The following is a 115,343-nucleotide window of genomic DNA, read 5'->3' on the forward strand; positions in this document are numbered from 1 at the left end:
TGGGCTGGGACTTCCGGGCGGTGATCCTCGTGGTGCTGCTGGCCTGCGTATCGGCCATTATCTACTTCCCGTTCTTCAAGGTGTATGAGAAGCAACTGCTGGCGCAGGAGGCGGAAGAGGCGCAGCGCGCGGCGCAGGAGGGGGAGCAGGTGGCGTAACGGACCCGGGCCCGGCTACTTCAGCGTGCAGTCGCCGCACGGCTGGACATCCGGCAGGCGGTAGCGCTGGCAGCAGGTGCGGCGCACCAGCGCGCCGTCGCGCATGACGACCGTGCGCCACAGCGGATTATCGCGGCCGTCGGAAAAACGCGGAGAGAATAAGAGGTGCTGGCGCAGTGCGTTGACCAGCGCATCGCCGAGCAGCGGCCGGAGGTCGCCGAGATACCAGTTGATCAGATAGCCGGTGTTGCTCCAGATAAGCTTACCGTTGATGTCGCCGGTTGCTTCCAGGGCTTCTACCACCGGCAGCAGCGTGCGGGTCACCAGCTGTTCTGCCCGCGCCTCCGGCGGCATGGCCGCAAGGGCCGCGTCCGGCTCGGCGTCTATCCAGAAGCAGGCCGCCCGGCCGGTTTCGTGGAATCCGGCATAAAAGTGCTGCGGATCGAGGCTGAATCCCTCCGGCAGGGTCAGCAGCGCCAGCAGCAGCGGCGGCACCTGCAGGCCGAAGTACCACTGCGCCCAGAGGGAGAGCAGCGGCTTGTTTTCCCGCGCGCGGGCCGGATCGTTGCGGTAGAGATGGTCGGAATAGGCCGCCAGCAGGGCGCTAAGCTGGCTGCCGCGCTGCCATTCGCCCAGCGGCATTGCCCGCAGCGGCGGCGGTTCAAAGTGGGTAAAGTCGAGCATTCCTGGCCGCTGGCGGGCGATGCCGTCGCGCAGCGATGCCGAAAGCGTCGGCGCCGCCGCGAGCGGCGTGCGCCAGATGATGCCGTCAGCGGTCGGTGCGGTGCGCAAAGCCATAGCGGGAACAACCATAAATCTAAATGATAATGATTTCTAATCCTAGCGCCAGCCAGGGCGATTCGCAATGTTTTAAAGCGTGACCCGGCGCTAATCCTGCCACTTTTTACGCAGCGACATCAGCGGCGTCACCGAAATACCGTGGATCAGCACGCTGGCAACCACCAGCGTCAGGGCGCAGTCGAGCATAAAAGAGACCTCATCCCCGCGCATGCCGTGCGTCCAGGCCCAGGCAATATAGTTGAGGCTGCCGATGCCGCGTATTCCCAGCCAGCCGATCATCAGCCGCTGGGAGGTGGAAGCGCCGCATCTGCCGGTAAACAGCCATACCGCCGCCGGACGAATGAGTATAAACAGCAGGGCGGCAATCAGCAGGCCGGCCGGCTGCCAGTGCTGCGCAAGCGTGATCCCCAGCACGATGACGATGGCGGCGGCAAACAGGCGCTCGACAATATCGCCGAAGGTCAGAGCATCCCCGACGACCAGGCCGACCGACTGTACGCGGTTAACTTCCTGAAAACCGTGGCGCTGGTGGGGATTGACCATCAGTTCAGCCGGCAGGGCGACCCCGTCTTCTTCATGGCGCTCGTCAGGAAAGCGGCGCTGGATCTTAAGCTCCGCGCCGCGCAGCCCGATCCCTGCGGCAAACGCCGCCAGAAAGCCGGACGCGCCCAGCATCATCGTAATCGAAAAGCTCAGGGCGATGAGCGCCAGGGCCAGGAAGTCGTTGGGAGAAAACTCGCTCTGGGAGTAGCGGAAGTGGGTGGCAATCAGGCCGACGCCGCGCCCCAGCAGGAAGCCGATGATCGTCCCGGCGATCAGCGACCACAGCACCTCGACGCTGAACCAGTGCGCGATTTCCGCCATCGCGGGAACATCATCTGCCTTGAAGAACAGCAGCGCGAGGGCCAGCAGCGGCAGGGCGGTGCCGTCATTGAGTCCGGCCTCGGTAGAGAGGGAGAGGCGCAGGCTGTCGCTGTCCCGTGAGTCGCTGATGGATATGAGGCTCGCCAGCACCGGATCGGTCGGGGCAACGATCGCGCCCAGCGCCAGGGCTACGGGCCAGCTCAGGTCGAGCAGATAGTGCCCGGCGACCATAACGCCTAGCACAGTCACAATCATCGCCGGCCCGGCCAGCATTACGCCCATTTTCCAGCCGTAGGCGCTGAAGGGCAGGCGGATTTTCAGGCCGGTCATAAACAGCGAGGCCGCCATGGCGATTTCGGTGCAGTGGGCGATGATCGTGCTGTATTTGATAATATCGATATTAATCAGGTTGAGCACCCAGGGGCCAAAGGCGATACCGACCAGCAGATAGAGTCCGAAGATGGTCACCGGCGTGCGGTTAATCCAGCCAAGGCTTAACGAAAAAAGCAGCAGCAGCATGCCCGCGACTGCCGTCCAGCTCATAAAGTCCATTTGTATCCTCAGATAGCGAAAAGCACAGCGCGAAGCGCTGTGCCTGATGCTCAAATATCAATTCCAACTCTTGTTATTCATCATAGCGTGCCGGTCCCGCCGTCCGAGCACCAGATCTGCCCGGAGCAGTAGCTTGCCTCATCGGAGGCCAGCAGCACGTACAGCGGCGCTATCTCCACCGGCTGGCCGGGGCGGCCCAGCGGCGAGCTTTCGGCAAAGGCCTTGACCTTGCTTTGCGGCTGTCCACCGGAGGGCTGCAGCGGCGTCCAGTAGGGACCCGGCGCCACGCCGTTGACGCGGATGCCTTTCGGCCCCAGCTGCTTGGCCAGCGATTTGGTGAATGCCACGATGCAGGCTTTGGTCTGCGCGTAGTCGAGCAGGATATCGCTCGGATCGTAGGCCTGTACCGACGTCGTATTAATGATAGACGCTCCGGCCTGCAGGTGCGGCAGGGCGGCTTTGGTGATCCAGAACATCGCGTAAACGTTAGTCTTAAAGGTGGCATCAAAATCGGCGGTGGTCAGATCGAGGATCGACTCGCAGTACTGCTGGCGGCCGGCGTTATTGACCACGATATCCAGGCCGCCCAGCTGGGAGACGGCATCTGCCACCATGCTTGAGCAAAACGCTTCGTGGGTAATGTCGCCCGGCAGGGCGATCGCGCGGCCGCCCTCCTGCTGGATAAGCGCGATAACCGAGGCGGCATCATCCTCTTCGGCGGGCAGGTAGCTGATGGCGACATCGGCACCCTCGCGGGCAAAAGCGATGGCCGCCGCGCGGCCAATACCGGAGTCACCGCCGGTGATGAGCGCGCGCTTGCCCGCAAGCCGCCCGTGCCCGACGTAGCTGGTTTCACCGTGATCGGGTTCCGGGCGCATATCGCTGGCGAGTCCCGGCGCCGGCTGAGGCTGCTCGGGGAACGGCGGCTGGGGATATTTTTTGCGCGGATCTTGTGATGCGGAATGGGTCATGGTGGCTCCTTAATTATTAACATAAAAAAGCCTCAGATATATCTGAGGCCATTTATTACCTGATAATATCTATCAGGAGGCCTGCCACTGCGAAAATACTTCTTCGCTATTTTTATTAAGGATGACTTTATTATCATCAACCTTATCAACCCACGCCAGTGGAATATAGTGATGAGTCCCGCCTGATTCCGGATCGCTTTTCGCAAGCTTGATGCGATCGCCGTCGAGATGGTCAACGACGCCTACGTGAGTCCCGCAGCTGGCAACGACTTGCGTGTGGTCTTTAATTTCGTGTTTATTAATCATAATTATTCTCCATATTATTTCACGGGGTGTTGTTGAAGCAACCTTTTAACCTTAGTCGCTCATATATGCATTGCCAGAAAATAGAGGGTTAATTATCAATTAATCATTTTTATTCGGAGTATTCTGTCAAGGAAATGGGGGATTATTTTTTTATTAAAACAACCTCAGCGGTTTACTTTGGGTAATGCGGTGGGCTGTTCAGCGGCGCGTCCGGGCAGAATATCCCTGATATTACTCAGTATTCAAATGATAAAAATTATCATATGATATTGATTCTCATTATGGCGATTGAGGGCGGATGTCATGTTGCAGCGAACGTTAGGCAGCGGGTGGGGCGTGCTGATCCCCGGGGCGTTACTCGGGCTGTTGGGATTTCTCGGGCTGTCGGTGGAGATCTGGCGCGGAATTATCCTCTGCGGCCTGCTGCTGACCTGTACGATGATCTGGCATCGTCAGCTGCGACATTTTGTCCTGCTGCCGTCAGCGCTGGCGCTGATGGGGGGCGTTGAGCTGATAGTGATGAATTTAAGATTGCTGTAACAGGGAAGAGGTCATACCGGGGAGCGTAAGAAAGCTGGTGCGAGGGGGGGGACTTGAACCCCCACGTCCGTAAGGACACTAACACCTGAAGCTAGCGCGTCTACCAATTCCGCCACCTTCGCACAGATTTTCTTACTGATATTGCCTCACGCTGGTGCGAGGGGGGGGACTTGAACCCCCACGTCCGTAAGGACACTAACACCTGAAGCTAGCGCGTCTACCAATTCCGCCACCTTCGCCCGATGCGAGCAATATCGTTGCAGTAGTTTATGGTGCGAGGGGGGGGACTTGAACCCCCACGTCCGTAAGGACACTAACACCTGAAGCTAGCGCGTCTACCAATTCCGCCACCTTCGCATACCATCGACGCTTCGAAAAGAATCGCTACCACGGAGGCGCATTCTAGTGGTTTTCGGATTTTCGTCAACAGTTAATTACGCAGAAAAACGCGATCGCTGGAAAAAGCGGCAAAAGAAAACGCCCGGCTGGCGGGCGCTTGCGCTGTGGGTTTACTTTTTGGCCTGGTGGGTCATCACCGTTTTATACACCTTAAAGCGGCCGGTCTGGGCAATCACTTCGTGGAAGCCGAAGGTGTCGTCCAGCACCTGCGGATAGGGCAGGAAGGCGTTGGCGACGATGCGCAGTTCGCCGCCGCTGTTCAGGTGCTTCACCGCGCCGCGAATCAGCTGCTGGGCAGCCTCAAGGCTGGTCTGCATCCCGTCGTGGAACGGCGGGTTGGAGATGATCATATCGAAGCGGCCGGTGACGTCGGAGAAGACGTTGCTGGCAAATACCTCGCCTTCAAAACCGTTCGCCGCCAGGGTCGCGCGGCTGGCTTCCACGGCGGAGGCGCCGACGTCGCACAGGCTGAGACGCACCTTCGGCGAATGGCTGGCCAGCACCGCCGACAGCACGCCCGCGCCGCAGCCGACGTCCAGCACCTTGCCTTTGGTATGCGGCGTCAGGGTGGAGAGCAGCAGCTGGCTGCCGACGTCGAGGCCGTCGCGGCTGAAGACGCCGGGCAGCGTTTTGATGGTCAGCCCATCAAGCTGATATTCGCTCCAGTAGCCGTCGGCGTTAAAGGTCGGCTGTTTTTCCAGCCGGCCGTGATACAGGCCGCAGCGGCGCGCGCTGTCCACTTTGCTCAGCGGCGCGTACTCCGCCAGCATCTGCTCGGCGCTGCGCACGCCGCTGCGGTTCTCGCCTACCACGAACACGTCGGTGCCAATCGGCATCAGGGAGAGAATATTGCTCAGCTGGTACTGGGCTTCCGGTTTGTTTTTCGGCCAGTAGTAGATGAGCGTATCGCAGTCGGCGACGTCAGCGGCGTCGGCAATCAGGCTAAAGCGGACGCGGTCGCCCATCTGGCGGCTCAGCGCCTGCCAGTGGTGGTACTGCTGGGTGTGGGCGCGGCTGGCGGCCGTGTCCATGCGCGCGGGCAGGTCATCCTGCAGATCGCCGGCAAACAGAATACGGGCGGGCTCGAAATCATCACTGTGGCGCAGCAAGACTTCACTTGCCGGGGTCAATGCAGACATAGAATAAATCCTCAATAAACGTCGGCGGCGATTATAGTGGTTTGTTGGCGCAAGTTCGACGAATTTGCTATATTTCCGCGCCTGACAGACAGGAGAATGCCCCATGACATCCCGACGAGACTGGCAGCTACAGCAGCTGGGGATCGCCCAGTGGACGCTGCGTCGCCCGGCGGCGCTGCAGGGCGAGGTAGCCATTACGCTGCCGGAACACGTTCGTCTGGTGATGGTGGCGCAGACGCTGCCGCCGCTGACCGAGCCGCTGATAAGCGATGTGCTGCGTGCCCTGGCGCTGTCGCCGGACCAGGTTCTGCAGCTGACCCCCGACCGCGTGGCGATGCTGCCCGCAGGCGGGCGCTGCAATAGCTGGCGGCTGGGCGACGGTGAACCGGTGGCGCTGGAAGGCGCGCAGGTTGCCTCCCCGGACTATCAACAACTTCGCACCAGCGCGGCGGCACGCGCCGCCCTCTGGCAGCAGATTTGCGCACATGAACACGATTTCTACCCTCAGCACGACTGATTTACCGCGCGCCTTTCAGATTGAAACCCGCGCCCACGCCTTCCCCTGGAGCGAAAAGACCTTCGCCAGCAACCAGGGCGAACGCTATCTCAATTTACAGCTGGCGGTAGACGGCGAGATGGCGGCCTTTGCCATCACTCAAATCGTGCTCGACGAAGCCACGCTGTTTAATATCGCCGTCGATCCGGCGCATCAGCGCCGGGGGCTGGGCCGCGCACTGCTGGAGGCGGTGATCGATGAGGTCGAAAAGCGCGGCGTCGCGACGCTGTGGCTGGAGGTGCGGGCCTCAAACGCGGCGGCCATTGCCCTGTATGAGAGCCTGGGCTTTAACGAGGCGGACGTGCGCCGCAACTACTATCCGACCGCTAACGGCCATGAAGACGCTATCGTGATGGCGCTGCCGCTTAGCATGTAGGCGCTGCCGCTTCACTTGTGAAAAAAGGGTTTACGATGACCAATTGGGACTGGATTTTCTTTGACGCCGACGAAACGCTGTTTACCTTTGATTCGTTCAGCGGCCTGCAGCGGATGTTTCTCGACTATAGCGTCACCTTTACCGCCGACGACTTCCAGGACTATCAGGCGGTCAATAAGCCGCTGTGGGTGGACTATCAGAATGGCGCCATAACCTCGCTGCAGCTTCAGCACATGCGTTTTGAAAGCTGGGCCTCGCGCCTTCGCGTTAATCCCGGCGACCTCAACGAGGCGTTTATGACGGCGATGGCCGAAATTTGTGCCCCGCTGCCGGGCGCCGTGTCGCTGCTCAATGCCCTTAAGGGCAAGGTGAAGATGGGGATTATCACCAACGGCTTTACTTCGCTGCAGCAGCGCCGCCTTGAACGCACCGGCCTCAGCGATTATTTTGATTTAATGATTATCTCGGAAGAGGTCGGCGTGGCGAAGCCGGACCGCCGCATCTTCGATTATGCGCTGGAGCAGGCGGGCAACCCCGACCGTTCGCGCGTCATGATGGTGGGCGACAACGCCTCTTCCGACGTGCTTGGCGGTATCAATGCCGGGCTTGCGACCTGCTGGCTTAACGCCCACCAGCAGGAGTTACCGGCGGGCATCAGCCCGACCTGGACCGTGACGACGCTTGCCGAACTGGAGCAACGCCTGTGTAAGTAAACATTGATTGCCTGTCCCCGCCCGGCGGGTAAAATAGCCGCATTTTCGTATTTCACATGCGCGGTCCTGCGCCGCGCCGACTAAAGAAGAATGACTATGACGTTGTCTCCCTATCTGCAGGAGGTGGCCAAGCGCCGCACTTTTGCCATTATCTCTCACCCGGATGCCGGTAAAACGACCATCACCGAAAAGGTGCTGCTGTTCGGACAGGCTATCCAGACTGCCGGCACCGTCAAGGGCCGCGGCTCCAGCCAGCACGCCAAGTCCGACTGGATGGAGATGGAAAAACAGCGCGGGATCTCCATTACCACCTCGGTGATGCAGTTTCCCTACCACGACAGCCTGGTAAACCTGCTGGACACCCCGGGCCACGAAGACTTCTCGGAAGATACCTACCGCACCCTGACGGCGGTGGACTGCTGCCTGATGGTCATCGACGCCGCGAAGGGCGTTGAGGATCGGACCCGCAAGCTGATGGAAGTCACCCGCCTGCGCGATACGCCGATCCTGACCTTTATGAACAAGCTCGACCGCGATATCCGCGATCCGATGGAGCTGCTGGACGAAGTTGAAAACGAGCTGAAGATCGGCTGCGCGCCGATCACCTGGCCTATCGGCTGCGGCAAGCTGTTTAAGGGCGTTTACCATCTCTATAAAGATGAAACCTACCTCTATCAGACCGGCCAGGGCCACACCATTCAGGAAGTGCGCATCGTGAAGGGGCTGAACAACCCGGATCTCGATGCCGCAGTCGGCGAGGAGCTGGCGCAACAGCTGCGCGACGAGCTGGAGCTGGTGCAGGGCGCGTCGAACGAGTTCGACAAAGAGCTGTTCCTCGCCGGTGAGATCACGCCGGTGTTCTTCGGCACCGCGCTCGGCAACTTCGGCGTTGACCATATGCTCGACGGCCTCGTGGAGTGGGCGCCTGCGCCGATGCCGCGTAAAACCGATACCCGCGAAGTCGAAGCGGCGGAAGAGAAGTTTTCCGGCTTCGTGTTTAAGATTCAGGCCAACATGGACCCGAAACACCGCGACCGCGTGGCATTCCTGCGCGTGGTGTCCGGTAAGTATGAAAAGGGCATGAAGCTGCGCCAGGTGCGCATCAATAAAGATGTGGTGATCTCCGACGCGCTGACCTTTATGGCCGGCGATCGCTCCCACGTTGAAGAGGCGTATCCGGGCGATATCATCGGCCTGCACAACCACGGCACCATTCAGATAGGCGATACCTTTACCCAGGGCGAGATGATGAAGTTCACCGGCATTCCGAACTTCGCGCCGGAGCTGTTCCGCCGCATCCGCCTGCGCGATCCGCTCAAGCAGAAGCAGCTGCTTAAGGGACTGGTACAGCTTTCGGAAGAGGGCGCAGTGCAAGTGTTCCGCCCGATTGCCAACAACGATCTGATCGTTGGCGCCGTCGGCGTGCTGCAGTTTGACGTGGTGGTTGCCCGCCTGAAGAGCGAATACAACGTTGAGGCCATCTACGAATCCGTCAACGTTGCCACCGCCCGCTGGGTGGAGTGCGCTGACGCGAAGAAATTCGAAGAGTTCAAGCGCAAGAACGAGATCCAGCTGGCGCTGGACGGTGGCGATAACCTGACCTACATCGCGCCGACGATGGTTAACCTGAACCTGACCCAGGAGCGCTATCCGGACGTGCAGTTCCGCAAAACCCGCGAACACTAATCCTGCCCTACAGAGCGCGGCGCCCGCCGCGCTCTGCGTCTTCCCGTCAGTTGATTTCCTTGCAGAAAGTTCTTAAAACCCTGTTATTTAGCGGTAAATGGCTACTTTTTGCGCGCCGCGTCAGGCGCGATGAAAATTGTTGTCTATATTTAACAAAGTAATGACGTTCATGCAGGCCGAATTCCCTGTTCAATGCGCATTGTATGGAGTAATGGCCTGCATTGTTCGTCGTTATCAATATTAATAACTGAGAATCAGCGGTGAAGTTATTCACCAGCCCTACAGCAATGCGATCACGAAGATCGCCTGAGCTCAGATTAAGAGCAAACATACAGGAGTCAATAATGATGACAACGACCAAACTTTCAAAAACGCTGCTGGCCGTGATGCTGGGTTCCGCTCTGGTAAGCGGATCTGCGCTGGCTGAGACCTCTGCCGTCGATAAAGCCGGCGATAAAATTGACAGCTCAATGAATAAAGTCGGCAACTTTATGGATGACAGCAGCATCACTGCGAAAGTGAAGGCGGCGCTGGTCGATCACGACTCCATTAAGAGCACCGATATCTCCGTGAAAACCGAGAAAAAAGTCGTCACCCTGAGCGGTTTTGTCACCAGCCAGGCGCAGGCCGAAGAGGCTGTGAAGGTGGCGAAGGGCGTGGAAGGCGTTGCTTCCGTCAGTGATAAGCTGCACGTTCGCGACAGCAAGTCCCAGTCCATGAAGAGCTACGCCGGCGATACGGCCACCACCAGCGAGGTGAAAGCCAAGCTGCTGGCCGATGACGTCGTGCCGTCACGCCATATTAAAGTTGAAACCACCGATGGCGTGGTGCAGCTTTCCGGTACCGTGAAGTCTGCGGCGCAGAGCGAACGTGCCGAGAGCATTGCTAAAGCCGTCGACGGTGTTAAAAGCGTCAAGAACGACATTAAAGTGAAATAAATAAGTGAAGACCCGCTCCCCGGCAAAAAAATGTCGGGGACACCGTCTGACGTTTTGATTGCGATAACGGGTATCAAAGCGGCCGACATTAATTATGGTAAAGGAGAATCGTATGTTTCGTTGGGGCATTATTTTTCTGGTTATCGCATTAATTGCCGCCGCGCTGGGTTTTGGCGGGCTGGCAGGTACTGCGGCCTGGGCGGCAAAGATCGTCTTTATCGTCGGTATTGTTCTGTTCCTGGTGAGCCTGTTCACCGGACGCCGCCGTCCTTAGAGATGTTAATCGCTTGTAACATAAAGCCAGCCTTCGGGCTGGCTTTAGTCGTTTAAGCCCGCCGTAAATTGCGCTATGGTTGAACGATACAATAAAACCAATACCCAGGAAGGCAGTGTGGGACAGCGAATTCCGGTCACCCTTGGCAATATTGCGCCACTTTCAGTCGCGCCTTTCAATCCGGGTAAGCTCGCGTTAGTCTGCGAGGGAGGCGGTCAGCGCGGTATTTTTACCGCCGGGGTGCTGGATGAATTCATGCGCGCCCGCTTCGATCCTTTCGATCTCTATCTGGGGACGTCCGCCGGGGCGCAGAACCTTTCGGCCTACGTCTGCAATCAGCCGGGCTATGCCCGGAAAGTGATCACCCGCTACACCACTTCCCGGGACTTTTTCGATCCGATGCGCTTCGTGCGCGGCGGCAATCTTATCGATCTCGACTGGCTGATTGAGGCCACCAGCAGCAAGATGCCGCTGGCGATGGACGTGGCCGCCCGCCACTTCGACAGCGGTAAACACTTCTATATGTGCGCCTCGCGGGCGGACGACTATACGCCCGGCTACTTCTCGCCCACTAAAGAGACCTGGCTCGATCAGATCCGCGCCTCCAGCGCGATACCGGGCTTTTACCGCAGCGGCGTGATGATGGACGGTGCGAACTGGCTCGACGGCGGCGTCAGCGACGCCATTCCGGTGCAGGAAGCGGCGCGGCTTGAGGCGAAAACGATCGTCGTGATCCGCACCGTGCCGTCCCAGGTGTTCTACACGCCGCAGTGGTTTAAGCGCATGGAGCGCTGGCTGGGGGAGAGCAGTCTGCAGCCCTTCGTCAATCTAGTGCAGCATCATGAGAAGACCTATCGCGCCATTCAGCAGTTTATTGAGAAGCCGCCGGGCGATATCCGCATCCTTGAGATTTATCCGCCGAAGCCGCTGCAGAGCATGGCGCTGGGCAGCCGCCTGCCGGCGCTTCTGGACGACTACAACGTTGGCCGCCAGTGCGGGCGCTACTTTCTGGCGACCGTCGGCAAGATGCTGGCGACGACTCCGCCGCTGCGGCGCTTCAGGGCGCGCGTCGCCACCGTGCCGTCGATTGTGGTGCCGCCGGCCGCGGTTGCTAACGATGCGCACGGCGCGGCCATCGTGGCATCGCCGCAGGCCAACGACGCCAGCTTCGATAGCGAGGATCTGGCGTGAGTCCGCGCTTTGTTGATACCCACTGCCACTTTGATTTTCCGCCGTTTATCGACGATGTCGATTCCAGCCTCGCCCGCGCCGCCGATGCGGGAGTCACCGCGATTATTGTGCCCGCCACCGAAGCGGCCCGCTTTGCGGGCGTGCTGGCGCTGGCGCAGGCCCATCCGCCGCTGTATGCCGCTCTGGGACTGCACCCGATAGTGATTGAACAGCACCGCGATGCCGATCTCGACCAGCTTGAGGGGCTGCTGGCGCAGCGGCCCGAAAAGCTGGCGGCCATCGGCGAAATCGGCCTCGATCTTTACCGGGACGATCCGCAGTTCGCGCGCCAGGAGCAGATCCTTGATGCCCAGCTGGATCTTGCGAAGCGCTACGATCTGCCGGTGATCCTCCACTCGCGTCGCACCCACGACAAGCTGGCGCTGCACCTGCGGCGTTACGACCTGCCGCGTACCGGCGTGGTGCACGGCTTTGCCGGCAGCCTGCAGCAGGCGGAGCGCTTCGTGGCGCTCGGCTACGCTATCGGCGTCGGCGGCACGATCACCTATCCCCGGGCGAGCAAAACCCGCGACGTTATGGCGCGACTCCCGCTCTCCGCCCTGCTGCTGGAGACCGATGCGCCGGATATGCCGCTCAACGGTTTTCAGGGCCAGCCCAATCGCCCGGAGCAGGCGGCGCGCGTCTTCAGCGTCCTCTGTGAACTGCGGCCGGAATCACCCGACGTCCTCGCTGCGGCCCTGATGGACAACAGCAGGCGGATCTTCCCGGCGCTCGCCGGACGCTAGCGATGTTAAAATTCTCTCATCATCTGTGCCGTTTCTGACGCCTCCTCGGGCATAAGTGCGCCCATTTCAGCAATTTTGCGAAATCTTTGTACGAATTCAATTGTCTGTGGTGTTATTATTCTCACATTCCCGCTGGCGGAAAATGCCGCCATCGTTCTGCTGACTCACACTGAAAAAGGTGACGTGTATCGCACTATTTTGCCTATGCTTTGCACATGTATTTCATCAATTGTGACGAGGATCGAGGTGCATTCACCGCTGGGTGTTAAAATATTCACATGGCCGTAAGGCAACACATTTAACGATATCCGGAGATAACATGACCGACTTAACGACCAGCAGCCTGCGGGCGCTGAAGCTGATGGACCTGACCACCCTGAACGAAGATGACACCAACGAGAAAGTGATCGCCCTCTGCAAGCAGGCGAAAACCCCGGTGGGCCACACTGCCGCCGTGTGCATCTACCCGCGTTTCGTGCCGATTGCCCGTAAAACCCTGAAGGCCCAGGGCACGCCGGACGTGCGGATTGCCACCGTCACTAACTTCCCGCACGGCAATGACGATATTGATATCGCGCTGGCGGAAACCAAAGCCGCGATTGCCTACGGCGCCGATGAAGTGGACGTGGTATTCCCTTACCGCGCGCTGATTGCCGGTAACGAGCAGGTGGGTTTCGATCTGGTGAAGGCCTGTAAAGAGGCCTGCGCGGCGGCGAACGTGCTGCTGAAGGTGATTATCGAAACCGGCGAGCTGAAAGAAGCGCGGCTTATCCGCAAAGCCTCTGAAATCGCCATTAAAGCCGGCGCCGACTTTATTAAGACCTCTACCGGTAAAGTTCCGGTCAACGCCACGCCGGAAAGCGCCCGCATCATGATGGAAGTGATCCGCGATATGGGCGTGCAGAAAACCGTGGGCTTCAAGCCCGCCGGCGGCGTACGCAGCGCGGAAGACGCGCAGCTGTACCTCGGCATTGCCGATGAGCTGTTCGGCGCCGACTGGGCAGATGCGCGCCACTACCGCTTCGGCGCTTCCAGCCTGCTGGCGAGCCTGCTCAAAGCGCTGGGCCACGGCGACGGTAAGAGCGCCAGCAGCTACTGATCCTCTCCGCTTGCGGCGGTACTCACCGCCGCCTTTAACCTGATTTTCCGGGGGTACCGTGTTTCTCGCACAAGAAATTATCCGTAAAAAACGCGACGGTCACGCGCTGAGCGACGACGAGATCCGCTTCTTTATTAACGGCATTCGGGACAATACCGTGTCGGAAGGGCAGATTGCCGCCCTGGCAATGACCATTTTCTTCCATGATATGGCCCTTGAGGAGCGCGTCTCGCTGACCATGGCGATGCGGGATTCCGGCTCGGTGCTCGACTGGAAAAGCCTTAACCTCAACGGCCCGATTGTGGATAAGCATTCCACCGGCGGCGTCGGCGACGTGACCTCGCTGATGCTGGGGCCGATGGTCGCCGCCTGCGGCGGCTACGTGCCGATGATCTCCGGCCGCGGCCTCGGGCATACCGGCGGCACGCTGGATAAGCTGGAGTCCATCCCCGGCTTCGACATTTTTCCCGACGATGCCCGCTTTCGCGACATCATTAAAGACGTCGGCGTGGCGATCATCGGCCAGACCAACTCGCTGGCCCCGGCGGACAAGCGCTTTTACGCCACCCGCGACATCACCGCCACCGTTGACTCCATTCCGCTGATTACCGCTTCGATCCTGGCTAAAAAGCTGGCCGAGGGGCTGGACGCGCTGGTGATGGACGTCAAAGTCGGCAGCGGGGCGTTTATGCCGACCTTTGAACTGTCGGCGTCGCTGGCGGAAGCCATCGTTGGCGTAGCGAATGGGGCAGGGGTACGCACCACCGCGCTGCTCACCGATATGAACCAGGTGCTGGCCTCCAGCGCCGGTAATGCGGTCGAGGTGCGCGAGGCGGTGCAGTTCCTCACCGGTGAATACCGCAATCCGCGCCTGCTTGAGGTCACGATGGCTCTGTGCGTGGAGATGCTGATCTCCGGCGACCTGGCGAAAGACGACGCAGAGGCCCGCGCGAAACTGCAGGCGGTGCTGGACAACGGCAGGGCGGCCGAGGTCTTCGGCCGGATGGTCGCGGCGCAGAAGGGGCCGGCCGACTTTGTCGAACACTACGCGAAATATCTGCCGGCGGCGATGCTCAGCAAAGCGGTTTACGCCGATACCGAAGGTTTTGTTTCTGAGATGGACACCCGCGCGCTGGGCATGGCGGTGGTCGGCATGGGCGGCGGCCGCCGCCAGGCGTCCGACGCTATCGATTACAGCGTCGGCTTTAGCGAGATGGCCCGGCTGGGCGACAGCATTGACGGCACCCGCCCGCTGGCGGTGATCCACGCCAGAGACGAAGCCAGCTGGCAGGAGGCCGCCCGGGCGGTAAAAGCGGCGATAACGCTCGATGACCAGGCGCCAAAAGAGACGCCGGAGGTCTATCGCCGCATCACCAAATAGCGATATACTGATCTGATCGCTTTTTTGCAGCGCAAAAAGTACGGAGAACCTATGAAACGTGCATTTATTATGGTGCTGGACTCGTTTGGGATCGGCGCCACCGAAGACGCGGATCGCTTTGGCGACGTCGGGGCCGACACGCTGGGCCACATTGCAGAAGCCTGCGCCAGGGGCGAGGCCGATAACGGCCGCAAAGGGCCGCTGAACCTGCCTAACCTGACCCACCTGGGTCTGGCGAAAGCCCACGAAGGCTCTACCGGCGAGATCCCGGCGGGCATGGACGGCAGCGCCGATATCGTCGGCGCCTACGCCTGGGCGCACGAACTCTCCTCCGGGAAAGATACCCCGTCTGGCCACTGGGAAATTGCCGGCGTGCCGGTGCTGTTCGACTGGGGCTACTTCCCGGAGCACGAAAACAGCTTTCCGCAGGCGCTGCTCGACAAACTGGTTGAACGCGCCAACCTGCCGGGCTACCTCGGCAACTGCCACTCCTCCGGCACCGTCATTCTCGACGCGCTGGGCGAGGAGCACATGAAGACCGGCAAGCCGATTTTCTACACCTCGGCGGACTCGGTGTTCCAGATTGCCTGCCACGAAGAGACCTTCGGCCTCGATAAGCTGTACGAGCTGTGCGAAATCGCCCGCGAAGAGCTGACCGAAGGCGGGTACAATATCGGCCGCGTGATTGCCCGGCCGTTTGTTGGCGATAAAGCGGGCAACTTCCAGCGCACCGGCAACCGCCACGACCTGGCGGTGGAGCCGCCGGCGCCGACGGTGCTGCAGAAGCTGGTGGACGAGAAAAACGGCCAGGTGGTGTCGGTGGGTAAAATCGCCGATATCTACGCCAACTGCGGCATTACCAAAAAAGTGAAGGCCACCGGTCTGGACGCGCTGTTTGATGCGACGGTTAAGGAGATGAAAGAGGCCGGAGACGACACCATCGTCTTTACCAACTTCGTCGACTTCGACTCCTCGTGGGGCCACCGCCGGGACGTGGCGGGCTACGCCGCAGGCCTGGAGCTGTTTGACCGCCGCCTGCCGGAGCTGATGGCGCTGGTGGGCGAGGATGATATTCTCATTCTGACCGCGGACCACGGCTGCGATCCGACGTGGAGCGGCACTGACCATACCCGGGAGCACATTCCGGTGCTGGTATACGGGCCGAAGGTGAAGCCGGGTTCGCTGGGCCACCGGGAAACGTTTGCCGATATCGGCCAGACGCTGGCGAAATATTTCGGCACCTCGCCGATGGAATACGGTAAGCCGATGTTCTGATCCAGCGGCGGGAGATCTCCCGCCCTGCGTTGTTTGAATCTATAAGGATAAAAGAATGGCAACTCCCCACATTAACGCCGAGATGGGCGATTTCGCAGACGTTGTGCTGATGCCGGGCGACCCGCTGCGCGCGAAGCATATCGCTGAAACCTTCCTCGAAGACGTGCGCGAAGTGAACAACGTGCGCGGGATGCTGGGCTTCACCGGCACCTATAAGGGCCGCAAAATTTCGGTGATGGGACACGGCATGGGCATTCCGTCCTGCTCTATCTACACCAAGGAGCTCATCACCGACTTCGGCGTGAAGAAGATCATCCGCGTTGGCTCCTGCGGCGCGGTGCGCCCGGACGTTAAGCTGCGCGACGTGGTGATCGGCATGGGCGCCTGCACCGACTCTAAAGTCAACCGCATGCGCTTTAAGGATCACGACTATGCCGCTATCGCCGACTTCGGCATGGTGCGCGACGCGGTGGATGCGGCGAAGGCGCTGGGCGTCGAGGCCCGCGTCGGTAATATCTTCTCCGCCGACCTGTTCTACACGCCGGACCCGCAGATGTTCGACGTGATGGAAAAGTACGGCATTCTCGGCGTTGAGATGGAAGCGGCGGGCATCTACGGCGTGGCCGCCGAGTTCGGTGCCAAAGCGCTGACCATCTGCACCGTGTCGGACCATATCCGCACCCACGAGCAGGTCTCCTCGGCCGACCGTCAGACCACTTTCAACGATATGATCAAAATCGCGCTGGAGTCCGTCCTGCTGGGCGACAAGGCGTAAGTTTATCAGGCCGGACGCGGGCGTCCGGCCTGAAGTATCTATTCATTAATCTATTCTCAATAGCTATTGTTTCCTTTACTTTCATGATCTTTTTCCTGTATACAGGTTTGAATATCTATTCATGAAAGTATTCATCCATGTCTGAGATCGCCGATTTTCTGCTCCACGGACCCCGCTCTGCTCCCGAACTGCGCCGCAGCCTGAACATCAGCCAGGCCACGTTTTCACGTCTGGCCGCCGGGCAGCCTCAGGTCATCCAGTTCGGCAAGGCGCGGGCGACCCGCTATGCCCTGTCCCGGCCCGTGCGCGGAACGGCGTGCTTTCCTCTGTGGAGAGTGAACGACGAGGGGCGGGTAGGCAAAGTGGCCGATTTATATCCCTGCTGGCCGCAGGGCAGCGTTCTGGCACGCTACGAGGACGGTGATGCGCAGTGGTTTGACGGCCTGCCCTGGTATCTGACGGATCTACGCCCGCAGGGTTTCTTAGGCCGCTCCTGGGGGCGCCGCGTTGCCGCGCTGCTTAATCTGCCCGAGGATATTCGCCGCTGGCAGGAAGAAGAGGTGCTGTTCGCCCTGAGCGCGTTTGACGGCGAGAGCAGCGGGGGCTGGATAGTCGGCGAGGCAAACTATCAGCGCTGGCTGCTTGCGCCGCCGCCGCTGGCCATCGCCCAGGCCGAGAAGGCGCTGCGCTACCCTGAGATTGCGCAGGAGGCGCTGGCGGGCGAGGTTATTGGCTCTTCGGCGGGCGGAGAGCAGCCGAAGTTTACCTGTTTTGCGCAGACGGCGCGGGGGGATGCCCATCTGCTGGTAAAATTCAGCGCCGTGCCTGAGACCACCGTCGCCCGTCGCTGGGCCGATCTGCTGATTGCCGAGTCCCTGGCGCTAGGGGTGCTTGCCGGAAGCGGTATCAGCACTTCCGAGGCGCAAATTGTGCAGAGCGCAAGCGGGCAGGTTTTTCTGGAATCCACCCGCTTTGACTGCGTGGGGCAGGCCGGACGCCGGGCGATAGTGTCGCTGGAGGCGGTGCAGAGTGAATACGCCGCGTCGCCGGGAGGCTGGCCGCAGGTCACCCGCGCGCTGGTGGCGCAGAATATTGTTACCCCCGATGCGCTGCACGACGTTGAAAAGATGTGGGCCTTTGGCCGCCTGATTGCCAACAGCGATATGCACGCGGGCAACCTCTCTTTCTTCTACGGGCCGCCGCCGCTGGCGCTTGCCCCGGTTTACGATATGCTGCCGATGGCCTTTTCTCCGCATACGTCAGGCGAAATGCGGCGGGAGCCGGTTGACATTAAATTCGATCCGACGCCGGGCCGCGACGCCTGGAGCTTCGCCCTGCCGCTGGCAGAGGCGTTCTGGCGAAAGGTGGCCGACGACGTGCGCATTAGCGATGAGTTTCGCGGCATTGCGCAGGGAATGGCGGCGCCGCTCGACGCCGTCAGGCAGATTATTCAGCGCCTGGCCTAGCGCACCGCCTGCGCTATCCACGCTGCCAGCTCCCGCAGTTCAGCTTCCTGCTGCGGGTATTCCGCAATCAGCGCTTCGCAGGTCTGCTGCAGCACATCGGCCCGGTACTGGCAGCCCTGCAGACGCTGCGCCAGCGCCTCCAGCGGCGCCGGGTTGAGGCTGTCGGTAAAGGCCTGCGCGCGGGTAATGACGCCCTTTTCGACGTCGAAGTGCAGCTCGACCCCGCCCCAGGTAAAGCGCTCATCCAGCAGATGGCTGAAGGCCGGGGCCTGGCCGAAGTTCCACGCCCAGCTGCTCTGGCGGGCGAAGGTTTCCGCAAAGCCAGGCAGATCCGGCGCCCTGTCCGGCGAGATCACCTCTGCCGCGACCCGCTCGCCGTAGTGGGCGAAGAAGGCATCGGTCACCGCGTCGCAGATCTGCTGATGGGTAATGTCCGGCAGCAGCTCCACCAGGTTGGCGACCCGGCCGCGCACCGAGGTGATGCCTTTGGCCTGCAGCTTCTTCGGGTCCGGATTGAGGTAGTTCGCCAGCCGGCTGAGGTCGGCGTTCAGCAGCAGGGTGCCGTGGTGAAAGCCGCGGTCTTTGGTTTCCCGGTAGGCGGAGCCGGAAACCTTGCGGTCGCCCTCCGGCGTCTTCACCACCAGATCGTTGCGCCCGGAGGCCTCGGCCCGCACGCCCAGGGCATTAAGGGCGTTAAGCACAATGGCGGTGGAGACGGTTTTGTCGTACTCGGGCTTACCGGCCATAAAGGTGAAGCAGGTGTTGCCGAGGTCGTGAAACACCGCGCCGCCGCCGCTGCTGCGCCGGGCCAGGCGGACGTTGTCCTCCTCCATGCGCCGGGTGTTGCACTCCTTCCACGGGTTCTGCGCCCGGCCAATAACGACCGTATCGGCATTGCGCCAGAGAAAAAGCACCCGCTGGGTGGCGGGCATCTGGCGAAAGATGCACTCCTCCACCGCCAGGTTAAACCAGGGATCGTAAGAGTCGGAGATAAGCAGGCGCAGGGTAGTCATGGCAGAGTTCCTTTCCTTAAGTTGTCAGTCTGGCGTTTTTTTCCCGCCGTCGTCCTCTTCCGGGACCGTCTTATTGGCGGTCAGCAGGAAGGGCGACTGCTGCCAGCGGGTGCGTTTCCCCTGCAGCAGCGTGCGCGTCAGCACCACGCCGATGGCCAGCGACAGCAGCAGCATCAGGCGCAGGATGTTGGTGGTGTTATCCACCTGGCGGGATTCGGTGGCCAGCGTATGGGTGTCGAGGGTGATGCGCAGATAGCCCAGCGGCTCGTTCTTGCCCTGAATGGGCTCCACAATCTGCTCGCTGAAGTAGCCGCCGGCTTTTTTGCCGTCGAGGGCGAGACGGTCGCGGACCTTAACCCCCTCGCCGGCGTGGCTGACCAGATAGCCCTGCTCGTCGTAGACGCTGGCATCCAGCACGCGGGTATTGGCGGTGAGCGCGGCAAGCTGCTGGCCGATACGCTTCTCGTCCGGCGACTCGGCGCGCATCAGCGGCGCGAGGGTGAGGGTAACCTGATGGGCCAGCATCCGCCCCAGCTCTTCAAGCTGCGGATTGCGCTGGCGCTGGGAGTTCTGGCTGAACCACGACGCGCCCTGCATCAGGGCCACCAGCAGGGCAAGGCAGATCAGCACGATCGCCGCCCGGTGCAGCCGAAATTTCAGTTTTGCGCGAACCATTCTTCACCTCTCGTTGATTGCCGCAGCGGGCGCTGCAAGAGTACCACCTCTGATCGGGTGGCACAAAACGCCGCTTCGCTGATGCGCTGTCGGGCGGTGGAAGAGTCTCGTCAGGAATTCAGCAGGCTGTTCACGTCCACCAGCGTGATTTCGTTACGCCGGGTCCGGATGCTGCCGGTGCGTTCGAACGTTTTCAGCTCACGGCTGACGGTTTCCGGCGTGAGATCCAGATAGTTTGCCATCTCGTTTCGCGACATTGGCAGGTGAAAGGAGCGGGCGGAGTAGCCCTGGCGCGCGTAGTGCCCCGACATCTGATGCAGAAACTCCGCCAGCCGGTCGCGGGCGCGCATTCTTCGCATCACGGCGTAGTTAAGATGCTGGCGCAGGTTGTGGTTCATCATCGCGAGTATCGTGGGCCGGGTCTCCTCGTCCCTGAGCATTTTTGCCAGCATCGGCAGAGGCAGGCGGCGAACCGCGCTGGTATCCAGTGCGTATGCCGAGACCGAGTGCTGCTCGCCGGGGTAGTCGCTCAGGCCGATCCACTCGCCGCTGAATTTAAAGCGCGAGATCCACTCATCGCCTTCCGCCGTGCTCTGCGTAATTTTAAAAGCGCAGGCGGTGATGATATCAATGCTTTCCAGCGCCTCTCCGGCGTTAAAAAGCCGCTGCCCGCGCTGCACTATCCGCTGCGGTAGCAGAGTGACCGCGCGCGCTATTTCGCTATTGCATTGCCACATTTCCCTACGTTCCATGTCCGGTAAGCGCCGTTGCGCTCTTGTCCGCATCCTTTTTGCGAAAACGGAGATGTTAATTCAATGTAATAGAAAAGCAATTAAAAAAATTGTGGAAATAGGCCAGCACGCCGCCGGGCAAGGGTTTGCGCGTCGGGCGCGTCCCAGGAACTTTCCTGGTTTCAGGACGCTGCGCCCCGCTGCCGCAGCGCGTCGGGGAGCGCGTCTGCCCGGGCGCAAGAATTTGCACTTTACTGTTGCCAGAAGCGCTGGCGACAGGGTAGCCTCATGCGTTATTTTCCTGCCGTGAATCTGGATTTCTGGAGCTGTAATGCCGAACAGTCTGACCTGGTGCGACCTGCCTGACGATGTCTCTTTGTGGCCGGGGCTGCCCCTTTCGTTAAGCGGTGATGAAGTGATGCCGCTGGATTACCACGCCGGGCGCAGCGGCTGGCTGCTGTATGGCCGCCGGCTGGATAAGCAGCGCCTCACTGACTATCAGCACAAGCTGGGGGCGGCGATGGTCATTGTTGCCGCCTGGTGCGTGGAGGATTATCAGGTGATCCGCCTCGCCGGCTCCCTGACGCCGCGCGCAACCCGCCTGGCGCACAATGCCGGTCTGGACGTTGCCCCGCTGGGCAAAATCCCGCACCTGCGCACGCCGGGCCTGCTGGTGATGGACATGGACTCCACCGCTATCCAGATCGAATGTATTGATGAAATCGCCAGGCTGGCCGGCACCGGCGAGATGGTGGCGGAAGTGACCGAGCGCGCGATGCGCGGCGAGCTGGACTTTACCGCCAGCCTGCGCCAGCGGGTGGGGACTCTGGAAGGCGCCGATGCCCAAATTTTGGGCCAGGTGCGCGACGCGCTACCGCTGATGCCGGGCCTGGTTCAGCTGGTGCTCAAGCTGGAGACCCTCGGCTGGAAGGTGGCCATTGCCTCCGGCGGCTTCACCTTCTTTGCCGACTACCTGCGCGACAAGCTGCGCCTGACCGCCGCGGTCGCCAACGAACTGGAGATCATCGACGGCAGGCTCACCGGCCAGGTGATCGGCGACATCGTCGATGCGAACTATAAGGCAATGACCCTGCGGCGGCTGGCGGATGAACATCAGATCCCCGGGACGCAGACCGTGGCGATCGGCGACGGCGCCAACGATCTGCCGATGATCAAGGCAGCCGGCCTCGGTATCGCCTATCACGCTAAGCCGAAAGTCAATGAGCAGACGGAAGTCACCATCCGTCATGCCGACCTGATGGGGGTATTCTGTATCCTGTCAGGCAGTCTGAATCAGGAGTAAAACGTGGCGAAAGCACCGAAACGCGCCTTTGTCTGCAACGAGTGCGGCGCGGACTATCCGCGCTGGCAGGGACAGTGCAGCGCCTGTCATGCGTGGAATACCATCACCGAGATGCGCATTGCCGCCTCTCCCACCGTGGCGCGCAACGAGCGGCTCAGCGGCTATGCGGGCAGCGCGGGCGTATCGAAGGTGCAGAAGCTCTCCGACATCAGCCTCGAAGAGCTGCCGCGCTTCTCCACCGGCTTCAAAGAGTTTGACCGCGTGCTCGGCGGCGGCGTGGTGCCGGGCAGCGCCATCCTGATCGGCGGTAACCCCGGCGCCGGGAAATCAACGCTGCTGCTGCAGACGCTGTGCCGCCTTGCCGAGCAGATGAAAACCCTGTACGTCACCGGCGAAGAGTCGCTGCAGCAGGTGGCGATGCGCGCCCACCGCCTCGGCCTGCCGACCGGCAACCTCAATATGCTGTCGGAAACCAGCATCGAGCAGATCTGCCTGATCGCCGAAGAGGAGCAGCCGAAGCTGATGGTGATCGACTCGATCCAGGTGATGCACATGGCGGATATCCAGTCCTCCCCCGGCAGCGTCGCCCAGGTGCGCGAAACCGCCGCCTACCTGACGCGCTTCGCCAAGACGCGCGGCGTGGCGATCGTGATGGTCGGCCACGTGACGAAAGATGGCTCCCTGGCGGGGCCGAAGGTGCTGGAGCACTGCATCGACTGCTCGGTACTGCTGGACGGCGACGCCGACTCCCGCTTCCGCACCCTGCGCAGCCACAAGAACCGCTTCGGGGCGGTTAACGAGCTGGGCGTGTTCGCCATGACCGAGCAGGGGCTGCGCGAAGTGAGCAACCCGTCGGCGATCTTCCTCAGCCGCGGCGACGAAGTGACCTCCGGCAGCTCGGTGATGGTGGTCTGGGAGGGCACCCGCCCGCTGCTGGTGGAGATCCAGGCGCTGGTCGATCAGTCGATGATGTCCAATCCGCGCCGGGTGGCGGTGGGCCTTGAGCAGAACCGGCTCGCCATCCTGCTTGCGGTCCTGCACCGCCACGGCGGCCTGCAGATGGCAGATCAGGACGTGTTTGTGAACGTCGTCGGCGGCGTGAAGGTAACGGAAACCAGCGCCGATCTGGCGCTGATGCTGGCGATGGTCTCCAGCCTTCGCGACCGCCCGCTGCCGCAGGATCTGGTGGTGTTTGGCGAAGTCGGCCTGGCCGGGGAGATCCGCCCGGTGCCGAGCGGCCAGGAGCGCATTTCCGAGGCGGCCAAGCACGGCTTCCGCCGCGCTATCGTGCCTGCGGCCAACGTGCCGAAAAAAGTGCCGGAGGGGATGAAGGTGATCGGCGTGAAAAAACTCTCGGATGCGCTGAATGCCTTTGACGACTTATAATTGGTAAGTTGTTGTCTTGTCAGCCAGGAGGCTCTTTTGTCATCGTTCGACTATATCAAAACCGCCATTCGCCAGAAGGGCTGCACCCTCCAGCAGGTAGCCGACGCCAGCGGGATGACCAAAGGCTATCTGAGCCAGCTGCTCAATGCCAAGATCAAAAGCCCCAGCGCCCAGAAGCTGCAGGCGCTGCACCGCTTTCTCGGGCTTGAGTATCCGCGCCGGCAGAAGAGCGTCGGCGTGGTGTTCGGCAAGTTCTACCCGCTGCACACCGGCCACATCTATCTGATCCAGCGCGCCTGCAGCCAGGTGGACGAGCTGCACATCATCATGGGCTACGACGATACCCGCGACCGGGCGCTGTTTGAGGACAGCGCCATGTCCCAGCAGCCGACGGTCTCCGATCGCCTGCGCTGGCTGCTGCAGACCTTTAAGTATCAGAAAAACATTCGCATCCACGCCTTTAACGAAGAAGGTATGGAACCGTATCCCCACGGCTGGGACGTCTGGAGCAACGGCGTTAAAGCGCTGATGGACGAGAAGGGCATCCAGCCGAACTGGATCTACACCTCGGAAGAGGCGGACGCGCCGCAGTATCTCGAACATCTCGGCATCGAAACGGTGCTTATCGATCCGAAGCGCACCTTTATGAGCATCAGCGGTTCGCAGATCCGCGAGAATCCGTTCCGCTACTGGGACTACATCCCGACCGAAGTGAAGCCCTTTTTCGTGCGTACTGTCGCGATTTTGGGCGGTGAGTCCAGCGGTAAGTCAACGCTGGTCAATAAGCTCGCCAACATCTTCAACACCACCAGCGCCTGGGAGTACGGGCGCGACTACGTCTTTTCGCACCTCGGCGGCGACGAGATGGCGCTGCAGTACTCCGACTACGACAAAATCGCCCTCGGCCAGGCGCAGTACATCGACTTCGCGGTGAAGTACGCCAACAAGGTCGCCTTTATCGATACCGATTTCGTCAGCACCCAGGCGTTCTGCAAGAAGTACGAAGGGCGCGAGCACCCGTTCGTCCAGGCGCTGATCGATGAATACCGCTTCGACCTGGTGATCCTGCTGGAGAACAATACGCCGTGGGTGGCCGACGGCCTGCGCAGCCTCGGCAGTTCGGTGGACCGCAGGGAGTTTCAGCAGATGCTGGTGGATATGCTGAACGAGAACGGGATCCGCTTTGTGCACGTCGAGGAATCGGACTACGACGGACGGTTTTTGCGCTGCGTGGAGCTGGTAAAAGAGATGATGGGGGAGCAGGGGTAAACCCCTCTTCCGGCGGGAAGAGGGGACGCGTTTACTTGGCAATACGCTTGTACTTAATCCGCTTCGGCTCCAGCGCGTCCGCGCCCAGCGTGCGTTTCTTGTACTCTTCGTACTCGGTAAAGTTACCTTCAAAGAACTCCACCTTGCCCTCGTCCTGGTAGTCCAGAATGTGGGTGGCGATGCGGTCGAGGAACCAGCGGTCGTGCGAGATAACCATTGCGCAGCCCGGGAACTCCAGCAGGGCGTTTTCCAGCGCGCGCAGGGTTTCGATATCCAGGTCGTTGGTCGGTTCATCGAGCAGCAGCATGTTGCCGCCAACCTGCAGCAGCTTCGCCAGGTGCAGACGGCCGCGCTCGCCGCCGGAAAGTTCGCCGACGCGCTTGCCCTGGTCGGTGCCCTTGAAGTTAAAGCGGCCCACGTAGGCGCGGCTCGGCATTTCGGTGTTGCCGATCTTCATGATGTCCAGCCCGCCTGACACCTCTTCCCACACGGTTTTGCTGTTGTCCATCGCATCGCGGAACTGATCCACGGACGCCAGCTTCACGGTATCGCCGAGGGTGATGGTGCCGCCGTCGGGCTGCTCCTGGCCGGACATCATGCGGAACAGCGTCGATTTACCGGCGCCGTTCGGGCCGATGATACCCACGATAGCGCCTTTCGGTACCGAGAAGCTGAGATCGTCGATCAGCACGCGGTCGCCGTAGGATTTGCGCAGGTGCTCCACTTCAACCACTTTATCGCCGAGACGCGGTCCTGGCGGAATAAACAGTTCGTTGGTCTCGTTACGCTTCTGATATTCGGTGCTGTTAAGCTCCTCAAAGCGCGCCAGGCGGGCTTTGCCCTTCGACTGACGGCCCTTCGTGCCCTGGCGCACCCACTCCAGCTCTTTCTCAATGGACTTGCGGCGGGCCGCTTCCGCAGAGGCTTCCTGCGCCAGGCGCTGGTCTTTCTGCTCCAGCCACGAGGAGTAGTTGCCTTCCCACGGAATGCCTTCCCCGCGGTCCAGTTCGAGGATCCAGCCGGCGACGTTATCGAGGAAGTAGCGGTCGTGGGTAATTGCTACCACGGTGCCTTCGAAGTCGTGCAGGAAGCGCTCCAGCCAGGCCACGGACTCGGCGTCCAGGTGGTTGGTCGGTTCGTCGAGCAGCAGCATATCCGGTTTTTCGAGCAGCAGGCGGCACAGGGCCACGCGGCGGCGTTCGCCGCCCGACAGGTTGGCGATTTTTGCGTCCCAGTCCGGCAGGCGCAGGGCGTCGGCGGCGCGCTCCAGCTGCACGTTGAGATTGTGGCCGTCGTGGGCCTGGATAATCTCTTCGTATTTACCCTGCTGGGCGGCCAGCTTGTCGAAGTCGGCGTCAGGTTCGGCGTACAGGGCGTACACTTCGTCCAGCCCTTTCAGGGCGTTAACCACTTCTGAGACCGCCTCTTCCACGGATTCGCGCACGGTGTGCTCCGGGTTGAGCTGCGGCTCCTGCGGCAGGTAGCCAATCTTGATGCCCGGCTGCGGGCGCGCTTCACCTTCGATATCGGTGTCGATACCGGCCATGATTTTCAGCAGGGTGGATTTACCGGCGCCGTTCAGGCCCAGCACGCCAATTTTGGCCCCGGGGAAGAAACTCAGAGAGATGTTTTTCAGAATATGACGCTTCGGCGGGACCACTTTGCCGACGCGATGCATGGTATAAACGAATTGAGCCACGTTGGACTTCGCCTCTTTTATTTTACTGATGGGTTGTTAAAGACGAAGTGTAGCCTTTTTCCCTCCTGAATCCCAGCCAGCCGATGAGGGTGGTAAAAAGCCAGGAAATCAGGCAACGTGGCGGCTTTACGGTTGTCTGAATAGCACGAAGAGACGCGGCACGACGCTGCATTGATGCATTTTTTAAAGGAGCGCTTGTGGAAAAAGCAAACCCCGTGACGTGGCGTTATCTGGCTGCCGCCGTCTGTCTGTTTACGGTCAGCGCCGCGGTGCACGCCGACTCACTGGATGAACAGCGCAGCCGCTACGCGCAGATCAAGCAGGCGTGGGACAATAATCAGATGGATGTCGTCAGCCAACTGATGCCGACGCTAAAGGACTATCCGCTCTATCCCTACCTGCAGTACCGCCAGCTGACCAGCGATTTGAGCAATGAACCTGCGCTCGCGGTGAGCAATTTTATCAGCGCCAATCCGACGCTGCCGTCTACCCGCACGCTGCAAAACCGCTTTGTAAACGAACTGGCCCGCCGTGAGGACTGGCGCGGGTTGCTGGCCTTCAGCCCGGACAAGCCGGGAACGGTGCAGGCGCAGTGCAACTACTACTACGCCAAATATCAGGTCGGCGACCTTCAGGCAGCGTGGGCCGGGGCGAAAGATCTCTGGCTGAGCGGCTCAAACCGCCCCGCGGCGTGCGACGTGCTGTTCGGTGCCTGGCGCGCTTCCGGCGCGCAGGATCCGCTGGCTTATCTGGAGCGCATCCGGCTGGCGATGAAGGCGGGCAATACCCGGCTGGTCAATACCCTGGCAGGCCAGATGCCGGCCGACTATCAGACTATCTCTGCGCAGGTCCTGAGCCTTGCCGCCAACCCTGACAGCGTCCTGAGTTTCGCGCAGAACACCGGGAATACGGACTTTACCCGCCAGATGGCGGCCATTGCCTTTAGCCGCGTCGCCCGTCAGGACGTGGAGAACGCCCGGGCGCTGATCCCGATGCTCGCCGCTGCCCAGAAGCTCAGCGACGAGCAGGTTCAGGCGCTGCGCGATACCGTCGCCTGGCAGCTGATGGGCAGCGACGTTACCGACGAGCAGGCCCGCTGGCGCGATGACGCCATTATGCGCTCCGGTTCCACCTCGCTGCTGGAGCGGCGGGTGCGGCTGGCGATTGGCGCAGGCGATCGCAAAGGGCTGGATACCTGGCTTTCGCGCCTGCCGATGGAGGCGAAAGAAAAAGACGAATGGCGCTACTGGCAGGCGGACCTGCTGATGGACAGCGGCCGCGAGGCGGAAGCGAAAGAGATCCTTCACGGCCTGATGAAAGAGCGAGGCTTCTATCCGATGGTGGCGGCCCAGCGGCTTGGCGAAGACTATCCCATCCGGGTGGAGAAAACCGAGGGTACGGCCTCCGCTGAGCTGGTGAACAGCCCGGAGATGGCCCGCGTGCGTGAGCTGATGTACTGGAATCTGGATAACACCGCCCGCGCTGAGTGGGCGAATCTTGTCAGAAGCCGCACTCCCGCCGAACAGGGCCAACTGGCGAAGTACGCTTACGATCGCGACTGGTGGGATCTGAGCGTGCAGGCGACGATTGCCGGCAAGCTGTGGGACAACCTGCGCGAGCGCTTCCCGCTGGCCTGGGAGAACCTCTTTGCCCGCTACACCGCTGAGAAGGGCATCAGCCAGAGCTACGCGATGGCGATAGCCCGTCAGGAGAGCGCCTGGAACCCGAAGGCCCGCTCGCCGGTGGGGGCTTCCGGGCTGATGCAGATTATGCCCGGCACCGCGACCCACACGGTGAAGATGTTCAGCATTCCCGGCTACGGCGGCCAGAATCAGCTGCTGGATCCGGAAACCAACATCAACATCGGCACCAGTTACCTGCAGTACGTCTATCAGCAGTTTGGCAATAACCGCATCTACGCGGCCGCCGCCTATAACGCCGGGCCGGGCAGGGTGCGCACCTGGCAAGGCAACAGCGCCGGGAAGCTGAATGCGGTGGCTTTCGTGGAGAGTATCCCCTTCTCGGAAACGCGCGGCTACGTGAAGAATGTGCTGGCCTACGACGCCTACTACCGCTACTTCATGGGCGAGAAGCCGGCTATCCTCACCGACGCCGAGTGGAGCCAGCGTTACTGATCCCGCGAGAGTATGTTATGCTTGTACTCGCTAAAGAGTACATCCGGCGGATGGCCCCGGCCATCCGCCCCAACACGGTGGCATAACATGACCCAACAATCCCCATATTCAGCCGAGACTGCGCATCAGCGCAACGAAGAGTGGCTTCGTTTTGTGGAGCTGCTGCGCCTGGCCTATGAGGCCGACCACCATCTGCCGCTGCTGAACCTGATGATGACCCCGGACGAACGTGAAGCGCTGGGCACCCGGGTGCGCATTATTGAGGAGCTGCTGCGCGGCGAACTGAGCCAGCGTGAGCTGAAAAACGCCCTGGGCGCAGGCATTGCCACCATCACGCGCGGCTCAAACAGCCTGAAGTCGGCCCCCGCGGAGCTGCGCCACTGGCTTGAACAGACGCTGCCGGAAACTCACCGGTAAACCGCGTTATGAAACGGGCTTAGCGCCAGAATTACCGCCTGGTAATAGACGCTGGCGCGGGTCAGACTGCCGGCGGTGAAGACGCCAATGGCGCCGCCTTTGCGGCCAATCTCCTCAATGCCGGTATAGCGGGACATCACCGGCCCCAGCGCCTCGCCGCCGCGCACGGCCGCCAGGATCTTTTCCGGCAGCGGCAGAGTGGCCGACCGGGCTTCGCCGCGCTGCTCCCGGCTCTCAATCACCACCCAACTGAAGGTGCTGTCATCATCAATGCCGGCTTCAATGGCCACCCAGAAGTCGGCGTCTGGCCGCAGCTGGCGGGCATGATGCAGCCGATTCCGTGCGCCGGCGCGCGTTTCCTCGCTGCCAAACGGCTGTTCCGGCACGCCGCTCTCGACGGAAATAGGGTCAATGTGGCAGGATCCCTCGCCGAAAATCTGGCTAAAAGCCTGCAGAATCGCCTGAATTTTGGCGGGATTGGTGGTCGCTGAGATAATCTGGTGCATAATCAGTAGGTAGATATATGGCCGAAATAATCATCGCAGTATAACGGATAATGAGCATGTTACAGGTATACCTTGTTCGCCACGGCGAAACACAGTGGAACGCCGAACGGCGCATTCAGGGCCAGTCCGACAGCCCGCTGACCGCCCTCGGCGAACGCCAGGCCCAGCAGGTCGGCGAACGCGTCCGCACGCTGGGCATCACCCATATCATCGCCAGCGATCTCGGACGCACGCGCCAGACCGCTGAGATCATTGCCAGCGCCTGCGGCTGCGGCATCACCTTCGATCCGCGCCTGCGCGAGCTGGATATGGGCGTGCTGGAGCAGCGCTTTATCGACACGCTGACAGAGGAAGAGGAGCTGTGGCGGCGTCAGCTGGTCAACGGCACGCCGGATGGCCGCATTCCGCAGGGCGAATCCATGCAGGAGCTGGGCGAGCGCGTGAGCGCGGCGCTGCAGGACTGCCTCGAGCTACCAAAAGGAAGCCGTCCGCTGCTGGTCAGCCACGGCATTGCGCTGGGGTGTCTGGTGAGCACGATCCTCGGCCTGCCGGCCTACGCAGAGCGCCGCCTGCGGCTGCGCAACTGTTCGGTATCGCGGGTCGATTATCAGGAGAGCCAGTGGCTGGCGCCGGGCTGGGTGGTTGAAAGCGCGGGCGATGTATCACATCTTGACGCCCCCGCGCTGGATGAGCTGCAGCGTTAACTAGCGGCGAACCGGGATCATATATTCGAGGCGCAGGTAAACCGGCTCGTCCTGTGCGTGAGAATCCTTCTGCGGAAAATAGCGTTCAATATCCTGTCCCTGACGGCGGATCAGGCCCAGCATCGGCATACAGGTGCCGTACAGGGTCAGGAAAAAGTCCTGAATGCCGGCGCCCTGGCCCTCATAGTTGAAGACCACATATTCCCCGCCCTCCAGCTTCACCGGCTGGGCGTGCTGAATATGGCCGTTGGCGATTTCTGGCGTCAGCGCAGTCGTGTAAAAGACCTCCTGCTCGTCGTCCTTCTCCATGCTTGGCCGCGGTTCGTACAGGCCGAGCATTTCAGGCGGCAGCGACGGCGCATTGCCGAGAAAATCGCGCCAGAACTGGACGCGCATCTGCTGGCGAAATTCCGAGATCTCTTCCAGCTTGCAGGTGTAGCTCTGGGTAACGCCCACCAGGTGTTTTTCCGGCAGGGTAACGAATTCATGCTTCGGCATGGTAAATTCACCCAGCCGCAGGGGCGGGCGCATGCCAAAGGAGTTCCAGTCCGGCGCGCGGCGGTAAAGCGCGGGCGTCAGCATAAACTGCTTCTTAAACGCGCGCGTAAAAGTCTGCTGGGAGTCAAAACGATACTGAAGTGCAATATCCAGAATCGGGCGAGCCGTCAGGCGCAGCGCAACCGCTGATTTTGACAGGCGGCGAGCGCGAATATAGGCACCTATTGCGTGACCCGTAACGTCCTTAAACATCCTTTGCAGGTGCCACTTGGAATAACCCGCTTTTGCGGCCACGTTATCCAGTGACAAAGGTTGATCGAGATGCTCTTCAATCCAGCTAAGAAGATCGCGAATAATCCCAGCTTGATCCATATAATATCCTCATCCTTATTCGCTTATGCGGGTGCCTCTTATTAGGGTAGCGGATGATAGCATTTTTTGATGACGAAACGCTGAGGCTTTTTTTTGTTCAACTGTGCGCTTTCTGCGCGAGTAAGAATCTGATAATTGTAAATGTGTGATCTATAAACATTTTCTGCATCAATTGTAGGGAATATTCCGAAATCATTTTTAGAAATGGTAACAATATGAAATACAAGAAGTTAGTTGCAGCCCTGTTCCTGTCGATGGCGGGCAGCGCCGCAGCCCACGCGGAGCAGATAGGTTCCGTGGACACGGTTTTTAAAATGATTGGTCCCGACCACAAGATCGTCGTTGAGGCGTTTGACGACCCGGATGTCGAAAACGTCACCTGCTACATCAGCCGCGCGAAAACCGGCGGTATTAAAGGCGGCCTGGGCCTGGCAGAGGACACCTCCGATGCGGCTATCTCCTGCCAGCAGGTCGGGCCGATTGCGGTGAGCGACAAGATTAAGAACGGCAAAGCGCAGGGCGAGGTGGTGTTCCAGAAGCGAACGTCGCTGGTGTTTAAAAAGCTGCAGGTGGTGCGCTTTTACGATGCGAAACGTAATGCGCTGGTTTACCTGTCCTATTCGGATAAGGTAGTGGACGGCTCGCCGAAAAACGCGCTGAGCGCCGTGCCTATTATGCCGTGGTCAAAATAGCCCAGGGGCGATGATGAACAAAAAAAAACGGCGCAGCGCGCCGTTTTTTTGTATCAGGAGGCGACTAATCCTCAAGATCGCCGCAGAAGCGGTAACCTTCGCCGTGAATGGTGGCGATGATTTCCGGCGTATCCGGCGTGGATTCGAAATGCTTACGGATGCGGCGGATGGTCACGTCGACGGTGCGGTCGTGCGGCTTCAGCTCGCGGCCGGTCATTTTCTTCAGCAGCTCTGCGCGGGACTGGATCTTACCCGGGTTTTCGCAGAAGTGCAGCATGGCGCGGAACTCGCTGCGCGGCAGTTTGTACTGCTCGCCGTTCGGGCTGACCAGCGAACGGCTGTTGATGTCCAGCTCCCAGCCGTTGAACTTGTAGCTTTCAACGGTACGGCGCTCTTCGCTCACGCTGCCCAGATTCATGGTGCGGGAGAGCAGATTGCGCGCGCGGATGGTCAGTTCACGCGGGTTAAACGGTTTGGTGATATAGTCATCTGCGCCGATTTCCAGGCCAAGAATTTTGTCCACTTCATTATCGCGCCCGGTCAGGAACATCAGCGCGACATTGGCCTGTTCGCGCAGTTCTCGCGCCAGCAGAAGGCCATTTTTACCCGGCAGATTAATATCCATAATCACCAGGTTGACGTCATGCTCTGAGAGCACCTGATGCATTTCCGCGCCATCGGTGGCTTCGAACACATCATAGCCTTCAGCTTCAAAAATACTCTTTAACGTGTTGCGTGTTACCAACTCGTCTTCAACGATAAGAATGTGCGGGGTCTGCATGTTTGCTACCTAAATTGCCAACTAAATCGAAACAGGAAGTACAAAAGTCCCTAACCCGCCTGATGCATGTCGTAAATTAACATGATCGGCATAACATGACTAAAGTACGTAATTGCGTTCTTGATGCACTTTCCATCAACGTCAACAACATCATTAGCTTGGTCGTGGGCACTTTCCCTCTGGACCCGACAGTGTCAAAAACGGCTGTTATCCTAACCATTTTAACAGCGACATAACAGGCTAAGAGACAGCGGGCACCCAATAAAACTACGCTTCGTTGACATATATCAAGTTAAATTGTAGCACGTTAACAGTTTTGTGAAATCTGCGTATCTGAATGATAGCTTTTGTCACATTTTTTCAACATTAGCGGTGGTTGCCCATAGGAACTGATAAACGCGGTGAATCCAAAAGATGGGAAGTCATCGTATTCGCATTACCCTTCTTTTACATGAGGATATAGAAGTTCTGTTAACATTCTCATTGAGCAGGCAATGCAATGATAGTTTAGAAACTCTTATATGTTAAGAGTGTCTGACCTATTGCTTGATGTTGCAATTAAGTAAATTCGTGATGCGTAAAATGTTTACGGCGTTTTTCATTGCGATGGGAACAGGAAAAGAGATGCGTATATCAATTGTGCTGGTTGCGCCAGCAAGGGCGGAGAACGTCGGCGCTGCCGCCCGGGCGATGAAAACCATGGGCTTTAGTGAAATGCGAATTGTCGACAGCCGGGCACATCTGGAGCCGGCGGCAGGATGGGTGGCGCACGGTTCCGGCGATGTGCTGGATAAAATTACGTGCTATCAGACGCTTGAAGAGGCGCTCGCCGACGTCGATTTTACCATCGCCACCACCGCGCGCAGCCGCGCCCGCTTTCATTACTACGCTACGCCGCAGGAGCTGGTCCCCATACTCAAGGAGAAAGCCGGCTGGATGCAGCACGCCGCGCTGGTCTTTGGCCGCGAGGATTCCGGACTGACAAACGAAGAGCTGACGCTGGCGGATGTGCTGACCGGCGTGCCGATGGTGGCGGATTATCCGTCGCTTAATCTGGGGCAGGCGGTGATGGTTTACTGCTATCAGCTCTCCGCGCTGGTACAAAATTTGCCTGAACCCATTACCAGAAGTGATGAAAATCAGCTGCTGGCGCTGCGCACGCGCGCCGATGCGCTGCTGCGAAAATTGCAGGTGGACGAAGACGTCAAGCTGGCCGACTGGCTGCAGCAGCGAATCGGTCTTCTTGAGCAGCGCGATACCGCTATGCTGCACCGGCTGCTGCACGATATCGAAAAAAAACTCCCCGACTAAAGCTCTGTCATAAGAATTGCGTATGGAGATATGTTCTGTTCAGGTGGTGATCGACCGGGTATTCGCGACGCTGGAGAGGGCGATATCAGAACAGCTGCGAATACCGTCTGAATGTGACAAATGTAGAAATTCGTTGACTTAACCGGGCGAATACTTTAACCAATATAGGCAGACGACAGACAATAAATACAGAGCACACAACATCCATGATTCGCATCAGCATGACCACCACCATTACCACCATCACCATTACCACAGGTATCGGTGCGGGCTGACGCGTACAGGAAACACAGAAAAAAGCCCGCACCGAACAGTGCGGGCTTTTTTTTTCGATCAGAGATCTAGAGGTAAAAACCATGCGAGTCTTGAAGTTCGGCGGTACATCAGTGGCGAATGCGGAACGTTTTCTGCGTGTCGCCGATATTCTGGAAAGTAACGCCAGTCAGGGGCAGGTAGCGACCGTGCTCTCTGCCCCGGCCAAAATCACCAACCACCTCGTGGCGATGATTGAAAAAACCATTGGTGGTCAGGATGCTCTGCCGAATATCACCGACGCCGAACGTATTTTTGCCGAACTGCTGCAGGGGCTCGCTGACGCCCAACCCGGTTTTCCTCTCGAAAGACTCGCCGCTACCGTTGAGCAGGAGTTTGCTCAGATCAAACATGTCCTGCACGGCATCAGCCTGCTGGGGCAGTGCCCGGACGGCGTCAATGCGGCGCTGATCTGCCGGGGCGAAAAGCTCTCAATCGCCATCATGGCGGGCCTGCTGGAGGCGCGCGGCCACAAGGTCAGCGTCATCGATCCGGTGGAGAAGCTGCTTGCCGTCGGCCACTATCTTGAATCTACCGTCGATATCGCCGAATCCACCCGCCGCATTGCCGCCAGCCAGATCCCGGCGGACCACATGATCCTGATGGCCGGCTTTACCGCCGGCAACGATAAGGGCGAGCTGGTGGTGTTGGGGCGCAACGGCTCCGACTACTCCGCCGCGGTGCTGGCCGCCTGCCTGCGCGCCGACTGCTGCGAAATCTGGACCGATGTCGACGGCGTCTATACCTGCGATCCGCGCCAGGTCCCGGACGCGCGTTTGCTGAAAACGATGTCCTATCAGGAGGCGATGGAGCTCTCCTACTTCGGCGCTAAGGTGCTGCATCCGCGCACTATCGCCCCGATTGCCCAGTTCCAGATCCCCTGCCTGATTAAAAATACCGGCAACCCGCAGGCGCCGGGTACGCTGATCGGCGCCAGCAGCGATGAAGACGCGCTGCCGGTGAAGGGCATTTCTAACCTCAACAACATGGCGATGTTCAACGTCTCCGGACCGGGCATGAAGGGCATGGTCGGCATGGCGGCGCGGGTATTCGCCACCATGTCGCGCGCCGGGATTTCGGTGGTGCTGATCACCCAGTCCTCGTCGGAGTACAGCATCAGCTTCTGCGTGCCGCAGAGCGACTGCGTCCGGGCGAAGCGGGCGATGGAAGATGAGTTCTACCTGGAGCTGAAAGAGGGTCTGCTGGAGCCGCTCTCCATCATGGAGCGGCTGGCCATTATCTCGGTGGTCGGCGACGGTATGCGCACCCTGCGCGGCATCTCCGCCAAGTTTTTTGCCGCCCTGGCCCGCGCCAATATCAATATCGTCGCCATTGCCCAGGGCTCTTCCGAGCGCTCTATCTCGGTGGTGGTGAATAACGACGATGCCACCACCGGCGTGCGCGTGGTGCACCAGATGCTGTTTAACACCGATCAGGTGATCGAAGTGTTTGTGATCGGCGTCGGCGGCGTCGGCGCGGCGCTGTTGGAGCAGCTCAAGCGCCAGCGCAGCTGGCTTAAGAACAAGCATATCGACCTGCGGGTTTGCGGCGTAGCCAATTCCCGCGCGCTGCTCACCAGCGTTCACGGCCTCGATCTGGAAAACTGGCAGGGCGCGCTGGCGGAGGCCAAAGAGCCGTTCGACATTGAGCGCCTGACCCGACTGGTGAAAGAGTATCACCTGCTCAACCCGGTCATTGTTGACTGTACATCTAGCCAGGCCGTGGCGGACCAGTACGCCGACTTCCTGCGCGAAGGTTTCCACGTGGTGACGCCAAACAAGAAGGCCAACACCTCGTCGATGGACTATTACCACGAGCTGCGTCAGGCCGCGGCGGGCTCACGCCGCAAGTTCCTCTATGACACTAACGTCGGCGCCGGGCTGCCGGTGATTGAGAACCTGCAGAACCTGCTTAATGCCGGTGACGAACTGCAGCGCTTCTCCGGCATTCTTTCCGGTTCGCTGTCGTTTATTTTCGGCAAGTTGGATGAGGGGATGAGCCTGTCGGAAGCCACCCGCACGGCGCGGGAAATGGGCTTTACCGAACCGGATCCGCGCGACGACCTTTCCGGCATGGACGTGGCGCGCAAGCTGCTGATCCTCGCCCGCGAAACGGGCCGCCAGCTTGAGCTTGCCGATATTCAGGTGGAGTCGGTGCTGCCGGCCCACTTTGACGACGGCGGTGATACTGACGACTTTATGGCGCGTCTACCGCAGCTGGACGATGAGTTCTCGGCGCGCATCGCCCGCGCCCGCGACGCGGGCAAAGTGCTGCGCTACGTCGGCAATATCGAAGAAGACGGCGTCTGCCGGGTGAAAATTGCCGAAGTGGACGACAGCGATCCGCTGTATAAAGTGAAGAACGGCGAGAACGCGCTGGCCTTCTACAGCCACTATTATCAGCCGCTGCCGCTGGTGCTGCGCGGCTATGGCGCCGGTAACGACGTGACGGCGGCCGGGGTGTTTGCCGATCTGCTGCGCACCCTGTCATGGAAGTTAGGAGTTTAAGATGGTTAAAGTGTATGCCCCCGCCTCCAGCGCCAATATGAGCGTCGGTTTTGATGTGCTGGGCGCGGCGGTGACGCCGGTAGACGGCACGCCGCTGGGCGATAACGTTGAAGTGGTCGCCGCCGACAGCTTCAGCCTGAAAAACGTCGGCCATTTTGCCAGCCGCCTGCCGGACAATCCGCAGGAAAATATCGTCTGGCAGTGCTGGGAGCGCTTTTGCCAGGAGATCGGTAAAACCGTGCCGGTGGCGATGACCCTTGAGAAAAATATGCCTATCGGCTCCGGCCTCGGATCCAGCGCCTGCTCGGTAGTGGCTGCCCTGGTGGCGATGAACGAGTTCTGCGGCAGGCCCCTTAGCGAGAGCAAAATGCTGGCGCTGATGGGCGAGCTGGAGGGGCGCATCTCCGGCAGCGTGCACTACGACAACGTGGCGCCGTGCTATCTCGGCGGTATCCAACTGATGCTGGAGGAGAACGGCATCATCAGCCAGTCGATCCCGGCGTTTGACGACTGGCTGTGGGTACTGGCCTATCCCGGCATTAAGGTCTCGACCGCCGAGGCGCGGGCGATTCTGCCCGCCCAGTACCGCCGCCAGGACTGTATCGCCCACGGCCGCCATCTGGCGGGTTTTATTCACGCCTGCTATAGCCGCCAGCCGCAGCTGGCGGCTAAGCTGATGAAAGACGTGGTGGCCGAGCCGTACCGCACCCGGCTGCTGCCGGGGTTCGCCCAGGCACGCCAGGGCGTGGCGGAAATCGGCGCGCTGGCCAGCGGCATCTCCGGCTCCGGCCCGACGATGTTCGCCCTGTGCGACAATCCGCAAACGGCGCAACGAGTGGCAGACTGGCTCGCAAAACACTATCTGCAAAATCAGGAAGGCTTCGTTCATATTTGCCGGCTGGACACGGCGGGCGCACGCGTAGTGGGATAACCGATGAAACTGTATAACTTAAAAGATCACAACGAGCAGGTCAGCTTCGCGCAGGCCGTTACCCAGGGCCTGGGTAAAAATCAGGGGCTGTTTTTCCCGCGCGATCTGCCGGAGTTCAGCCTGACCGAGGTGGACGAGCTGCTGGCGCTCGACTTCGTGCCCCGCAGCGCCCGCATTCTGTCCGCGTTTATCGGCGATGAGATCCCGCAGGCTGAACTGGAGGCCCGCGTGCGCGAGGCGTTCGCCTTCCCGGCGCCGGTCAAAGTGGTGCAGCCTGACGTCGGCTGTCTGGAGCTGTTCCACGGCCCGACCCTGGCGTTTAAAGATTTCGGCGGCCGCTTTATGGCGCAGATGCTGACCCAGATCAGCGGCGATAAGCCGGTGACTATCCTCACCGCTACCTCCGGCGATACCGGCGCGGCGGTGGCCCACGCCTTTTACGGCCTGAAAAACGTGCGGGTGGTCATCCTCTATCCGCAGGGCAAAATCAGCCCGCTGCAGGAGAAGCTGTTCTGTACCCTGGGCGGCAACATTGAAACCGTCGCCATCGACGGCGACTTCGACGCCTGCCAGGCACTGGTCAAACAGGCGTTTGATGACGAGGAGCTCAAGCGCGCGCTGGGCCTCAACTCCGCTAACTCCATTAACATCAGCCGCCTGCTTGCGCAGGTCTGCTACTACTTTGAGGCCGTGGCCCAGCTGCCGCAGGAGGCCCGCAACCAGCTGGTGGTCTCGGTGCCGAGCGGCAACTTTGGCGATCTGACCGCCGGGCTGCTGGCGAAATCGCTGGGCCTGCCGGTGAAGCGCTTTATCGCCGCCACTAACGTCAACGACACCGTGCCGCGCTTCCTGCAGGACGGGGAGTGGGCGCCGAAGGCGACGCAGGCCACGCTGTCGAATGCGATGGACGTCAGCCAGCCGAACAACTGGCCGCGCGTCGAGGAGCTGTTCCGCCGCAAAGAGTGGCGCCTGGGCGATCTCGGCTATGCGGCGGTGGACGATGAGACCACCAAAGCGACGATGCGCGAACTGGACGCGCTGGGCTACACGTCTGAGCCGCACGCGGCGGTGGCCTGGCGGGCGCTGCGCGACCAGCTGACCCAGGGAGAATACGGTCTGTTTCTCGGCACCGCGCACCCGGCCAAGTTCAAAGAGAGCGTTGAGGCTATCCTCGGCAAGACGCTGGCGCTGCCGAAAGCGCTGGCCGAGCGCGCCGACCTGCCGCTGCTGTCGCACAGTCTGCCGGCAGATTTTGCCGCGCTGCGTAAGCTGATGATGGAAAAAGCGTAAGGTTCATGAGGGCCGGGGGCGCGCAGGCGTCCCCGGTTTTTTTTATTTCTGCTCGTGACGCTTAAAGACCAGCTCGCTCTCCGTGGAGGTCTCCGCGTCGAAGAAGTAGCCTTCGCTGTCGAATTTCTTGAGCTCAGCGACCTCTGAAAGCTGATTTTCAATGATATAGCGGCTCATCAGCCCGCGCGCCTTCTTGGCATAGAAGCTAATCACCTTGAACTTGCCGTTCTTCTCATCGAGGAACACCGGCTTAATCAGCCGCCCCTTCAGCAGCGTCGGCTTCACTGATTTAAAGTATTCGTCGGAGGCGAGGTTAATCACCACGTCGTCGCCCTGGGCCTTCAGCGCCTTATTCAGCGTATCGGTAATGACGTCGCCCCAGAATTGATAGAGGTCTTTGCCCTGCGGATTCGCAAGGCGGATCCCCATCTCCAGCCGGTAGGGCTGCATCAGATCCAGCGGACGCAGTACGCCGTAGAGGCCGGAGAGGATGCGCAGGTGCTGCTGGGCGAAGTCAAACTGCTCGTCAGAGAAGGTTTCTGCCTGCAGACCGGTATACACATCGCCCTTAAACGCGAGGATCGCCTGGCGGGCGTTTGCCGGCGTGAATGTGGGCTGCCAGTCGTGAAAGCGGGTGGCGTTGAGATCGGCGAGCTTATCGCTGATGCCCATCAGCTTGCCTATCTGCGGCGCGGAGAGCTTGCGCGCCTCGGTAATAAGCACCTCTGAGTACTTCAAAAGCTGAGGTTTCGTGTGGCGATCGGTGGCGAGTTCGCTCTGGTAATCCAGGGTTTTGGCAGGTGAAATAATAATCAGCATGTTCATTCCTTGCAGGCATTTTGCACGACTTTAGCAAAAATCCGCGCTAAAGGGATCGATAGCAGCTATTGGCGAGGCACATTGTCCCAGCTGCCGGGGGCCAGCTGCCTGGCGATTTCCGGATAGCGGGCGGGATCAAACACCGGCCTGATGCCAAGCCTGCGCTGGCGCAGATAGTCGCTGGCGATGATGCGTACAACCGGGGAGAGCAGCAGGATCGCCGTCAGGTTAGTCAGCGCCATCAGCGCCATCACGATATCCGCCATCTGCCAGACCAGCGGCAGGCTCAGCTGGGTGCCGGCCATGATCATCACCAGCATGCACGCCCGCAGCAGCCGGATATTGTTCGGCGTAAATTTACGCAGATAGATCAGGTTATTCTCGGCGTAGACGTAGTTAACGATGATGGAGCTAAAGGCGAACAGCAGCACGATCCCGGCAACGAACTGCGTCCCCCAGCTGCCGCCGAGGGTCGTCATGGCCTGCTGCACCAGTTGAATACCGTCGGCGGCGTCAACCTGCATCTGCTGGCCGGAAAGCAGGACGATCATTGCCGTTGCGCTGCAGATAACCAGCGTGTCCACCACCACGCCAATCATCTGCACAATGCCCTGCGCGGCGGGATGCGGTGGCCAGGAGGCCGCCGCTGCGGCCGCGTTAGGCGTGGATCCCATGCCCGCTTCGTTCGAGAACATCCCGCGCTCAAAGCCGCTGGTCAGCGCCTGGCTGATGGTATAGCCCACCGCGCCCGCCGCCGCCTCCTGCCAGCCGAAGGCGCTGCGAAAGATGGTTTCAATCACCGACGGAATGTCGACGATATGCCAGGCGCAGATGACGAGGCTGGCCGCAAGCCAGCTCAGCGCCATGACCGGCACCAGCAGCTGGACGATTTTCGCCACGCCCCGCAGGCCGCGAAGGATCGCCAGCAGACAGACCACCACCAGTATCAGACCGGTGACGTATTCAGGCAGGTTGAAGGCGTAGCGCATAGCGCCGGCGACGGAGTTTGCCTGCACCGTGTTGAAGATCAGGCCGTAGGCCAGCAGCAGGAAGAGAGAAAACAGCCCGCCCATCCAGCGCATGCCGAGGCCTCGCGCCATGTACCACGCCGGGCCGCCGCGAAACTGGCCATTGTGATCGCGCTCTTTGTAGAGCTGCGCCAGCGAGCACTCGGCGAAGCTGCTGGCCATGCCGATAATGGCGGAGACCCACATCCAGAATACTGCCCCCGGGCCGCCGGCAGTGATCGCCAGCGCCACGCCGGCAAGATTGCCGCTGCCCAGCCGCGCGGCCAGGCTGGTGCACAGCGCCTGGAATGAGGTGAGCCCGCCGGGCTGCGGCGAGAGGCTCTTTTTCAGGCTCTTGCCCGCATGGCGCAGGTAGCGAAACTGGATATAGCCGGTGCGCCACGTGAACCAGATACCGGTGCCGATGAGCAGATAAATCATCACCGAGCCCCAGAGTATGTCGCTGACGAATGACAGGAAATCAGGCATAAAAGATCCTTTTTTGCGATGCCGTTAAGCGTGTAAACGCTACCATTTGCGGATAATCCCTAACCGGGTAGCGGGAGAATGCGCGTAGTTTATCATACGCTGCTCTCATGGTCCGCCTACGGTTGCGCTGACCCCGGGGCGTGATATTATCGAATGCAGACCGGTTACATACCACTAACAGCTACTTAATACGAGACACCTATCATGACGGACAAATTGACCTCTCTGCGTCAGTACACCACCGTAGTGGCCGATACCGGAGATATCGCGGCAATGAAGCTGTACAAGCCTCAGGACGCGACGACCAACCCTTCACTGATCCTCGGCGCGGCGCAGATCCCGGAATATCGCAAGCTGATTGACGAAGCCATCGCCTGGGCAAAAGACCAGAGCAGCGACCGCGAACAGCAGGTGGTTGACGCTACCGACAAGCTGGCGGTGAACATTGGTCTGGAAATTCTCAAGCTGATCCCGGGCCGCATCTCTACCGAAGTTGACGCACGTCTCTCCTACGATACCGAAGCCTCTGTGGCGAAAGCCAAGCGCCTTATCAAGCTGTACAACGACGCGGGCATCAGCAATGACCGTATCCTGATCAAGCTGGCCTCGACCTGGCAGGGCATCCGCGCCGCCGAGCAGCTGGAAAAAGAGGGCATCAACTGTAACCTGACCCTGCTGTTCTCCTTCGCCCAGGCGCGCGCCTGTGCCGAGGCGGGCGTGTTCCTCATCTCTCCGTTCGTCGGCCGTATTCTTGACTGGCACAAAGCGAACGGCGACAAGAAAGAGTTTGCGGCGGCAGAAGATCCGGGCGTTATCTCCGTATCTGAAATCTACAGCTACTACAAAGAGCACGGCTATGAAACCGTGGTCATGGGCGCAAGCTTCCGCAACGTTGGCGAAATTCTCGAGCTGGCGGGCTGCGATCGCCTGACTATCGCACCGGCGCTGCTCAAAGAGCTGGCCGAAGCCGACGGCGCCATCGAGCGTAAGCTCTCCTTCAGCGGCGAAGTGAAGGCCCGCCCGGAGCGCATTACCGAGTCACAGTTCCTGTGGGAACACAACCAGGATCCGATGGCGGTCGATAAGCTGGCGGAAGGTATCCGCAAGTTTGCCGTTGACCAGGGTAAGCTGGAAAAAATGATCGGCGACCTGCTGTAATCATTCCCCGCGTGACCGGGCTCCCGGTCACGCTTTATCACCGCGTTTGTCTGATTTTCCCCACAGCGTGTATCATTCCGCATAACTGCACTTATGAACGGAATTGATATGAACACTCTTCGCATTGGCCTGGTCTCCATTTCCGACCGCGCGTCCAGCGGCGTCTATCAGGACAAGGGCATTCCGGCGCTTGAGGCCTGGCTCTCCCGCGCGCTCACCACGCCTTTTGAACTGCAAACCCGCCTGATCCCTGACGAACAGCCGATCATTGAACAGACGCTGTGCGAGCTTGTAGACGAGATGAGCTGCCATCTGGTGCTGACCACCGGCGGCACCGGTCCGGCGCGCCGCGACGTGACCCCGGATGCCACTCTGGCCGTTGCCGATCGCGAAATGCCCGGCTTCGGCGAGCAGATGCGCCAGATAAGCCTGCACTTTGTGCCGACTGCCATCCTGTCGCGCCAGGTGGGCGTCATCCGCAAGCAGGCGCTGATCCTCAACCTGCCCGGGCAGCCGAAATCGATTCAGGAGACCCTGGAGGGCGTGAAGGATGCGGAGGGTAACGTTCAGGTACACGGTATCTTCGCCAGCGTGCCCTATTGTATCCAGCTGCTTGAAGGGCCCTATGTAGAAACTGACCCGCAGGTCGTTGCCGCCTTCCGGCCGAAAAGCGCCCGACGCGATGCCAGTTAAAGGCTAACAAATAGGCGTGCGGGCCGTGGTTTATGCGCTGATTTACGGTATAGTCACTTTTTATTTACGACAGCTGTAAACTAATCATAACAAAGGCCCGCTATGTCAGCACAACCGCACGCAAGACCGCTTACCCGCCAGGATTACAAAACCCTGGCTCTGGCCGCGCTGGGCGGCGCGCTGGAGTTTTACTACTTCATCATTTTTGTCTTCTTTGCCGCGGTGGTGGGCGATCTCTTTTTCCCGAGCGACATTCCCGAGTGGCTGCGGCAGGTACAGACCTTCGGCATTTTTGCCGCCGGCTACCTTGCCCGCCCGCTGGGCGGCATCGTCATGGCTCACTTTGGCGATCTGGTCGGGCGTAAAAAGATGTTTACCCTCAGTATTCTGCTGATGGCGGTACCGACGCTGCTGATTGGCCTGCTGCCCACCTACGCCTCAATGGGGATCGTCGCGCCGCTGCTGCTATTGCTGATGCGCATTCTGCAGGGAGCGGCCATCGGCGGCGAGGTTCCCGGTGCCTGGGTGTTTGTGGCGGAGCACGTGCCCGCCCGGCGCATCGGCATCGCCTGCGGCACCCTGACCGCCGGGCTGACCATAGGTATTCTGCTCGGCTCGGTGGTGGCGACGCTGATTAATACCGGACTGTCGCCGCAGGCGATCCGCGACGGCGGCTGGCGTATTCCTTTCTTGCTCGGCGGGGCCTTCGGGCTGCTGGCGATGTACCTGCGCCGCTGGCTGCAGGAGACGCCGATTTTCCTTGAGATGCAGCAGCGCAAGCAACTGGCGAAAGAGCTGCCGGTGAAGGCGGTGGTCATGAAGCACCGCCAGGCGGTGGTTATCTCGATGCTGCTGACCTGGCTGCTGTCGGCGGGGATCGTAGTGGTGATCCTGATGTCGCCGGTGTGGCTGCAGAAGCATTACGGCTTTGCACCGGCGCTGACCCTGCAGGCCAACAGCGTGGCGACCATTATGCTCTGCGTCGGCTGCCTGCTGGCGGGACTGGCGGCGGACCGCTTCGGCGCCAGCCGCACCTTTATTACCGGCAGCCTGCTGCTCGCGGCCTCGAGCTGGGCCTTCTACCACCTCTCCGGATACAGCCCTCAGCACCTGGTGGCGCTGTACGGCCTCGTGGGGCTGTGCGTCGGCGTGGTGGGCGCGGTGCCTTACGTGATGGTGAAAGCCTTTCCCGCGGAGGTGCGCTTTACCGGGATCTCATTCTCCTACAACGTCTCTTACGCCATTTTTGGCGGCATGACGCCGATTGCGGTCACGCTGTTGATGGGGGTGTCGCCGCTGGCGCCGGCCTGGTACGTGCTGGCGCTATCGATGCTGGGTCTGGGGCTGGGCGTCTGGCTGCGGCAGGGCGGCCGCGAGCCGGGGGAGCGCGCGCTGGCGGCAAAGTAGCCTTTCCAGCGCGCTGGCGGCGCTTAGTGCTGCTCGCCGATGGGCAGTACGGTGCGGCCGAACTGTTCGTTCAGCACTTCGCCCATCGCCAGGTAAATGGCGCTGGCGCCGCAGATGATGCCAACCCAGCCGGCAATGTGCACAATGCCCTCATTGTCGGTCAGGTGGCCTACGGCCAGCAGGGCAAACAGTACGGTCAGGCTCAGGAAGACGAACTGCAGCATGCGCGCGCCGGTCAGGGTGCCGAAGAACATAAACAGCGTGAAGATGCCCCACAGGCCCAGGTACGCGCCGAGAAAGTGGCCGTTAGCCACCTCGGTCAGCCCCATTTTGGGCATCAGCAGGATAGCGACCAGCGTTAGCCAGAACGAACCGTACGAGGTGAAGGCGGTTAAGCCGAAGGTGTTCCCCTTCTTATACTCCAGCAGACCGGCGAAGATCTGCGCGATACCGCCGTAAAAGATGCCCATCGCCAGGATGATGCCGTCCATCGGAAAAAGACCCATGTTATGCAGATTCAGCAGAACGGTGGTCATCCCGAAACCCATCAGGCCCAGCGGAGCCGGATTAGCCAACTTAGTGTTGCCCATATTTCCTCAAAAAATCATCAAATTCAGTGAAATGGTGAATGCCTCCGCCTGCTATCAGTGGCGGGGCGCGGCATCATAATCAGGCGCGCCCCAGGCGGTATTGATCTGACGGGGTGGAAAATAAAATTTTTTTCGTATGCCCCCTTGATGAAGAAGGTTGCGACCCCATCTTGTAAGCAACACGAAGTGTGTGAAGCTGAAAAAAAACGATTCAGGGTGCTTGAAACCTCGCGTTTAGCCCCTATTTACAGATTCACAACCACACGATGACCGAATTTATAGTGGAGACGTTTAGATGGGTAAAATTATTGGTATCGACCTGGGCACAACCAACTCTTGTGTAGCAATCATGGATGGCACCACCCCGCGCGTGCTGGAAAATGCCGAAGGCGATCGCACCACGCCTTCCATTATTGCCTATACCCAGGACGGTGAAACTTTGGTTGGTCAGCCGGCTAAGCGTCAGGCAGTGACAAACCCGCAGAATACCCTGTTTGCGATCAAGCGCCTGATTGGCCGTCGCTTCCAGGACGAAGAAGTGCAGCGCGACGTGGCTATCATGCCGTACAAAATCGTTGGCGCCGATAACGGCGATGCCTGGGTAGACGTTAAAGGCGTGAAAACTGCGCCGCCGCAGGTATCTGCTGAAGTCCTGAAGAAAATGAAGAAAACGGCGGAAGATTACCTGGGTGAACCGGTAACTGAAGCGGTTATCACCGTACCTGCTTACTTTAACGATGCTCAGCGCCAGGCAACCAAAGATGCCGGCCGTATCGCAGGTCTGGAAGTAAAACGTATTATCAACGAACCGACTGCCGCCGCGCTGGCGTACGGTCTGGATAAAGAAGTCGGCAACCGCACCATCGCGGTCTACGACCTGGGTGGCGGTACTTTCGATATCTCCATCATTGAAATCGACGAAGTTGACGGCGAAAAAACCTTCGAAGTACTGGCAACCAACGGTGATACCCACCTCGGTGGTGAAGACTTCGATACCCGCCTCATCAACTACCTCGTTGACGAGTTCAAGAAAGATCAGGGCATCGACCTGCGTAACGACCCGCTGGCGATGCAGCGCCTGAAAGAAGCCGCCGAGAAAGCGAAAATTGAGCTGTCCTCCGCGCAGCAGACCGACGTTAACCTGCCGTACATCACCGCAGACGCGACCGGTCCGAAACACATGAACATTAAAGTGACTCGCGCTAAGCTGGAATCCCTGGTCGAAGACCTGGTAAACCGCTCTATCGAGCCGCTGAAAGTCGCTCTGCAGGACGCCGGCCTGTCCGTGTCTGACGTAAACGACGTTATTCTCGTCGGCGGCCAGACCCGTATGCCGATGGTGCAGAAGAAAGTGGCTGAGTTCTTCGGCAAAGAGCCGCGTAAAGACGTTAACCCGGACGAAGCCGTGGCTATCGGCGCTGCGGTTCAGGGCGGCGTTCTCACCGGCGACGTGAAAGACGTGCTGCTGCTCGACGTTACCCCGCTGTCGCTGGGTATCGAAACCATGGGCGGCGTGATGACCGCGCTGATTAACAAAAACACCACCATCCCGACCAAGCACAGCCAGGTGTTCTCTACTGCGGAAGACAACCAGTCTGCGGTAACCATCCACGTGCTGCAGGGTGAGCGTAAACGCGCCGGCGATAACAAGTCTCTGGGTCAGTTCAACCTGGACGGCATCAACCCGGCACCGCGCGGCATGCCGCAGATCGAAGTCACCTTTGACATCGACGCCGACGGCATCCTGCACGTTTCCGCGAAAGACAAAAACAGCGGTAAAGAGCAGAAGATCACCATCAAGGCCTCTTCCGGTCTGAACGAAGAAGAGATCCAGAAAATGGTGCGCGAAGCTGAAGCGAACGCGGAATCTGACCGCAAGTTCGAAGAGCTGGTGCAGACCCGTAACCAGGGCGACCATCTGCTGCACAGCACGCGTAAGCAGGTTGAAGAAGCGGGCGATAAGCTGCCGGCTGACGACAAAACGGCTATCGAATCTGCCCTGAGCGCGCTGGAAACCTCGCTGAAAGGCGAAGATAAAGCGGATATCGAAGCGAAGATGCAGGAACTGGCGCAGGCTTCCCAGAAGCTGATGGAAATTGCCCAGCAGCAGCACGCTGAGCAGCAGGCGGGTTCCGCTGACGCTTCCGCGAACAACGCGAAAGATGACGACGTTGTCGACGCTGAGTTCGAAGAAGTTAAAGATAAAAAATAATCGCCCTGATGCAGGGTAATTAACTGGCACGGGCGTCGGAGTTCACTCCACGCCCGTGCTCGTATGTTAAGGGCAATCAAAAAAGATGGCGAAAAGAGACTATTACGAGATTTTAGGCATTTCCAAAACAGCGGATGAGCGTGAAATCAAAAAGGCTTATAAGCGCCTGGCGATGAAATATCACCCGGACCGTAACCAGGGCGATAAAGAAGCTGAAACTAAATTTAAAGAGATCAAAGAGGCCTACGAAATTCTGACCGACGGGCAGAAGCGCGCGGCCTACGATCAGTACGGGCACGCGGCCTTTGAACAGGGCGGCGGTGGCTTCGGCGGCGGCGGTTTTGGCGGCGGCGCAGACTTCAGCGATATCTTTGGTGACGTGTTCGGCGATATCTTCGGCGGCGGTCGCGGTCGTCAGCGCGCCTCGCGCGGCGCGGATCTGCGCTACAACATGGAGCTGACCCTGGAAGAGGCCGTTCGCGGCGTCACCAAAGAGATCCGCATCCCGACGCTGGAAGAGTGCGACGTCTGTCACGGCAGCGGCGCGAAGGCCGGCTCTCAGCCGCAGACCTGTCCGACCTGTCACGGCCAGGGCCAGGTGCAGATGCGCCAGGGCTTCTTCGCCGTACAGCAGACCTGTCCGACCTGTCAGGGGCGCGGCACCATCATTAAAGATCCGTGCAGCAAGTGCCACGGCCACGGTCGCGTAGAGAAGACCAAAACCCTGTCGGTGAAAATTCCGGCGGGCGTTGATACCGGCGACCGCATCCGCCTCGGCGGTGAAGGCGAGGCCGGCGAGCACGGCGCACCGGCGGGCGATCTGTACGTCCAGGTGCAGGTTAAGCAGCACCCGATTTTCGAGCGCGAAGGCAATAACCTCTACTGTGAAGTGCCGATTAACTTCGCTATGGCGGCGCTCGGCGGCGAGATTGAAGTCCCGACGCTCGACGGCCGCGTCAATCTGAAGGTGCCCGGCGAAACTCAGACCGGCAAGCTGTTCCGCATGCGCGGCAGGGGCGTGAAGTCGGTGCGCGGCGGCGCGCAGGGCGATCTGCTGTGCCGCGTGGTGGTGGAAACCCCGGTTGGCCTCAGCGACAAGCAGAAGCAACTGCTGAAAGATCTGCAGGAGAGCTTCGGCGGCCCGACCGGCGAGCACAACAGCCCGCGCTCGAAGAGCTTCTTCGACGGCGTGAAAAAGTTCTTTGACGATCTGACCCGCTAACTTGTGAGTTCAGTTATTGCGTCATTTGCTAACCCTGCTCGCGAGCAGGGTTAGCCGTTACACTGAATCGTTTTCTGTAAAGTGATTAGCTTCTCAGAAGTCGCTACTTTTTTGGCTTCTGAGTTGTCTTTTCAACCTTTGGCGAGACTAACTCAAATTTATTTTCTGGATCGAGTGCGTTTACGGCATTCTGCAACTCTTTCAGGGCAAATTTAAGCGCTTCGACTTCATCGCGCAAAGCCTGCACTTCATCTTGGGCAAGCGCCTGGCGAGTTTTTGGAAATGCCTTAAGCACATCTTCCTCAAGAAAGACACGAACCTGGCGATTGTCTACATTAACAAGCTGGTATTTTAATCGACCACTGTTGATGGCGTTATAGATCGTTTTTCGACTTACCATTGCGAACTCTATAACATCACTGATTCGTAACATTGTTTCCTCTTTCCTGACGGCCTCTTTTTGACGTAGTTAACTCATCTTAACCTGTCACTATCGATTCGGTGAAAATTTTTGCAATTTCCTCTGGCGGCTTTTGGCATATTTCTTCCACCCGTTTTTGGTCAGCTAATAATGCGAATAAGGATTGTATAATGATCACCTTCTCACAACTTTGATCAATCGCCATCATAACAATGATCTGTGGCTCAACGCTTTTTTCGGGATCATCACTGCGCTGAAACGCTACGCCTGCATGATTAATACCGATAGCAAATCCGGTTGAATTCACATAGCAGAACTCGGTATGTGGGATTGCGACGCAGTGAGTTTCCATATCGATACCCGTTGGGTACTTGGCCTCCCGTTCGAGCACGCCGGCGGCAAAGTCAGGTTTCACAAAACCATCGTCCAGGAGTTTCTGTGCGAGCTCGTTGAGTAAGGCTGTTCTGCTTATCGCATCATTGAACACTACGATGCGCTGAGGACTGAACATCATGCTTCACCCTCCAAATTACGGGCGTTTTCCTGGGCAAGTTTTCCTCTGTTCCAGAGCACCAGGCCCAGAGTGCACAGACACAGAATGCCCATACCGACCTCTTTAAAATGGAAGCCCTGAATAATTGCCCAGGGCAGCATGGCACCGGCGTAGTCTACGCTGCTGATGCTGGTTGTGCCCTGCGGCAAAGAAAAGCCAGTGCTAACTGCTGTACTGGTGACAATCGGAGCAAGGCTGGTACCGATTAACAGGGCAAGACTGAGCGTTAACAAAGCGGTCAGCAAGGTGCGGAACATATCACCCCGGCAAACGGCCGTGACGAGTACAAAAGCGAACGGAAGACCGGTCAGAGAAGCAAAAGGTAAAAACTGATTTCCGGGAATAACTGCAGCCAGCACTAGCATGACAGGAATCATCAGCATTGAGACAGACAGCGTTACCGGGTGGCCGACGCTGACGGCAGAATCAAGACCAATCGCTATCCTACCGAAAGTACCCGCTCTTGATTGGGCGAGTTCCTGAATTCGCTCACTGATTGGATAAACCCCCTCCATCAACATTTTTGCCATTCGAGGGATAATTGTCATTACGGCGGCCATTGTTATCGCCGTTTGCAATATGGCCTTCAGGTCAATACCGGCAATAATGGCCAGCAGGGCGCCAATAATGGCTCCTAACGATGCGGGGTCCCCGAGAATAGATAAACGCTGCTGAATAACTTCAGTATCAATCTTGATATCGCGGATATAGGGTATACGATCAACAACGGCATTCACTAGCCAGGCAGCGGGTACGAAGGAAACGGAGAAGCCATGAGGTACTGAAATTGAAGGCAGGTTCAGGTATTTCTCTACATCAGCGGTTGTACGGTCTGCAATAACCATAGTAATAATGCAGTTGATGCCCGCAGCAAAAACGCCCAGCCAAAGGCTATCGGTAATAATCGTGACCAGTGAGCCGGTAAAGGCGTGGTGCCATAAATTCCAGATATCGACATTTAGAATACGCGTGGTTTTTGTATAGAGCATGAGTAAATTAATTGCAACACAGACGGGTATAACAAGCGCCCCGACGCGAGTTCCCATTGCTACAGCGGCAGCGGCTGGCCAGCCGACATCCAGCACATTCAGATTCAGGCCAAAGCGGTTAACCAGGGCATGGCTAACAGGCGTTAAAGAATCAATCATGAGATTAACGGTGATACTCAAACCAATAAATCCGATACCGACCATTAACCCTGCTTTTATCGCTTTACTTAACGGTAAGCGTAAAAGCAAGCCAAGCAGCATAAATATAATGGGCATCATTACTGATGCTCCCAGTCCTATGATGTAATCGATGATGTACATGATTTAATACTCATTGAGGATAAGTTCTTTTACTTTCTCCAGTACCGCATTTGCGCCTACTCCTGTTAAGAGTGGAAGGGCATTGATAACAGGCACGGAAAGTTGTAAGGCAGATGTTGAGACGATAAAGTTAACATCATCACGTGTTTTTGCTTCAGCGACACTACCTTGAGAAATTCTTACCTGATCAAGAAGGTTTTCTTGTTTTAGAAAAGACTGAATTTTATTTAATGCAACAGTACTGGTGGCGACACCCGCGCCACAGCAAATCATCATATGTTTCATATCGACTCCTCATTTAACTTGGCTGGATTAGAACATACTGGAAGAGAGATAATTGTGATCAATGTGTAGTTTTACACATTGGTTTACACGGTCAGATGGTTTAACCGATCGCTTAGCATCGCCTGTATGATGAGCTGAAAAGGTACAACCTGGACGCACCAGGTGGAGCTTCCATTGTTAATTATTATTCGATAATTCCGAGTTAATTTGCAGAAATAATCTGTTTTTATCGATTTGTGGTGATGTTTACTATGGTTTAACCGAATAACAACGCAAATAAGAGAGATAAAAGTGAAACACCTGCAACGTTTTTTCAGCAATGAGGCCTCGGGGGGCATCATTCTCATCATCGCCGCCGCCCTGGCGATGGTGATGGCCAACGCCGGGCCTACCAGCGGCGTCTACCAGTCCTTCCTCGCGACTCCGGTCGAGCTGAAAATTGGGCTGCTGGAGATTAACAAGAATATGCTGCTGTGGATCAACGATGCCCTGATGGCGGTGTTCTTCCTGCAGGTCGGTCTCGAAGTGAAGCGGGAAATGGCGCAGGGCTCGCTCTCCAGCCGCCAGCAGGCGGCCTTTCCGGTGCTGGCCGCGCTCGGCGGGATGCTGATGCCGGCGCTGATCTATCTGGCCTTTAACTACCAGGATCCGGTGGCCCGCCAGGGCTGGGCGATCCCGGCGGCGACTGATATTGCCTTTGCGCTGGGCGTACTGGCTCTGCTCGGCAACCGCGTGCCGGCGGCGCTGAAAATTTTCCTGATGGCGCTGGCGATTATCGACGATCTGGGGGCGATTATTATCATTGCTCTGTTCTACACCAGCGATCTTTCGCTGCTCTCGCTCGGCGTGGCCGCCGCGGCGATCGCCGTTCTGGCGCTGCTGAACGTCTGCGGCGTGCGGCGCACCGGTGTCTATATTCTGGTGGGCGCCATTCTGTGGACCGCCGTGCTCAAGTCCGGCGTCCACGCGACGCTGGCGGGCGTGATCGTCGGCTTCTGCATTCCGCTGCGCGAGAAGAACGGAAAGTCGTCGGCGAAACAGCTGGAGCACGTTCTGCATCCGTGGGTGACGTTCCTGATCCTGCCGCTGTTTGCCTTTGCCAACGCCGGCGTGTCGCTGCAGGGGGTTACCCTGGAAGGGCTGACGTCGCTGCTGCCGCTGGGGATTATTGCCGGGCTGGTGGTGGGCAAGCCGCTGGGTATCGGCCTGTTCTGCTGGCTGGCGCTGCGTCTTAAGCTTGCCACGCTGCCGCAGGGTACCTCCGGCAGGCAGATCCTGGCGGTCAGCGTGCTCTGCGGTATCGGTTTTACTATGTCTATTTTTATCGCCTCGCTGGCCTTCGGCGACGCCGATCCGACGCTCATCACATGGGCGAAACTCGGTATCCTGATTGGCTCGCTTGCCGCGGCGGTTAGCGGGTATAGTTTGTTGCGCTCGGGCGGGGCCGGAGTTGCCAGGTCCGCGTAACACCTTACTAATAGCCGCCGTCAGGCGGCTATTTTTCTCACTATTCAGGGAGGAGTCAGATGTCGCACATTAACTACAACCACCTTTACTATTTCTGGCAGGTGTACAAAGAGGGCTCGGTGGTCGGCGCCGCCGACGCGCTGTTCCTGACGCCGCAGACCATCACCGGACAGATTAAGGCGCTGGAGGAGCGGCTGCAGGGCAAGCTGTTCAGACGTAAGGGCAGGGGGCTTGAGCCGACGGAGCTCGGGGAGCTGGTATTCCGCTACGCGGACAGGATGTTTACCTTAAGCCAGGAGATGCTCGACATCATCAACTACCGCAAGGAGTCCAGCCTGCTGTTTGACGTCGGCGTTGCCGATGCGCTCTCCAAGCAGCTGGTCAGCGGCGTGCTGGATGCCGCGGTGGTGGAAGAGGAGCAGATCCATCTGCGCTGCTTCGAATCTACCCACGAGATGCTGCTGGAGCAGCTGAGCCAGCACAAGCTGGATATGATCATCTCTGACTGTCCCATCGACTCTACCCAGCAGGAGGGGCTGTTTTCAGTCAAAATCGGCGAGTGCGGCGTCAGCTTCTGGTGCCTCAATCCGCCGCCGCAAAGGCCCTTTCCCGCCTGCCTGGAGGAGCGTCGCCTACTGATCCCCGGCCGCCGCTCGATGCTGGGCCGCAAGCTGCTCAACTGGATTAACACCCAGGGACTGAAGATCGAAATTCTCGGCGAGTTTGATGATGCCGCGCTGATGAAGGCCTTCGGCGCGGCGCATAACGCCATTTTCGTGGCGCCGACGCTCTATGCCCGGGATCTGTACGCCGATGACAACATTGTGGAAATTGGCCGGGTGGAGAACGTGATGGAGGAGTATCACGCCATTTTTGCCGAGCGGATGATCCAGCATCCAGCGGTGCAGCGCATCTGCAACCGCGACTACGCGGCGCTGTTTGCGTTAGCTAACAAATAGCAGGCATAAAAAAACCCGCCGAAGCGGGTTTTTCACAAAGCGTCAGCGAAACGGCGATTAAGCCAGTTTACCGATCTGTGCAGCCAGGTTAGCCTTATGACGTGCAGCTTTGTTTTTGTGGATCAGGCCTTTAGAAGCCTGACGGTCCACGATCGGTTGCATTTCGTTAAATGCTTTCTGTGCAGCAGCTTTGTCGCCAGCTTCGATGGCTGCGTATACTTTCTTGATGAAAGTACGCATCATGGAACGACGGCTAGCGTTGTGTTTGCGAGCCTTTTCAGACTGAACGGCGCGCTTCTTAGCTGATTTGATATTAGCCAAGGTCCAACTCCCAAATATGTTCTATATGGACAATTCAAAGGCCGAGGAATATGCCCTCTTAGCCTTCTTTTGTCAATGGATTTGTGCAAATAAGCGCCGTTAATGTGACAACGCTTGGTTACGTAGTGATGGCGCAAGATTCTAACAGCATGCGCGCGCCGAATACAGCTTTTCCGCCAGAAAAAATCGTATCAGCCGGCCACTTTTCATCGCTTTTATCCGGAGATGGATGAAAACCTTGCATCTTTCCTGATTGAGTTGCAATCGTCGGTTAACGAAGCCTGCTGTACAAGGTATACTCTGACGATTTTCACTGTTTTGAGCCAGACATGAAGCTGATACGCGGCATACACAATTTGGGTCAGGCCCCGCGCGGGTGCGTGCTGACCATTGGTAATTTCGACGGCGTGCATCGTGGGCATCAGGCTTTACTGCAGCGCCTGCAGATGGAAGGGCGCGAGCGCGGCCTGCCGGTGGTGGTGATGATCTTTGAGCCCCAGCCGCTGGAGATGTTCGCAATGGACAAAGCGCCGGCTCGCCTGACGCGGCTGCGCGAAAAAGTGGCTTATCTGGCGGCCAGCGGCGTTGACTACGTGCTCTGCGTCCGCTTTGACCGCCGCTTTGCCGCCCTGACCGCCCAGCAGTTCATCCGCGACCTGCTGGTGAAGCAGCTCGGCGTTCAGTTTCTGGCGGTCGGCGACGACTTCCGCTTTGGCGCTGGTCGCGAAGGCGATTTCTTGCTATTACAGAAGGCTGGCGCTGAGTTTGGCTTTGACGTCACCAGCACCCATACCTTCTGTGAAGGCGGCCTGCGCATCAGCAGTACGGCGGTGCGCCAGGCGCTGGCCAGCGACGATCTGGCGCTGGCGGAAACGCTTCTCGGCCACCCCTTTGTCATTTCAGGACGCGTCGTGCACGGCGATGCGCTGGGGCGGACTATTGGCTTCCCGACGGCGAATTTACCGCTGCGCCGTCAGGTTTCCCCGGTAAAAGGGGTGTATGCGGTAGAAGTGGCCGGGCTTGGCGAGACGCTATTGCCCGGCGTTGCGAATGTTGGTACCCGTCCAACGGTCTCCGGCGTGCGACAGCAGCTGGAAGTCCACCTGCTGGACGTTGCAATGGACCTCTATGGTCGCCATATAGATGTGATACTGCGTAAAAAAATACGCAACGAGCAGCGGTTTGCCTCCCTGGATGAGCTGAAAGCGCAAATCGCTCGCGATGAATTAACGGCCCGCGAGTACCTCGGCCTGTCAAACCCGGCGTAATGCCAACGTTATAAATACGGAAACGAGAATCTGATGAGTGACTATAAATCAACCCTGAATTTGCCGGAAACAGGGTTCCCGATGCGCGGCGACCTCGCCAAGCGCGAGCCGGGAATGCTGGCCCGTTGGACCGATGATGACCTGTACGGCATCATCCGTGCGGCGAAAAAAGGCAAAAAGACGTTCATTCTGCATGACGGCCCTCCCTATGCGAATGGCAGCCTGCATATTGGTCACTCGGTCAACAAGATTCTTAAAGACATTATTATCAAATCCAAAGGTCTGGCCGGCTACGACTCACCGTACGTCCCGGGCTGGGACTGCCACGGCCTGCCTATCGAGCTGAAGGTTGAGCAGGAGTATGGTAAGCCGGGCGAGAAATTCACCGCCGCCGAGTTTCGCGCTAAGTGCCGCGAATACGCCGCGACGCAGATTGACGGCCAGCGTAAAGACTTTATCCGCATGGGCGTGCTGGGCGACTGGTCGCATCCTTACCTGACCATGGACTTCAAAACCGAAGCCAACATCATCCGCGCGCTGGGGAAAATCATCGGCAACGGCCACCTGCACAAGGGCGCCAAGCCGGTGCACTGGTGCCTCGACTGCCGTTCTGCGCTGGCGGAAGCGGAAGTCGAGTATTACGACAAGACCTCTCCGTCCATTGACGTGGCCTTCCAGGCCGTCGATCAGGATGCGGTGAAGGCGAAGTTCGGTACACCCGCCGTTAACGGTCCGGTATCGCTGGTTATCTGGACCACCACGCCGTGGACCCTGCCGGCCAACCGCGCCATCTCCCTGTCGCCGGAGTTTGACTATGCGCTGGTGCAGGTTGAAGGCCAGGCGCTGATCCTCGCCAAAGATCTGGTGGAGAGCGTCACTAAGCGTATCGGTGTCGCAGACTACCGCGTGCTGGGCGAGGTGAAGGGCGCAGAGCTTGAGCTGATGCGCTTTAAGCATCCGTTCCTCGACTTCGACGTTCCTGCGATCCTCGGCGATCACGTGACGCTGGACGCCGGTACTGGCGCGGTGCATACCGCCGGCGGCCACGGCCCGGACGACTACAACATCAGCCTGAAGTACGGTCTGGAGATTGCCAACCCGGTAGGTCCGGACGGCGCCTACATCCCGGGCACCTACCCGACGCTGGACGGCATCAACGTCTTCAAGGCTAACGACATCATCGTTGAGATCCTGCGCGAAAGCGGCGCGCTGCTGCATCTGGAGAAGCTGGTTCACAGCTATCCTTGCTGCTGGCGCCACAAAACGCCGATCATTTTCCGCGCTACCCCGCAGTGGTTTATCAGCATGGATCAGAACGGCCTGCGCAAGCAGTCGCTGTCTGAGATCAAAGGCGTGCAGTGGATCCCGGACTGGGGCCAGGCGCGCATTGAGTCGATGGTGGCCAATCGCCCGGACTGGTGTATCTCCCGCCAGCGTACCTGGGGCGTGCCGATGTCGCTGTTTGTGCACAAAGAGACGCACGAGCTGCATCCGCGCACTCTGGAACTGATGGAAGAGGTCGCGAAGCGCGTCGAAGTGGACGGCATTCAGGCGTGGTGGGATCTCGATCCGCGCGACATCATGGGCGACGATGCCGACCTCTATGAGAAGGTGCCGGATACCCTCGACGTCTGGTTCGACTCAGGATCAACTCACGCTTCCGTGGTCGATGTGCGTCCGGAGTTTGCCGGTCACGCCGCCGATATGTATCTCGAAGGCTCCGACCAGCACCGCGGCTGGTTTATGTCCTCGCTGATGATCTCCACCGCGATGAAGGGCAAAGCGCCGTATCGCCAGGTGCTGACCCACGGCTTCACCGTTGACGGCCAGGGGCGCAAGATGTCCAAGTCCATCGGCAACACCGTGTCGCCGCAGGACGTAATGAACAAGCTGGGCGCTGATATTCTGCGCCTGTGGGTGGCCTCTACCGATTACACCGGCGAAATGGCGGTCTCCGATGAGATCCTCAAGCGTGCCGCCGACAGCTATCGCCGCATCCGCAACACCGCCCGCTTCCTGCTGGCGAACCTTAACGGCTTCGATCCGGCAACGGACATGGTGAAGCCGGAAGAGATGGTGGTGCTGGACCGCTGGGCGGTCGGCTGTGCGCAGGCCGCGCAGGCGGATATTGTCAAAGCCTATGAGTCTTACGATTTCCACGAAGTGGTGCAGCGTCTGATGCGCTTCTGCTCGATCGAAATGGGCTCGTTCTACCTCGACATCATCAAGGACCGTCAGTACACCGCGAAGCCGGACAGCGTGGCCCGCCGCAGCTGTCAGACCGCGCTGTACCACATCGCCGAAGCGCTGGTGCGCTGGATGGCGCCGATCGTGTCCTTTACCGCCGATGAAATCTGGGGCTACCTGCCGGGTGAGCGCGAGCAGTACGTGTTCACCGGCGAATGGTACGACGGCCTGTTCGGCCTCGCGGACAGCGAGCCGATGAACGACGCCTTCTGGAGCGAGCTGCTGAAAGTGCGCGGCGAAGTGAACAAGGTGATCGAGCAGGCGCGCGCCGATAAGAAAGTCGGCGGTTCGCTGGAAGCGGCGGTAACCCTGTACGCGCAGCCGGAACTGGCGGCGAAGCTGACGGCGCTGGGCGACGAATTGCGATTTGTCCTGTTGACCTCCGGTGCCGCCGTTGCGGATTATGCCGCAGCAGACAGCGATGCTCAGCAGAGCGAGCTGCTGAAAGGCCTTAAGGTGGGCCTGCAGAAAGCCGCCGGTGAGAAGTGCCCGCGCTGCTGGCACTACACCACCGATATCGGCCAGGTGGCGGAACACGCAGATATCTGCGTCCGCTGTGTCAGCAACATCGCCGGCGACGGTGAAAAGCGTAAGTTTGCCTGATGAGCCAATCCTTATGTAAAAGCGGCCTGCGCTGGCTGTGGCTGGTGGTAGTGGTGCTGATTATCGATCTCGGCAGCAAGTACCTGATCCTCCAGAACTTTATGCTGGGTGATACGGTGCCGCTGTTTCCGTCGCTTAATCTGCACTACGCCCGCAACTACGGCGCGGCGTTTAGCTTCCTCGCCGACAGCGGCGGCTGGCAGCGCTGGTTTTTTGCCGGTATCGCCATCGGCATCTGCGTGATCCTCATGGCGCTGATGTACCGCGCTAAGGCGTCGCAGAAGCTGAACAACATCGCCTACGCGCTGATCATTGGCGGCGCGCTGGGCAACCTGTTTGACAGGCTGTGGCACGGCTTTGTGGTCGATATGATCGATTTCTACGTCGGCAACTGGCACTTTGCGACCTTCAACCTCGCCGATTCCGCCATCTGCGTGGGCGCGGCGCTGGTGGTGCTGGAAGGCTTTCTGCCGAAAGCCGCAGAGAAGAAACAGGCATAAAAACCGCCCGGCGGCGCTGCGCCGTCGGGCAAAAAAACGGGCTACATTGCATGTCTAAATCTGTACAAAGCAACAGCGCGGTGCTGGTGCACTTTTCGCTGAAGCTGGACGATGGTTCTACCGCCGAGTCTACCCGCAACAACGGTAAACCGGCGCTGTTTCGCCTCGGTGACACGTCGCTTTCCGAGGGGCTTGAGCAGCAGCTGCTTGGCCTGCAGGCGGGCGACAAAAAGGCCTTTGCGCTTGAGCCGGATGCGGCATTCGGCACCGTCAGCCCCGATCTGGTGCAGTACTTTTCGCGCCGCGAGTTTATGGATGCCGGCGAGCCGGAAGTCGGCGCGATCATGCTGTTTACCGCGATGGACGGCAGCGAAATGCCCGGCGTGATCCGCGAGATCAGCGGCGACTCGATCACCGTGGATTTTAACCATCCGCTGGCGGGGCAGACCGTTCACTTCGATATTGAAGTACTGGAAGTCGATCCGGTACTGGAGGCCTGAGATGCAGATCCTGTTGGCTAACCCGCGCGGCTTCTGCGCCGGTGTAGACCGCGCTATCAGCATTGTCGAAAACGCGCTGGAGCTGTTCGGCGCGCCGATTTACGTACGCCATGAAGTGGTTCACAACCGCTACGTGGTGGACGGCCTGCGCCAGCGCGGGGCTATCTTCATCGAGCAAATCAGCGAAGTGCCGGACGGCACGATCCTGATTTTCTCCGCCCACGGCGTCTCGCAGGCGGTGCGTAACGAGGCGAAAAGCCGCGACCTCACCGTGTTTGACGCCACCTGCCCGCTGGTCACCAAGGTGCATATGGAAGTGGCGCGCGCCAGCCGCCGCGGCGAAGAGTCGATTCTGATCGGCCACGCGGGACACCCGGAAGTGGAGGGCACCATGGGCCAGTACAGCAACCCGGAAGGGGGCATGTATCTGGTGGAGTCGCCTGAAGACGTCTGGACGCTGCAGGTGAAGAACGAGGCGAAGCTCTCCTTCATGACCCAGACCACGCTCTCCGTGGATGATACCTCTGACGTTATCGACGCCCTGCGCGCGCGCTTTCCGAAGATCGTCGGCCCGCGCAAGGACGACATCTGCTACGCCACTACCAACCGTCAGGAAGCCGTGCGCGAACTGGCGCAGCGCGCCGACGTGGTGCTGGTGGTCGGTTCGAAAAACTCCTCCAACTCAAACCGGCTGGCGGAGCTGGCCCAGCGCATGGGCAAGGCGGCGTTTCTGATCGATGACGCCACCGATATCCAGACCGAATGGGTCGAGCACGCCGCCTGCGTCGGCGTTGCCGCCGGCGCATCCGCGCCGGACATCCTGGTGCAGAACGTCGTTAAGCGCCTGCAGGCGCTGGGCGGCGGCGAAGCCGTACCGCTGGAAGGCCGCGAAGAGAATATTGTCTTTGAAGTGCCGAAAGAGCTGCGGCTTGATATCCGCGAAGTCGAGTAAACTCCCCCGATGCCGGCGCGTTACGCGACCGGCATTTTTTCATTCAGATAGTTAATCATTGCCCGCATTCGGGCCGGCATGTGCTTGTTGCGCGTCCAGAGCAGCCAGAGCTGGCCGGAATAGGTGCTGATAAACTCCCACTGCGGAAGAACCTGAACGATTTCCCCCTGCTGCAGAGCCTCCCGCGCCGTAAACAGCGGCAGACTGCCGATCCCCAGGTGACGCCTGATGGCGTCCAGCCGCACGCCGGTATGGTTTGCCGCATAGCGTCCCCGCGTCTGTACGGTTTCCGTTTTATCGCCGCTCGCGAATTTCCAGCGGGCGTCTGCGGGCGTTTCGCCCAAAGAAATACAGCTGTGGTGGCGCAGATCTTGCGGTTGTTCGGGAACGCCCGCGTCGCGCAGATACTCCCGCGTGGCGCAAATAATATGGCTTACCGGCATCAGCGCTCTTCCGTACAGGCCCGGGGAGGGGGCGTTGGTGATCCTCAGCGCCATATCGACGCCGTCATCAATCAGATCCATATAGCGGTCTTCCAGCCGCAGGCAGACGTCAATTTGCGGATAGCGGGTAAGAAACTCCGGCATCAGCGGATGGATCACAAATCGTCCCACGGCCTTCGGGACGCTGAGCGTCAGCCTGCCCTGAGCAATGCTTTGCAGACTGCTGCCGGTGTCCATCGCCTGTCTCGCCGCGTCGAGCATATCAAGGGCGTGCTCATAGACCGTCCTGCCCGTTTCGGTCAGCGCCAGCTTGCGGGTGGTGCGGTGCAGCAGCTTGCAGCCCATCTCTTGCTCCAGCCTCGAGACGCAGCGGCTGACGGCTGAGGGCGTCACGCCGCCGCTTCTCGCCACTGCCGAAAAGCTGCCCTGTTCAACAATGGCGGCAAAAGTCGCGAGATCGGGAAGCAGGGTGATATTCATTTGTGTATTCCAGGCACAGGTGCATTGTTTTCAGGCGTCATTATCGCTCTATGAATAATAAATATACTGTTCACCTACAGAGGAGAGCAATGATGACTGAAAGACTTTATTACGTGTGTGATGCAGTGGAGGGCCGGGCCAGAGTGATGGGCTGTCGCGAAGAGCCCGACGGACGCTATGCCGTTGAGCTGGACCGCACGCTCTTTCATCCCCAGGGCGGCGGACAGCCCGCGGATAGTGGCTGGCTGGCGGGCATGGTGGTTGAGAACGTGATTCAGCGCGATGACAGGATCCTGCATATTGTCGCGCAGCCGCCGGCGATGGAAGAGGTTGAACTGCATATTCATGCCGAAAGGCGCGATCTCAATTCCCGCTGGCATACGGCCGGACACCTGATTGGCTATGCCGGAGAGCTGTACGGATGGCGGCCCGTTAAGGCGCACCATTGGCCGGGCGAGGGAAGAGTCACCTTCAGGGCAGAGGGCTACAGTGCGGTGCCCGCTGCCCAAGCGTTGATAGAGAAAATCGAGGACTGGCAGGCGCGGGGGCTACAGCGGCATATCGAATTCGAGGATGACAAACGTAAAGTCCGCTTCGGCAACCTTGCTGCCTATTTATGCGGCGGGACGCATGTTAAAAGTCTGGCGGAGACGGGGCGCATTAATATTATCAGTATCAAATCTAAAAAAGGGGAACTGAGCATTCGGTACGCGCTGTCGTGATCCGCATGTGTGGCAAGAAAAGCCGCTGGTCACTCAGGTAGCGGGGCATTAGGATGGAGAGACTGGCTTTTTTATGGAGGAAGAATCATGCCGCTACCGTTCATTCTGGATACCGATCCCGGTATCGACGACGCCGCCGCGATTGCCGCTGCGCTGTTTGCCCCGGAGCTGGATCTTCAGCTTATCACTACCGTTGCGGGCAACGTCTCCGTGGATAAAACCACTCGCAACGCCCTGCAGCTCCTGCACTTCTGGCAGGCCGATGTACCGGTTGCCCGGGGCGCCAGCGCCCCGCTGCTGCGTCCGCCCCGCGATGCCGCCTATGTCCACGGCGAATCCGGCATGGAAGGCTATGACTTCGTTGAACATCAGCGCACTATCCTCGAAAAACCGGCCCTGCTCGCCATGCGCGACGCGCTGATGCAGGCCCCGGAGCCGATGACGCTGGTCGCTATCGGTCCGCTGACCAATATTGCTCTGCTGCTGATCCAGTATCCGGCCTGCAAGACAAAGATCCGTCGGCTGGTGATTATGGGCGGCTCCGCCGGGCGCGGTAACTTTACGCCCACCGGCGAGTTCAATATCGCCATCGATCCGGAAGCCGCGTCGAAGGTATTTCAGAGCGGGCTGGAGATCGTGATGTGCGGGCTGGACGTCACCAACAAAGCCGTTCTTGCCCCGGAATTTCTTGCCGCGCTGCCGACGCTCAACCGCACCGGCGCGATGCTGCACGCCCTGTTCAGCCACTACCGCAGCGGCAGTATGACCAGCGGCCTGCGCATGCACGATCTGTGCGCCATCGCCTGGCTGGTGCGCCCGCAGCTGTTTACCGTTAAGCCCTGCTTCGTGGCGGTTGAGACCCAGGGCCAGTGGACCGCAGGGACAACGGTGGTGGATATCGATGGCCGCTATGAGCAGCCCGCCAACGTGCAGGTAGCGCTGGACCTGGATGTTGAAGGGTTCCGCCGCTGGGTGGCGGAGGTGCTGGCCCTGGCGCCGTAGGACTATGCCTTTTACTGATATTGCCAGGGCTTTATCAGTAAATTCTAATTATGAATGCGTTAGAGTGGCGGCCCTCGTCGGGGCTGGTTACTCTGAGACCGATTAACACTGTATTAACGAAGAGAATAGATATGCAAGATGGACAGATCCGCGTTGCCATTGCCGGCGCGGGCGGACGTATGGGACGGCAGCTGATTCAGGCCGCAGCGGCGTTCGACGGCGTTGCGCTGGGCGCGGCGCTGGAGCGCGAAGGCTCTTCGCTGGTGGGCGCCGATGCCGGCGAGCTGGCGGGCATCGGCCACACCGGCGTGCAGGTGCAGAGTAGCCTCGAGGCGGTGAAGGACGATTTTGACGTCTTAATTGATTTTACCCGCCCGGAAGGCACCCTCAATCATCTGGCATTCTGCCGCCGGCACGGCAAAGGCATGGTGATCGGCACTACCGGCTTTGACGACGCGGGCAAGCAGGCGATCCGCGAAGCAGCAGAGCAGATTGCCATCGTGTTTGCCGCCAACTTCAGCGTCGGCGTCAGCGTCATGCTGCGGCTGCTGGAGAAAGCCGCCAAAGTGATGGGGGACTATACCGATATTGAGATTATTGAAGCCCACCACCGGCATAAAGTTGACGCCCCCTCCGGCACCGCGCTGGCGATGGGGGAGGCTATTGCCCACGCGCTGGATAAAGATCTCAGCGAGTGCGCGGTCTACAGCCGGGAAGGACACACCGGCGAACGCGTGCCTGGCACCATCGGTTTCGCTACCGTGCGCGCCGGGGATATTGTCGGCGAGCACACGGCGATGTTTGCCGATATCGGCGAGCGGATTGAGATTACCCATAAGGCCTCCAGCCGCATGACGTTTGCCAATGGCGCCGTAAGGTCGGCTCTATGGCTGAAAGAGAAATCAAGTGGCCTTTTTGATATGAAAGATGTGCTCGATTTACACAACTTATAAGATTTCACTGTTCGTGATGTGGTCGTGGCAGTCGTTATTGTATTGATTGCAAGGGGCAATATTTTATTGCCCTTAAATTTTACCTGTTTAAGGTTGTTTTTATATTCAAGCATCTGTTTTTAAGTGTTAAACCATTAAAATGTGTTGTTGATATGTAAAATTTGACCATCTGGTCCACTTTTTCCCGCCTTTTACTCATCCCAAACAGTTTTCCTGGTGCGCAAGCGTTTACCGGGGCCATTAAAAGCGATCTTTTTGCCGTATCTGGATGGCTAAACCACCCAGTGGCGCGAAATAACATAAAAAATGGCCGCTTTGCGTTGACTTTTAGCTGCCGGATCTCCAGAATGCCGCCGTTTGCCGAAAATTCGCGGGCAGCAAATTTGCATTGATTTGCATCATGAGAGTGAATTAATATGCAAATAAACCGAGTGAATATTCTCTGGAGGATGTTTTGATTAAGTCAGCGCTTTTGGTTCTGGAAGACGGAACCCAGTTTCACGGTCGGGCCATTGGGGCAACGGGCACGGCGGTTGGGGAAGTCGTTTTCAATACTTCAATGACCGGTTATCAAGAAATCCTCACTGATCCCTCCTATTCCCGCCAAATCGTTACCCTTACTTATCCCCATATCGGCAATGTCGGCACCAACGCCGCCGACGAAGAGTCTTCCCAGGTACACGCTCAGGGTCTGGTTATTCGCGACCTGCCGCTGATTGCCAGCAACTTCCGCTCTACCGAAGACCTCTCTTCTTATCTCAAGCGCCACAACATCGTGGCGATTGCCGATATTGATACCCGCAAGCTGACCCGCCTGCTGCGCGAGAAGGGCGCGCAGAACGGCTGCATCATCGCGGGCGACGTCCCGGATGCGGCGCTGGCGCTGGAAAAAGCGAAAGCGTTCCCGGGCCTCAACGGCATGGACCTGGCGAAAGAGGTCACCACCGGCGAGAACTACAGCTGGACCCAGGGCAGCTGGACCCTGGAAGGCGACCTGCCGGAAGCCAAAGCCGAGGGTGACCTGCCGTTCCACGTGGTGGCCTACGATTTCGGCGCCAAGCGCAACATCCTGCGCATGCTGGTGGACCGCGGCTGCCGCCTGACGGTGGTACCGGCGCAGACCTCCGCTGAAGAGGTGCTGAAGATGAACCCGGACGGCATCTTCCTCTCTAACGGCCCCGGCGACCCGGCGCCGTGCGACTACGCCATCGCGGCCATCGAAAAATTCCTTACTACCGACATTCCGGTATTCGGCATCTGCCTCGGCCACCAGCTGCTGGCCCTGGCGAGCGGCGCGAAGACCGTCAAGATGAAGTTCGGCCACCACGGCGGCAACCATCCGGTGAAAGACCTCGACCGCGACGTGGTGATGATCACCGCCCAGAACCACGGCTTTGCGGTGGATGAGGCGACGCTGCCTGCCAACCTGCGCGTGACCCACAAATCGCTGTTCGACGGCACCCTGCAGGGCATTCACCGCACCGACAAGCCGGCCTTCAGCTTCCAGGGACACCCGGAGGCGAGCCCCGGCCCGCACGATGCCGCGCCGCTGTTTGACCACTTTATCGAACTCATTGAGCAGTACCGTAAGACCGCTAAATAATCAGGAGCCTGAAGAACCATGCCAAAACGTACTGATATAAAAAGCATCCTGATCCTCGGCGCTGGCCCGATCGTTATCGGCCAGGCCTGCGAATTTGACTACTCCGGCGCCCAGGCGTGTAAAGCCCTGCGCGAAGAGGGCTACCGCGTCATTCTGGTGAACTCCAACCCGGCCACCATCATGACCGACCCGGAGATGGCCGACGCCACCTATATCGAGCCGATCCACTGGGAAGTGGTGCGCAAAATTATTGAAAAAGAGCGCCCGGATGCGGTGCTGCCGACCATGGGCGGCCAGACGGCGCTGAACTGCGCGCTGGAGCTGGAGCGTCAGGGGGTGCTGGAAGAGTTCGGCGTGACCATGATTGGCGCTACCGCCGATGCGATTGATAAAGCCGAAGACCGCCGCCGCTTCGACGTGGCGATGAAGAAAATCGGCCTCGACACCGCCCGCTCCGGCATCGCGCACACCATGGAAGAGGCGCTGGCGGTGGCCGCCGATGTCGGTTTCCCGTGCATTATCCGCCCCTCCTTTACCATGGGCGGCACCGGCGGCGGCATCGCCTACAACCGCGAAGAGTTTGAAGAGATTTGCGAGCGCGGCCTGGATCTCTCCCCGACCAACGAGCTGCTGATCGACGAGTCGCTGATCGGCTGGAAAGAGTACGAGATGGAAGTGGTTCGCGATAAGAACGACAACTGCATCATCGTCTGCTCGATCGAAAACTTCGACGCCATGGGCATCCACACCGGCGACTCCATCACCGTGGCGCCGGCCCAGACGCTGACCGACAAAGAGTACCAGATCATGCGTAACGCCTCGATGGCGGTACTGCGTGAGATCGGCGTCGAAACCGGCGGCTCCAACGTGCAGTTTGCGGTTAACCCGAAGAATGGCCGCCTGATCGTTATCGAGATGAACCCGCGCGTGTCGCGCTCGTCCGCGCTGGCCTCGAAAGCCACCGGCTTCCCGATTGCGAAAGTGGCCGCTAAGCTGGCGGTGGGCTATACCCTCGACGAGCTGATGAACGACATCACCGGCGGCCGCACCCCGGCCTCCTTCGAACCGTCCATCGACTATGTCGTCACCAAGATCCCGCGCTTTAACTTCGAGAAGTTCGCCGGGGCCAACGACCGCCTGACCACCCAGATGAAGTCCGTCGGCGAAGTGATGGCCATCGGCCGCACCCAGCAGGAGTCGCTGCAGAAAGCGCTGCGCGGCCTGGAAGTGGGCGCCACCGGTTTTGACCCGAAAGTCAGCCTCGACGATCCGGAAGCGCTGACCAAAATCCGCCGCGAGCTGAAGGACGCGGGCGCTGAGCGCATCTGGTACATCGCCGACGCCTTCCGCGCCGGCCTGTCGGTGGACGGCGTGTTCAACCTGACCAACATCGACCGCTGGTTCCTGGTGCAGATTGAAGAGCTGGTGCGCCTGGAAGAGAAAGTGGCGGAGCTGGGCATCAACGGCTTGGACGCTGATTTCCTGCGCGTGCTCAAGCGCAAAGGCTTTGCCGACGCCCGCCTGGCGAAGCTCGCCGGCGTGCGCGAAGCGGAAATCCGCAAACTGCGCAATCAGTACGGCCTGCACCCGGTCTACAAACGCGTGGATACCTGCGCCGCGGAGTTCGCCACCGATACCGCCTACATGTACTCCACCTATGAAGACGAATGCGAAGCCAACCCGTCCGTAGACCGCGACAAGATCATGGTCCTCGGCGGCGGGCCGAACCGTATCGGTCAGGGGATTGAGTTTGACTACTGCTGCGTCCACGCCTCGCTGGCGCTGCGCGAAGACGGCTACGAGACCATCATGGTCAACTGTAACCCGGAAACCGTCTCCACCGACTACGACACCTCCGACCGCCTCTACTTCGAGCCGGTTACCCTGGAAGACGTGCTGGAGATCGTGCGCATCGAGAAGCCGAAGGGCGTGATTGTCCAGTACGGCGGCCAGACGCCGCTGAAGCTGGCCCGCGACCTTGAAGCTGCAGGCGTGCCGGTTATCGGCACCAGCCCGGACGCCATCGACCGCGCCGAAGACCGCGAGCGCTTCCAGCAGGCGGTAGACCGCCTCAAGCTCAAGCAGCCGGCCAACGCCACCGTTACCGCCATTGAACAGGCGGTAGAGAAAGCGAAAGAGATTGGCTATCCGCTGGTGGTGCGCCCCTCCTACGTGCTGGGCGGCCGCGCAATGGAGATCGTTTATGACGAGGCCGACCTGCGTCGCTACTTCCAGACCGCGGTCAGCGTTTCCAACGACGCGCCGGTGCTGCTGGACCGCTTCCTCGACGATGCGGTTGAAGTGGACGTTGACGCTATCTGCGACGGTGAAGCCGTGGTCATCGGCGGCATCATGGAGCATATCGAACAGGCCGGCGTCCACTCCGGCGACTCCGCCTGCTCGCTGCCGGCCTATACCCTCAGCCAGGAGATCCAGGACGTGATGCGCCAGCAGGTGCAGAAGCTGGCCTTCGAGCTGCAGGTGCGCGGCCTGATGAACGTCCAGTTCGCGGTGAAGAATAACGAAGTCTATCTGATTGAAGTTAACCCGCGTGCGGCGCGCACCGTGCCGTTCGTCTCGAAAGCCACCGGCGTTGCGCTGGCGAAAGTGGCGGCCCGCGTGATGGTCGGCCAGACGCTGGCCCAGCAGGGCGTCACTAAAGAGGTAATCCCGCCGTACTACTCGGTGAAAGAGGTGGTGCTGCCGTTCAACAAGTTCCCGGGCGTTGACCCGCTGCTGGGGCCGGAAATGCGCTCCACCGGGGAAGTGATGGGCGTCGGCCGCACCTTCGCAGAGGCGTTTGCCAAGGCGCAGCTCGGCAGCAGCTCGACCATGAAGAAATCGGGCCGCGCGCTGCTGTCGGTGCGCGAAGGCGATAAAGAGCGGGTGGTGGATCTGGCGGCGAAGCTGCTCAAGCAGGGCTTCGAGCTGGATGCGACCCACGGCACGGCGGTGGTGCTGGGCGAAGCGGGCATCAACCCGCGCCTGGTGAACAAGGTGCATGAAGGCCGTCCGCACATTCAGGACCGCATCAAGAATGGCGAGTATACCTACATCATCAACACCACCGCAGGCCGCCAGGCGATTGAGGACTCCCGCGTCATTCGCCGCAGCGCCCTGCAGTACAAGGTGCACTATGACACCACCCTGAACGGCGGCTTCGCCACCGCGATGGCCCTGAACGCAGACGCTACCGAGCAGGTGACGTCGGTGCAGGAGATGCACGCCCGCATCGCGAAGTAATCCGGTGGGCCCGGCAACGCGCGTTGCCGGGTCTCATTCCCCGCGCGTTATCTTCAGAGTCTTCTGGTTTTTCTCTTCTCCTCAGTCAGTTAGCCTAAAGTTATTAAGCAAGAACTACTTTCTACTAACGATCAGGGAGAACATCATGCGTCATCGCCTGCTGACCACCGCTATTTTTGCCGCCGCTGCGCTGTTTACCGTAGTTGGCTGTTCCTCAAACCAGGCCGTGAAAACCACCGACGGCAAGACCATCGTCACCGACGGTAAGCCGCAGGTTGATGAGGACACCGGGCTGGTTTCCTATGAAAACGCCGAGACCGGTAAAACCGAGCAGGTTAACCGCGATCAGGTGAAATCGATGAGCGAACTGGATAACTAATTCAGATTTCTCAACGTTCCACGCCAGTAATATTCACTGTTAGCCTGGGTCGGTTACGACTAGACTTACCTGTCGAAACAGATAAGTCACAACAGGCTAACAGATGATTTTAATTATTTATTCGCATCCTTATCCGCAGCATTCGCATGCGAATAAACGGATGATTGACCAGGCAAGGGAAATTGACGGCGTAGAAGTCCGTTCCCTCTATCACCTCTATCCCGATTTCAATATTGATATTGCCGCCGAACAGGAGGCGCTCTCCCGCGCCGACCTGATCGTCTGGCAGCACCCGATGCAGTGGTACAGCGTACCGCCGCTGCTCAAGCTGTGGATCGATAAAGTTCTCTCCCACGGCTGGGCCTACGGTCACGGCGGCACAGCCCTGAACGGTAAAAGCCTGCTGTGGGCGGTGACTACCGGCGGCGGCGATAAGCACTTCGCCATCGGCGACTTCCCGGGCTTCGATATCTTAGGCCAACCGCTGCAGGCAACCGCGCTTTACTGCGGCCTGAAGTGGCTGCCGCCCTTCGCCATGCACAGCACTTTCATCTGCGACGACGAAACGCTGACCGCACAGGCGCGTCGCTATAAACAACGACTAGTGGAATGGCAGGAGGCGCACCGTGGATAGCCATGCGTTAATACAGGCGCTGATTTACCTGGGGTCCGCCGCCCTGATTGTGCCCATCGCTATGCGTCTGGGGCTGGGCTCGGTGCTCGGCTACCTGATTGCCGGCTGCGCCATCGGCCCCTGGGGGCTGCGGCTGGTGGCCGACGCCGAGTCTATTCTTCACTTTGCCGAAATCGGCGTGGTGCTGATGCTGTTCGTTATCGGGCTTGAGCTGGATCCCCAGCGCCTGTGGAAGCTGCGGGCCTCGGTATTCGGCGGCGGCACCGTGCAGATGGTTCTCTGCGGCGCGGCGCTGGGCGGTTTCTGCATTCTGCTCGGCCTCAACTGGAAGGTGGCGGCGCTGATCGGCCTGACGCTGGCGCTCTCCTCGACGGCGATCACCATGCAGGCGATGAATGAGCGTAACCTGACGGTATCCCAGCTGGGCCGCACTACGTTTGCCGTGCTGCTGTTTCAGGATATCGCGGCCATTCCGCTGGTGGCGATGATCCCGCTGCTGGCGGCGAGCGGCGGGTCGACGACTCTGGCCGCGTTTGCGCTGTCGGCGGCAAAAGTCGTTGCCGCGCTGGCGCTGGTGGTACTCCTCGGGCGCTACGTTACTCGGCCGGTGCTGCGCTTCGTCGCCCGTTCGGGCCTGCGGGAAGTGTTCAGCGCCGTGGCGCTATTCCTGATCTTCGGCTTTGGCCTGCTGCTGGAGGGCGTTGGCCTGTCGATGGCGATGGGGGCGTTTCTGGCGGGGGTACTGCTGGCAAGCTCCGAGTACCGCCACGCGCTGGAGAGCGATATTGAACCCTTCAAGGGGCTGCTGCTGGGACTGTTCTTTATCGGCGTCGGCATGTCTATCGACTTCGGCACCCTGATGTCCCATCCGCTGCGCATCCTGCTGCTGCTGGTCGGTTTTCTGGTGATTAAGTTTGTCATGCTGTGGCTTATCGCCTGCCCGCTCGGCGTGCCGAAGGCCCAGCGCACCCTGTTCGCTACGCTGCTGGGGCAGGGCAGTGAATTTGCTTTCGTGGTGTTTGGTGCAGCGCAGATGGCGAACGTTATCGACGCCGAATGGGGCAAAGCCCTGACGCTGACGGTGGCGCTGTCGATGGCGGCAACGCCCATTCTGCTGGTCGTCCTCTCCCGGCTGGAGAGATCCTCCGCGGGCCAGGAGCGGGAGGCCGATGAAATTGATGAAGAGCAGCCGCGGGTGATCGTTGCCGGCTTCGGCCGCTACGGTCAGATAGCCGGGCGTCTGCTGCTGGCCAACGGCGTGAAAATGGTCATCCTCGATCACGATCCGGATCACGTCGATACGCTACGCAAGTTTGATATGAAGGTGTTTTACGGCGATGCGACCCGCGCCGGCCTGCTGGAGTCCGCCGGGGCGGAGAAAGCAGAGGTGCTGATAAACGCCATCGACGATCCGAAGGTTAACCTTGAGCTGAGTGAGCTGGCCAGAAGCCAGTTCCCGCATCTGCAGATCATCGCCCGCGCCCGCGACGTCGAGCACTATATTCACCTACGCCAGGCCGGCGTCACCTATGCCGAGCGTGAAACCTTTGAAGGGGCGCTGAAGTCCGGGCGGATGGCGCTGGAGTCCCTTGGGCTTGGCCCCTATGAGGCTCGCGAACGGGCCGATCAGTTCCGCCACTTCAACGTCAGGATGGTTGAGGAGATGGTGGAAGCCGCTGAAAATGATGAGGCCTCCTTCGCGGCGGCGATCAAGCGCACCGGCGCGATGCTGACCGATATCATTAATGAAGATCGTGACCGGATGTCGCTCATTCAGCAGCACGGCTGGCAGGGGACCGAAGAGGGAAATCACAGCGGAAACGTTGCCGAGGAGCCGGAAGCTAAACCTTCGGTATAACGCGGACTTAGCGCCTGCGTGAAAAATATTCTTCTTTTTTGCACTACGCGCGGTTGACGAGCGATTATCCTTTCCGTATATACACGTCATCATTCAGGCCGCCGCTATGCTGGCGGCCTTTGTTCACTCCCCAGCCACTTACCTTGAGTAAGCCCCTGGGGCTCACTCCGCTGCTGTGCGTAAACGTGTCGGCAGCTTTTTGTATCCGGGATATTTTAATGATCAGTCTGATTGCGGCATTAGCGGTAGATCGCGTGATTGGTATGGAAAACGCCATGCCCTGGGATCTGCCGGCCGATCTCGCCTGGTTTAAGCGTAATACCTTAAACAAGCCGGTCATCATGGGCCGTCTGACCTGGGAATCCATCGGCCGCCCGCTGCCGGGCCGAAAAAACATCGTTATCAGCCGCCAGCCGGGCAGCGACGATCGCGTGCAGTGGGTCAGTTCGGTGGATGAGGCGATTGCCGCCTGCGGCGACGCGCAGGAGATTATGGTGATTGGCGGCGGGCGCGTTTATGAACAGTTCCTGCCGAAAGCGCAGCGCCTGTACCTGACGCACATTGATGCGGAAGTCGAAGGCGATACACACTTTCCGGATTACGATCCCGATGAGTGGGATTCCACGTTCAGCGAGTTTCACGACGCCGATGCGCAGAACTCCCACAGCTACTGCTTTGAGGTGCTGGAGCGGCGCTAAACTGTTTCTGCATTAGCGCAGCCCTTTTGCCGGGCGGCGCTGCGCTTGCACCGGCCTACAAACTACGGCAGCGTTAAGACGCTGCCGCTTCCTCTTCTTCGCCCAAATCCAGCCGGCGGTTAGACGGCTGCACGAAGTAGCGCTTATCTTCCCAGCGCAGGCAGGTGAGGTTGCCGCCCCAGCAGCAGCCGGTATCCAGGCCGTAAATCCCTTCCGGGGTACCTTTTCCTTCCAGCGACGCCCAGTGGCCAAAGGCAATGCTGTACTCCTGCGATACCGGGCCGGGAATGGCAAACCACGGCTTCAGCGGCGAAGGCGCATTTTCCGGGGCCTCTTTGCTGTACATGTCCAGCTGGCCATTGGGGAAGCAGTAGCGCATGCGGGTGAAGGCGTTGGAGATAAAGCGCAGCCGGGCGAGGCCGGAGAGCGCTTCCGACCAGTGGTTCGGCAGATCGCCGTACATCGCATCGAGAAAGAACGGGTAGGAGTCGCTGCACAGCACCGCCTCCACGTCGCGGGCGCAGCGCTCGGCCGTCGCCAGGTCCCACTGCGGCGTAATGCCGGCGTGGGCCATCACCAGCTTTTTCTCTCTGTCGACCTGCAGCAGCGGCTGGCGGCGAAGCCAGTTGATAAGCTCGTCGGCATCCGGGGCTTCCAGCAGCGGCGTGAGCCTGTCCTTCGGCTTATTGCGGCTGATGCCGGCGAATACCGCCAGCAGATGGAGATCGTGATTGCCGAGCACAATGCGCGCGCTGTCGCCGAGGGATTTTACGTAGCGCAGAACCTCCAGCGACGCCGGACCTCTTGCCACCAGATCGCCGGTCAGCCACAGGCTATCTTCGCGCGGGTTAAACTGCACCTGCTCAAGTAGGGCAATGAGCTCATCGTAGCAGCCGTGAATATCGCCGATTAAGTATGTAGACATGGGATCAGTGTATGAGCGCCGGCACGGCCAGGCGGAAAACGGGAATATCGATGCTGAACGGATTGCCGTTAGCATCGACCATATCATAATGCCCCTGCATGGTGCCCAGAGGCGTTTCCAGCACGGCGCCGCTGGTGTACTGGTACTCGTTGCCGGGCTCGATATGCGGCTGAACGCCAACGACACCTTCGCCCTGCACCTCGGTTTCGCGGCCGTTGCCGTTAGTGATCAGCCAGTAGCGGCCGAGTAGCTGAACAGATTCCCGCCCCAGGTTGCGGATCGTGACGGTATACGCAAAGACGTAACGCTCTTCATCCGGCGCCGACTGCGCCTCAATATAGACGCTCTGCACCTGAACGCACACGCGGGGCGAATTGATCATGTTCTAGCTCTCCTTCAGGGAAGCATTGTCTGACACCCAGTTTGCCAGCTGGCAGTACTGCGCAACGGAGATATTTTCCGCCCGCAGGGTCGGGTCAACGCCAAGACTTTCCAGTACCTCAACGCTAAACAGATTGCCCAGGCTGTTGCGGATGGTCTTGCGGCGCTGGTTAAATGCTTCGGTGGTAATACGGCTCAGCACGCGAACCTCTTTAACCGGATGCGGCAGGGTCGCGTGAGGCACCAGGCGCACCACGGCGGAATCTACCTTGGGCGGCGGCGTAAAGGCCGATGGCGGCACTTCAAGTACCGGGATCACCTGGCAGTAATACTGCGCCATGACGCTTAACCGACCATACGCTTTACTGTTCGGTCCTGCAACCAGGCGGTTTACCACCTCTTTTTGCAGCATAAAGTGCATATCGGCAATGGCGTCAGTATAGCTGAACAGATGGAACATCAGCGGCGTCGAAATATTGTAGGGCAGGTTGCCAAAGACGCGCAGCGGCTGGCCAATCTCTTTGGACAGCTCGCCGAAGTTCATGGTCATCGCATCCTGCTGATAGATGGTCAGCTTGGGGCCGAGGAACGGATGCGTCTTCAGGCGTGCGGCCAGATCGCGGTCCAGTTCGATGACGGTCAGCTTATCAAGGCGTTCACCCACCGGCTCGGTCAGGGCGGCAAGGCCCGGCCCGATTTCAACCATCGCCTGGCCCTTTTGCGGGTTGATGGCGGAGACGATGCTGTCGATCACGAACCGATCGTTGAGAAAGTTTTGCCCGAAGCGTTTACGGGCGAGGTGGCCCTGATGGACTCGATTATTCATTGAGAGTTAACAATCATTTTGATGGCGAGATTAAGCGCCGTAATAAAACTGCCGACGTTCGCTTCGCCGCGGCCCGCCAGCTCAAGGGCAGTGCCGTGGTCCACGGACGTGCGGATAAAGGGCAGACCAAGCGTAATATTTACCGCGCGGCCAAAGCCCTGGTATTTTAGCACGGGCAGGCCCTGATCGTGGTACATCGCGAGCACTGCGTCGGCGCAGTCGAGATATTTGGGCTGAAACAGCGTATCGGCGGGCAGCGGACCCGTCAGGTTCATGCCCTGCGCGCGCATCTCCTCCAGTACCGGAATGATCGTTTCTATCTCTTCCATGCCCATATGGCCGCCTTCCCCGGCGTGGGGATTGAGGCCGCAGACCAGTACGCGGGGATCGGCGATGCCAAATTTACTGCGCAGATCGTGGTGCAGAATGGCGATGATTTCGCGCAGCAGATCCGGCGTAATCGCCTCGCTGACGGTTTTCAGCGGCAGATGCGTGGTCGCCAGCGCCACCCGCAGCTCCTCCGTTGCCAGCATCATCACCACCTTCGCCGCGCCGGCGCGCTGTTCAAAAAACTCGGTGTGGCCGGTAAACGGGATACCCGCGTCGTTGATAATGCTCTTCTGCACCGGGCCGGTGATCAGCGCGGCGAACTCGCCGCTGCTCGCACCATCGCACGCCCGGGCCAGCGTCTCAACGACATAGGGGCCGTTGGCAACGTTAAGTCTGCCGGGTTCAACTAGCGCGCCGAGGGCTATCGGCAGCAGCGTCAGGGTCCCTGCGCGCTGAGGCTGCGGGGGCTTGCTGGGATCGTAGGGCAGGAGGCTTAATGGTAAACCGAGCATGGCTGCCCGGTTTTTCAGAAGTGATCCATCAGCGCAGACCACCAGTTCGGCGGGCCAGTCCTGCTGCGCAAGCTGGACCGCCAGATCGGGGCCAATCCCGGCGGGTTCGCCGGGCGTGATGACCACGCGAAATTGTCGCGTCATTAGTTGCTCAGGATTTTAACGTAGGCGCTGGCGCGCTGTTCCTGCATCCAGGTACCGGCTTCTTCCGCAAATTTACGGTTCATCAGCATCCGATAGGCGCGGTCTTTCTGCGCGGCATCGGTGCGGTCAACCTTGCGGGTATCCAGCAGCTGGATCAGGTGCCAGCCGAAAGAGGAGTGGACCGGGCCGCTCATCTGGCCTTTGCTGAGTTTCAGCAGCGCATCGCGGAACGCGGGGTCATACATATCCGGCGTACCCCAGCCCAGATCGCCGCCCTGGTTTGCAGAGCCAGGATCCTGGGACAGCTCTTTCGCCGCCTTGTCAAAGGTGGTTCTGCCGCTCTTAATGTCGGCTGCCACTTCTTCCAGTTTGGCACGGGCCTGATCGTCGGTCATGATCGGCGACGGCTTGAGCAGGATGTGGCGGGCGTGGACTTCGGTCACCGAGATGTTCTGGGTCTGGCCGCGCAGGTCGTTAACCTTCAGAATGTGGAAACCGACGCCGGAACGAATCGGACCAATGATATCGCCTTTTTTCGCAGTGCTCAGGGCCTGGGCGAAAATGGACGGCAGTTCCTGGATGCGGCCCCAGCCCATCTGCCCGCCTTTCAGCGCCTGCGGATCGGCAGAGTAGGTGATCGCCAGCTTGCCGAAGTCGGTGCCTTTGCGCGCCTGATCGATGATTGAGCGCGCCATGTTTTCCTGCTCACTTACCTGATCGGCGGTCGGGTTTTCCGGCAGCGGCAGCAGAATGTGGCTCAGGTTCAGCTCGGTGCTGGCGTCGTTCTGATTGCCAATCTGCTGCGCCAGAGCGTCCACTTCCTGCGGCAGAACGGTGATGCGGCGACGCACTTCGTTGTTACGCACCTCGGAGATGATCATCTCCTTGCGGATCTGCTTACGATAGGTGCTGTAGTTCAGCCCGTCGTAGGCCAGGCGGCTGCGCATCTGATCGAGGGTCATGTTGTTTTGCTGCGCGATATTGGCGATAGCCTGGTCGAGCTGCTCATCAGAGACCGTCACGCCCATCTTCTGCCCCATCTGCAGAACAATCTGATCCATGATCAGACGTTCGAGGATCTGGTGACGCAGCGTGGCGTCATCCGGCAGCTGCTGGCCGGACTGGCCGGCACTTCCCTTAACGGACTGCATCATTCCATCGACGTCGCTTTCAAGGACTACGCCATTGTTAACCACAGCGGCAACCTTATCGACAACCTGCGGTGCGGCATAGCTGATATTCGCCACCATGGCGATACCGAGAAGCAGCGTTTTCCAGTTCTTCATACTCTTTCCATTTCAATTAACTAACCGCAGTGCGGTTTACGTTGTATCTCTTAGCCATTACAAAGCGCTTTGGTAAGGCAGTATGTTCGAGCGCAGCATTTTCTGCGTGCCGAGACCGTAGTTGGAGCTCAGGCCGCGTAGCTCGATGTTGAAGCCAATCTTGTTGTCGAACTTCGATTGCTGTTTGTTGTAGTCCCAGTCGTTGATCTTACGCTCATAGCCGATGCTGATGGCGTAGCAGCAGGAGTTATACTGCAGGCCGAGCATCTGGTTGGCCGTTTTGCTCATCTTGGTATCGTAGTAGTAAGCGCCCACCACGGACCAGCGATCGGCGATCGGCCAGCTGGCGGTCATGCCCATCTGGGAGATACCGTCCCGGTAGTTTTGCGCCGTTGAGTACGACGTCAGCGTCGTTTTGATATATTGCGAGCTGGCGTAGCGGTACTTCAGCTGAACAATTCGGTCGTCATCACGGCGGTACTCAATGGCGCCGTTGCCGGTAGTGAAGTCGTCGAGGCGGGTATCGTACTGCATACCGCCGCGCAGTCCCCAGTAATCGGTCATGCGCCAGTAGGTATCGCCGGCCCAGACGATGGAGCCCGTGTCGTCGTCGTTTTCCCAGTTGAAATTGTCATCGCCGGTACGCGATTTTTTAAAGAAGTAGATTTGACCAATGGATGCGTTAAAACGTTCAACCGCATTATCATCATAAACGCGGGTCGTCAGACCGGTGGTGACTTGGTTGGCGGAGGCGATACGGTCCAGGCCGCTGTAGGAGCGGTCGCGGAACAGGCCTGTGTAGTCCGCCTGCAGCAGGGAGGAGTCGTACTCCATGATCTTGCCCTGGTCTTTATAGGGCACGTACAGGTACTGAACGCGCGGCTCCAGCGTCTGGGTGTAGCCGGCAGACCAGTCCATATCGCGTTCAAAGACCATCTTGCCATCAATTTTAAACTGCGGCAGGGTGCGGTTGACCGAGTCTTTCAGATTGGTGCCGTAAGTATTGTTATACCAGTTGACGTGCTTCTGATCGTAGTGGGTCGACATCAGCTTGGCTTCGGTATTAATACTGCCCCAGCGGTTGGAGAGCGGCAGGTTGATGCTCGGCTCAAAGTGTACGCGGGTCGCCTCCGGCATATCGGAGTCGGTATTTTCGAACTTCACGGCCTGCATATAGAGGCGTGTGTCGAACGGACCTACGTCGTTTTGATAGAAGTTCACGTCGAGCTGCGGCATGGCGTAGTAAGAGCTGTTCTTACCGTCATCCAGCACCTGGAATTTTCTGGTGGAGAGCGTGGCATCGAAGTTATCAACGAAGTAGCCGGCGCTGAACTTCTGGGTGGCATAGCCGTCGGTGCTGTTGCCGTACTTCGAGTTAAAGTCGTCGAAGTAGTCTTTATCACTGACCTTGGTGTAGTCCGCATTCAGGCGCCACACCTGATCGATAACCCCTGAGTGGTTCCAGTAGGTCATCCAGCGGTGGCCGCTGTCGTCGCTGTGCTGGCTATCGGACGGCATATAGTCCAATTCGGCCACGCCCGCGCCGGCATGGGTCAGATAGCGGAACTCGTTTTCCCACATGATGTTGCCACGCTTAGACATGTAGTGCGGCGTGATGGTGGCATCGAAGTTGGGGGCGATGTTCCAGTAGTACGGCAGGCTGAACGAGAAGCCGTCGTCGGAGCCGAATCCCGCGTTGGGGATCAGGAAGCCGGAGCGGCGCTTGTTGCCGATCGGCAGCTGCAGATACGGGCTGTAGAACACCGGTACGGCGCCGAGCTTGAAGCGGGCGTTCCAGATCTCCGCGACCTCTTCCTGACGGTCCTGAATGACTTCGCTACCCACCACGCTCCAGGTATTAGAGCCCGGCAGGCAGGAGGTGAACATGCCGTTATCGAGGATGGTATAGCGGTTGTCGCCGCGCTGCTTCATAACGTCGGCGGTGCCGCGGCCCTGGCGATCTACCATCTGATAGTCGCCACTCCAGACGTTGGTGTCTTTGGTGTTGAGATTCGACCAGGCTTTCGGCCCACGCAGGATCACCTGATCGTCATCATAGTGTACGTTGCCAAGCGCATCGACGGTTCGCACCGGGTCGCTCTGACCCGGCGGCTGCTTCTGATGCAGCTGAACTTCGTCGGCCTTCAGACGGCTGTTACCCTGCTCGATATCCACGTTGCCGGTGAAGACGGCATTGTCGGGGTAATCGCCCTTGGCGTTATCGGCGTTAATGGTCACAGGCAGGCTATTGGCGTCACCCTCTACCTGAGGACGGGTATAGCTAGGTACCCCCAGCATACACTGCGATGCGAGGTCGGCCGCAGCGCCAGCCTGACTGTAAAGGGCACTGGCGATCATGGTGGCCAGGAGGGTGGGAATACGTTTTTTCATACGTTGTATTTATTGTTCCGTCATCTGTGGCTTCGCGGCATGCAAACGGTCAGAGACTAACGCACTCATCGTTAACGCGCCAGTGTTTATAAGGTCGTTTTAAATTTGTGGCGTTAGGTACTGTGTCGAATGGCGAGTATGATAAAGCAAATTATAGTGTATGTCCTGCTATGACCAACAGGTCATAGTTTAAAAACTCGCCTTTATTCAAGGCGCAATATGATGCCTGCGGCATGTGGATTTGAGCGATTGGGGAGTCTATGCAGTATTGGGGTAAAGTGATTGGCGTGGCGGTAGCATTAATGATGGGCAGCGGCTTCTGGGGCGCGCTGCTTGGGCTTATCGTCGGCCATATGTTTGATACGGCGCGGATGCGCAAGCTCAATTTTTCGGCGGGGCAGCAGGAGCGGCAGGCGCTGTTTTTTGCCACCACCTTTGAAGTCATGGGTCACCTGACTAAATCGAAAGGTCGGGTGACGGAAGCCGATATTCAGGTGGCCAACGTGCTGATGGACCGCATGAACCTCCACGGCGACTCCCGCACCGCGGCGCAGCAGGCGTTTCGCGTTGGCAAGGCCGATAATTATCCCCTGCGTGAGAAGATGCGCCAGCTGCGCAGCGTCTGCTTTGGCCGCTTCGATTTGATTAGGATGTTTCTGGAAATTCAGCTGCAGGCGGCGTTTGCCGACGGCGAACTCCACCCTAACGAGCGCGAAGTGCTGTACGTGATTGGCGACGAGCTCGGCATCTCCCGCGCCCAGTTCGATCAGTTTATGCGCATGATGCAGGGGGGCGCGCAGTTCGGCGGCGGCTACCAGCAGTACTCCGGCACTGGCGGCGGCTACCAGCAGCAGGCGCAGCGCGGTCCGACGCTGGAAGATGCCTGCAACGTGCTCGGCGTGAAGCCCACCGACGACGCCACCACCATCAAGCGCGCCTACCGCAAGCTGATGGGCGAGCACCATCCTGATAAGCTGGTGGCGAAAGGTCTGCCGCCGGAGATGATGGAGATGGCGAAGCAGAAGGCGCAGGAGATCCAGAGCGCCTATGAGCTGATAAAAGAGCAGAAAGGCTTTAAATAAAAGCAAAAACCTCTCGTCCGGGAGGTTTTTTGTGGTTTGCTCCCCTCTCCCGTGGGCTGTCTCTTATACACAAATCTTTAGTTCAAACGGATAAGCCAGCCCAACGCTTATCCAGGCTGAGGGTTTTAAATTCCGGCTAAAAATCGCCTCAGATTCTGACGTCTGGCCGGGGCAGCCCGCAGGGATGCGGGCTGCGGGCGCGACTTACAGGGATGTTGCATCGCGCCCGTACCCGAAAGCCAGACGTCAGAATCTGAGGTTCCGCGCAGCGGCGATTTTTCTTGCCGGGAGCCGGGATTGTCAAGGGAGCGGCGGCGAGCTCCCTTGACACGTTCACCGCAGAAAGCCTGACAGAGATGCGGAGTTCTTATAGTGAACGGAATTATTCCACCATTCATAACATATTGTTTTTTATGAATACTCACGCTATCTCTCAATAAAAAGTGTGACTAAGAGACAGCCGTAGGAGAGGGAGAAAACCAGCTAAAAGTCCACCGGCGCCCGGAAGGTCATGCTGTTGCCAAACGCCGGATGGGTAATAGTCAGCGTCTGCGCGTGCAGCAGCAGCCTCGGCGCCATCGCCAGCGCCTCCGGCGTAGCGTAGAAGCGGTCGCCGAGGATCGGATGCCCCAGCACCAGCATATGCACCCGCAGCTGGTGCGAGCGGCCGGTGATCGGCTTTAGCAGCACCCGCGCCGTGTTGTCGGGCGCATACTCCAGCACCTCATACTCCGTCTGCGCCGGTTTGCCGGTCTCAAAGCAGACCTTCTGCTTCGGCCGGTTCGGCCAGTCGCAGATCAGCGGCAGATCCACCAGCCCCTTCTCCTGCGCCGGATGGCCCCAGACCCGCGCCAGATACTGCTTCTTCGGCTCGCGTTCGCGAAACTGGCGCTTGAGCTCCCGCTCCGCCGCCTTGGTCAGCGCCACCGCGATCACGCCGCTGGTGGCCATATCGAGGCGGTGCACCGACTCCGCCGCCGGATAGTCGCGCTGGATGCGGGTCATGATGCTGTCCCGGTGCTCCTCCTGCCGGCCCGGCACGGAGAGCAGGCCGCTCGGCTTGTTCACCACCATGATGTGCTCATCCTGGTAGAGAACCACCAGCCAGGGATCCTGCGGCGGATGGTAGGGCGGCATGATCATCGGCGCGCCCTTACTGATGCGTCACGACGATCAGGCGCAGCGCATCGAGCCGCCAGCCGGCCTGGGCGAGGCTCTCCAGCACCTGCTGACGGTTGCTTTCGATCGCTTCCAGCTCGTCGTCGCGGATGTTGGGGTTCACCGCCTTCAGCGCTTCAAGGCGCGCCAGCTCGGCGCTCAGCTTCTCGTCGGCTTCGCGGCGGGCGGACTCAATCAGCGCCTGGGCGGCTTTTTCCACCTGCGCTTCGCCCTGCTGCAGGATCGCGTGCACGTCCTGCTGCACCGCGTTGACCAGCTTGCTGCCGGTGTGGCGGTTGACCGCGCTCAGCTGGCGGTTAAAGCTCTCAAACTCCACCTGGCCGGCAAGGTTATTGCCGGCTTTGTCGACCAGCATACGCACCGGCGTCGGCGGCAGGAAGCGATGCAGCTGCAGCTGCTTCGGCGCCTGGGCCTCAACCACGTAAATCAGCTCCAGCAGCAGGGTGCCGACCGGCAGGGCCTTATTCTTCAGCAGGGAAATGGTGCTGCTGCCGGTATCGCCGGAGAGAATAAGATCCAGGCCGTTGCGGATCAGCGGATGCTCCCAGGTGAGGAACTGGGCGTCTTCGCGGGAGAGCGCCACGTCGCGCTCGAAGGTGACGGTGCAGCCGTCTTCCGGCAGGCCCGGGAAGTCCGGCACCAGCATATGGTCGGACGGCGTCAGCACGATCAGGTTATCGCCGCGGTCGTCCTGGTTGATGCCGATGATATCGAACAGGTTCATGGCGAAGCTGATAAGACCGGTGTCGTCATCCTGCTCTTCGATGCTCTCCGCCAGCTGCTGACCCTTCGCGCCGCCGCTGGAGTGGATCTCCAGCAGGCGGTCGCGGCCCTGCTCCAGCTGCGCCTTGAGGGCGTCGTGCTCTTCGCGGCAGCGCTTAATGAGCTCGTCAAAGCCGTCGGTGCTCTCCGGAGCGGCGAGATAGTTAATCAGCTCCCCGTGGACGCTATCGTATATCGCGCGGCCGGTCGGGCAGGTGTGCTCGAAGGCGTCCAGCCCTTCGTGGAACCAGCGTACCAGCACCGACTGGGCGGTTTTTTCGAGGTACGGGACGTGGATCTGAATATCGTGGGCCTGGCCGATGCGGTCGAGGCGGCCGATGCGCTGCTCCAGCAGGTCCGGGTTGAACGGCAGATCGAACATCACCAGCTGGCTGGCGAACTGGAAGTTGCGGCCTTCGGAGCCGATTTCAGAGCACAGCAGCACCTGGGCGCCGGTGTCCTCTTCGGCAAACCACGCCGCGGCGCGGTCGCGTTCGATAATCGACATACCTTCGTGGAACACCGCCGCGCGGATGCCCTCGCGCTCGCGCAGCACCTGCTCCAGCTGCAGGGCGGTGGCGGCTTTAGCGCAGATCACCAGCACCTTCTGCGAGCGGTGGCTGGTAAGATAGCCCATCAGCCACTCGACGCGCGGGTCGAAGTTCCACCAGGTACCGGTATCGCCTTCAAACTCCTGATAGATCTGCTCCGGATAGAGCATATCGCGGGCGCGCTCTTCGGCAGTTTTGCGCGCCCCCATAATGCCGGAGACTTTAATCGCGGTCTGATACTGGGTCGGCAGCGGCAGCTTGATGGTGTGCAGCTCGCGCTGCGGGAAGCCTTTGACGCCGTTGCGGGTGTTGCGGAACAGCACCCGGCTGGTGCCGTGGCGGTCCATCAGCATCGAAATCAGCTCCTGACGGGCGCTTTCAGCGCCGTCGCGGTCGCTGTTGGCGGTCTGCAGCAGCGGCTCGATATCCTGTTCGCCAATCAGCTCGCTCAGGGCGTTCAGCTGGTCGTTGTTGAGCCTGTCGCCGCTCAGCAGCAGGGAAACGGCGTCGGCCACCGGGCGGTAGTTCTGCTGCTCTTCGACAAACTGGGCAAAATCATGGAAGCGGCTCGGGTCCAGCAGGCGCAGGCGGGCGAAGTGGCTCTCCATCCCCAGCTGTTCCGGGGTGGCGGTGAGCAGCAGCACGCCCGGCACGCGTTCGGCCAGCTGTTCGATGGCCTGATACTCGCGGCTCGGGGCTTCTTCACTCCACACCAGGTGGTGGGCTTCGTCCACCACCATAATGTCCCACTCGGCGTCGCACAGGTGCTCCAGACGCTGTTTGCTGCGGCGCACGAAGTCCAGCGAGCAGATAATCAGCTGCTCGGTTTCAAACGGGTTGGTCGCATCGTGCTGGGCTTCGGCGTAGCGCTCGTCGTCAAACAGGGCGAAGCGCAGGTTGAAGCGGCGCAGCATCTCAACCAGCCACTGGTGCTGGAGAGTTTCCGGGACGATCACCAGCACGCGCTCGGCGGCGCCGGAAAGCAGCTGCTGGTGCAGGATCATCCCGGCTTCAATGGTCTTACCGAGGCCCACTTCGTCCGCCAGCAGCACGCGCGGCGCGTGGCGGCGGCCAACGTCGTGGGCGATATTCAGCTGGTGCGGGATCAGGCTGGTGCGCTGGCCGCGCAGGCCGCTCCACGGCATCCGGTACTGTTCGCTCTGGTATTTGCGGGCGCGGTAGCGCAGGGCGAAGCGGTCCATGCGGTCAATCTGCCCGGCGAACAGGCGGTCCTGCGGCTTGCTGAACACCAGCTTGCTGTCGAGCAGCACTTCGCGCAGGGTAACGTCGGCCTCGTCGCTGTCGAGCCGGGTGCCGGTATAGGCCAGCAGGCCATTCTCTTCTTTTACCTCATCAACGCGCAGCTGCCAGCCTTCGTGGCTGGTGATGACATCGCCCGGATTGAACATCACGCGGGTGATTGGGGAATCATTGCGGGCGTACAGTCGATTTTCTCCGGTAGCCGGGAAGAGCAGGGTTACCATCCGCGCGTCCAGCGCAACCACCGTCCCTAATCCCAGTTCGCTTTCTGTATCGCTGATCCAGCGTTGACCAAGTGTAAAAGGCATATAATTTGAGCTCTATATCTTGAATTGCAGGCAAAGATTGCGCCCCGTAACCTCAGTTACGGTGGGCAAAAATTGGGTCCAGGAATTTGGAAAGGGCGCTATGGTACTGGATGCTATCGGATTCGTCACGCGTCAAAATAGCCCCAGTTGCCCCGTGAGTATTGTAGCAAAATCATCGTTAACAAAAGGTAAAATTCCTTCCGCCACCGGCTCAAGCTGTTTGCTCAGGTAGTGTTCATAGTCCAGCGGCGACTGCTGGTAGCTCGCCGGTTCAGGCCCGGCGAGGGTCCAGACATATTTGATGCTGCCCCGGGACTGATACTGCAGGGGCCGTCCGAGCCTGGCGTTATGCTCGTCTGCAAGCCTTGCGGCGCGCACGTGGGGCGGAACGTTGCGCTGGTACTCCGCCAGCGGGCGCCGCAGCTGCTTGCGGTACACCAGCCGGTCGTCCAGCTCGCCCGCCATCAGCCTGTCGATGGTGTCGCGGATAAACGCCTTGTACGGCTCGCGGCGGAATATACGCCGGTAAAGCTCCTGCTGAAACTGCTGGGCCAGCGGCGTCCAGTCGGTGCGCACCGTCTCCAGCCCCTTGAACACCATCTGCTGCTCGTCTTCGCGCTGGATCATGCCGGCGTAGCGCTTTTTGCTGCCGGTGTCGGCGCCGCGAATGGTCGGCATCAGGAAGCGGCAGAAGTGGGTTTCGTACTCCAGCTCCAGGGCGCTGGTGAGGCCCTCTTGCTCCAGCGCGCTGCGCCACCAGCTGTTAACGAAATCGACCAGTTCGCGGCCGATCGCCGCAGCTTCTTCCTCACCGCGTGCGCGCTTCAGCCAGACGAAGGTCGAGTCGGTATCGCCGTAAATGACGTCGTAGCCCTGCGCCTCGATCAGCGCTCTGGTCTGGCGCATGATCGCGTGGCCGCGCATGGTGATCGACGAGGCCAGCCGGGGATCGAAGAAGCGGCAGGCGCTGGTGCCCAGCACGCCGTAGAAGGCGTTCATGATGATCTTCAGCGCCTGGGAGAGCGGCTTGTTGCCGCGGGCCTTGGCGTCGTCGCGGCCGTGCCAGATCTGGCTGACGATCTGCGGCAGGCAGTGCTTCTCCCGCGAGAACCACGCGTCGAGGAAGCCTTCGGTACTGTGCTGCGCGTCCGGCTGCGCCATGCCCTCCACCAGCCCGACCGGATCGATCAGAAAGGTGCGGATAATCGACGGATAGAGGCTCTTGTAGTCCAGCACCAGCACCGAGTCGTATAGCCCGGGCCGGGAGTCCATGACGTAGCCGCCGGGGCTGGCCTGCGGCGGCACCTCGCCGAGGTTGGGTGCCACGTAGCCGAGCCGGTGCATACGCGGAAAATAGAGGTGGCTGAAGGCGGCCACCGAGCCGCCGTGGCGGTCGGCGGGCAGGCCGTTGACCGTGGCGCGCTCCAGCAGGAAGGGCACGATCTCAGTTTTGTGGAAGATGCGCGTGACCAGCTCACAGTCCTTGAGGTTATAGGTAGCGAGCGCGGGCTTATCTTCGGCGAAGCGGCGGTCAATTTCGTCCATCCGGTCCCACGGATTGTCGATAGATTTACCTTCCCCCAGCAGCTCGCGGGCGACGGCCTCCAGCGAGAAGGAGGGGAAATTCCAGAAGGCGGACTTCAGCGCCTCAATGCCGTCGATAATCAGCCGGCCTTCGGCCTGGGCGAAGAAGACGCCGTTTTTAAAGCCGTGCTCGCGCCACTCCATCTCCGCGCCGCCGCGCCCGAGGGTCAGCGGAATGCGGTAGCGCTCGGCGTGCTTCTGCAGCACTTTAAGGTCGAACTGCACCAGGTTCCAGCCGATGACCAGATCCGGATCGTGCTCGGCAAACCAGGCGTTGAGCCTTTCCAGCAGCAGCGGGCGGCTGGCGACGTACTCCAGCCGGAAGTCTAGCCCGCTGGCGTCGCCGTTTTCCGGGCCGAGCATATAGACAACCCGCTGACCGCAGCCCTCAAGGCCGATGCAGTAGAGTTCGCCCCGGCGGGTGGTTTCGATATCCAGCGATACCCACTTCAGCGGCGGGCGGTAATCGGGGGCGGGCTTTAGCCGGGCGTTGACCAGCGCGCCGGCGCGCGGCTCGCCTTCGACCCGCACCGGGGCAGTGATAAAGCGCTCCATCAGGTAGCGCTCCGGCGGGCGCACGTCGGCTTCATAGACGGTGACGCCGCCTTCGCGCAGCAGCTTCTCGAGGCGCATCAGCTGGCGGTGCGAGCGGCAGTAGAGGCCAAACACCGGGCGGCGGTGAAAGTCCCGCAGCGCCAGCGGCGCGAGGCGGGCGTCGCGTTCGCCGACGAGAAGCCGTTCAGCCTGCGCGCGCTGGGCTTCGGGGATAAAGGCCACCGACTCCTGGGGCGGCAGGGTCACCTTCAGCGGCCCGTCGTCGGTGGCTAGCCAGAAGGTGACCTCGGTGCCCTGCCGGCCGTCACGCCAGTGGCGGGTTAAGAGAAAGCCTTGTCGTTGCTGGATCACGCGCGCCACTCAAACAATAAACAGGAAGTGAGTATAACCCGAATGGCGGCGACATGCTGTGATTTTATACAGGTATTACTGGCCGTAGTAGGCTTTCGCTCCGTGCTTGCGCAGGTAGTGCTTGTCCAGCAGCGTCTGCTGCATCTCCGGCAGCTGCGGCGCCAGCTGGCGGCAGAAGATGCCCATATAGGCGATTTCCTCCAGCACAATGGCGTTGTGTACCGCGTCTTCGGCATTTTTCCCCCAGGCGAAGGGGCCGTGGGAGTGCACCAGCACGCCCGGCATCTGCGCGGCGTCAATGCCCTGTTTTTTAAAGGTTTCGACGATCACTTTGCCGGTGTCCCACTCGTACTCGCCGTTGATCTCGGCATCGGTCATTTTGCGGGTGCAGGGAATGCTGCCGTAGAAGTAGTCGGCGTGGGTGGTGCCGGTGGCCGGAATGGGCTGTCCCGCCTGCGCCCAGATGGTCGCGTGGCGCGAGTGGGTATGGACGATGCCTCCGATGGACGGAAACGCCCGGTAGAGCAGGCGGTGGGTCGGCGTATCGGAGGAGGGCTTTTTGCTGCCTTCCACCACCTCGCCGGTTTCCAGGCTGACCACCACCATATCGTCGGCGGTCATGGCGCCGTAATCGATGCCGGAGGGTTTGATGACCAGTACGCCGCGCGCGCGGTCCACGGCGCTGACGTTGCCCCAGGTCAGGGTGACCAGATTGTGCTGCGGCAGCTGGAGATTCGCCTCCAGTACCTGCTGTTTGAGTTTTTGATACATGCAGTTACCTCATCCGGATGCGCCGGGGGCGACGCATCCGGGGCTGGACAGATTAGCGTTTGGAACCGAAATAGACCTCGTTCCAGCGCAGCGCGTCTTTAAACGCCGGCAGGCGGGTATCCTGGTCAATGACCGTCAGTTCGATATCGTGCAGCTCGGCGAACTGGCGCATATCCTCCAGCGTCAGGGCGTGGCTGAACACGGTGTGGTGCGCGCCGCCGGCGAGGATCCACGCCTCGGAGGCGGTGTGAAGATCCGGATGTGCTTTCCACAGGGCGTTGGCCACCGGCAGCTTCGGCAGGCGGTGCGGCGTCGGTACGGTTTCAATGGTGTTGACCAGCAGGCGATAGCGATCGCCCAGATCGATCAGGCTGGCGACGATCGCCGGGCCGGCCTGGGTATCAAAGATCAGGCGCGCCGGATCGGCCTTGCCGCCGATGCCGAGGTGCTGGACGTCGAGCAGCGGCTTCTCCGCGGTGGCGATGCTCGGGCAAACTTCCAGCATGTGGGAGCCCAGCACCAGATCGTTACCGCCGTCAAAGTGGTAGGTGTAATCCTCCATAAAGGAGGTGCCGCCCCGCAGACCGGTTGACATCACTTTCATGATGCGTAGCAGGGCGGCGGTTTTCCAGTCGCCTTCACCGGCAAAGCCATAGCCCTGCTGCATCAGGCGCTGCACGGCGAGGCCGGGCAGCTGCTTGAGGCCGTGAAGATCTTCAAAGGTGGTGGTAAAAGCGTGGAAGCCGCCCTCCTGCAGGAAGCGCTTCATGCCCAGCTCAATACGCGCCGCGTCCAGCACGTTCTGGCGCTTGTCGCCGCCGATCTGCGCCGCCGCGCTCAGGCGGTAGCTGCTTTCATATTCGTCCACTAGGGCGTTGATATCGCCGGTGCTTACCTCGTTAACCACCTGTACGAGGTCGCCAACCGCCCAGGTATTCACCGAGAAGCCGAACTTGATCTGCGCCGCCACTTTATCGCCGTCGGTAACCGCCACTTCGCGCATGTTGTCGCCGAAGCGGGCGACTTTCAGGTGGCGGGTATCCTGCTTAGAAACGGCCTGGCGCATCCAGCTGCCGATACGCTCCTGCGCGTGCTTGTCCTGCCAGTGGCCGGTGACCACGCTATGCTGCAGGCGCATTCTGGCGCCGATAAAGCCGAACTCGCGGCCGCCGTGGGCGGTCTGGTTGAGGTTCATAAAGTCCATATCAATGCTGTCCCACGGCAGGGCGGCATTGAACTGGGTGTGGAACTGCAGCAGCGGCTTGTTGAGGATAGTCAGGCCGTTGATCCACATTTTGGCCGGTGAGAAGGTGTGCAGCCAGACCACCATCCCGGCGCACTTCTCGTCGTAGTTGGCGTCGCGGCAGATGTGGGTTATCTCGTCAGGCGTGGTGCCGAGCGGCTTGAGCACCAGTTTGCAGGGCAGCTTCACCTCGGCGTTCATGGCATTGACCACGTGCTCGGCGTGCTGAGTGACCTGACGCAGGGTTTCCGGGCCGTACAGGTGCTGGCTGCCAATCACAAACCACACTTCATAGTTATCGAAAATCGTCATGTTTTATTCCTTAATGGGACAGAGCTGCCTGCGCCGACTGACTTTCTGCCGGTGCTGAGGAAGGGAGATAGTGGCGCTCGGCGCTGGTTGCCCACTGGCGATAGCGCTGATAGAGCTGTTCGAAACGCCGGGCCTGCGCCGGGCGAGGCTGGAGCGTTTTTTCAACCCGGCTGGCCATTTTCTGCTGCGCGGCGGGTACATCCTGATGCACCCCCGCCGCCACCGCGGCAAAGATAGCGGCGCCGAGGGCGCAGCACTGATCGGAGGCGACAATCTGCAGCGGACGGTTCAGCACGTCGCAGCAGGCCTGCATGATCACCGGGTTTTTGCGGGCGATGCCGCCCAGCGCCATCACGTTATTGACCGGAATGCCCTGGTCGGTGAAGCACTCCATAATGGCGCGGGCGCCGAAGGCGGTGGCCGCCACCAGGCCGCCAAACAGCGCCGGTGCATCGGTCGCCAGATTGAGGTCGGTAATGACGCCTTTCAGGCGCTGGTTGGCATTCGGCGTGCGGCGGCCGTTAAACCAGTCGAGGACCACCGGCAGGTGCTCCAGGCTCGGGTTTTTCGCCCAGGCCTCGGTGAGCATCGGCAGCAGATCCCTGCGGCTGGCGTCGATCTGCGCCTTCAGCTCCGGATGCTGCGCCGCCAGCTGCTCCAGCGGCCAGCCGAGCACGCGGCCGAACCAGGCGTAGATATCGCCAAACGCCGACTGCCCGGCCTCCATGCCGATAAAGCCGGGCGTGACGCTGCCGTCCACCTGGCCGCAGATCCCCTGCACCGCGCGGTCGCCGACGCTCTCTTTATCGGCCACCAGAATGTCGCAGGTCGAGGTGCCTATCACCTTCACCAGCGCGTTGGGCTGCGCGCCGGCGCCGACGGCGCCCATGTGGCAGTCGAAGGCGCCGCCGGAAATCACCACGCTCTGCGGCAGATTGAGGCGCTGCGCCCATTCGGCGGTCAGGGTGCCGACCGCGGCGTCGGCGGTCCAGGTGTCGGTGAACAGCGGGTAGTCGAGGTGCTGGTTGATAATCGGGTCAAGCTGGTCAAAGAAACTGGCCGGCGGCAGTCCGCCCCAGCTCTCATGCCAGAGGGATTTGTGCCCGGCGCTGCAGCGGCCCCGGCGGATATCCTGCGGGCGCGTGGTGCCGGAGAGCAGGGCCGGCACCCAGTCGCACAGCTCAATCCACGAGGCGGCCGCCTGCGCCACCTGCGTATCGGCGCGGGTGACGTGGAGGATTTTGGCCCAGAACCACTCGCTGGAGTAGATGCCGCCGATATAGCGGGAGTAATCGACGCTGCCCGGCCGGTGGCAGAGGCGGGTGATGGCTTCGGCCTCTTCGACGGCGGTGTGATCTTTCCACAGCACGAACATGGCGTTGGGGTTATCGGCAAACTCCGGGCGCAACGCCAGTACGTTGCCGTCGGCGTCGACTGGCGCGGGGGTGGAGCCGGTACTGTCGACGCCGATGCCGACCACTTCGGCGCGGCGCGGGCCTAAATCATCCAGCACCGCCCTGAGCGCTGTCTCCATCGACTCGATGTAGTCCAGCGGGTGGTGGCGGAAGCGGTTGTTGGCGGCGTCGCAGTAGCGGCCCTCCCGCCAGCGTGGATACCACTCGACGCGGGTGGCGATTTCCCGGCCGGTTGCGGACTCTACCGCCAGCGCCCGCACGGAATCGCTGCCAAAATCGAGGCCAATTGCTATTGCCATCGTGTTTCTCCTGAAGATTTTTGCTCTGGAGAAACAGTAGAGACTGGCGGCAAAAAGCGTCAGGCGTGTAGCGCTAATCTTATGGACAATAATGCTATGGCGCCTCAAAGTGTGACGCCGTGCAAATAATCACACAGGCTATTTTTGCCTTTCCCCGGCGGCTGGCAATATGGACAAATACTCCCTATATCTGCAGGCGGTGCGCACTATGGCGATGGCTGAAATCCAGAACGATCCGCTGTTACCCGGCTACTCTTTTAACGCCCATCTGGTGGCGGGGCTGACGCCCATTGAAGCCGACGGCTATCTCGATTTCTATATTGACCGTCCGCTGGGGATGAAGGGCTATATTCTCAATCTGACGGTGCGCGGCGAGGGCGTGATTAAAAACCACGACCAGCAGTTTATCTGCCGCCCCGGCGATATGCTGCTCTTCCCGCCGGGTGAAATTCACCACTACGGCCGTCACCCCGAGTCCCGGGAGTGGCACCACCAGTGGGTCTACTTTCGCCCCCGCGCCTACTGGCAGGAGTGGCTCAACTGGCCGAGCCTGTTTGCCCGCACCGGCTTTTACCGCCCGGAGGAAAAAGACCAGCCGCGCTTTGCCGACCTGCTGGGGCAGATCATCGACGCCGGGCAGGGCACCGGGCGCTATTCAGAGCTGCTGGCCATCAACCTGCTGGAGCAGCTGCTGCTGCGCCGGGTCGAGGCTATCAATGCCTCCCTGCATCCGCCGCTGGATAACCGCGTGCGCGATGCCTGCCAGTACATCAGCGACCGGCTGGCGGACAGCGAGTTTGATATCGCCAGCGTCGCCCGCCACGTCTGCCTCTCGCCCTCAAGGCTGTCGCACCTGTTCCGCCAGCAGCTCGGCGTCAGCGTGCTGAGCTGGCGGGAAGATCAGCGCATCAGCCAGGCGAAGCTGCTGCTGAGCACCACCCGGATGCCGATCGCCAGCGTCGGGCGCAACGTTGGCTTCGAGGATCAGCTCTACTTTTCGCGGGTCTTCAAGAAGTGTACCGGCGCCAGCCCGAGCGAGTTCCGCGCGGGCGTTACCAATATGTAAACGGCGCAGACAATTGTTGGCTTGACGAAGCCCGCGCCGGGCTGGAAAATCGCTGGTTCGGTTTTCTGGCGGATCTCCTATGGAAGCATTCCTGCAACATTTTATTACCCAGTCGGCGGCCTACGCGCTGTTTGCCGTCGCGCTGGTGGCCTTTCTGGAATCGCTGGCGCTGGTCGGGCTTATTCTGCCCGGCGCGGTGCTGATGACCGGCCTGGGGGCGCTTATCGGCAGCGGCGAGGTCAACTTCTGGCAGGCGTGGCTGGCGGGGATTATCGGCTGCCTGCTGGGAGACTGGATCTCCTTCTGGCTCGGCTGGCGCTTTAAAAAGCCGCTGCACCGCTGGTCGTTTATGAAGAAGAACAAGGCCCTGCTCGATAAAACCGAGCACGCCCTGCACCAGCACAGCATGGTCACGGTGCTGATTGGCCGCTTCGTCGGGCCGACGCGGCCGCTGATCCCGATGGTGGCAGGGATGCTCAACCTGCCGCTGGCGAAATTCATTCCGCCCAATATTATTGGCTGCATTTTCTGGCCGCCGGTCTACTTCCTGCCGGGCATTCTCGCCGGGGCGGCGATCGACATTCCTTCCGACGAACGCAGCAGCGGCTTTAAGTGGCTGCTGCTGGGCGCGGCGCTGCTGCTGTGGCTGGCGGTATGGGCCGCGTGGCGGCTGTGGCGTAATAAGGCCGAAGGCGATTGGCTATCGCGCTGGGTGCCGCGCGCGCGGCTGCTGTGGCTGACGCCGGTGCTGGCGGTGCTGGCGGTCGTCGCGCTGTACGCCGCCTGCAGCCATCCGCTGATGCCGGTCTATCTCGATATTCTGACGAAGGTGGTCAGCCGCTAGCGGCGGCGATCCCCAGCAGCCCCGAAGCGCTGGCGTTGCCGCTGAGCAGAGCCCGGGTCGCGCCGTCCCAGACGATGCGCCCTTCGGCAACCACCAGCGAACGCGGGGCTATCTGCAGCGCATCCTCGACGCTGTGGGAGACCATCAGCAGCGTCAGCTGCTGGTCGCGACTGATGTCGCTCACCAGGGTCAGCATCTCCTGACGCAGCGCCGGATCGAGCGCCGAGAAGGGCTCATCCAGCAGCAGCACCGGCTGCCGGCGCACCAGGCAGCGCGCCAGCGCCGCGCGCTGCCGCTGCCCGCCCGACAGCGCCTCCGGCAGCCGGTCCAGTAAATCACCGATGCCCATCCGGGCGGCGATCGCCGCCAGCCGATCGCGCTGCTCGCCGCTGAGCTTCAGCCCCGGATGCATGCCGAGGCCGATGTTCTGGCGAATAGTCAGGTGGCTGAACAGATTGTTTTCCTGAAACAGCATCGACACCGGTCGTCGGGACGGCGGCGTGTCGGCGTGCGGCTCGCCGTTAATGGTCAGCGTGCCGCTGACCGGCGTATTGAAGCCGGCGATCAGGCTCAGCAGGGTGCTTTTCCCCGCGCCGCTGGGGCCGAGCACGGCGATCTGCTCGCCGCGATCGGCGGAGAAGGTAAAGCGCATCGGCAGATGCTCGTACAGCCAGGTCACATCATTCAGTTTTAGCACGGCGGCCCGCCAGTTTTTCAATCACGGTGAACAGCAGGAAGCAGAGCAGCAGCAGCAGCAGGGCGGTGACCGCTCCGTCGTCGCTGCGGTAGGCGCCAATCTGCTGGTAAAGGTAGAACGGCAGAGTGCGGAAGTCGTCGTTGCCGAACAGCGCCACCACGCCGAAATCGCCGACGGAGAGCATGCAGGCAAAAGCCAGCGCCTGCGCCAGCGGCCGGCGCAGCGCCCGCAGCTCGACGATGCGCAGGCGGTTGAGGCCCCGCACGCCCAGCGACGCGCACAGCTGGCCGTAGCGCGAAGCGGCATCGCGCATCGGCGTTTCCAGCACCTTCAGCGCGTAAGGTACCGCCATCAGCGCATTGGTAAAAATGACGATCCCGTCGGCGGAGGCGGGCAGGCCGACGGTATCGTTCAGCAGCAGGAAGAAGCCGGTGGCCAGCACGATACCCGGCATGGCGAGGATCAGCATACCGCACAGCTCCAGCCCCTGGCCCGCCAGCGGCAGCTTTCTGAGGTACAGCTCGCGGCTGCTCCACAGCAGCATCACGGTCAGCGCCACGCTGAGCGCGCCCGCGGCGATGGCGATGCGCAGCGAGGTCCACGCCGCCTGCCACAGCACCGGCTGGGCCAGCACCTGCGGCAGGTGGCGGTTGAGGCCGTCGGCGACCACCGCCAGCAGCGGGGGCAGCATCAGGGCCAGCAGCAGGACGATCAGCAGAGTATCGGCTATCCGGCTGTGCAGCCGATCCTCCGGGTTACGCCAGCCGCTGCCCTGCGTGGTTCCCGGAGAGATGGCCCGGCCCAGGCGCTGGCTGAGCAGCATCAGCCCCAGACAGCAGGCCATCTGCACCAGCGCCAGCATTGCCGCCCGGCCGGGATCGTAATCAAAGTTAAGCGCCTGGTAGATGGCAAGCTCGACGGTGGTCGCCTGCGGGCCGCCGCCCAGCGCCAGCACGGTGGCGAAGCTGGCGAAGCAGAGCATGAAGATCAGCGCCGCAATGGCCGGCAGCTGGCGCCGCATCCACGGCCATTCGACGAAGCGGAAGAAGGTGGCGCCGCGCATCCCGAGCTGGGCCGCCAGCTGGCGCTGTTCGGCGGGGATCTGCTCCAGCGCCTGCAGCAGCAGGCGGGTGGCCATCGGCATATTAAAGAACAGATGCGCCAGCAGGATGCCCTGCAGGCCGTAGGGCGAGAAGGTCCAGCGCAGGCCGAGCGCGCGAAACAGCTGCGCCAGCCAGCCCTGGTGGCCGTAGACGCTGAGGATGCCAAATACCGCCACCAGCACCGGCAGGATCAGGGTCATGGCGCACAGGCGCAGCAGCGCGCCGCGGCCGGGGAAGCGGCGGCGATAGAGGGCGCGGGCGAGGAACATCGCCGGAACCACCGACAGGAGGGCGGAAAGCAGCGCCTGCCAGAAGGAGAAGCGCACCACGTGCCACAGGTAGCTGTCCTGCAGAAAGTCGGCCCAGCCGCAGGCTGGGGCATTGAGCAGCAGGGCCAGCATTGCCGCCAGCGCGACGCCGAGCGTCAGCGCGGCAACCGCCAGCCCCGGCGCCAGCCAGCCGGCGATCAGCGGCTGACCGCGCGCTGCCACTGGCGGATCCAGTTCTGTCGGTTTTCCGCGACCTCTTCCGCGCTGTACGCAAGAGGAGCGGCGGGTTTGACCAGGCCGCTAAAGCCGTCGGGCAGCGCCACCCCGGTGACCGGATACATCCAGTTGCCGGTGGGGATCGCCTTCTGGAACGCCGGGCTGACCATAAAGTTGAGGAACTTCTGCGCCAGTTCCGGCTGTTTGCCGGCGGCGGTGCGGGCGGCAACCTCTACCTGCAGATAGTGGCCCTCGGCAAAACTGGCCGCGGCGTAGTTGTCTTTTTTCTCTTCAATAATGTGGTAGGCCGGGGAGGTGGTATAGCTGAGGACCAGATCGCCTTCACCCTTGAGGAACAGGCCGTAGGCTTCGCTCCAGCCTTTGGTGACGGTGACCGTTTTGGCCGCCAGCTTCTGCCAGGCGTCGGGCGCCTTATCGCCGTAGACTTTTTGCATCCACAGCAGCAGGCCGAGGCCTGGGGTGCTGGTGCGCGGATCTTCATAGATAACCCGCCATTTGGTCGGACTCTCAACCAGCTCTTTCAGGCTGGCGGGCGGATTTTTCAGCCTGTTTTTGTCGTAGACAAAGGCGAAGTAGCCGTAATCGAAGGGAACAAAGGTATCGCTATGCCAGCCGCCGGGCACGTTTAGCCCGTCCGTGTTTACGCCGCTTTTGGCAAACAGCCCGGTTTGCTGCGCCGCCTGCAGCAGGTTGTTATCCAGGCCCAGCACCACGTCGGCCTTGCTGTTTTTCCCTTCCATCCGCAGGCGATTAAGCAGCGAGACGCCGTCCTCCAGCGCCACGTACTTCAGCTCGCAGCCGCAGTCGGCCTCAAAGGCTTTTTTGACCGCCGGGCCGGGGCCCCAGTCGGCGGAAAAGGAGTCGTAGGTGTAGACGGTCAGCACCGGCTTAGCCAGGGCGGAAAAGCTGACAAGCGCCAGCAGCGGCAGCAGTTTTTTGAACACTTTGCACCTCAGTCATATAGGTGGCAAAGGACTTTGAGCGGGCCTCAAATCCCTTCGCCGGCGTTATCCGGATCAGGTTCGACGGGTATCTCTCAGCTTGTACGCGCACGCTTTCTATCCGAATGACGTTGCGTATGTCAGGCACCCCGTTGAGAACGCGCTATTGTAATGATTTTGTGCGGCCGCAGAAAGTCTTATGGGTCCGGCGGCGCAAACCACGCCGACTTGAAGTCAAACCAGCCGAGGGTATTCATCCGCAGGCCGCGCATACTGCGCTGGCCCTGGATCATCAGCCAGTGGTGGATCAGCGGTACGATAGCCTGCTCGCTCATCAGCTGCTGGCACCAGGCGGCCAGCGGCATCTCACCGGCCTGCCAGCGGGCGGTCGCCGCCTGCCAGTCCAGCGGGATGCAGCGCTGGATCAGCGGCACCTCGGAGAGATGGGCAAACAGCGAGAACTCCAGCGGCAGGGTGAAGTTGGCGCTGTTGAGCCACATATCGCTGCTGGCCTCGCCCTGGTGCCACTCGGCGTACTCCACTTCGCGGATCTCAAGAGTCACGTGATGCGCGGCCAGCAGCCGCTGCATAATCATCGCAATGTTTTTGTGCTCGAGGTGCTCGCGATAGTAGGTGATGGTCAGGGACTCGAGGCCGGCGGGCTTCGGACCTGGCGCCGCGCTGCGGGCGTGGTGCCAGCGCGGCAGCAGACCGTAGGCGGGGAACCAGTAGCCCTGATACTGCGGATCGGCGTGATACAGCAGGTTGCTGGGCGAAAGCACATGGCTGACCCACTGGCGCACCTCGCGATGGCGCCCCCTGGCGCTGCGGGCGTCAAACAGCAGGTAGTAGCAGCCCTCCTCCAGGCGGCTTTCAACCGCTTTTTCACCTTCGGTGGAGCCCTCCAGCGTCAGGCCGCAGCTGACTTCATCGCTGATTTCCGGCAGCACCCAGACGTTGACCTCGTCGATCAGCGCCCGGTAGCCGAAGAAGTCGTCGAAGGCGCGGATTTTGAGCTGGTTCTCATTATTGCGCACTACCGCGTAGGGGCCGGTGCCGACCGGCATGCTGGCAAAGTTGCCGAGGGTTTCCCACTCTTTCGGCAGCACCATTGCCGGAATGTGTCCCATCAGCCACGGCAGCCAGCGGTCGGGGCGCGAGAGGTGGATATCCAGCGTCCAGGGCGTGGGCGACACGATACTGGCGATGTGATCGTAAAGCGGCAGGGTGCGGATCCGGGTCAGGGAGTGGATAACGTCCTCCATCTCCAGTTCGTGGCCGTGGTGAAAGTGGATCCCGGGGCGGATATAGAACCGCCAGTGCAGATCGCTTATCTGCTGCCAGTGGTGGGCGATATCGGCTTCCGCTTCCCCGTTTTCCTCATTTATGCGGGTCAGGGCGCTGAAGATCTGGCGGGCGATGTGGGTTTCAGAGCGGCGCAGCGGCGTGCCGGGAAGCAGGTTGCGCATCGGGCGGTAGTAGAGCACCCGCAGGATATGCCGCCCCTGGCGAAAGCTGCGCCCGAGGTGGGAGACCAGCATCTGGCGCACCGCGCCCTTGTCGCCGACCAGCTGCACCAGCTGGTCGATGCGGTCCTGCTCCAGCAGATCTTCCGCCCGCTGCTGCTGCAGCGCCAGCCCGGTGTAGAGGAAGGTGAGGTGCGAGCGCTTGCCGCGCCCCGACTCCGCCTGCCAGGTGAGCCAGCCCCGGGCCTCCATAGTATTCAGCAGCGTGCGCATGTGGCGGCGCGAGCAGTTCAGCAGCGCCGCCAGCTCGTTAAGCGTCGTCTCCTGGGAGTGGCCGTCGCAGCACTGCCACAGGCGGATGAACTGCTGCTGCAGGCGGGATGAGGGCATAAAAGGGGAACTCCTGTGCAAAACTCAGCAATTTATTACTCCCCATATTAGAGCAATAATAATGTTCGATGAAGTGCGGAGACGCGTTCTCCTGCCTTATCATGTGTGACTGAGTATTCGCCAGCAGGAAGATTATCTGCTGGCTTTTTTTCGTGTCTGAAAAGGAATCACCATGCTCTGGCTAATGACAATGGGACGTCGCCTGAACGGCGTATACGCGGCTTTTATGCTGGTGGCTTTTATGGTCGGCGTGGCCGGCGCGCTGCAGGCGCCGACGCTGAGCCTGTTCCTGAGCCGCGAGGTCGGCGCGCAGCCCTTCTGGGTCGGACTGTTCTACACCGTGAACGCCATTGCCGGGATTGTGATTAGCCTGCTGCTGGCAAAGCGCTCGGACAGCCGGGGCGACAGGCGGCGGCTGATTATGTTCTGCTGCCTGATGGCGGTGGCCAATGCGCTGCTGTTCGCCTTCAATCGCCACTATTTGACCCTGGTGACCTGCGGCGTGCTGCTGGCGGCTCTTGCCAGTACCGCGATGCCGCAGCTGTTCGCCCTGGCCCGCGAGTATGCCGACAGCTCCGCGCGCGAGGTGGTGATGTTCAGCTCGGTGATGCGCGCCCAGCTGTCGCTGGCGTGGATTATCGGTCCGCCGCTGGCTTTTATGCTGGCGCTCAACTACGGCTTTACGGTGATGTTCTCGATTGCCGCCGGGATTTTTGCCCTCAGCCTGCTGCTCATTGCGCTGGCGCTGCCCTCGGTTCCCCGCGTTGAACAGGCCGCCGACGTGGCGGTGACCGAGGTCAGCGGCTGGCGGGACAGCAACGTCAGGATGCTTTTTGTTGCTTCGGTGCTGATGTGGACCTGCAACACCATGTACATCATTGATATGCCGCTGTGGATCACCAGCGATCTCGGTCTGCCGGAGCGGCTTGCCGGACTGCTGATGGGCACTGCCGCCGGGCTTGAGATCCCGGCGATGATCCTCGCAGGTTACCTGGTGAAGCGCGTCGGCAAGCGGCGCATGATGGTGACCGCCGTGGCGGCGGGCGTGCTGTTTTACGCCGGACTGATTCTGTTCCATTCCCGGGAGGCGCTGCTGGCGCTGCAGCTGTTCAATGCGGTATTTATCGGTATCGTTGCCGGGATAGGCATGCTGTGGTTTCAGGATCTGATGCCCGGCAGGGCGGGCGCGGCGACCACGCTGTTCACCAACAGCATCTCAACCGGGGTTATCCTCGCGGGGGTCATTCAGGGGGCGGTCTCGCAAAGCGCGGGCCATGCGCAGGTGTACTGGGTGATTGCGGCGATCTCTGTGCTGGCGCTGGCGATAACCGCAAGAGTGAAGGATATCTGATGCGCCGGGCAAAGCGCCCGGCGCGGCCAATCAGCCCATAAACGCCGGCTGCCTGTTTTCGTAGTCGGCAATCGCCGCTTCGTGCTGCAGGGTCAGGCCGATGCTGTCCAGACCGTTGAGCATGCAGTGGCGGCGGAAGGCGTCGATTTTAAACGGATAGGTTTTCTCACCCGCTTTAACCACCTCTGCTTCCAGATCCACCTCAAACGTCATGCCCGGGTTTGCCTTCACCAGCGCAAACAGCTCATCAACCTGCTCGTCGCTGAGGGTCACCGGCAGCAGCTGGTTGTTGAAGCTGTTGCCGTAGAAAATATCGGCGAAGCTCGGGGCGATGACCGTTTTGATACCGTAGTCGGTCAGCGCCCACGGCGCGTGTTCGCGCGAGGAGCCGCAGCCGAAGTTTTCGCGGGCCAGCAGGATAGAGGCGCCTTTGTACTCCGGGAAGTTGAGCACGAAGTCGGGATTCGGCTGTTCGCCCTTGTCATCGAGGTAGCGCCAGTCGTTAAACAGGTGCACGCCGAAGCCGGTGCGGGTGACTTTCTGCAGGAACTGCTTGGGGATAATGGCGTCGGTATCGACGTTAGCCGCATCCAGAGGGACAACCACGCCCGCGTGCTGGGTATATTTCTCTGCCATGATTGTCTCCTTATTTCAGACCACGAATGTCGGCGAAGCGGCCGGTAACGGCGGCGGCGGCGGCCATCGCCGGGCTTACCAGATGAGTGCGGCCGCCGCGGCCCTGGCGACCTTCGAAGTTGCGGTTACTGGTGGAGGCGCAGCGCTCGCCGGGATTCAGGCGGTCGTTGTTCATCGCCAGGCACATGGAGCAGCCCGGCAGGCGCCACTCGAAGCCGGCGTCGATGAAGATTTTATCCAGGCCTTCGGCTTCCGCCTGGGCCTTCACCGGACCTGATCCGGGGACCACCAGCGCCTGAACGCCGGGCGCCACTTTGCGGCCTTTGGCAATTTCCGCCGCCGCGCGCAGATCTTCAATGCGCGAGTTGGTGCAGGAGCCGATAAACACTTTGTCGATAGCGACGTCGGTCAGCGGCACGCCCGGCTGCAGGCCCATATAGGCCAGCGCTTTCTCGGCGCTGGCGCGCTCGACCGGATCGCTGAAGGAGGCCGGATCGGGAATGTTGTCGTTCACCGAGATCACCTGGCCCGGGTTGGTGCCCCAGGTCACCTGCGGAGCAATCTCTTCGGCCTGCAGGGTCACGACGGAATCAAAGACGGCGCCGTCGTCGGTTTTCAGGGTTTTCCAGTACGCGACGGCGTCGTCAAAATCCTGGCCTTTCGGCGCGTGCAGACGGCCCTTCACGTAGTTAAAGGTGGTGTCATCCGGTGCCACCAGGCCTGCTTTGGCGCCCAGCTCGATAGCCATGTTGCACAGGGTCATGCGGCCCTCCATGCTCAGGGCCTGAATCGCCTCGCCGCAGAATTCGACCACGTGGCCGGTGCCGCCGGCGCTGCCGGTTTTGCCGATGATCGCCAGCACGATATCTTTGGCGGTGATGCCCGGCGCGGCCTTGCCCTTCACTTCAATCTTCATGGTTTTGGCGCGGCCCTGCTTCAGGGTCTGGGTCGCCAGCACGTGCTCCACTTCCGACGTGCCGATCCCGAAGGCCAGCGCGCCGAAGGCGCCGTGGGTGGCGGTATGGGAGTCGCCGCAGACGATGGTCATTCCCGGCAGCGTCACGCCCTGCTCCGGGCCCATAACGTGGACGATGCCCTGATACGGGTGGTTCAGGTCGTAGAGCTCGACGCCGAACTCTTTGCAGTTCTTAATCAGCTCCTGCATCTGGATGCGGGCCATCTCGCCGGAGGCATTGATATCTTTCGTCTGGGTGGAGACGTTGTGATCCATGGTGGCGAAGGTTTTCGCCGGCTGGCGCACCGGGCGGCCGTGGGCGCGCAGGCCGTCAAACGCCTGCGGGGAGGTAACCTCATGCACCAGGTGGCGGTCGATGTACAGCAGCGGCGTTTCGTTCGGCGCTTCGTACACCACGTGGGCGTCAAACAGCTTTTCATATAACGTCTTTGCCATGATTACGCTCCTTCCGCCACGTAGCGGGCAATAATGTCGCCCATTTCATCGGTACTGACCGCCGCGCCGCCCTGGGCCAGATCGCCGGTGCGCACGCCGTCTGCTAATGCTTTGTTGATGGCGCTTTCAATGGCCGTCGCGGCATCATTTGCGTCGAGGCTAAAGCGCAGCAGCAGGGCCAGGGAGAGGATCTGCGCAACCGGGTTAGCGATATTTTTACCGGCGATGTCCGGCGCGGAGCCGCCCGCAGGTTCATACAGGCCAAAGCCCTGTTCGTTGAGGCTGGCGGAGGGCAGCATGCCCATAGAGCCGGTGATCATCGCGCACTCGTCGGAGAGAATGTCGCCGAACAGGTTGGAGCACAGCAGCACGTCGAACTGGGACGGATCTTTGATCAGCTGCATGGTGGCGTTGTCGATGTACATGTGCGTCAGCTCGACGTCCGGGTAGTCTTTAGCGATCTCGTTAACGATCTCGCGCCACAGAATGGAGGACTGCAGCACGTTGGCTTTATCAATCGAGGTCACTTTGCGGCGGCGTTTGCGCGCCGACTCAAAGGCGATGCGGGCGATGCGCTCAATCTCAAAACGGTGATACACCTCGGTATCAAACGCCTTCTCGTGCTGGCCGCTGCCTTCGCGGCCTTTCGGCTGGCCGAAGTAGATGCCGCCGGTCAGTTCGCGCACGCACAGAATGTCGAAGCCGTTGGCGGCGATGTCGGCGCGCAGCGGGCAGAACGCCTCCAGGCCCGGGTACAGCTTCGCCGGACGCAGGTTGGAGAACAGTTTAAAATGCTTGCGCAGCGGCAGCAGGGCGCCGCGCTCCGGCTGTTCTGCCGGCGGCAGGTGCTCCCACTTCGGCCCGCCGACGGAGCCAAACAGCACCGCGTCGGCCTGTTCGCAGCCCTCAACGGTTGCCTGCGGCAGCGGCGTGCCGTGGTTATCAATGGCGATACCGCCTACATCATAGTGGCTGGTGGTGATGTTAAAACTAAAGCGTGCTCGTACGGCTTCCAGTACTTTCAGGGCCTGCGCCATCACTTCCGGGCCGATGCCGTCGCCCGGCAGTACGGCAATATGGTAACTCTTCGACATTACACGGTTTCCTTATTCTTCTCTTTTTGTTGCGCCTTGCGCTGCAATTCTTTTTCCACTTCACCGGCGCGCCAGATATTGTTCAGCACGTGAACCATGGCTTTGGCGGAGGATTCGACAATATCGGTCGCCAGGCCCACGCCGTGGAAGCGGCGGCCGTTGTAGTTGACGATGATATCGACCTGGCCCAGCGCGTCTTTGCCCTGGCCCTTGGCGTTCAGGTCATACTTCACCAGCTCAATGTCGTAGCTGGTAATGCGGTTGATAGCCTGATAAACCGCGTCCACCGGGCCGTTACCGTTGGCCGCTTCGGCTTTGATTTCATCGCCGCAGGCCAGCTTGACCGAGGCGGTGGCGATATCGCTGGAGCCGGACTGGACGCTGAAATAATCCAGGCGGAAGTGCTCCGGCTCTTCCTGCTGTTTGTTGATGAAGGCCAGCGCCTCCAGGTCGTAGTCGAATACCTGGCCCTTCTTGTCCGCCAGCTTCAGGAAGGCGTCGTACAGGTGGTCCATGTTGTACTCGCTCTCCTTGTAGCCCATCTCTTCCATGCGGTGCTTCACCGCCGCGCGGCCGGAGCGCGAGGTCAGGTTCAGCTGCACCTGGTTCAGGCCGATGGATTCCGGGGTCATGATTTCGTAGTTTTCGCGGTTCTTCAGCACGCCGTCCTGATGGATGCCGGAGGAGTGGGCGAAGGCGCCGGTGCCGACGATGGCTTTGTTGGCCGGGATCGGCATGTTGCAGATCTGGCTGACCATCTGGCTGGTGCGCCAGATCTCGTGGTGATTGATTTGGGTGTGCACTTTCATTACGTCTTTGCGCACCTTAATCGCCATGATCACCTCTTCCAGCGAACAGTTGCCCGCGCGCTCGCCGATGCCGTTGATAGCGCCTTCAACCTGGCGGGCGCCGGCGTTAACGGCGGCGATAGCGTTGCCGACCGCCATGCCTAAGTCGTCGTGGGTATGTACGGAGATAATGGCTTTATCAATGTTCGGGACGCGCTCGTACAGGCCGCTGATGATATTGGCGTACTCAAACGGCATGGTGTAGCCGACGGTATCGGGAATGTTAACGGTCGTCGCGCCGGCATTAATGGCGGCCTCAACCACGCGGGCCAGATCCTCAATCGGCGTGCGCCCGGCGTCTTCGCAGGAGAATTCGACATCGTCGGTGTAGTTACGGGCGCGCTTCACCATATAGACCGCGCGCTCAATCACCTCATCCAGCGTGCTGCGCAGCTTGGTGGCAATGTGCATCGGCGAGGTGGCGATAAAGGTATGAATACGGAAGGCTTCGGCCACCTTCAGCGATTCCGCCGTGACGTCGATATCTTTCTCAACGCAGCGGGCCAGGCCGCACACCCGGCTATTTTTGATGGCGCGGGCAATGGTCTGCACTGACTCGAAGTCGCCCGGCGAGGAGACGGGAAAGCCGACCTCCATCACGTCAACGCCCATGCGCTCCAGGGCCAGCGCAATCTGCAGCTTCTCTTTGACGCTCAGACTTGCCTGCAATGCCTGCTCACCATCACGTAAAGTAGTATCAAAAATAATGACTTGTTGGCTCATGTTGCTAATCCTTATGGGTCCTGGGCGCCTTGCAACGAGCATAAAAAAACCCGCGACACGGCGCGGGTTTTTTTATTTCTGAGGGCTCGATTAACGCTGAACGTCACCCACCAGTCTACCGCGCACAGTAAGAGCGTTTAGTAGTAGTAGACCGGTGAAGTGGGTGGTACGCATCATGTTTCAAACCCGTTAAATTCAAGATGCTTTTAGTGGTACTGGATATGACGGCCAAAGTCAACACTTTCTGTAATCGTGAAGCCAATCGGGGCCGCGCATTAGGAATCGTGCTAAGCAAAAAGTGCTGTCGAAAAGCGCATATATGGCGATAATATCTTAAGAGGATTCCCTTTGTTTGGCGGGAATAATCCTGGTGAATATGGATATTTCTTATTTTTAAAGGATATTGGTGTCACAAGCAATCACAGTTAACTTTATGATATCTCTTGCGCTATTAACATTTGTCTTAATTTATCGGGAATATTCTGTAAGATTTGTCTCGGTGATTATTCATTTATCGGTAAGTTTTATAATTTTTATCAAATGCATTCGGTGATTAAAGGCGTATTGTTTATTGACAGCATTTATGGGTAGACTGCGAAAATCGTGCGGAAGGCCCGTGAAATTAAAGCGCGTGGTTCTCTTCTGCTTGCCTGAATGATGGCTTATTCAGGTGCCGTCCAGGCTCGCATCCTCGGCAATAAATCAGCCTAATGAGATAGGCGTTAAATAAGGAAGTCTCATTTGACAATGGAGTCATATATGATTTTTGAAAGTAAAGACAGGCGTACGTCGGCACCTGCTGTCGATAACTCGCCCTCACAGCTGCGCGCCGTCGATTTAAATTTACTGACCGTATTTGACGCCGTTATGCAGGAGCGAAACATTACCCGCGCCGCCCAGCTCCTCGGTATGTCTCAGCCCGCGGTCAGCAATGCGGTATCGCGGCTTAAGACGGTGTTCAATGATGAGCTGTTTGTGCGCTACGGCCGCGGCATCAGGCCAACGCCGAGAGCCGCGCAGCTATTTGGCGCCATAAGACAGGCGCTACAGCTGGTGCAAAACGAGCTGCCGGGTACCGGCTTTGAGCCAGCCAGCAGCGATCGCGTATTTAACCTTTGCGTCTGTAGCCCGCTTGACGATCGGTTGACTTCTTTAATATTGAATAAGGTGAGTGAACTGGCACCAAATATTCATTTGATATTTAAATCCAGCTTAAATCAAAATGCTGAACATCAGCTCCGCTATCAGTCGCTGGAGTTTATCATCGGCTACGAAGCGTTTTCACCGCCTGATTTTGCCTCGACGCCGCTTTTTCACGATGAAATGGTCCTGGTCCACAGCGCCAATCATCCGCGCTTAAAAGGGCCGCTCAGGGAGAGCGATATTTATCGCGAAGAGCATGCGGTTGTTTCTCTGGAACGTTACGCCTCATTCAGCCAGCCGTGGTATGACACTCAGGAAAAGCAGGCCGCGATTGCTTATCAGGGAGCGGCGCTCAGCAGCGTATTAAATGTGGTTTCACAAACGCATCTGGTGGCAATTGCGCCGCGCTGGCTGGCGGAGTCGTGCATCGATAGTCTGAATATTAAGCTGCTGCCGCTGCCATTAAAATTAAATAGCCGCACCTGCTTCCTTTCATGGTATGAAGCGGCGGGACATAATAAAGGTCATCAGTGGATGAAGTCGCTGCTAAATACCGTCTGTAGCGGTTGATTTTTCCTGGTGGATATTTTTGGTTTATTTTGTGTTTTTGCTAATTTACGAGATTTTATACTGATTGATGCCGGGAGTAACAACTTCCCGGCATGAAAAAATGGATCATTTCCTGCCTGCAGCGATTTATGCAAAATTTATTGGTGAGTATGCCGTCATTAATGAACTAATTCACCAGATAAGCATAACTGAGCTTCTTTTTATTCCAAATCCACTATCTCTCCTCTCCTGAGGGTCGATTGCCTGCCTGCTGGCGAGCGGTTATGTTAAGCGAATGCTGCAATTTATTCACAGCGGGGAGCACGGATTCCGCTGTATGACGACGCGAAAATGAGTTCCGTGGTCATCAACAAGCCTGGAGGCAAAGCATGGAGATGTTATCTGGCGCCGAGATGGTGGTGCGATCGCTGATCGACCAGGGCGTAAAGCAGGTGTTTGGCTATCCCGGAGGCGCGGTCCTCGATATTTATGATGCGCTACATACTGTGGGCGGCATCGATCATATTCTGGTCCGCCACGAGCAGGCGGCGGTCCACATGGCCGACGGCCTGGCGCGGGCGACGGGCGACGTCGGCGTCGTGCTGGTGACCTCCGGTCCCGGCGCCACCAATGCCATCACCGGTATTGCCACCGCCTATATGGACTCTATTCCGCTGGTCGTGCTCTCGGGTCAGGTGGCGACATCGCTTATCGGCTACGACGCCTTCCAGGAGTGCGATATGGTCGGTATCTCCCGCCCGGTGGTGAAGCACAGCTTTCTGGTCAAGCAAACCGAAGATATTCCCGGCGTGCTGAAGAAGGCTTTCTGGCTGGCGGCCAGCGGCCGTCCGGGGCCGGTAGTGGTTGATTTACCAAAAGATATCCTCAATCCGGCGAACAAGCTGCCCTACGTCTGGCCTGAGTCGGTCAGTATGCGCTCTTATAACCCGACCACCAGCGGCCATCGGGGGCAGATTAAGCGTGCCCTGCAGACGCTGGTGGCGGCGAAAAAACCGGTGGTTTACGTCGGCGGCGGGGCGATTAACGCCGGCTGTGAAGACGAACTGCGGGCGCTGGTTGAGCAGCTCAATATTCCGGTGGCTTCCTCGCTGATGGGCCTCGGCGCTTTCCCTGCCACCCACCGCCAGGCGCTCGGTATGCTGGGTATGCACGGCACCTTTGAGGCCAATATGACGATGCATAACTCGGACGTTATCTTTGCCGTCGGGGTGCGGTTTGATGACCGCACCACCAACAATCTGGCGAAGTACTGTCCGGACGCTACCGTTCTGCATATTGATATCGATCCGACCTCCATTTCCAAAACCGTGGCCGCCGACGTGCCTATCGTCGGCGATGCTAAGCTGGTGCTGGCGCAGATGCTGGAACTGCTGGCGCAGGAGCAGGGCGTCCAGCCGCTGGACGATATCCGCGACTGGTGGCAGCGCATCGAGCAGTGGCGGGTTCGCCACTGCCTGAAATATGACGCGGACAGCGGCAAAATCAAACCCCAGGCAGTCATTGAAACGATCTGGCGCCTTACCGGTGGAGACGCCTACGTGACCTCTGATGTCGGGCAGCATCAGATGTTTGCCGCCCTCTACTATCCATTTGATAAGCCCCGCCGCTGGATCAACTCCGGCGGTCTCGGCACGATGGGCTTTGGCCTGCCCGCCGCGCTGGGCGTCAAAATGGCCCACCCGGATGCGACGGTCGTATGCGTGACCGGCGACGGCAGCATTCAGATGAATATTCAGGAGCTCTCCACCGCCCAGCAGTACGATCTGCCGGTGATTATCCTCAACCTCAATAACGGCTACCTCGGCATGGTGAAGCAGTGGCAGGACATGATTTACTCCGGCCGCCACTCGCACTCTTACATGAAGTCGCTGCCCGACTTTGTGCGGCTGGCAGAGGCGTACGGCCACGTCGGTATCCGCATTCAGGAGCCGTCGGAGCTTGAGAGCAAGCTGAACGAAGCGCTGGAGCTGGTGCGCAGCAACCGGCTGGTCTTTGTGGATGTGGTGGTGGACGGCAGCGAGCACGTCTATCCGATGCACATCCGCGGCGGCGGAATGGATGAAATGTGGCTGAGCAAAACGGAGAGGACCTGATCATGCGCCGGATATTATCAGTTTTACTGGAGAACGAATCGGGCGCGCTGTCGCGGGTTATCGGCCTCTTCTCCCAGCGCGGTTATAACATTGAGAGCCTGACCGTGGCACCCACGGACGATCCGACGCTCTCCAGGATGACTATTCAGACCGTTGGCGATGAAAAGACCATTGAGCAGATTGAGAAGCAGCTGCACAAGCTGGTTGACGTTCTGCGGGTCAGCGAACTGGGGCAGGGCGCGCACGTCGAGCGTGAGATCATGCTGGTCAAAGTGCAGGCCAGCGGCTATGGCCGGGAAGAGGTGAAGCGCAACGCGGAGATCTTCCGCGGCCAGATCATCGACGTCACGCCCTCTATTTATACCGTTCAGCTGGCAGGCACCAGCGATAAGCTCGATGCTTTCCTTGCCTCGCTGCGCGACGTGGCGCGCATTGTTGAAGTTGCCCGCTCCGGCGTCGTCGGCCTGTCGCGCGGCGATAAAATCATGCGCTAGGCGGTTATATCAACCTAAATACGTAGCCCGACCTCTAGCGTCGGGCTTTTTTTGCGAAATCACCATGAATTGTAAATAAAAGCGGTTGCCGCTATAGAGTTTCTGCGTTTAGATGTTATGAAAACTCGTCCATAGCATCGTAATGGTTATGGACTGGACATATTAAGCAAGGGGCATTTGTGAAACTGGATGAAATCGCCCGGCTCGCCGGCGTCTCGCGGACCACGGCCAGCTATGTGATTAACGGTAAAGCCAAACAGTACCGCGTCAGCGATAAAACCGTTGAGAAGGTCATGGCTGTTGTACGTGAGCATAACTATCATCCCAACGCCGTCGCCGCGGGTCTGCGCGCGGGCCGCACGCGGTCAATCGGCCTGGTTATCCCCGATCTGGAAAATACCAGCTATACCCGCATAGCGAATTACCTGGAGCGCCAGGCCCGCCAGCGGGGGTACCAGCTGCTGATCGCCTGTTCGGAAGATCAGCCCGACAATGAAATGCGCTGCATCGAGCACCTGCTCCAGCGCCAGGTTGATGCGATCATTGTTTCAACATCGCTGCCGCCCGAGCATCCCTTCTACCAGCGCTGGGCCAACGATCCCTTTCCGATTGTCGCCCTCGATCGCGCGCTCGATCGCGAACACTTTACCAGCGTCGTCGGCGCCGACCAGGAGGATGCCGAAGCCCTGGCCGCAGAGTTGCGTACCTTCCCGGCGGAGACGGTACTCTATCTCGGCGCGCTTCCCGAGCTGTCGGTGAGTTTTCTGCGCGAGATGGGTTTTCGCACGGCGTGGAAAGACGATCCGCGCGAAGTGCACTTTCTTTATGCCAACAGCTACGAGCGCGAAGCCGCGGCGCAGCTGTTTGAGGCCTGGCTTGAAACCCACCCGATGCCGCAGGCGCTGTTTACCACCTCTTTTGCGCTGCTGCAGGGCGTGATGGACGTGACGCTGCGCCGCGAAGGTAAGCTCCCCTCGGAACTGGCCATTGCCACCTTCGGCGATAATGAGCTGCTCGATTTTCTGCAGTGCCCGGTGCTGGCGGTGGCTCAGCGCCACCGCGACGTGGCCGAACGGGTGCTGGAGATTGTCCTTGCCAGCCTCGACGAACCGAAAAAGCCTAAGCCGGGCCTGAGCCGCATCCGCCGCAATCTGTACCGTCGCGGCAGTCTCAGCCGTCGCTAGCCGGGGGACGCGCTTCGCCCACTAGCGCGAAGCGCGTAATTAACCGCAATAAAAGGTGGGATTATTCCTGAAATTAGGCGTTGAATATTTGCCACAACAGAATGAAACAGCGAATTAACGGCCGCAATGAGTTACCAGAAAGTAAACTCACGTTTAATTTGTATTGTTTTGTTACAGCCCTCACCTGAATTGATTGATTAACAACCACTTCATTTTTACGCTCACATTTGCTTACCACCTCATGCCTTCCGGTGCCTGTAAACAGATCTCCTTAGGGCTGTTAACGGCGCTGAGAATGTCCTAAAATGCCGCCCTCGTCGCAATTTGGCACTTTATATTTTTACTTTAGTGAATTTGTGATGGCGGAAAATCGTTAAGAAGGTGTTGGTTCTTTTCTCGCACGTATTCAAAACGTTAATTTTCTTCACGCGCTGGATGTTATTTAAGCAGGGCGAATATTGGCTGTTATTTAGGGTTATTACGACTCAGTTAGCCTTCGTGCTGGCTTGACAAGCTTTTCCTCCGCTCCGTAAACTCCCTCAGGTGGGAATTTGTGGGGTAAAGTGGAGAAAAGGGGTGAGGCTGGCATGTTCCGGGGAGCAACGTTAGTCAATCTCGACAGCAAAGGGCGCCTCGCGGTGCCGACCCGCTACCGGGAACCGCTGCTCGGGAACGCTGCTGGTCAACTGGTCTGTACCATTGACATCCATCACCCGTGCCTGCTGCTTTACCCGCTTCCCGAGTGGGAAATCATCGAGCAAAAATTGTCACGACTGTCGAGCATGAACCCGGCGGAGCGGCGCGTTCAGCGCCTGTTACTGGGCCATGCCAGCGAGTGTCAAATGGACAACGCCGGTCGTTTGCTGATTGCGCCGGTTTTACGGCAACACGCCGGACTGACTAAAGAAGTGATGCTGGTCGGACAGTTCAATAAATTTGAATTGTGGGATGAGGAGACCTGGTATCAACGGGTCAGGGAAGATATCGACGCAGAGCAATCCGCCTCCGCAGAGCTGACGGAGCGGTTGCAGGACTTGTCTTTATAAGATGATGGAAAACTATAAACATACTACGGTACTGCTGGATGAGGCCGTGAATGGCCTCAATATTCGTCCGGACGGTATCTATATTGATGGTACTTTTGGTCGCGGTGGCCACTCGCGCCTGATCCTCTCGCACCTGGGTGCTGAGGGGCAACTGCTGGCTATTGACCGCGATCCGCAGGCGATAGCGGTGGCTAACACCATCGACGACCCGCGCTTTTCCATCGTGCACGGACCTTTTTCCGCGCTGGCTGATTACGTCGCCGAGCGCGGCCTTATGGGCAAGATCGACGGCATTTTGCTCGATCTTGGTGTCTCTTCACCGCAGCTTGACGACGCCGAGCGCGGCTTCTCTTTTATGCGCGACGGTCCGCTGGATATGCGCATGGATCCGACGCGCGGCCAGTCTGCGGCGCAGTGGCTGCAGACCGCTGACGAAGCCGATATTGCCTGGGTGATTAAAACCTTTGGCGAGGAGCGCTTCGGCAAGCGCATCGCGCGCGCCATCGTTGAGCGCAACCGCACGGCGCCGATGACCCGCACTAAAGAGCTGGCAGAGGTGGTGGCGGCGGCGACGCCGGTGAAGGACAAATACAAACATCCTGCGACCCGTACTTTTCAGGCGGTGCGCATCTGGGTGAACAGTGAACTTGAGGAGATAGAGCAGGCGCTAAAAAGCTCGCTCGACGTGCTGGCCCCGCAGGGAAGGCTCTCCATCATCAGTTTTCACTCGCTGGAAGACCGCATCGTGAAGCGCTTTATGCGCGAACACAGCCGCGGGCCGCAAGTACCGGCGGGATTACCGATGACTGAAGAGCAGTTGCGAAAATTGGGTGGCCGTCAGCTGCGAGCACTAGGCAAGTTGATGCCGGGCGAACAAGAAGTGGCAGAAAATCCACGTGCCCGTAGTTCAGTTCTGCGCGTTGCAGAGAGGACGAACGCATGATCGGCAGAGTGTCAGAGGCCCTAAGCAAAGTAAAAGGATCGATTGGAAACAGCGAGCGCCATGCCTTGCCTGGTGTGATCGGCGACGATCTTTTGCGGTTCGGGAAGCTGCCACTCTGCCTGTTCATTTGCATCATTTTGACTGCAGTAACGGTGGTTACGACGGCGCACCATACCCGTCTGTTAACCGCCCAGCGTGAACAACTGGTTCTGGAGCGGGACGCGCTCGATATTGAGTGGCGCAACCTGATCCTTGAAGAGAATGCCCTCGGCGATCATAGCCGGGTTGAGCGGATCGCGACGGAGAAGCTGCAGATGCAGCATGTCGATCCTTCCCAGGAAAACATTGTTGTTCAAAAATAAGGATTATCGCGACGCATGAAAGCAGCGGCAAAAACGCTAAAAACAAAACGACAGGAAGAACAGGCCAACTTTGTGAGTTGGCGTTTTGCGTTGCTGTGCGGCTGCATTTTACTGGCGATGGCTTTCCTGCTGGGCCGCGTGGCCTGGCTGCAGATCATTAATCCTGACATGCTGGTGCGTCAGGGGGACATGCGCTCCCTGCGCGTGCAGGAAGTCTCCACCTCGCGCGGTATGATAACCGACCGCTCAGGCCGCCCGCTGGCGGTGAGCGTGCCGGTGAAGGCCATCTGGGCCGATCCGAAAGAGCTGCACGACGCCGGCGGCATCAGCCTCGATAACCGCTGGAAGGCGCTGGCCGATGCGCTGAAAATGCCGCTGGATCAGCTCGCCTCCCGGGTGAATGCCAACCCGCGCGGACGCTTCATCTACCTGGCCCGTCAGGTCAACCCGGACATGGCCGACTACATCAAAAAACTTAAGCTGCCCGGCATCCATCTGCGGGAAGAGTCGCGCCGCTACTACCCCTCCGGCGAAGTGACCTCTCAGCTCATCGGCTTCACCAACGTTGACAGCCAGGGTATCGAAGGCGTCGAGAAGAGCTTCGATAAGTGGCTTACCGGCCAGCCCGGCGAGCGCATCGTGCGTAAAGACCGCTATGGCCGGGTTATCGAGGATATCTCCTCCACCGACAGCCAGGCGGCGCATAACCTGGCGCTGAGCATTGACGAGCGGCTGCAGGCGCTGGTCTACCGCGAGCTGAATAACGCCGTGGCCTTTAACAAGGCGGAGTCCGGCAGCGCCGTGCTGGTCGATGTGAATACCGGCGAAGTGCTGGCGATGGCCAACAGCCCCTCCTACAACCCGAACAACCTCTCCGGCACGCCGAAAGACGTGATGCGTAACCGGACCATCACCGATGTCTTCGAACCGGGCTCAACGGTAAAACCGATGGTGGTGATGACGGCTCTCCAGCGGGGGATCGTTAACGAAAACTCGGTGCTGAACACCATTCCCTACCGAATTAACGGCCACGAAATTAAAGACGTGGCGCGCTATAGCGAATTGACCCTGACCGGGGTTTTACAGAAGTCGAGTAACGTCGGTGTTTCTAAACTGGCGTTAGCGATGCCGTCCTCAGCGCTGGTAGATACTTACTCGCGTTTTGGGCTGGGAAAAGCGACCAATTTGGGGTTGGTCGGAGAACGCAGTGGCTTATATCCTCAAAAACAACGGTGGTCTGACATAGAGAGGGCCACCTTCTCTTTCGGCTACGGGCTAATGGTAACGCCGTTACAGTTAGCGCGAGTCTATGCAACCGTCGGCAGCTACGGCATCTACCGTCCGCTGTCGATCACCAAAGTTGATCCGCCGGTACCCGGCGAGCGCATCTTCCCGGAATCAATCGTGCGCACCGTCGTTCATATGATGGAGAGCGTGGCGCTCCCCGGCGGCGGCGGCGTGAAGGCGGCCATCAAAGGCTATCGCATTGCGATTAAGACCGGTACGGCGAAAAAGGTGGGGCCGGATGGCCGCTACATCAACAAATACATTGCTTATACCGCGGGCGTCGCGCCAGCCAGCCAGCCGCGCTTTGCGCTGGTGGTGGTGATTAACGATCCGCAGGCCGGTAAGTACTACGGCGGTGCCGTTTCGGCCCCGGTGTTTGGTGCCATCATGGGCGGCGTGCTGCGCACCATGAACATCGAGCCGGATGCGCTGACAACGGGCGACAAAAATGAGTTTGTAACAAATCAAGGCGAGGGTTCAGGTGGCAGATCGTAATTTGCGCGACCTACTTGCTCCGTGGGTGCCGAACGCACCGGAGCGCACGCTGCGTGAGATGACGCTCGATAGCCGCATTGCGGCGTCGGGGGATCTCTTCGTGGCGGTTTCAGGTCATCAGGCGGACGGGCGTCGTTATATCCCGCAGGCGATTGCGCAAGGTGTGGCTGCTGTTATTGCTGAAGCAAAAGATGAAGCCGCCGACGGTGAAATTCGTGAAATGCACGGCGTTCCCGTCATCTATCTCAGTCAGTTAAACGAGCGCCTCTCCGCCCTGGCGGGGCGCTTCTACCATCAGCCTTCCGAAGGTCTGAAGCTTATCGGCGTTACCGGTACCAACGGTAAAACCACCACCACCCAGCTGCTGGCCCAGTGGGCGCAGCTGCTGGGTGAAACCGCGGCGGTGATGGGCACCGTCGGCAACGGCCTGCTGGGCAAAGTGGTTCCCACGGAGAACACCACCGGATCGGCGGTTGACGTGCAGCACGTCCTTTCCGCCCTGAAAGGGCAGGGCGCGACCTTTGCCGCGATGGAAGTCTCTTCTCACGGCCTGGTCCAGCACCGCACCGCGGCGCTCAAGTTCGCCGCCTCGGTCTTTACCAACCTGAGCCGCGACCACCTCGACTATCACGGCGATATGGAACACTACGAAGCGGCGAAGTGGATGCTCTACTCCACTCACGACTTCGGCCAGGCGATTATCAACGCCGATGATGAAGTGGGCCGCCGCTGGCTGGCTAAGCTGCCGGACGCGGTTGCCGTCTCCATGGCAGACCATATCAATCCGAACTGCCACGGCCGCTGGCTGAAGGCCACGGCGGTGAACTATCACGACAGCGGCGCGACCATCGCCTTTGACTCCAGCTGGGGCCAGGGCGAAATCGATAGCCGCCTGATGGGCGCCTTTAACGTCAGCAACCTGCTGCTGGCGCTGGCTACGCTGCTGGCGCTGGGCTATCCGCTGGCGGATCTGCTGAAAACGGCCTCCCGCCTGCAGCCGGTCTGCGGCCGCATGGAAGTGTTCAGCGCGCCGGGCAAGCCGACGGTGGTCGTGGACTATGCCCACACGCCGGACGCGCTGGAGAAAGCGCTGGAAGCCGCGCGCCTGCACTGCGCAGGCCAGCTGTGGTGCGTCTTCGGCTGCGGCGGCGACCGCGATAAAGGCAAGCGCCCGCTGATGGGCGCCATCGCCGAGCAGTTCGCCGACATTGCCGTGGTCACCGACGACAATCCGCGCACCGAAGAGCCGCGCGCCATCATTAACGATATTCTGGCGGGCATGCTCGACGCAGGCCGCGCACGGGTAATGGAAGGGCGCGCCGAAGCGGTGACCGCCGCCATCATGCAGGCGAAGCCTGACGACGTGGTGCTGCTGGCCGGTAAAGGCCACGAAGATTACCAGATTGTCGGCACCCGCCGCCTCGACTACTCCGATCGCGTCACCGCAGCCCGCCTGCTGGGAGCGGTGGCATGATCGGCGTAACCCTCAGCAAAATAGCCGCCGTGCTCGGCGGCGAACTGCGCGGCGCCGATGCTAGCATCGACGCCGTGACGACGGATACCCGCAAAGTGACGCCGGGCTGCCTGTTCGTGGCCCTCAAGGGCGAACGCTTCGATGCCCACGACTTCGCCGGGCAGGCGAAGGCGGCGGGCGCGGGCGCGCTGCTGGTCAGCCGCCCGCTGGACTGCGATCTGCCGCAGGTGGTGGTGAACGATACCCGCCTCGCTTTTGGCGAGCTGGCGGCCTGGGTGCGCCAGCAGGTGCCCGCCCGCGTGGTGGCCCTGACCGGCTCGTCCGGCAAAACCTCCGTTAAGGAGATGACCGCCTCGATCCTCGGCCAGTGCGGCAATACCCTCTACACCGCCGGCAATCTCAATAACGATATCGGCGTGCCGATGACGCTGCTGCGCCTGACGCCGGAGCACGACTACGCGGTTATCGAGCTGGGCGCCAATCACCAGGGCGAAATCGCCTGGACAGTCGGCCTGACCCGCCCGGAAGCGGCGCTGGTCAACAACCTGGCCGCCGCCCACCTGGAGGGTTTCGGCTCGCTGGCGGGCGTGGCGAAGGCCAAAGGTGAAATCTTTACCGGTCTGGCGGAGAACGGCGTGGCCATTCTCAACGCCGACAGCAACGACTGGCTGAACTGGCAGAGCATTATCGGCGACCGCACCGTGTGGCGCTTCTCGCCGAATCAGGCCGATAGCGACTTCGCCGCCGACAACGTGCATATCACCAGCCGCGGCACCGAATTTACCCTGCGCACGCCGGTGGGCAGCGTAGACGTTCTGCTGCCGCTGCCGGGCCGCCACAATATCGCTAACGCCCTCGCGGCGGCGGCGCTGGCGACGGCGGTGGGCGCCGATCTGCAGGCGGTGAAGGCCGGTCTGGCGACGCTGAAAGCGGT

General features: G+C 59.9%; 104 protein-coding genes, 3 tRNA genes, 1 pseudogene, 1 riboswitch and 1 other annotated feature (1 of these 110 running past the window's edge). Of the genes and pseudogenes, 63 read left to right on the plus strand and 45 right to left on the minus strand.

What is annotated here, in order from left to right; genetic code table 11:
• Positions 1-158 (plus strand): annotated as a pseudogene (locus ENGE1_RS28370) (PTS sugar transporter subunit IIC); the annotation flags it as partial.
• 15 nt (positions 159-173) lie between these two features.
• Here the strand turns inward: ENGE1_RS28370 and fhuF are convergent.
• From fhuF to ENGE1_RS07035, 4 genes are all read right to left on the minus strand, one after another.
• A complete protein-coding gene (gene fhuF, locus ENGE1_RS07020; protein ID WP_048253220.1) occupies positions 174-956 on the minus strand; it encodes a siderophore-iron reductase FhuF in 783 nt (260 codons plus the stop codon).
• A gap of 90 nt (positions 957-1,046) precedes the next feature.
• Positions 1,047-2,375, minus strand: a complete 1,329-nt coding sequence (locus tag ENGE1_RS07025; protein WP_048253219.1) for a cation:proton antiporter — start codon at positions 2,373-2,375, stop codon at positions 1,047-1,049.
• A gap of 80 nt (positions 2,376-2,455) precedes the next feature.
• A complete protein-coding gene (locus ENGE1_RS07030; protein WP_043086143.1) occupies positions 2,456-3,346 on the minus strand; it encodes an SDR family oxidoreductase in 891 nt (296 codons plus the stop codon).
• A gap of 72 nt (positions 3,347-3,418) precedes the next feature.
• The gene (locus ENGE1_RS07035; protein ID WP_043086141.1) at positions 3,419-3,652 is read right to left on the minus strand and encodes a DUF2171 domain-containing protein; all 234 of its coding nucleotides are present in this window, start codon (positions 3,650-3,652) and stop codon (positions 3,419-3,421) included.
• A 303-nt stretch (positions 3,653-3,955) separates the two neighbouring features.
• On the opposite strand from ENGE1_RS07035, the gene ENGE1_RS07040 reads away from it, so the two are divergent.
• Positions 3,956-4,192, plus strand: coding sequence for a DUF1435 family protein (locus ENGE1_RS07040; protein WP_043086140.1), 237 nt, complete (start codon positions 3,956-3,958; stop codon positions 4,190-4,192).
• 35 nt (positions 4,193-4,227) lie between these two features.
• Here ENGE1_RS07040 and ENGE1_RS07045 read toward each other — a convergent pair.
• From ENGE1_RS07045 to rsmC, 4 genes are all read right to left on the minus strand, one after another.
• Positions 4,228-4,314 (minus strand) — tRNA-Leu (locus tag ENGE1_RS07045).
• A 30-nt stretch (positions 4,315-4,344) separates the two neighbouring features.
• Positions 4,345-4,431 (minus strand) — tRNA-Leu (locus tag ENGE1_RS07050).
• Positions 4,432-4,462: 31 nt separating this feature from the next.
• Positions 4,463-4,549, minus strand: a tRNA-Leu gene (locus ENGE1_RS07055).
• A gap of 152 nt (positions 4,550-4,701) precedes the next feature.
• Positions 4,702-5,730 carry a 16S rRNA (guanine(1207)-N(2))-methyltransferase RsmC gene (gene rsmC / locus ENGE1_RS07060; RefSeq protein WP_048253218.1) on the minus strand — a complete coding sequence of 343 codons (1,029 nt, stop codon included), beginning with the start codon at positions 5,728-5,730 and terminating at the stop codon, positions 4,702-4,704.
• A gap of 103 nt (positions 5,731-5,833) precedes the next feature.
• Between rsmC and ENGE1_RS07065 the strand changes: the two genes are divergently transcribed.
• The 13 genes from ENGE1_RS07065 (at position 5,834) to yjjJ (ending at position 18,245) form a co-directional block, all read left to right on the plus strand.
• Positions 5,834-6,247: a DNA polymerase III subunit psi gene (locus tag ENGE1_RS07065; RefSeq protein ID WP_048253217.1), complete on the plus strand. Its 414-nt coding sequence runs from the start codon at positions 5,834-5,836 to the stop codon at positions 6,245-6,247.
• Positions 6,216-6,662: a ribosomal protein S18-alanine N-acetyltransferase gene (gene rimI, locus ENGE1_RS07070; protein WP_048253216.1), complete on the plus strand. Its 447-nt coding sequence runs from the start codon at positions 6,216-6,218 to the stop codon at positions 6,660-6,662. Before ENGE1_RS07065 ends, rimI begins: the two co-directional genes overlap by 32 nt.
• Positions 6,663-6,697: 35 nt before the next feature.
• A complete protein-coding gene (gene yjjG / locus ENGE1_RS07075; protein WP_045291390.1) occupies positions 6,698-7,375 on the plus strand; it encodes a pyrimidine 5'-nucleotidase in 678 nt (225 codons plus the stop codon).
• Positions 7,376-7,471: 96 nt separating this feature from the next.
• A complete protein-coding gene (prfC, locus tag ENGE1_RS07080; RefSeq protein ID WP_043086132.1) occupies positions 7,472-9,061 on the plus strand; it encodes a peptide chain release factor 3 in 1,590 nt (529 codons plus the stop codon).
• Between the two features lie 341 nt (positions 9,062-9,402).
• On the plus strand, positions 9,403-9,999 hold the full coding sequence (gene osmY, locus ENGE1_RS07085; protein ID WP_048253267.1) for a molecular chaperone OsmY: 597 nt from the start codon (positions 9,403-9,405) through the stop codon (positions 9,997-9,999).
• 112 nt (positions 10,000-10,111) lie between these two features.
• The gene (locus ENGE1_RS26860; protein ID WP_072065268.1) at positions 10,112-10,273 is read left to right on the plus strand and encodes a DUF1328 domain-containing protein; all 162 of its coding nucleotides are present in this window, start codon (positions 10,112-10,114) and stop codon (positions 10,271-10,273) included.
• A 117-nt stretch (positions 10,274-10,390) separates the two neighbouring features.
• A complete protein-coding gene (locus ENGE1_RS07090; protein ID WP_048253215.1) occupies positions 10,391-11,464 on the plus strand; it encodes a patatin-like phospholipase family protein in 1,074 nt (357 codons plus the stop codon).
• Positions 11,461-12,249, plus strand: a complete 789-nt coding sequence (locus tag ENGE1_RS07095) for a TatD family hydrolase (RefSeq protein WP_048253214.1) — start codon at positions 11,461-11,463, stop codon at positions 12,247-12,249. The genes ENGE1_RS07090 and ENGE1_RS07095 overlap by 4 nt, the downstream gene beginning before the upstream one ends.
• A 319-nt stretch (positions 12,250-12,568) precedes the next feature.
• Positions 12,569-13,348, plus strand: a complete 780-nt coding sequence (deoC, locus tag ENGE1_RS07100; protein ID WP_043086128.1) for a deoxyribose-phosphate aldolase — start codon at positions 12,569-12,571, stop codon at positions 13,346-13,348.
• 58 nt (positions 13,349-13,406) lie between these two features.
• Positions 13,407-14,729, plus strand: a complete 1,323-nt coding sequence (gene deoA / locus ENGE1_RS07105; protein WP_064360596.1) for a thymidine phosphorylase — start codon at positions 13,407-13,409, stop codon at positions 14,727-14,729.
• Positions 14,730-14,780: 51 nt separating this feature from the next.
• On the plus strand, positions 14,781-16,004 hold the full coding sequence (deoB, locus tag ENGE1_RS07110) for a phosphopentomutase (protein WP_064360597.1): 1,224 nt from the start codon (positions 14,781-14,783) through the stop codon (positions 16,002-16,004).
• A 55-nt stretch (positions 16,005-16,059) separates the two neighbouring features.
• Positions 16,060-16,779, plus strand: a complete 720-nt coding sequence (gene deoD, locus ENGE1_RS07115) for a purine-nucleoside phosphorylase (RefSeq protein WP_043086122.1) — start codon at positions 16,060-16,062, stop codon at positions 16,777-16,779.
• A gap of 137 nt (positions 16,780-16,916) precedes the next feature.
• Positions 16,917-18,245 (plus strand): type II toxin-antitoxin system HipA family toxin YjjJ, encoded by a 1,329-nt coding sequence (gene yjjJ, locus ENGE1_RS07120; RefSeq protein WP_048253211.1) that lies wholly within the window; start codon positions 16,917-16,919, stop codon positions 18,243-18,245.
• Here the strand turns inward: yjjJ and lplA are convergent.
• From lplA to ENGE1_RS07135, 3 genes are all read right to left on the minus strand, one after another.
• Positions 18,242-19,258 carry a lipoate--protein ligase LplA gene (lplA, locus tag ENGE1_RS07125; RefSeq protein WP_045287627.1) on the minus strand — a complete coding sequence of 339 codons (1,017 nt, stop codon included), beginning with the start codon at positions 19,256-19,258 and terminating at the stop codon, positions 18,242-18,244. The genes yjjJ and lplA overlap by 4 nt on opposite strands.
• A 24-nt stretch (positions 19,259-19,282) precedes the next feature.
• The gene (locus ENGE1_RS07130) at positions 19,283-19,933 is read right to left on the minus strand and encodes a YtjB family periplasmic protein (RefSeq protein ID WP_043086118.1); all 651 of its coding nucleotides are present in this window, start codon (positions 19,931-19,933) and stop codon (positions 19,283-19,285) included.
• Between the two features lie 110 nt (positions 19,934-20,043).
• Positions 20,044-20,670: a Crp/Fnr family transcriptional regulator gene (locus ENGE1_RS07135; RefSeq protein WP_162268886.1), complete on the minus strand. Its 627-nt coding sequence runs from the start codon at positions 20,668-20,670 to the stop codon at positions 20,044-20,046.
• A gap of 325 nt (positions 20,671-20,995) precedes the next feature.
• On the opposite strand from ENGE1_RS07135, the gene serB reads away from it, so the two are divergent.
• The 3 genes from serB to nadR are packed head-to-tail and all read left to right on the plus strand — an operon-like array spanning position 20,996 to position 24,622.
• Positions 20,996-21,967, plus strand: coding sequence for a phosphoserine phosphatase (serB, locus tag ENGE1_RS07140; protein WP_043086116.1), 972 nt, complete (start codon positions 20,996-20,998; stop codon positions 21,965-21,967).
• A gap of 3 nt (positions 21,968-21,970) precedes the next feature.
• A complete protein-coding gene (radA, locus tag ENGE1_RS07145; RefSeq protein ID WP_043086115.1) occupies positions 21,971-23,353 on the plus strand; it encodes a DNA repair protein RadA in 1,383 nt (460 codons plus the stop codon).
• A gap of 36 nt (positions 23,354-23,389) precedes the next feature.
• Positions 23,390-24,622, plus strand: a complete 1,233-nt coding sequence (nadR, locus tag ENGE1_RS07150) for a multifunctional transcriptional regulator/nicotinamide-nucleotide adenylyltransferase/ribosylnicotinamide kinase NadR (RefSeq protein WP_048253209.1) — start codon at positions 23,390-23,392, stop codon at positions 24,620-24,622.
• A 31-nt stretch (positions 24,623-24,653) separates the two neighbouring features.
• Here the strand turns inward: nadR and ettA are convergent, their stop codons facing one another.
• Entirely contained in the window at positions 24,654-26,321 is a 1,668-nt protein-coding gene (ettA, locus tag ENGE1_RS07155) for an energy-dependent translational throttle protein EttA (protein ID WP_045287624.1), read from the minus strand.
• Positions 26,322-26,518: 197 nt separating this feature from the next.
• Between ettA and sltY the strand changes: the two genes are divergently transcribed.
• Both sltY and trpR read left to right on the plus strand, forming a co-directional pair.
• The gene (sltY, locus tag ENGE1_RS07160) at positions 26,519-28,456 is read left to right on the plus strand and encodes a murein transglycosylase (protein WP_048253208.1); all 1,938 of its coding nucleotides are present in this window, start codon (positions 26,519-26,521) and stop codon (positions 28,454-28,456) included.
• 87 nt (positions 28,457-28,543) lie between these two features.
• Positions 28,544-28,873, plus strand: a complete 330-nt coding sequence (gene trpR, locus ENGE1_RS07165; protein WP_043086109.1) for a trp operon repressor — start codon at positions 28,544-28,546, stop codon at positions 28,871-28,873.
• Here the strand turns inward: trpR and yjjX are convergent.
• Positions 28,864-29,379 (minus strand): inosine/xanthosine triphosphatase, encoded by a 516-nt coding sequence (yjjX, locus tag ENGE1_RS07170; RefSeq protein ID WP_043086107.1) that lies wholly within the window; start codon positions 29,377-29,379, stop codon positions 28,864-28,866. The two genes, trpR and yjjX, sit on opposite strands and share 10 nt — an antisense overlap.
• Positions 29,380-29,435: 56 nt before the next feature.
• Here yjjX and gpmB point away from each other — a divergent pair, with 56 nt between their 5' ends.
• Positions 29,436-30,083, plus strand: coding sequence for a 2,3-diphosphoglycerate-dependent phosphoglycerate mutase GpmB (gpmB, locus tag ENGE1_RS07175; protein ID WP_048253207.1), 648 nt, complete (start codon positions 29,436-29,438; stop codon positions 30,081-30,083).
• Here the strand turns inward: gpmB and robA are convergent, their stop codons facing one another.
• Complete coding sequence (robA, locus tag ENGE1_RS07180) at positions 30,084-30,953, minus strand: MDR efflux pump AcrAB transcriptional activator RobA (RefSeq protein ID WP_064360599.1); 870 nt, start codon at positions 30,951-30,953, stop codon at positions 30,084-30,086.
• 215 nt (positions 30,954-31,168) lie between these two features.
• Here robA and creA point away from each other — a divergent pair, with 215 nt between their 5' ends.
• A complete protein-coding gene (gene creA / locus ENGE1_RS07185; protein WP_045287621.1) occupies positions 31,169-31,645 on the plus strand; it encodes a protein CreA in 477 nt (158 codons plus the stop codon).
• Between the two features lie 64 nt (positions 31,646-31,709).
• On the opposite strand, the gene arcA is transcribed toward creA, so the two are convergent.
• Positions 31,710-32,426: a two-component system response regulator ArcA gene (gene arcA / locus ENGE1_RS07190; RefSeq protein WP_043086102.1), complete on the minus strand. Its 717-nt coding sequence runs from the start codon at positions 32,424-32,426 to the stop codon at positions 31,710-31,712.
• Positions 32,427-32,521: 95 nt separating this feature from the next.
• On the opposite strand from arcA, the gene yjjY reads away from it, so the two are divergent.
• The 6 genes from yjjY (at position 32,522) to thrC (ending at position 38,777) form a co-directional block, all read left to right on the plus strand.
• Positions 32,522-32,662 carry a YjjY family protein gene (gene yjjY / locus ENGE1_RS28375; RefSeq protein ID WP_001541509.1) on the plus strand — a complete coding sequence of 47 codons (141 nt, stop codon included), beginning with the start codon at positions 32,522-32,524 and terminating at the stop codon, positions 32,660-32,662.
• A 388-nt stretch (positions 32,663-33,050) separates the two neighbouring features.
• The gene (locus ENGE1_RS07195) at positions 33,051-33,737 is read left to right on the plus strand and encodes a tRNA/rRNA methyltransferase (RefSeq protein ID WP_043086101.1); all 687 of its coding nucleotides are present in this window, start codon (positions 33,051-33,053) and stop codon (positions 33,735-33,737) included.
• Positions 33,738-33,943: 206 nt separating this feature from the next.
• Positions 33,944-34,012: a thr operon leader peptide gene (locus ENGE1_RS29055; RefSeq protein ID WP_122984332.1), complete on the plus strand. Its 69-nt coding sequence runs from the start codon at positions 33,944-33,946 to the stop codon at positions 34,010-34,012.
• Positions 33,951-34,067: a sequence feature (Thr leader region), on the plus strand. Its footprint overlaps the gene before it by 62 nt.
• Positions 34,068-34,093: 26 nt before the next feature.
• A complete protein-coding gene (thrA, locus tag ENGE1_RS07200; RefSeq protein ID WP_048253206.1) occupies positions 34,094-36,556 on the plus strand; it encodes a bifunctional aspartate kinase/homoserine dehydrogenase I in 2,463 nt (820 codons plus the stop codon).
• Between the two features lies 1 nt (position 36,557).
• Positions 36,558-37,487, plus strand: a complete 930-nt coding sequence (thrB, locus tag ENGE1_RS07205; RefSeq protein WP_045287618.1) for a homoserine kinase — start codon at positions 36,558-36,560, stop codon at positions 37,485-37,487.
• Between the two features lie 3 nt (positions 37,488-37,490).
• A complete protein-coding gene (thrC, locus tag ENGE1_RS07210) occupies positions 37,491-38,777 on the plus strand; it encodes a threonine synthase (RefSeq protein WP_048253205.1) in 1,287 nt (428 codons plus the stop codon).
• 42 nt (positions 38,778-38,819) lie between these two features.
• Here thrC and yaaA read toward each other — a convergent pair whose 3' ends face one another.
• Both yaaA and ENGE1_RS07220 read right to left on the minus strand, forming a co-directional pair.
• Positions 38,820-39,596, minus strand: coding sequence for a peroxide stress protein YaaA (gene yaaA / locus ENGE1_RS07215; RefSeq protein ID WP_048253204.1), 777 nt, complete (start codon positions 39,594-39,596; stop codon positions 38,820-38,822).
• 65 nt (positions 39,597-39,661) lie between these two features.
• Positions 39,662-41,092 (minus strand): alanine/glycine:cation symporter family protein, encoded by a 1,431-nt coding sequence (locus ENGE1_RS07220; protein WP_043086092.1) that lies wholly within the window; start codon positions 41,090-41,092, stop codon positions 39,662-39,664.
• A gap of 204 nt (positions 41,093-41,296) precedes the next feature.
• Here ENGE1_RS07220 and tal point away from each other — a divergent pair, with 204 nt between their 5' ends.
• From tal to ENGE1_RS07235, 3 genes are all read left to right on the plus strand, one after another.
• Entirely contained in the window at positions 41,297-42,250 is a 954-nt protein-coding gene (gene tal / locus ENGE1_RS07225; protein ID WP_045287614.1) for a transaldolase, read from the plus strand.
• Between the two features lie 108 nt (positions 42,251-42,358).
• A complete protein-coding gene (mog, locus tag ENGE1_RS07230) occupies positions 42,359-42,943 on the plus strand; it encodes a molybdopterin adenylyltransferase (RefSeq protein ID WP_043086090.1) in 585 nt (194 codons plus the stop codon).
• A gap of 102 nt (positions 42,944-43,045) precedes the next feature.
• Positions 43,046-44,350, plus strand: coding sequence for an MFS transporter (locus tag ENGE1_RS07235; RefSeq protein ID WP_064360600.1), 1,305 nt, complete (start codon positions 43,046-43,048; stop codon positions 44,348-44,350).
• Between the two features lie 23 nt (positions 44,351-44,373).
• Here ENGE1_RS07235 and satP read toward each other — a convergent pair whose 3' ends face one another.
• Positions 44,374-44,940 (minus strand): acetate uptake transporter, encoded by a 567-nt coding sequence (gene satP, locus ENGE1_RS07240; RefSeq protein WP_048253202.1) that lies wholly within the window; start codon positions 44,938-44,940, stop codon positions 44,374-44,376.
• A 295-nt stretch (positions 44,941-45,235) separates the two neighbouring features.
• Between satP and dnaK the strand changes: the two genes are divergently transcribed.
• Both dnaK and dnaJ read left to right on the plus strand, forming a co-directional pair.
• Complete coding sequence (dnaK, locus tag ENGE1_RS07245) at positions 45,236-47,152, plus strand: molecular chaperone DnaK (RefSeq protein ID WP_043086085.1); 1,917 nt, start codon at positions 45,236-45,238, stop codon at positions 47,150-47,152.
• A gap of 85 nt (positions 47,153-47,237) precedes the next feature.
• Positions 47,238-48,374: a molecular chaperone DnaJ gene (gene dnaJ / locus ENGE1_RS07250; RefSeq protein WP_043086084.1), complete on the plus strand. Its 1,137-nt coding sequence runs from the start codon at positions 47,238-47,240 to the stop codon at positions 48,372-48,374.
• Between the two features lie 103 nt (positions 48,375-48,477).
• On the opposite strand, the gene ENGE1_RS07255 is transcribed toward dnaJ, so the two are convergent.
• From ENGE1_RS07255 to ENGE1_RS07270, 4 genes are read right to left on the minus strand one after another with little or no spacing between them, the layout of a single operon-like run.
• Positions 48,478-48,807: a MerR family transcriptional regulator gene (locus ENGE1_RS07255; protein WP_048253201.1), complete on the minus strand. Its 330-nt coding sequence runs from the start codon at positions 48,805-48,807 to the stop codon at positions 48,478-48,480.
• Between the two features lie 46 nt (positions 48,808-48,853).
• Positions 48,854-49,309, minus strand: a complete 456-nt coding sequence (locus tag ENGE1_RS07260; protein WP_043086081.1) for a PTS sugar transporter subunit IIA — start codon at positions 49,307-49,309, stop codon at positions 48,854-48,856.
• The gene (locus ENGE1_RS07265) at positions 49,306-50,658 is read right to left on the minus strand and encodes a PTS galactitol transporter subunit IIC (protein WP_043086079.1); all 1,353 of its coding nucleotides are present in this window, start codon (positions 50,656-50,658) and stop codon (positions 49,306-49,308) included. Before ENGE1_RS07265 ends, ENGE1_RS07260 begins: the two co-directional genes overlap by 4 nt.
• Positions 50,659-50,661: 3 nt before the next feature.
• A complete protein-coding gene (locus ENGE1_RS07270; RefSeq protein WP_048273019.1) occupies positions 50,662-50,943 on the minus strand; it encodes a PTS sugar transporter subunit IIB in 282 nt (93 codons plus the stop codon).
• Positions 50,944-51,234: 291 nt separating this feature from the next.
• Between ENGE1_RS07270 and nhaA the strand changes: the two genes are divergently transcribed.
• Together nhaA and nhaR are read left to right on the plus strand one after the other, a co-directional pair.
• Positions 51,235-52,410 (plus strand): Na+/H+ antiporter NhaA, encoded by a 1,176-nt coding sequence (gene nhaA / locus ENGE1_RS07275; protein WP_048253200.1) that lies wholly within the window; start codon positions 51,235-51,237, stop codon positions 52,408-52,410.
• A gap of 59 nt (positions 52,411-52,469) precedes the next feature.
• Positions 52,470-53,369 (plus strand): transcriptional activator NhaR, encoded by a 900-nt coding sequence (gene nhaR, locus ENGE1_RS07280; RefSeq protein ID WP_043086074.1) that lies wholly within the window; start codon positions 52,470-52,472, stop codon positions 53,367-53,369.
• Between the two features lie 57 nt (positions 53,370-53,426).
• Here the strand turns inward: nhaR and rpsT are convergent, their stop codons facing one another.
• Positions 53,427-53,690: a 30S ribosomal protein S20 gene (gene rpsT / locus ENGE1_RS07285; RefSeq protein WP_043086071.1), complete on the minus strand. Its 264-nt coding sequence runs from the start codon at positions 53,688-53,690 to the stop codon at positions 53,427-53,429.
• 329 nt (positions 53,691-54,019) lie between these two features.
• Here rpsT and ribF point away from each other — a divergent pair, with 329 nt between their 5' ends.
• From ribF to ispH, 5 genes are read left to right on the plus strand one after another with little or no spacing between them, the layout of a single operon-like run.
• Complete coding sequence (gene ribF / locus ENGE1_RS07290; RefSeq protein WP_043086068.1) at positions 54,020-54,958, plus strand: bifunctional riboflavin kinase/FAD synthetase; 939 nt, start codon at positions 54,020-54,022, stop codon at positions 54,956-54,958.
• 33 nt (positions 54,959-54,991) lie between these two features.
• A complete protein-coding gene (gene ileS, locus ENGE1_RS07295) occupies positions 54,992-57,808 on the plus strand; it encodes an isoleucine--tRNA ligase (RefSeq protein ID WP_043086067.1) in 2,817 nt (938 codons plus the stop codon).
• Complete coding sequence (gene lspA, locus ENGE1_RS07300) at positions 57,808-58,308, plus strand: signal peptidase II (RefSeq protein ID WP_048253199.1); 501 nt, start codon at positions 57,808-57,810, stop codon at positions 58,306-58,308. The genes ileS and lspA overlap by 1 nt, the downstream gene beginning before the upstream one ends.
• A gap of 50 nt (positions 58,309-58,358) precedes the next feature.
• Entirely contained in the window at positions 58,359-58,808 is a 450-nt protein-coding gene (gene fkpB, locus ENGE1_RS07305) for an FKBP-type peptidyl-prolyl cis-trans isomerase (RefSeq protein WP_043086064.1), read from the plus strand.
• 1 nt (position 58,809) lies between these two features.
• Positions 58,810-59,760, plus strand: a complete 951-nt coding sequence (gene ispH / locus ENGE1_RS07310; RefSeq protein ID WP_048253198.1) for a 4-hydroxy-3-methylbut-2-enyl diphosphate reductase — start codon at positions 58,810-58,812, stop codon at positions 59,758-59,760.
• A gap of 20 nt (positions 59,761-59,780) precedes the next feature.
• Here the strand turns inward: ispH and ENGE1_RS07315 are convergent, their stop codons facing one another.
• Positions 59,781-60,683, minus strand: coding sequence for a LysR family transcriptional regulator (locus ENGE1_RS07315; protein ID WP_045287609.1), 903 nt, complete (start codon positions 60,681-60,683; stop codon positions 59,781-59,783).
• A 92-nt stretch (positions 60,684-60,775) separates the two neighbouring features.
• Here ENGE1_RS07315 and ENGE1_RS07320 point away from each other — a divergent pair, with 92 nt between their 5' ends.
• The 9 genes from ENGE1_RS07320 to folA all read left to right on the plus strand — a co-directional run bounded on the left by ENGE1_RS07320 (position 60,776) and on the right by folA (position 71,775).
• Positions 60,776-61,405 carry a serine-tRNA(Ala) deacylase AlaX gene (locus ENGE1_RS07320; RefSeq protein WP_048253266.1) on the plus strand — a complete coding sequence of 210 codons (630 nt, stop codon included), beginning with the start codon at positions 60,776-60,778 and terminating at the stop codon, positions 61,403-61,405.
• Between the two features lie 87 nt (positions 61,406-61,492).
• Complete coding sequence (gene rihC / locus ENGE1_RS07325) at positions 61,493-62,407, plus strand: ribonucleoside hydrolase RihC (protein WP_043086060.1); 915 nt, start codon at positions 61,493-61,495, stop codon at positions 62,405-62,407.
• A gap of 131 nt (positions 62,408-62,538) precedes the next feature.
• Complete coding sequence (dapB, locus tag ENGE1_RS07330; RefSeq protein ID WP_048253197.1) at positions 62,539-63,360, plus strand: 4-hydroxy-tetrahydrodipicolinate reductase; 822 nt, start codon at positions 62,539-62,541, stop codon at positions 63,358-63,360.
• A gap of 454 nt (positions 63,361-63,814) precedes the next feature.
• On the plus strand, positions 63,815-64,963 hold the full coding sequence (carA, locus tag ENGE1_RS07335) for a glutamine-hydrolyzing carbamoyl-phosphate synthase small subunit (RefSeq protein WP_048253196.1): 1,149 nt from the start codon (positions 63,815-63,817) through the stop codon (positions 64,961-64,963).
• A gap of 18 nt (positions 64,964-64,981) precedes the next feature.
• Positions 64,982-68,206: a carbamoyl-phosphate synthase large subunit gene (gene carB, locus ENGE1_RS07340; RefSeq protein WP_043086056.1), complete on the plus strand. Its 3,225-nt coding sequence runs from the start codon at positions 64,982-64,984 to the stop codon at positions 68,204-68,206.
• Between the two features lie 145 nt (positions 68,207-68,351).
• A complete protein-coding gene (locus ENGE1_RS07345; protein ID WP_043086055.1) occupies positions 68,352-68,585 on the plus strand; it encodes a YgdI/YgdR family lipoprotein in 234 nt (77 codons plus the stop codon).
• A gap of 103 nt (positions 68,586-68,688) precedes the next feature.
• Complete coding sequence (gene kefF / locus ENGE1_RS07350) at positions 68,689-69,219, plus strand: glutathione-regulated potassium-efflux system oxidoreductase KefF (protein WP_048253195.1); 531 nt, start codon at positions 68,689-68,691, stop codon at positions 69,217-69,219.
• Complete coding sequence (kefC, locus tag ENGE1_RS07355) at positions 69,212-71,077, plus strand: glutathione-regulated potassium-efflux system protein KefC (protein ID WP_048253194.1); 1,866 nt, start codon at positions 69,212-69,214, stop codon at positions 71,075-71,077. Before kefF ends, kefC begins: the two co-directional genes overlap by 8 nt.
• Before the next feature lie 218 nt (positions 71,078-71,295).
• Entirely contained in the window at positions 71,296-71,775 is a 480-nt protein-coding gene (gene folA, locus ENGE1_RS07360) for a type 3 dihydrofolate reductase (RefSeq protein WP_045287602.1), read from the plus strand.
• Positions 71,776-71,848: 73 nt separating this feature from the next.
• Here the strand turns inward: folA and apaH are convergent, their stop codons facing one another.
• Genes apaH through lptD form a run of 6 tightly spaced genes read right to left on the minus strand, consistent with a single transcriptional unit; the run spans position 71,849 to position 78,570 of the window.
• Entirely contained in the window at positions 71,849-72,700 is an 852-nt protein-coding gene (gene apaH, locus ENGE1_RS07365) for a bis(5'-nucleosyl)-tetraphosphatase (symmetrical) ApaH (protein WP_045287601.1), read from the minus strand.
• A gap of 4 nt (positions 72,701-72,704) precedes the next feature.
• On the minus strand, positions 72,705-73,082 hold the full coding sequence (gene apaG / locus ENGE1_RS07370) for a Co2+/Mg2+ efflux protein ApaG (RefSeq protein WP_043086048.1): 378 nt from the start codon (positions 73,080-73,082) through the stop codon (positions 72,705-72,707).
• 3 nt (positions 73,083-73,085) lie between these two features.
• Positions 73,086-73,907: a 16S rRNA (adenine(1518)-N(6)/adenine(1519)-N(6))-dimethyltransferase RsmA gene (rsmA, locus tag ENGE1_RS07375; RefSeq protein ID WP_048253193.1), complete on the minus strand. Its 822-nt coding sequence runs from the start codon at positions 73,905-73,907 to the stop codon at positions 73,086-73,088.
• Entirely contained in the window at positions 73,904-74,893 is a 990-nt protein-coding gene (gene pdxA / locus ENGE1_RS07380) for a 4-hydroxythreonine-4-phosphate dehydrogenase PdxA (protein WP_048253192.1), read from the minus strand. The genes rsmA and pdxA overlap by 4 nt, the downstream gene beginning before the upstream one ends.
• Entirely contained in the window at positions 74,893-76,179 is a 1,287-nt protein-coding gene (surA, locus tag ENGE1_RS07385) for a peptidylprolyl isomerase SurA (protein ID WP_043086042.1), read from the minus strand. Before surA ends, pdxA begins: the two co-directional genes overlap by 1 nt.
• Before the next feature lie 57 nt (positions 76,180-76,236).
• A complete protein-coding gene (lptD, locus tag ENGE1_RS07390) occupies positions 76,237-78,570 on the minus strand; it encodes an LPS assembly protein LptD (RefSeq protein ID WP_048253191.1) in 2,334 nt (777 codons plus the stop codon).
• A 260-nt stretch (positions 78,571-78,830) separates the two neighbouring features.
• Here lptD and djlA point away from each other — a divergent pair, with 260 nt between their 5' ends.
• On the plus strand, positions 78,831-79,652 hold the full coding sequence (gene djlA / locus ENGE1_RS07395; protein WP_043086039.1) for a co-chaperone DjlA: 822 nt from the start codon (positions 78,831-78,833) through the stop codon (positions 79,650-79,652).
• A gap of 483 nt (positions 79,653-80,135) precedes the next feature.
• Here the strand turns inward: djlA and rluA are convergent, their stop codons facing one another.
• The 6 genes from rluA to araB form a co-directional block, all read right to left on the minus strand.
• On the minus strand, positions 80,136-80,795 hold the full coding sequence (rluA, locus tag ENGE1_RS07400) for a bifunctional tRNA pseudouridine(32) synthase/23S rRNA pseudouridine(746) synthase RluA (protein ID WP_048253190.1): 660 nt from the start codon (positions 80,793-80,795) through the stop codon (positions 80,136-80,138).
• A 10-nt stretch (positions 80,796-80,805) separates the two neighbouring features.
• Entirely contained in the window at positions 80,806-83,712 is a 2,907-nt protein-coding gene (rapA, locus tag ENGE1_RS07405) for an RNA polymerase-associated protein RapA (RefSeq protein ID WP_043086036.1), read from the minus strand.
• Positions 83,713-83,844: 132 nt separating this feature from the next.
• On the minus strand, positions 83,845-86,202 hold the full coding sequence (gene polB, locus ENGE1_RS07410) for a DNA polymerase II (protein WP_048253265.1): 2,358 nt from the start codon (positions 86,200-86,202) through the stop codon (positions 83,845-83,847).
• 75 nt (positions 86,203-86,277) lie between these two features.
• Positions 86,278-86,973 (minus strand): L-ribulose-5-phosphate 4-epimerase, encoded by a 696-nt coding sequence (gene araD, locus ENGE1_RS07415; protein WP_048253189.1) that lies wholly within the window; start codon positions 86,971-86,973, stop codon positions 86,278-86,280.
• A gap of 52 nt (positions 86,974-87,025) precedes the next feature.
• Complete coding sequence (gene araA, locus ENGE1_RS07420; protein ID WP_048253188.1) at positions 87,026-88,528, minus strand: L-arabinose isomerase; 1,503 nt, start codon at positions 88,526-88,528, stop codon at positions 87,026-87,028.
• Between the two features lie 10 nt (positions 88,529-88,538).
• A complete protein-coding gene (gene araB / locus ENGE1_RS07425) occupies positions 88,539-90,242 on the minus strand; it encodes a ribulokinase (RefSeq protein ID WP_048253187.1) in 1,704 nt (567 codons plus the stop codon).
• A 214-nt stretch (positions 90,243-90,456) separates the two neighbouring features.
• Between araB and araC the strand changes: the two genes are divergently transcribed.
• Both araC and ENGE1_RS07435 read left to right on the plus strand, forming a co-directional pair.
• The gene (gene araC, locus ENGE1_RS07430) at positions 90,457-91,308 is read left to right on the plus strand and encodes an arabinose operon transcriptional regulator AraC (protein ID WP_043086790.1); all 852 of its coding nucleotides are present in this window, start codon (positions 90,457-90,459) and stop codon (positions 91,306-91,308) included.
• Between the two features lie 79 nt (positions 91,309-91,387).
• Positions 91,388-92,152 carry a DedA family protein gene (locus tag ENGE1_RS07435; RefSeq protein WP_045287592.1) on the plus strand — a complete coding sequence of 255 codons (765 nt, stop codon included), beginning with the start codon at positions 91,388-91,390 and terminating at the stop codon, positions 92,150-92,152.
• Here ENGE1_RS07435 and thiQ read toward each other — a convergent pair.
• The 4 genes from thiQ to sgrR all read right to left on the minus strand — a co-directional run bounded on the left by thiQ (position 92,142) and on the right by sgrR (position 97,255).
• Entirely contained in the window at positions 92,142-92,849 is a 708-nt protein-coding gene (thiQ, locus tag ENGE1_RS07440) for a thiamine ABC transporter ATP-binding protein ThiQ (protein ID WP_048253186.1), read from the minus strand. The two genes, ENGE1_RS07435 and thiQ, sit on opposite strands and share 11 nt — an antisense overlap.
• Positions 92,833-94,443 carry a thiamine/thiamine pyrophosphate ABC transporter permease ThiP gene (gene thiP, locus ENGE1_RS07445; RefSeq protein ID WP_048253185.1) on the minus strand — a complete coding sequence of 537 codons (1,611 nt, stop codon included), beginning with the start codon at positions 94,441-94,443 and terminating at the stop codon, positions 92,833-92,835. The genes thiQ and thiP overlap by 17 nt, the downstream gene beginning before the upstream one ends.
• Complete coding sequence (thiB, locus tag ENGE1_RS07450) at positions 94,419-95,402, minus strand: thiamine ABC transporter substrate binding subunit (RefSeq protein ID WP_048253184.1); 984 nt, start codon at positions 95,400-95,402, stop codon at positions 94,419-94,421. Before thiB ends, thiP begins: the two co-directional genes overlap by 25 nt.
• A gap of 31 nt (positions 95,403-95,433) precedes the next feature.
• Positions 95,434-95,561: riboswitch (TPP riboswitch) on the minus strand.
• Positions 95,562-95,596: 35 nt separating this feature from the next.
• A complete protein-coding gene (sgrR, locus tag ENGE1_RS07455; RefSeq protein ID WP_064360601.1) occupies positions 95,597-97,255 on the minus strand; it encodes an HTH-type transcriptional regulator SgrR in 1,659 nt (552 codons plus the stop codon).
• A gap of 172 nt (positions 97,256-97,427) precedes the next feature.
• On the opposite strand from sgrR, the gene ENGE1_RS07460 reads away from it, so the two are divergent.
• A complete protein-coding gene (locus ENGE1_RS07460; RefSeq protein ID WP_048253183.1) occupies positions 97,428-98,606 on the plus strand; it encodes a sugar efflux transporter in 1,179 nt (392 codons plus the stop codon).
• A gap of 30 nt (positions 98,607-98,636) precedes the next feature.
• Here the strand turns inward: ENGE1_RS07460 and leuD are convergent, their stop codons facing one another.
• From leuD to leuL, 5 genes are all read right to left on the minus strand, one after another.
• Positions 98,637-99,242 (minus strand): 3-isopropylmalate dehydratase small subunit, encoded by a 606-nt coding sequence (leuD, locus tag ENGE1_RS07465; RefSeq protein ID WP_043086019.1) that lies wholly within the window; start codon positions 99,240-99,242, stop codon positions 98,637-98,639.
• 10 nt (positions 99,243-99,252) lie between these two features.
• Positions 99,253-100,653: a 3-isopropylmalate dehydratase large subunit gene (gene leuC, locus ENGE1_RS07470; RefSeq protein ID WP_048253182.1), complete on the minus strand. Its 1,401-nt coding sequence runs from the start codon at positions 100,651-100,653 to the stop codon at positions 99,253-99,255.
• Between the two features lie 2 nt (positions 100,654-100,655).
• Positions 100,656-101,747, minus strand: coding sequence for a 3-isopropylmalate dehydrogenase (gene leuB / locus ENGE1_RS07475; RefSeq protein ID WP_048253181.1), 1,092 nt, complete (start codon positions 101,745-101,747; stop codon positions 100,656-100,658).
• Positions 101,747-103,318 carry a 2-isopropylmalate synthase gene (gene leuA, locus ENGE1_RS07480; protein ID WP_048253180.1) on the minus strand — a complete coding sequence of 524 codons (1,572 nt, stop codon included), beginning with the start codon at positions 103,316-103,318 and terminating at the stop codon, positions 101,747-101,749. The genes leuB and leuA overlap by 1 nt, the downstream gene beginning before the upstream one ends.
• Positions 103,319-103,408: 90 nt before the next feature.
• Positions 103,409-103,495: a leu operon leader peptide gene (gene leuL / locus ENGE1_RS29480; RefSeq protein ID WP_106912797.1), complete on the minus strand. Its 87-nt coding sequence runs from the start codon at positions 103,493-103,495 to the stop codon at positions 103,409-103,411.
• A gap of 582 nt (positions 103,496-104,077) precedes the next feature.
• Here leuL and leuO point away from each other — a divergent pair.
• From leuO to murF, 10 genes are all read left to right on the plus strand, one after another.
• Positions 104,078-105,031: a transcriptional regulator LeuO gene (gene leuO, locus ENGE1_RS07485; protein WP_048253179.1), complete on the plus strand. Its 954-nt coding sequence runs from the start codon at positions 104,078-104,080 to the stop codon at positions 105,029-105,031.
• Between the two features lie 368 nt (positions 105,032-105,399).
• Positions 105,400-107,124 (plus strand): acetolactate synthase 3 large subunit, encoded by a 1,725-nt coding sequence (ilvI, locus tag ENGE1_RS07490; RefSeq protein ID WP_048253178.1) that lies wholly within the window; start codon positions 105,400-105,402, stop codon positions 107,122-107,124.
• A gap of 2 nt (positions 107,125-107,126) precedes the next feature.
• Entirely contained in the window at positions 107,127-107,618 is a 492-nt protein-coding gene (ilvN, locus tag ENGE1_RS07495; RefSeq protein WP_043086009.1) for an acetolactate synthase small subunit, read from the plus strand.
• Between the two features lie 179 nt (positions 107,619-107,797).
• Positions 107,798-108,802: a catabolite repressor/activator gene (gene cra / locus ENGE1_RS07500; protein ID WP_048253177.1), complete on the plus strand. Its 1,005-nt coding sequence runs from the start codon at positions 107,798-107,800 to the stop codon at positions 108,800-108,802.
• Between the two features lie 587 nt (positions 108,803-109,389).
• On the plus strand, positions 109,390-109,848 hold the full coding sequence (gene mraZ / locus ENGE1_RS07505; RefSeq protein ID WP_048253264.1) for a division/cell wall cluster transcriptional repressor MraZ: 459 nt from the start codon (positions 109,390-109,392) through the stop codon (positions 109,846-109,848).
• Between the two features lies 1 nt (position 109,849).
• The gene (gene rsmH, locus ENGE1_RS07510) at positions 109,850-110,791 is read left to right on the plus strand and encodes a 16S rRNA (cytosine(1402)-N(4))-methyltransferase RsmH (RefSeq protein WP_048253176.1); all 942 of its coding nucleotides are present in this window, start codon (positions 109,850-109,852) and stop codon (positions 110,789-110,791) included.
• Positions 110,788-111,153, plus strand: a complete 366-nt coding sequence (ftsL, locus tag ENGE1_RS07515) for a cell division protein FtsL (protein ID WP_043086005.1) — start codon at positions 110,788-110,790, stop codon at positions 111,151-111,153. The genes rsmH and ftsL overlap by 4 nt, the downstream gene beginning before the upstream one ends.
• Positions 111,154-111,168: 15 nt before the next feature.
• Positions 111,169-112,935, plus strand: a complete 1,767-nt coding sequence (gene ftsI, locus ENGE1_RS07520; RefSeq protein ID WP_043086004.1) for a peptidoglycan glycosyltransferase FtsI — start codon at positions 111,169-111,171, stop codon at positions 112,933-112,935.
• Positions 112,922-114,409 carry a UDP-N-acetylmuramoyl-L-alanyl-D-glutamate--2,6-diaminopimelate ligase gene (gene murE / locus ENGE1_RS07525; RefSeq protein ID WP_043086003.1) on the plus strand — a complete coding sequence of 496 codons (1,488 nt, stop codon included), beginning with the start codon at positions 112,922-112,924 and terminating at the stop codon, positions 114,407-114,409. Before ftsI ends, murE begins: the two co-directional genes overlap by 14 nt.
• A protein-coding gene (gene murF / locus ENGE1_RS07530) for a UDP-N-acetylmuramoyl-tripeptide--D-alanyl-D-alanine ligase (RefSeq protein WP_048253175.1) crosses the window boundary here: on the plus strand, positions 114,406-115,343 show its 5' portion. Its footprint extends 421 nt past the window's final position; only the first 938 of its 1,359 coding nucleotides appear in the window; it begins with the start codon at positions 114,406-114,408; the stop codon falls past the right edge of the window. The genes murE and murF overlap by 4 nt, the downstream gene beginning before the upstream one ends.

Origin of the sequence: Pluralibacter gergoviae ATCC 33028 = NBRC 105706, assembly GCF_001598855.1 — a bacterium.
GTDB lineage: Bacteria > Pseudomonadota > Gammaproteobacteria > Enterobacterales > Enterobacteriaceae > Pluralibacter > Pluralibacter gergoviae.

Bases quoted from the DNA above. Each gene is read 5' to 3' on its own strand.
- ENGE1_RS07315 (WP_045287609.1), bottom strand. From the start codon at position 60,683: ATGAATATCACCCTGCTTCCCGATCTCGCGACTTTTGCCGCCATTGTT.
- deoD (WP_043086122.1), top strand. From the start codon at position 16,060: ATGGCAACTCCCCACATTAACGCCGAGATGGGCGATTTCGCAGACGTT.
- yjjY (WP_001541509.1), top strand. From the start codon at position 32,522: ATGACTAAAGTACGTAATTGCGTTCTTGATGCACTTTCCATCAACGTC.
- trpR (WP_043086109.1), top strand. From the start codon at position 28,544: ATGACCCAACAATCCCCATATTCAGCCGAGACTGCGCATCAGCGCAAC.
- rsmC (WP_048253218.1), bottom strand. From the start codon at position 5,730: ATGTCTGCATTGACCCCGGCAAGTGAAGTCTTGCTGCGCCACAGTGAT.
- ENGE1_RS07320 (WP_048253266.1), top strand. From the start codon at position 60,776: ATGACTGAAAGACTTTATTACGTGTGTGATGCAGTGGAGGGCCGGGCC.
- ENGE1_RS07345 (WP_043086055.1), top strand. From the start codon at position 68,352: ATGCGTCATCGCCTGCTGACCACCGCTATTTTTGCCGCCGCTGCGCTG.
- rimI (WP_048253216.1), top strand. From the start codon at position 6,216: ATGAACACGATTTCTACCCTCAGCACGACTGATTTACCGCGCGCCTTT.
- ENGE1_RS07065 (WP_048253217.1), top strand. From the start codon at position 5,834: ATGACATCCCGACGAGACTGGCAGCTACAGCAGCTGGGGATCGCCCAG.
- deoC (WP_043086128.1), top strand. From the start codon at position 12,569: ATGACCGACTTAACGACCAGCAGCCTGCGGGCGCTGAAGCTGATGGAC.
- ENGE1_RS07265 (WP_043086079.1), bottom strand. From the start codon at position 50,658: ATGTACATCATCGATTACATCATAGGACTGGGAGCATCAGTAATGATG.
- rihC (WP_043086060.1), top strand. From the start codon at position 61,493: ATGCCGCTACCGTTCATTCTGGATACCGATCCCGGTATCGACGACGCC.
- ispH (WP_048253198.1), top strand. From the start codon at position 58,810: ATGCAGATCCTGTTGGCTAACCCGCGCGGCTTCTGCGCCGGTGTAGAC.
- araC (WP_043086790.1), top strand. From the start codon at position 90,457: ATGGCTGAAATCCAGAACGATCCGCTGTTACCCGGCTACTCTTTTAAC.
- ribF (WP_043086068.1), top strand. From the start codon at position 54,020: ATGAAGCTGATACGCGGCATACACAATTTGGGTCAGGCCCCGCGCGGG.
- rsmH (WP_048253176.1), top strand. From the start codon at position 109,850: ATGATGGAAAACTATAAACATACTACGGTACTGCTGGATGAGGCCGTG.
- ENGE1_RS26860 (WP_072065268.1), top strand. From the start codon at position 10,112: ATGTTTCGTTGGGGCATTATTTTTCTGGTTATCGCATTAATTGCCGCC.
- kefF (WP_048253195.1), top strand. From the start codon at position 68,689: ATGATTTTAATTATTTATTCGCATCCTTATCCGCAGCATTCGCATGCG.
- ENGE1_RS07025 (WP_048253219.1), bottom strand. From the start codon at position 2,375: ATGGACTTTATGAGCTGGACGGCAGTCGCGGGCATGCTGCTGCTGCTT.
- gpmB (WP_048253207.1), top strand. From the start codon at position 29,436: ATGTTACAGGTATACCTTGTTCGCCACGGCGAAACACAGTGGAACGCC.
- thrB (WP_045287618.1), top strand. From the start codon at position 36,558: ATGGTTAAAGTGTATGCCCCCGCCTCCAGCGCCAATATGAGCGTCGGT.
- thrC (WP_048253205.1), top strand. From the start codon at position 37,491: ATGAAACTGTATAACTTAAAAGATCACAACGAGCAGGTCAGCTTCGCG.
- ENGE1_RS07435 (WP_045287592.1), top strand. From the start codon at position 91,388: ATGGAAGCATTCCTGCAACATTTTATTACCCAGTCGGCGGCCTACGCG.
- lptD (WP_048253191.1), bottom strand. From the start codon at position 78,570: ATGAAAAAACGTATTCCCACCCTCCTGGCCACCATGATCGCCAGTGCC.
- rluA (WP_048253190.1), bottom strand. From the start codon at position 80,795: ATGATCATGCCGCCCTACCATCCGCCGCAGGATCCCTGGCTGGTGGTT.
- rsmA (WP_048253193.1), bottom strand. From the start codon at position 73,907: ATGAATAATCGAGTCCATCAGGGCCACCTCGCCCGTAAACGCTTCGGG.
- djlA (WP_043086039.1), top strand. From the start codon at position 78,831: ATGCAGTATTGGGGTAAAGTGATTGGCGTGGCGGTAGCATTAATGATG.
- folA (WP_045287602.1), top strand. From the start codon at position 71,296: ATGATCAGTCTGATTGCGGCATTAGCGGTAGATCGCGTGATTGGTATG.
- yjjG (WP_045291390.1), top strand. From the start codon at position 6,698: ATGACCAATTGGGACTGGATTTTCTTTGACGCCGACGAAACGCTGTTT.
- ENGE1_RS07035 (WP_043086141.1), bottom strand. From the start codon at position 3,652: ATGATTAATAAACACGAAATTAAAGACCACACGCAAGTCGTTGCCAGC.
- deoB (WP_064360597.1), top strand. From the start codon at position 14,781: ATGAAACGTGCATTTATTATGGTGCTGGACTCGTTTGGGATCGGCGCC.
- ENGE1_RS07135 (WP_162268886.1), bottom strand. From the start codon at position 20,670: ATGTGGCAATGCAATAGCGAAATAGCGCGCGCGGTCACTCTGCTACCG.
- mog (WP_043086090.1), top strand. From the start codon at position 42,359: ATGAACACTCTTCGCATTGGCCTGGTCTCCATTTCCGACCGCGCGTCC.
- tal (WP_045287614.1), top strand. From the start codon at position 41,297: ATGACGGACAAATTGACCTCTCTGCGTCAGTACACCACCGTAGTGGCC.
- apaG (WP_043086048.1), bottom strand. From the start codon at position 73,082: ATGATCAATTCGCCCCGCGTGTGCGTTCAGGTGCAGAGCGTCTATATT.
- araD (WP_048253189.1), bottom strand. From the start codon at position 86,973: ATGTATCAAAAACTCAAACAGCAGGTACTGGAGGCGAATCTCCAGCTG.
- ENGE1_RS07460 (WP_048253183.1), top strand. From the start codon at position 97,428: ATGCTCTGGCTAATGACAATGGGACGTCGCCTGAACGGCGTATACGCG.
- ileS (WP_043086067.1), top strand. From the start codon at position 54,992: ATGAGTGACTATAAATCAACCCTGAATTTGCCGGAAACAGGGTTCCCG.
- satP (WP_048253202.1), bottom strand. From the start codon at position 44,940: ATGGGCAACACTAAGTTGGCTAATCCGGCTCCGCTGGGCCTGATGGGT.
- prfC (WP_043086132.1), top strand. From the start codon at position 7,472: ATGACGTTGTCTCCCTATCTGCAGGAGGTGGCCAAGCGCCGCACTTTT.
- leuC (WP_048253182.1), bottom strand. From the start codon at position 100,653: ATGGCAAAGACGTTATATGAAAAGCTGTTTGACGCCCACGTGGTGTAC.
- araB (WP_048253187.1), bottom strand. From the start codon at position 90,242: ATGGCAATAGCAATTGGCCTCGATTTTGGCAGCGATTCCGTGCGGGCG.
- ENGE1_RS07040 (WP_043086140.1), top strand. From the start codon at position 3,956: ATGTTGCAGCGAACGTTAGGCAGCGGGTGGGGCGTGCTGATCCCCGGG.
- mraZ (WP_048253264.1), top strand. From the start codon at position 109,390: ATGTTCCGGGGAGCAACGTTAGTCAATCTCGACAGCAAAGGGCGCCTC.
- ilvN (WP_043086009.1), top strand. From the start codon at position 107,127: ATGCGCCGGATATTATCAGTTTTACTGGAGAACGAATCGGGCGCGCTG.
- pdxA (WP_048253192.1), bottom strand. From the start codon at position 74,893: ATGACGCGACAATTTCGCGTGGTCATCACGCCCGGCGAACCCGCCGGG.
- ENGE1_RS07195 (WP_043086101.1), top strand. From the start codon at position 33,051: ATGCGTATATCAATTGTGCTGGTTGCGCCAGCAAGGGCGGAGAACGTC.
- robA (WP_064360599.1), bottom strand. From the start codon at position 30,953: ATGGATCAAGCTGGGATTATTCGCGATCTTCTTAGCTGGATTGAAGAG.
- dapB (WP_048253197.1), top strand. From the start codon at position 62,539: ATGCAAGATGGACAGATCCGCGTTGCCATTGCCGGCGCGGGCGGACGT.
- yjjX (WP_043086107.1), bottom strand. From the start codon at position 29,379: ATGCACCAGATTATCTCAGCGACCACCAATCCCGCCAAAATTCAGGCG.
- lspA (WP_048253199.1), top strand. From the start codon at position 57,808: ATGAGCCAATCCTTATGTAAAAGCGGCCTGCGCTGGCTGTGGCTGGTG.
- surA (WP_043086042.1), bottom strand. From the start codon at position 76,179: ATGAAGAACTGGAAAACGCTGCTTCTCGGTATCGCCATGGTGGCGAAT.
- ENGE1_RS07220 (WP_043086092.1), bottom strand. From the start codon at position 41,092: ATGCCTGATTTCCTGTCATTCGTCAGCGACATACTCTGGGGCTCGGTG.
- ENGE1_RS07255 (WP_048253201.1), bottom strand. From the start codon at position 48,807: ATGTTACGAATCAGTGATGTTATAGAGTTCGCAATGGTAAGTCGAAAA.
- ftsL (WP_043086005.1), top strand. From the start codon at position 110,788: ATGATCGGCAGAGTGTCAGAGGCCCTAAGCAAAGTAAAAGGATCGATT.
- carB (WP_043086056.1), top strand. From the start codon at position 64,982: ATGCCAAAACGTACTGATATAAAAAGCATCCTGATCCTCGGCGCTGGC.
- araA (WP_048253188.1), bottom strand. From the start codon at position 88,528: ATGACGATTTTCGATAACTATGAAGTGTGGTTTGTGATTGGCAGCCAG.
- apaH (WP_045287601.1), bottom strand. From the start codon at position 72,700: ATGTCTACATACTTAATCGGCGATATTCACGGCTGCTACGATGAGCTC.
- arcA (WP_043086102.1), bottom strand. From the start codon at position 32,426: ATGCAGACCCCGCACATTCTTATCGTTGAAGACGAGTTGGTAACACGC.
- fkpB (WP_043086064.1), top strand. From the start codon at position 58,359: ATGTCTAAATCTGTACAAAGCAACAGCGCGGTGCTGGTGCACTTTTCG.
- leuD (WP_043086019.1), bottom strand. From the start codon at position 99,242: ATGGCAGAGAAATATACCCAGCACGCGGGCGTGGTTGTCCCTCTGGAT.
- serB (WP_043086116.1), top strand. From the start codon at position 20,996: ATGCCGAACAGTCTGACCTGGTGCGACCTGCCTGACGATGTCTCTTTG.
- dnaJ (WP_043086084.1), top strand. From the start codon at position 47,238: ATGGCGAAAAGAGACTATTACGAGATTTTAGGCATTTCCAAAACAGCG.
- ENGE1_RS07235 (WP_064360600.1), top strand. From the start codon at position 43,046: ATGTCAGCACAACCGCACGCAAGACCGCTTACCCGCCAGGATTACAAA.
- leuB (WP_048253181.1), bottom strand. From the start codon at position 101,747: ATGTCGAAGAGTTACCATATTGCCGTACTGCCGGGCGACGGCATCGGC.
- ENGE1_RS07130 (WP_043086118.1), bottom strand. From the start codon at position 19,933: ATGGTTCGCGCAAAACTGAAATTTCGGCTGCACCGGGCGGCGATCGTG.
- rapA (WP_043086036.1), bottom strand. From the start codon at position 83,712: ATGCCTTTTACACTTGGTCAACGCTGGATCAGCGATACAGAAAGCGAA.
- ftsI (WP_043086004.1), top strand. From the start codon at position 111,169: ATGAAAGCAGCGGCAAAAACGCTAAAAACAAAACGACAGGAAGAACAG.
- thrA (WP_048253206.1), top strand. From the start codon at position 34,094: ATGCGAGTCTTGAAGTTCGGCGGTACATCAGTGGCGAATGCGGAACGT.
- fhuF (WP_048253220.1), bottom strand. From the start codon at position 956: ATGGCTTTGCGCACCGCACCGACCGCTGACGGCATCATCTGGCGCACG.
- leuA (WP_048253180.1), bottom strand. From the start codon at position 103,318: ATGAGCCAACAAGTCATTATTTTTGATACTACTTTACGTGATGGTGAG.
- leuL (WP_106912797.1), bottom strand. From the start codon at position 103,495: ATGATGCGTACCACCCACTTCACCGGTCTACTACTACTAAACGCTCTT.
- leuO (WP_048253179.1), top strand. From the start codon at position 104,078: ATGATTTTTGAAAGTAAAGACAGGCGTACGTCGGCACCTGCTGTCGAT.
- ENGE1_RS07030 (WP_043086143.1), bottom strand. From the start codon at position 3,346: ATGACCCATTCCGCATCACAAGATCCGCGCAAAAAATATCCCCAGCCG.
- dnaK (WP_043086085.1), top strand. From the start codon at position 45,236: ATGGGTAAAATTATTGGTATCGACCTGGGCACAACCAACTCTTGTGTA.
- ilvI (WP_048253178.1), top strand. From the start codon at position 105,400: ATGGAGATGTTATCTGGCGCCGAGATGGTGGTGCGATCGCTGATCGAC.
- sgrR (WP_064360601.1), bottom strand. From the start codon at position 97,255: ATGCCCTCATCCCGCCTGCAGCAGCAGTTCATCCGCCTGTGGCAGTGC.
- yaaA (WP_048253204.1), bottom strand. From the start codon at position 39,596: ATGCTGATTATTATTTCACCTGCCAAAACCCTGGATTACCAGAGCGAA.
- nhaR (WP_043086074.1), top strand. From the start codon at position 52,470: ATGTCGCACATTAACTACAACCACCTTTACTATTTCTGGCAGGTGTAC.
- ENGE1_RS07270 (WP_048273019.1), bottom strand. From the start codon at position 50,943: ATGAAACATATGATGATTTGCTGTGGCGCGGGTGTCGCCACCAGTACT.
- yjjJ (WP_048253211.1), top strand. From the start codon at position 16,917: ATGTCTGAGATCGCCGATTTTCTGCTCCACGGACCCCGCTCTGCTCCC.
- ENGE1_RS07260 (WP_043086081.1), bottom strand. From the start codon at position 49,309: ATGATGTTCAGTCCTCAGCGCATCGTAGTGTTCAATGATGCGATAAGC.
- creA (WP_045287621.1), top strand. From the start codon at position 31,169: ATGAAATACAAGAAGTTAGTTGCAGCCCTGTTCCTGTCGATGGCGGGC.
- lplA (WP_045287627.1), bottom strand. From the start codon at position 19,258: ATGACTACCCTGCGCCTGCTTATCTCCGACTCTTACGATCCCTGGTTT.